We start from the raw sequence: 112047 nt of genomic DNA, 5'->3' as shown, positions 1-112047 counted from the left end.
CGAGATCGACCGACTCAAACAGCTCGCCTTGGGCAATTTCGAATTCAATTGACTCTGTCATGGTATCGCGACGCTCGGTCAATGGCTCGTCCCCGGATCCGATGGGGCTCTGATTCATGGTTCTTCGTAGACCTTACGCCATCGAAGGAATTGTAACTGTCTAGTGAAATATTTCATAGCATGAAAGGGCCAACCCGATTTCCTGGGTAGGCGGCTGGATCGAAATGACGCGTGAGAGATGACGATACAGGATACGGGTAACGAGAGTTTGTGAGAATATCGAGGGAACGATTTCCGGTTACGAGGTAAGTTCCGATGAGACGGGCGGTTCAAAATTAAGTGGATCGACTGGCTTTGCCTTCTGACGGACTCGGTCAAAGGTCGAAATGGCCCACTCACGCGCCTCTGGGGCATCGGTATCGATGACACAGATCAGAGCGCCAGTATCGACGTCGTGACAACAGATACCGACTCGGTCATCAACGATCCCAAGACCACACCGGTCACCATCCGGGAGAGCGTCATGGACGTACACGGTACAGTTGTCACAGGTGGCGGCTTCCATTACCCGCTCTGGATTCCAGGCGTAGGTGCCCTCAAGCGCCACCGGCGAGTAGACGTATTCGAGTTCCATTCCGTTGAGAACAGCTTCACAGACAGTCTCGTTGTTTATCGACTTTTGCACGATACTATCGAACCCACGCATTCCCTCAGTATTCTCAATGAGGTGCGTCAGCCGCTCGACGGGCTCGTACGGGTATCCAGGGCCGGGCCGAGAGACCACAGCGTCCGCAAAGAGATCGACCGAGAACCCCTCCATCTCTCGTGGAAGCCACTGCCAGATATCTCGTAATTTGCGTTCGATCGACATTGCCTCACGCAACTCGAAAAAGCGACTCGCGACGAATTCACCTAACGATGTCAGTTCGAAATCTGGTCCCTCACGAGTAATCCAACTGCGCTGTTCGAAATCGGATAAGACACGTCCCATAGTTGGTGACGAGGCTCCCGTCTCCGACCGAAGCGTTGAGCGATCTGCGGGACCGTGATTTAGGGCGTTGAGCACCCCTGTTCGGTGATCGGAGCTGGCGAGGAATTCTATCTCCTCGATTGAAGGGTCCATGTGGTTTATTAGCACGCTCTCACAATAAGCAGTACTATGGGGAGCATCGTCCACAGCACTGCCCCGGGGGTGGTGAACGGATTCACCCATCGCCCGTATGCAGTTTGTCAGGTAAACCAGTGCATCTCCCTTCCCGGTTGGTGCGATACTTGATCGGACAAAATCCAGGCCGAAAATGGGCATCGCCGTTCTCGCTCTCTTTGTTGTAGGTATTTGGGATGGATCGACAGTCAAAATGGTGGCTACCGGTCAGTCATCGCTTTACGTGCACTCGGTGGTGCCGCGTACGTGATTGTATGGATCGCAGGGATCGTTATTGTGAGCCAGTCTGTCAATAGTTCCCGACGAGAGTCTACCGTCAGTGTATTTGCCACAAGGACTCATTGGATTTGCTCTCATCAATCCTGTCACTATCCCCTTTGTTGAATGGCAAGAATGAATATATCCTATTATTTCGGAGCTGAATAATATAGGTGTAACAAAACTGACCGTGCTATTTCTCCCAGTAGTTTTGCACTACCTTCGAGGAACTGAGATTGCAGATTTACGGTTCAAATAAATTGACAATATTCAAAATACTCTAGACGACATGAAGATTGAGAAATAAAAGAAGATGTCGGGAAATTTGGACTGTAGGTTTATTCCAACTTGAGAATTGGATCGCGATACTGTCGGTCTTCGAACTCCTCTGCGACCGTTGCAGCTTTCTTTTCCTCGACGTCGCACACGGCTACGAGGTCGACCAAATCGCTCGTTCGATATGCAGGTATGTGAAGCCGCTGAGCGATTGCTCCGGTACCGATAACTACTGTTCGTAGATTCTCGGTCTCAAGACCCTCGGTTTCGGAGGAAATCATGATCTCTTGTCCCATATTCACGCGACTGTCGTTCGACACCCCCAATTAGTGTCTTCCTCGAATTTGATTAGAACAGTCGATATTTGGAAACCATCGAATATCTACGCGTTTCAAAGAACTACATACCCTCTCAAGATCCGAATAGCAAAGTGGATTCATACCCCACTTAGCTCGCGCTGCATTGACCACATGTGATGTCTCGATTCTCGCCTTAGAAACACGCGGTCCCACAAGGGATTTAGTAGCGGAACTAAGTTTTAGCTCCATGAGTCACTCTAGGGGTATCTCCCGACGCAAACAGCTTCTCATCGCCGGAGCAGCATGTATTGCTGGCAGTATTCAGGCTCTTCGAGTTGTTCGAGGAGAGGGCGGGTTTCTGGCCGTAGTTTCGACACTCTCCTTCTTCGTCGTGCTCGTACTCACCGGGTGGCAACTCTATACTGGGTCAGACAACCCTGACCCAAATCGACTCTGATTCCTTCGAATACCATCCTCATCCGGCGCGACTACCGTGGACGCACACCACTTAAGCGGTTGTCCTCCCCAACAGCGAAACGAGGTTGATTAGTCCTCCGTCTCGCGGCCGTTCGATTTTCGTTCCTGGTCGGGATGGTCAGAAACGTACACCGTGGTGTTCGCGGGGATATCCTCGGTAATCCAGGAGTTTGCGCCGACGCTGACGTGATTGCCGACGGAGATGGCACCGAGGACGTTCGTCCCAGCGCCGATGACGACATGATCGCCGATGTCCGGATGGCGCTTATACCCCTTCTTGAGTGCGTGGTCAGTGTCCTCTTCTTCTTCAAAGTGGAGGGCACCGAGGGTGACGTTCTGGTAGAGTCGACACCAATCACCGATAGTGACAGTCTCGCCAATGACGACGCCAGTGCCGTGATCAATGAAAAAGTAGTCTCCAATCTCGGCACCAGGATGGATGTCAATGCCTGTGTCGCTTTTCGCAGCTTCGGTGAGTTCGCGGGCGTACTCCTGCCTGCTCTCTTTGTACAGTTCATGAGCGACACGCTGTGCAACGATGGCGTGGAATCCTGGATACGCTCGGATAACCTCCAGGTAGGACTTCGCAGCAGGGTCGCCTTTATACGCGGCTTCGACGTCGCGTTTGAGGCGCTCTCTGATAGTGGGCAGATCGTCGATGACGGCACTGATGCAGTCCCGAGGGTGAGTGTGGGGAGCATACAATTGGCAGCCTCGCATGAGTTGCTCGCCGAGTTCAGTGAGGGTTTCTTGAACGTCTTCGGGGTCAGTGTGGTCTGGGTAGGCGTTCCAACAGCTTGGGAAGAGGATGCGGTGAAGGAGAGAGAGTTCAGTGCGCGCGTGTGAGGTCTTTGGGGCGGTCCGTGGCTCGTGGACCGGAAAGGGAGGCTCGTCGGCCTCGTAGGCGGCGACTAAGCTGTGGTGAGCGTTGCCGGTGTAGCGGTACTCCATCACTCTTTTGTATGGAGCTAGCTGGGAAGAAGCTGTGGGAGAGGAGGAATCACTGGCGTTGGTCGCCTTGGTCGCGAACAGAACGAGCATCTCGTCAAAGACTGCCGTAGGAAAGAGCGCCACGGCTAGCCTTTACTGTTCATCCAAAAACGGGGAAGTAAACTGAATTAGAAGTAGAGATTCGCGATTCGATCGGCAGTCCGGAGCGCCAGCGCTTGTCCACTATTCGTCGGGTTGGGACCACCGAGTCCATTGGATAATGCAGAGTGGTCGGCGACGAACAATCGATTGACGTTTTTCGCCTCGGCGTTCGAATCGAGTACTTTGCCCATCCGCATCGACGACTGCATATGCAACAGAAGCGGCGGCCAGTCACAACGGTGAACATGTTCTGCACCCGCTTCTTTGTGAATTCGGGCCGCGATACGAGAGAGTTCATCTCGCTTGGCATCGTCGTCAGGATGCGGTTCCCATTTGACCTTCGGGACGGCCCCATGTTCATCGGAGAAAACATTGTCGAGTGACACACCGTTGTTTTGGCGTGGGAGGTCATCGGTGAGAATCAACAATGCTTTTGTCTGCCGATAGTTGGACATCCGGCGTTTGAGTTCCTTCCCGACAACGTAACCACGCGAATCCCATGGCTCGTCCGGGTCGACTTCGACATCGAAACTGTAGCCAGCTTGGCTGAAGAGATAATCAGCATAGGACACGAGTCCGGGGGACATCCCGATGTCTTCCATCCCACCGACGCCGGGTTTGTCGAAGCGAACAGCGGAGTTCTGTCCAATATAGGGATCCATGTGTTGAGACTCCGGGTTGATATCGGCAACCGTCTCGTCGTCATAGACCCCGACAATCCAGTCGAACCAGTGTGTCGTCAGTCCCTTCCCAACCCAGCCATCGTCCGGAAGGCCGGAGTTGAGCCAGAGTCGGGGCGACTCGATACAACCGGCCGCGAGAACGACCGTATCTGCCTCGACTGTTTGTGTCTGCCCTGACCAACTATCGCGGAACGTGACGCCCGTTGCCTCGAGCGTACCCGCACCCTCTATGGTCTCGATGTTCGTCACGTACGCATTCGGTCGAAGAGCAACGTTCCCCTTCGATGGATCCGTGTTCGTATCCAGCGCACGCGGAACGTATCCCACGTTACTGGACTTTCGTGCCTTATCACGCACCGGTGCATCCACTGGCGTCGAGGACCCTTGGAAGTGGTCGCCAACGAGGGTATCACCGCGGAAGCCATCGTCGTAGCTGAACGACCCGTCATAGTCGGAATCGAGCGGTTCGCCGTTCGACGTTTCCCGTCCGGGGACTTCGACGGCGTTAGCTTGTGGCCGCCACCCGGTTTCGGTCACGTTTTTCGTTTCAATGAGGGAATACCCTGCGTTCGTCGCACCCTCGATGAACACTTCTTCCTTTCCAGTCATCGGAGCCTGCTGGGTACTCGTCAACTCCTCGTTGATCTGGTAGTACGGAACCAAATCCTCGTAATCGATCGGCCAGTGGGGCTCGGTGTCGATTGCGTATGGGTATGCACGTGGATGGTTTGCGAAGTAGTGAAGCGATGTCCCGCCGACAGCACCGACTTGCCAGATAAACGCGTTCTGATGGAGATTCCGGAACCACGGAGCGCGAGAGTGATCGGCAGGACCAACCCGAAGGTATCCCCACGTCGGATCGTTTGCATCCGCCTCGCGGTGGGTGAACTGCTCATCGAGCAATTTCCCATCGAGATCATCCGGATCGGTACTGATCGTTCCACCGGCGTCGGCATGCGGTTCGGGCCACTTCTGATTGCCATGCCACGGGCCGCCTTCGAGAATGAGGACGTCCAAGCCGTGATTGTTGGCGAGTCGCCATGCAGCGGCCGGGCCATCTGCCCCAGCACCGATAACGACGACATCGGGGTTTTGCATTATTGGTCACCCCCGAGTCCCTCAATGACGTCATCGCCTGCGAGGTCGTCCGGGAGATTGAGATTCTCCACGTTCGGATCCGCGAATCCGCCAGGAACGGCATGGCGCCAATCGGCCGCGTAGCCGGGTGCTGGCCCGGGGTACTCACTCTGCTTACGACTTTGGACTTCGTCTTCAGGAATCTGCATCACGCGCTCGTTTGGCGTATTGGTCTTCGTGCTGCCGTAGCCGGACCACTCGGTGTAGTAACCGAACCCGTGGAGACCGTTGACCGCCATGACGACGTACTTCAGGATTCCAATGTCGGGAACGAGGGGGGACAACAGTTCGTCGAGACGGTCTATGACACTCCCATCGACGATCGTCCACAGACACCTCAGTCGGTCCTGTGGAGAGAGTCGAGTGAAGGTCCCTCCCGCCGGGAACTTCTCGTTGGGTGACGCTGGATCCTGGTTGTTTCCTCGTGCGAGGAACTCGGCAGCGACGACGTCGAATACGATGGTGAACACAGGCGCATACGGATAATTTTGAAGTACCTGATGGTACACGTCGTCTACTGTTTCTACCGTAACTTCGAACTCCGCGACGCCATCAGTCGAGCCGTCGAAATCGTGGAACGATGTCTCGAATCGACCGACAGCCCCGAACGTGAGAAACTCTTCGAGAGCATCGCCGTCGAGGTCGAGACGGAGAAGGTCCAGAAGGCTGAGGTCCGCTAGATCTAACAACGTGTCCAGCGCCGAGCCCAATCCCGTCGTGTCGATGGAGACCTCGAACATGCTTTTGGGCATGAGATTCAACGGCGAGTCGAGTTGCTCTGTGACCATCTCCGAGCGGATCTCCTGAAAGTGATTGAAGTCCCAGATGAGGAACTTCTCCAGTTCGGCATCGAGGCCACCGGGAACGTGTTCCGAACCGAGTTCGTCCCCTAGTTCCGGTGTTCGCGGAATGATCGCATCCACGATTGCGCGATACGTATCGGCGGTGTGTGGGTCACTCACCAATGGGTCGGCTATTGCTGCCTGTGCATCTTGAATAGTCGCGTTGGACATCGAGAGGGCGGCGAGCCCACCGATTCCTTTCACGACATTCCTCCGTGTCAATGAACTGCTGTCATTCTGGTCCATAGTTGTCACTACTGGTGTTAAACCAACAATCAGCGGTCGACTGCTGGCCAATCGCATTACGATTGATAGTGGTGTACTAAGTTAAACCTTATCAAATATTGGAAATTTTACTATTCGTAGTTCATACTAGATCAGTATCCTGAACAAATAGACGTTATAGAGCCATTAACTCCGGGTTTAGAGCATTTTAGTCATAGGGATGGAATCAAGATATTAACAATAAAAACTCTGCCATTTATTATATTACACACTATATACTATTGAAAATATAACTCGGTTTCCCACATTATCGAACAGAACTAAGTGGGCACTCGCTGATTGAACACCATGAACGATTCCGAGGTTCCCATAAATTCAGTGAAACGATCGTACGAGATAGTCGATACTATTAGCAAACGTGAACGGGCGGGCGTTACTGAATTGTCGACAGCCCTGGCGCTTCCGAAAAGTACGATTCATAATCATCTCCAAACACTCGAGGCACTCGGGTATCTCGTCAAGACGGACGGAAAGTACAGGCTTAGCAACCAATATCTCCGGTTGGGACGGGAATCTCGAAATAGCAACGATCTCTTTCTACACGGGCGAAACGCGGTCAAGGAACTCGCTGACCAAGCGAACACGTACAACCAACTGGTCATCGAGGAGAATGGGCGTGGAACGATTCTTCTTGCAACCGGGTGGCAGTACGAATCCCTTCCTCCCTCGGCACAGCACATCTACCCAACACACGAATATCTCCATACAAATGCTCCCGGGAAGGCGATATTAGCTTCCTTACCGGAGAAGCGAATCGCCGAAATAATCGAAACACACGGGTTAGTTGACCGGACGGAACGAACGATAACCGACGAAGAAGAGCTCGTTGACGAATTGTCGACGATCCGCGAGCGAGGCTATGCGACCGACCGTGGAGAGATGATCGATGGGATCGTTGGTGTTGCCGCGTCCATTGCGACCGAAAACGCAGTGTACGGTGCCATCGGTGCGTACGGCCCGGTCAGCGAGATGCGATCAGTGATGGATGATGACGTACCGAAACTGGTCCGAGAAAAAGCGAAGGATGTTCGGGAAGATCTCGTTTTTGCAACTTCGGGGTGACCGACGTATACCGGTGTCTCGTTGGTAGACGCTATCCCATGGTAGTCCGGGAACGACGAATCCCGAATTGGCGGACGAACAAACCCAGCTGAATTCCCACATTATGAAACAGAGATCGGCACAATGAATGAAATCTCGCCTCACACGAAGCGCTCAGTCATGCTCACCGGACATTAGTCCAGTTGTAGACAAGTCATTTTAGATGAAAAAATCAGTTATCGATTGGGATTTATCGTGAGGTATGAACTTTGCGAACTTCATCGATCTTGCCGCCGGAGACGTTCCAGTTAAGCCTGCAGTGGGTGATGCAAATACGTTACTGACTCAGTCGGCACTCAGTGAGAAAACGAACGCAATGGCAAATTCACTGGAAACGCTCGGTGTGAAACCCGACGAACGAATAGCCGTTCGCTTACCGAATCGCGTTGAATTCCTGATTGCGCATCTCGGAGCGATGAAGCGAGGGGCAGTCCCGGTCCCAATCAACACGCAGTTTACCGACGAACAGGCCGGCTATATCTGTGATTCGAGCGATATCTCGGTGCTCATAACCAACGAGAGCGATTCTTCGGTTTCTTTTGATGTCGAGACAGTGATCTCCATCGACGGAACCGATGGACGGGACTTCTCTCGACTGCTTGCCGATGAACCCCTCGAATATACCGTTTACCCACGTCGCAGCGACGAAGTTGCGGAAGTATTCTATACGAGTGGTACGACCGGTCGGCCGAAGGGGGTCCGCCATACACATGGAAACCTTCAAGCGAACGCGTTGGGGATCATCAACTATCTCGGCTTGTCGCGAAACGATGTCGGAGTAACTGCTTGTCAGTGTTTCCACGTAATCGGTCTCAACGTCACAACGACACCACTCATTGTGGCACAGGCAGAGAATCGTCTACTTTCGACGTGGGACCCAGAAACCCTACTGCAGACCATCGAAAACCACGGGGTCACGTATGCGTTCTTCACACCAAGCATGATTATTGATTTGCTCGAATACGGTGACACCGGTCGATATAACCTCTCTTCGCTGCGAGTCGTCGGGGTCGGGGGTACACCGATGCCAAAAGGGCGGATTACTGACGCAGAAGAACTGTTCGATTGTCCACTACTTGAGGGGTACGGAATGACCGAGACGACTCCGCTTGCTGCATTTAATCGACCAGCCCCTGCAACACGAAAACCGGGAAGCGTTGGTAAACCTGCACGGGAAGTCGTTGAACTCCGTATCGAAGATCCCGGAACTGGAGAAGCTGTTTCACAAGGAGAGCGGGGGGAACTTCTCTGGCGTGGTGATACTGTGTCGCCGGGCTATGAACAGCAACAATACGACCAGAAAACGTTCGTCGACCGGAACGGCCATATGTGGCTCCGTTCCGGTGATATCGGCTGGCTTGATGCGGATGGTCATCTTTTTATCGTCGACCGAATCCAAGACATGTTCATGTCTGGCTGTGCTGATGTCTATCCTCGTGAAATCGAAGACGTTCTGTATGACCTCGAAAAGGTCTCTGAGGCGGCAATCATCGATACACGTGATGATCTTCGAGGGGCAGTAGTCACCGCGATCATTACACCAACCGATGATTCCCTCACCACCGAAGAGGTACAAATCGCATGTACTGAAAGGCTTGAAGATCACGAAGTCCCACAACGTGTCGAATTCGTTGACAGAATTCCAACGACAGCGACAGGCAAGATCGACCGGGTTGGACTTCGTGAAACGTTTGGAGTGTCCTCTTCATCTAACTGAAAGCAGTGATACGCCCCAACATAGAACGTCCCTGTCTCACCAGCAATTGCGCCTGATTCAGTAATCGAGGAAATCGGGAATCCGGTCAAAGTATCCAAAGTAGTGCCATCGTTTATAGGGTTGCAAGCGAGAATACCACGCCTTTGAGGGCGTGGATGAATCGCCGTCTTTGGTTACTTTCACTGTATGGCAACGTCTTAGGTGCTTTCCGTGCGTATTTCTTGGTGTCGATTCGATGGTACCCCATCGGGTTCTGACAGTCCGAAAACTGGCAGTTGACTGGGTGTTTGCCGGATCAAAAAGTAAGCCCACGGACGGCGGACCGACACAAAACAACCAGGTACCTCCGAGTCCCGTCCGTTCCCCGGACGAGATAGGAGTAACGGCTACGTGGCATAGCCAGCACCTTGTCGGGGTGCGAACCGTAAACATCCCAACGAACCGCTCATTGGTGGGTGTGGGAGGCCCACGTCTTCAGGCGCGGGAGGATGTCACTCGAGAGCTCATCCATCGCGTCTACTGTCCACCGGGCAAGTTCCTGACTCTACTTCTTATCGTGGCTCACCCGTTCTAATCAGGCGTGAGTTACATCCCCGAGCGTGAACAATTGGACGTCCTCTCGCTTAGCCACCGTCTCACGAACCGATTGTGTGGCGCCGTTTCGCGTAAAGAGTGCGTATTCTGTGGAAACTCCCTCGTCCGTCTCTGGTGACCATCGAATTTCTTCTGCATGGGTTTCGAGCGATGCGAGTGCACTGTAGTCCAGCGGTGCAGTCGTGAATTTACACTCCCCGACGACCATCGTTCCGTCTGTGGTGAATCCGACAACATCTACCTCGTGGTTCTTGTACCACCACCGACCGATGTCGAGAAACGTTTTGTCCGGGTACAGGTGAGGCAGTCCATCCTGGCAGAGAACTTCGAACTCCGGACTAACGAAATCAGCGAGTTCTGGTTTGATCACTGCTTCGTAGGCATCTTCACCCAACCGGTCGTACCTATCCTCATTCCCGTAGACAAACCGGAACCAGAACCGAAACAGTGGATCGAGAATCCGGTAGCGACCACGACGTGACTTCGACTTTTCCTCGGTCAGTGGCACCTCACGCTCGATGAGTCGGAGCCGTTCTAACTTCTGGGTATACGTGGAAATCTGCTTCCCATCGATGCCCACTGCCTGTGCGATTTCGTTCGACGACGTCTTCCCCGCTGCAATCGCAGTGAGGATTGCGAAGTACCGATTTGGGTTCGTGAGCTCGGTGCGTAGGACATATTCCGGCTCATTGTGAAGGTATCCTCTCTGTGAGAGGACTTCCTCCGTGAGCGTCCTACCGAGGTCGTGGTCGAGTTCGATGCCGTTCAGATAGTACGGGACGCCGCCGAAGATTCCCCACGTATAGATTTGCTCCTCGGGCGAGTAGTTTTCAGGAACGAACGCTTGTGCGGCGGTGAAGTCGAGCGGTCGAAGATCTAATTTCTCCGTGAAGCGACCATACAGCGGGCTGTTCCCCAACAGCGTCGCTTCTTCCATCATACTGATCGACGATCCGACCAAGATGAGTGTCCCTGTGGTATGCTGAAACCGTTGATCCCACAGCCGTTGAATGACCGACGGCAGACTCTCGTCGGCATCGATGAGGTATGGGAATTCATCGAGGACGACGATCCCGTCTTGATCACCAAGGTAGCCGAGGAGCGCTTCCCAGGTTTGTTTGATCTGCGTGATGCCGGGAAACGATTCGGACGCGACATCGACGAACTCGTCGAGTTGAATCCGAGGTGTTGTCTCCGTTGCCTGGTAGACGACTGTATCGTCTCTATCCGCGAGTGAGTGCTGGACGAGTTGAGTCTTCCCGAGGCGACGACGACCAAAAATGACGACCATCTCGGCTTCATCGGACGTGTAGCAGTCCCGTAACTGCGACAATTCGGCTTTCCGATCCACGAAGCGCTCCATAGTCTGCTTTGTTCTCACGACAGAATAATACTTTCGAATAGACTAAATCAGAATAGGCTATTTGAGAGTTGGCTATTTTCACTTCTAAAATACGACCATATTCGTCTTTCCATCGAATCAACCAAATTTGAGCGATATCTCTCTTCGCGACGAACACCACCCAGAAGAGTATGGTACCGAAGCGTCCATGGAAGCAAAACCGCATGCCAACGGTGATTTCCACATTACCTACCTCGATGATCCGTGTTCTCACGTGTCGTGTCCCTTAGGTCTATGATCGAATGGGAGCTATTTGGGCTGAATGTGAGTGAACGAACTGCTGATTGCCTCAGTGATAACGTCTTTATATAGTCGAGTTTGATTTGTACCTTCCACGGATTCGAAATTCAATATTCCAATTCTATGATGGCCGTCACATATTTTCTACTCTCCCCACTGCAAGCTGATTTGCAAACCACCTCATGAAATGTCCTCTCTCGTTCAGCAACTGCCCCGGGTACCCGTCAAACGCAACCCCGATCAACAACGGCTCGACCTCTGCATGTGTCGCTAGCACAAAAGTCGGGGACGAAACCTAAGTTCTAAGATCTCTATGATAGCTAAGAACCCGACTCTAAGCGAATGACGGTAGTCACACTGCTAACCAATATCCGAATCAGTTCTCTATCATCGACGAATCAATTTCTAATTATATTGATAAGATTCCCACAGTACTGTTCAACGAATGCAAGTCGTACTCCTGAAACACCGATTACAAGTGCATTTGCTCGGACGAGCATCGCTGCACGAACGACTTCCGTTGGTGCCGGATCACTGACCAAGGCGGCGTGACTCTCAATGATGTTTGCTTGCATTCGCCGCAGTCGTTCTCGTGAGACGGATACGTCCTGAAATCTCCGAGGCCAGTACTGACTCCGTATATATGCTGTCCTCGGAATCGACGATTTCTTCGACAGTATTTCGTGATTCTTGCATTCTCACGGTAGCGTCTGTCGATAATATTTTGTGAGCATGAGGCATAATTCGGTCACACCTGCCCCTCCTGCCCTATATAACTCATAATTATAACAGCCATCGTTAGAATATACAGATTATATTGCACGATTGGACCACTACTATAATCAAACAGTCTCTTCTCACGAGCCTTTGAGTACTGTTGTACCACAAACGGTTGAGTATATCCTCTATTATCACTATTTCCACCAATAGATAGTAGGAGTGGTTTAAACCTAGGTTTAAAAAAGAGGTTTCAGCTACCAACGAGAAGAGCATCCATCTAATTGGTATTTTGGAATGATAGCAATACTTACTCACTGTCTTCAGTTCATCTGTTTCACATATGACCACCACATATATCTTCCGAACTTCGCTTTAGAACCGTTTATTCTCCTCACCACCGATGTAATCAAAAGATGAAAATGACCGATACGAATATAGAGTTGGCTACGACACTACCATCATGAATGACTATCTCGTAACGAACGGGACGACACTTTCTGGAGACAATGTCGATATTGAAATCATAGACGGCTTCATCAATCGGATCGGTGATGCTGGGACGTTCGACACAGCGGCGTTCGATGCTGATCAACAGTATGGGGCCGGTGGTCGATTAGTGACACCACCGCTTACCGAACCCCATATTCACCTCGATGCAACGGGAACGGCCGGTTCCCCTCGATGGAACCGCTCAGGAACATTAGCGGAAGGAATCGAAATTTGGGCGGAGAGAAAAAATACTCTCAACACGGACGATCTGAAACGACGAGCAACCCGTACAATCGAGTGGTTAGCGGCGCATGGAATCACACGGGTTCGAACGCACGCTGATACGACAGAACAGACGCTCACTGGTGTTGAAGCACTCCTCGACCTCCGCGAGGAGGTATCGGATCTGGTTGACCTACAGGTCGTTGCGTTTCCACAGGATGGTCTCTTCACCGCCGAAGATCACCTCGATTTGTTTCATGAAGCAATCGATATGGGAGTTGACGTGGTCGGAGGGATTCCACACAACGAGCATACCCGGGAAGATGGCATCAAGGACGTACAGACCGCAGTCGATATTGCTGAACGCCACGACTTACCGTTGGACCTACACATCGACGAGACCGACGACCCTCAATCACGCTTTACGGAGGTGCTCGCAAGCGAAGCCCTCAAGCGTGACCTCGGAAGACGTGTGACTGCCAGCCATACCACAGCAATGCATTCTTACTCGAATTCCTATGCGAACAAATTGATCTCTCTCCTTGCAAAGAGTGGTGTGAGTGTCGTTACGAATCCCCCCGACAATGCGGTTCTCCAAGGCCGATATGATGACTACCCACGGCGGCGGGGACATACCCGAATAGATCAATTACAAGATGCCAACGTGACGGTCGGTATCGGCCACGACTCCGTCATGGACCCATGGTATCACTACGGTGTCGGTGATCAACTAGATGCGGCCTTCATCCTATTACACTATGCCCACATGAGCGGCCGAGAGGACGTCGAAACACTCTGGGAAATGCTCACGACGGCGAATGCAGAGGTGTTTGGGGCAACCGATTACGGCCTCACAGAAGGGGCCGAAGGATCACTCGTCGTTTTCGATAGCCCTGATCCGTTCAATGCTCTCCGGACTCGGGCATCACGACGGTTAGTTCTCAAAGACGGTCGACCCATCGTTCGAACAAACCCAGCCGAGACAACGCTCTACCGCGAAGAGACATCCAAGAACGTGAACTTTCACCGGTAAGGTTCGTATCCTCCAGTTGATTTCGATAGAGTGTCCGATTTTGCATTCACATGTGGCTCAACGTATTGTGACCGCACAATGTGAAAAACGGATTCCGTAATTCACTCGATGTAGGATCGAAGACTATCGATTACCGTCCGTTGGTATGCGTCTCCATCGACCTCGAGCGCGACTTCACAGTTCGGTGGTTTCTCATACACGATGTGTTCATCATAGATCGTCGCGCCATTCGATGGCCCTCCAGTGGTATCGATTTCGACGTAGGCCTCTTCGAACCCAAGGGCATCGTTGACGATGTCAGCTAAAACCACTGCATCACTCGCTAATCCACCATCATGCCCGAATTTCGAACGTACCTCCTCGATGCTGAACTCGAGGATGGCAGCCATCGTGGGCAGAGGGGCTGGTTCTTCAGCGAGGGCTCGAATGTCGTCAGTATCAACGTAGACGTGCTCCGTTACGTCGAGGCCAACAACTTTTGGGTGAGCGTCCTGAACGACCCGAGCAGCGGCAGGCGCATCGACGTAAAAGTTGAACGATGCCTGTGGCGTGACGTTCCCGGTGGTCTTCAACGCCCCTCCCATCTGGTAAATGTCTCCCACTATTTCTGGGAGAGCTGGTTCCTTCGCCAGTGCTAATGCAACGTTAGTCTGCGGACCGAGGGCTGCGATGGTCAACGCTTCACCGTGTTCGTCGGCTTGTTCGAGGATGAAATCGACGGCATGCTGGTCAATGGGTTCGGTGGTCGGGGGAGAAAGATCTTCCCGAACTACCTCCGGGAGTCCACCTGGACCGTGTACGTGTTCGGCCATTTCCAGTTCATCTGCAAGCGGTCGATGGGCACCAACCGCGACGGGAACATCCGTTCTATCGACTAACTCGAGCAGGGATAGCGTGTTTCGGGTCGCATTCTCTACCGTCGTATTGCCTGCCACGGTCGTTATACCAACTACATCGATGTCGTCTGCAGCGAGTGCAATGAACAGCGCGATAGCGTCGTCGTTTCCTGGGTCTACGTCCAATAGTAGTTTCGTACTCATGGTTTTCGTGTATTCGTGTTTGGTTGTCTGTGTTGTTATGGCGATACACCGCTCGTCGAGACGCCAATTGCATCGAGCAACTCCTCGACAGTGAGGAGCGCCCCGAAGCCAAGCTCGAGACTCAATCGCGTAATCGTCGGGGGATAAACATTCGAGCGAGCAAGCGTCTCAGCATCACCTAACACCGCTCGTGTATCCCCATCGGCAATGGCTTTGCCGTTAGCAAGGAGGACAGTACGATCGGCGTGCTCTCGCACGAAGTCCATATCGTGTGTGATAATGACGACGAGTTTACCTTGGTTGACGAGTTCGTCGACAGTGTCCCCCAGTTGCTCGTATCCCGGAGCGTCTTGCCCACTCGTTGGTTCGTCGAGGACGACAATCGGTGTGTCCATCGCGAGGATAGACGCTACTGCAACCCGCTTTCGCCACGGTTCGCCGAAATCATAGGGGCTCTCATCGCGCCGATCATCCAATCCGAGTAGTTCTATGGCATGCTCGGTTGTCGTTTCAACTTTTTCGTCATCGAACCCAAGGTTTTGTGGTCCGTATTTAACTTCCTCCTCGACGGTGCTATGGAAGAGTTGGTCGTCCGGGTTTTGAAAGCTGAGTCCGACTTCGTGAGCAAGTTCAGCGGTCGTGTGCTCGGTCGTCTTCGTGCCACGAACGTACGCGACTCCCTCGGTCGGGTCGAGAAGTCCGTTCAGATGTTTTACCAGCGTAGATTTCCCTGCGCCGTTCTGCCCAATGAGGCAGATACATCCATCATCAAGCGCGAAGGAAACACCACGCAATGCTTCGACGCCACTCGGGTACTGGTGATGAAGATCGTCTAAGACGAGATCACCATCATCGCTTGTGACTGAGTGATCGTCACACACCGAAGCTTCCTGTTCACTCTTTGGATCAAACTCTCGATGGTTCGCGACACGGCGAAGTTCCGCCAGGCAACCGGATTCCGTTACCGAAATAGGCTCATCAGTCGCGACGATACCGGCATCACGAAGTCGATGACTGATTTCGACCGGATCCGGAACCGGTACCGGAAGACCCTCTTCGATGGCACGGACGAGGACCTCATCCGGTTGACCGTCGAATCGGATTTTCCCGTCGTCCATGACCACAAGTCGGTCCAAATGGGGTACTAATCGTTCGACCTCCTGAGAGACCATCACGATCGTGTAACCGTCATCGTTCATGGATCCAACCACATCGAACACTTCTTCGGTTCCCTCAGGATCGAGCTGCGCCGTTGGTTGGCGGAGAACCAGCACGTCCGGTTGCATTGCGATGACTGATGCAATCGCTACACGCTGGCATTGTCCCCCGGAGAGTTGCATCGGATTGCGATCGGCGAGGTGTTCGACGCCGATAGCGGCGAGGCTTTCTCTCGCCCGATCTCGGATTTCATCACGCGTGAGCCCGTGGCTTTCGAGACCGAACGCAACCTCCTCTAGAACGGTAGAGGTCGCTCCTGTGAGCTGATCGTATGGATTTTGGAAGACAAAGCCGATTTTCCTCGACAGATCTCCGACAGTTGAATCGGCCGTCGAAACCCCTTCGACAGTAACGGTTCCTGTGAGGTCCCCGTGGTAGAAGTGGGGGATTTGCCCGGAGATAAGCCGACATACGGTCGCTTTCCCCGCTTCACTCTGGCCCGTAATTCCGATGAACTGGCCTTCTTCGATGCTGAAATCGATATCCGAGACAGCGTATTCATCATCCGGCTGAGTGCCGTACTGGAACGTCACGTCTGTTACTTCGATCAAGCTCATGCTACAATCCTCCATAGGAGTGCTACGAGCACTGCAACGCCACCGAGGTACCGGAGTAGGCGTTCACTCGTTGGATCTGCTACGTCGTACAAATAGGTTCTCTTTCCCGATGCTTGGAACCCTCGCGCATTGAGCGCTAGTGCGCGAGTATTCGCAACGATGAGCGTGCTAATTAGGAGCGGTGCCATCAGTGCGATAATGGATCTAAGACGCGTCGGAATATCCGCTTTCGTGTCCAAGCCACGTGCCTGTTGGGCCTCGGAAATCGAACTCGCCCGGTCCCGGATTTCCGGAATTATCTGTAACGACGCGATGAATACGTAGGCGAGTTTGCTTGGGACGCCTTTTTCCATGAGTGCGATGCGCATTCGTTGTGGTTGTGCCGTCGTCGCGAACAGCAAGAACGCCAAGATGAGTGCGCTAATTCGGAGGAATATCAGTCGCGCCTGTTCGAATCCTGATTGCCAAACCGTTACTGGCCCCGCCGTGAATAAGGGAGTTGGGTCTGCGGGTTTGAGGAGGATACCCTGTATGAGCAATAGGAAAAATGCAAACGGCACCGCGACTGCGATGTAGAGTTTGAGCACAAGCCGATGCACCCGAGCAACGAACAACAAGCCGAGGAGGACCAAAACTAACGCGAGCGGAACGCGATAATCTGTGACGATGAACACTACTAATGAGAGACACGTTGCAAGGACTATCTCCGTTATGGGATTCATCCTGTGCAGCAGGCTTTCTCCGGGTTGATATATCGAGGTATCCATCTCAGGCATTAGTGTATCCCTCTCGTAAACAGACACAACTGTAAGTCACACAAATCCAGTTCATACATTTATTGAAGTAACTACGAATATATATCTTGCCCCTGGGGTGGCAGGTACCGAGTCGGTACGGACTTTCCGATGAAGTATGCCGCGAAGGCAGACCCCCCTTTATCGACGAATTCAACGGCCAACTGTGCCGTTGCTGCACTTTCGACGAGACTTCGACCAGTCGCGACGAGCGTAGCGGTGACCAAACTCGTCCCTGAACTGGTGACGCCTCCGAAGACGAGAACGACAATGGGAGTTGCAATGAGGGTCGCAACCACTGTGAGAATGATTGCAGGGACGATCACTTTTTTCAAACTATTGAACCACCCGCCTCGCGCTAGGAACCCTGTGACGAGACCAATAGCGACTGGAACCGGCATAAATGCGAGTTGGACCGGATTTCCAAGCATCGCCTGGACGATATTGGCGAGACCGCCCGTGAGTGCTGCGGCCCACGGTCCAGCAAGGATCCCGATGAGTATCGTTCCGATGTTATCCAGGAACAATGGGAGCTTCAGTGTGCTTGCGATGAACCCACCGATCGCGTTGATACCGATACCGAGTGGAATGAGCACCCACGTTGTCGTCGTAAAGTCCTCTGAAATGCTATCCTGAAACCGTTCGATGCGACCCGTACTGTTCGTGTTAGTGGTGGCACCTGTGTTTGACATTATGTACCATGAATGAGGTGGAGTTAACCCCTATTAAATGTTTGGATAAACCCGTTCTGTAGCATAGATAGATCGTTGATTTAGACACTCTTCCTAGTAGAATGAGAAAAGTGAATCGCGTAGGACTCAGCTATGCATTCCGGACCGTAACGAAGCCATCGAAGTTCAAAATCACTGATTGTGCTGTATCCCCAAATAACGCCTTACCGGTTGGTGACCGTCTTTGGTTTACAACGAAAATGTGGTCACATCCGTGATTTTCGGCAACATCGATGATCTTGCTCGATGGTTGAGTAGATTCGATCCGCTCACCGATCGGGAGATATCCTACTCCGAGCGGGTCGAGAATCTGTTCCCCGAGATATTCTGCGAATTTATAGACGGTCTGGGACCTTTCTGTACTACTGACGTCGTCGAAACCCTCCCACTGTAGCATTGCATCTAGTGATTGGTCGTCTCCTTTTGAGACGAGTGTGAGGACGACGACTTCAACACCGACAGCCGCAGCGATGGTCCCGGCTTCTTCGAGCAATTCCACGTCCGTTTCCGACGGATTCACGACGGTGAGTATTCGGTTCATGACTTTCAGTCTATTAACCTCGACAAGTTGGAGGTGATGACGTCCCGGCAGTGCTCGATATCGACATCGAGGGCGACCGTACAGTTGGGAGCAGTTTCATACACACCGTGCTCATCGTAGATGGTCGCACCATTCGATGGGCCGCCTGTCGTGTCGATTTCGACGTATGCATCGTCGTAGGTGAGGGAGTCACCAAGAATACCAGCCATGACTACTGCGTCGCTCGTGATAGATCCACCCTCGGCGACCGTCCCATCCGGACCCTGTGCTTTGTATTCGAGGATATCCGCGATCAGGTTTGCGTATGGTCCTCGCCCACGGAACTGTTCACGGATTTCCGGTGGGAGATACGCTGGCTCGGTTACATCGAGGCCGACAACGGTCGGCCAGCCGTCTTGCACGACGCGGGCAGCCGCAGCGGCATCAACATAGAAGTTGAACGACGCCTGTGGCGTGACGTTCCCGGTTGTTTTGAGTGCACCACCCATCTGGTAGATGTCTCCGATTCTGCCGGGCAGCGTTGGATCTAACGACATTGCCAGCGCGATGTTCGTCTGTGGACCGACGGCGGCAATCGTAAGATCTTCACCGTGTTCGTCGGCTTGTTCGAGGATGAAATCGACGGCATGCTGGTCGATCGGTTCCGTCGATGGTTCTGGAAGTGCCTCGCGCACCGTTTCTGGCATCCCGCCAGGGCCGTGAACGTACTCAGCCATCACAAGTTCGTCTGCGAACGGACGACCCGCTCCCTGTGCAACAGGGATGTCCGTCCTATCGACAAACTCCAACAGTGCGAGTGCATTCGTCGTGGTATTTTCGATGGTTGTGTTCCCCATAACAGTCGTCAGCCCCACGACTTCGACGTCGGGATTTCCAAGGGCCATCAAAATAGCGAGCGCGTCGTCGATCCCCGGATCGACGTCGAGCAGAAGCTTTTCGGTCATCTACCTGCCCTCCGGTGGAGCGTCCCACTCTTCACCGTTGTCCTGGGGGTCATATCCGATGACATCACGGCCATATTCGATACTGAACCATCGGCGATCGTTGTCGCTAACCCCATAGAACACGTCGAACTCCACGTCATCATCTTGCAGGCAACGATCGACTTGATGAGCAAGATCGCGACGCGATTGCCACATCGCCTTCATTCGTGCGACTTTTTGTTCGTACTCCTGACTTCCACGCTCCCAATCTCCGTCGTCAACACCGTGTTCGGCATCTCCGTAGGGATGGTCGTATTCCTCGTGGCGAACCGAACAGATACGAAGTGAGTAAAATTGCTCGGGATACTCGTAGTTTTCGACGTAGTATCGTCCGAGGTCTTCGTCGAACGATTTCGAGGTCCCGTAATACGAATCCGGGCGGCGTGGTGAGTCCTGATCCACCATCAATTCGAAGTCCGGGTCGTACAGCTCAGGTGCAAACTCCACTTCGTACATACCGACGACGTGGTTTGTCGAGCCGAAAATGAACTTCGGAACACCCGCATCGTTTGCGGCTTTGAGTGTGTTCTGCATCCCGATGATGTTGTTTTCCAGTATTTGCTCCCAGGTTCCGTCTGTTTCGGGGTAGCCTGCGAGATGAATCACGACATCTTGGTTGTCGAAGGCTGGACGAATTTCGTCGTAGTTCGAGACGTCGGCGACGTACGTTTCATACTCCTCTCGACCGGATCGATTGAGGTAGGTGAACTCATATTCGTCGCGATCGGCCAAGTGGTCAATGATCGCCGTTCCGACGCGACCAAAGGCACCGGTCAGTAGGATGTTTGTAGTCATCTGCTGTGGCAACCCGTTTATCGGCACTTCATAAAAGTGTTCAGGTCAAATGCGTCGAAACAGTATTGTAATTACGCAAAAGATGTGAAGTCATGTCGTCTGTAGACCCGCCCAAACTCACGTATTATGGCCTTTCGTCGTTCGATTTGACGTACGGAAGCGTGCGAATACTCGTTGACCCGTGGGTCCTCGAACCCGAATGGAGTGACGTTACGATAGCGGAATTCGAGGACGTAGACGTGATCTTCGTTACGCACGGTGCGTATGACCATCTCGGAGATACCGTCCGAATCGCTGAGGTTTCCGATGCAACGGTGTACACCGAACCCGCGGTCGCCGATCATCTCGTTACCGAGGGTCTTTCGGAGTCTAGTATAGAGCGTGTTATCTGGGGAAACAGATTCGAGGTGCTCGGAGTGGAAATACAGGTCCTCGAGACGCGCCATCTATCCTACTTCGAATCGAATGGACAGCGCCTTTCAGGGATGCCGCTAGGGTTCCACTTCGAGTTTCCCGACGCCAGCCTCTACTACGTCGGAGATACGTCGTTGTTCAGTGATCTCGAACTATTCGCAAATCAAAACGACCCCGATGTCGTGATGCTCCCCGTTGGTAGTGCACCGGGTGATCTTGCACCACTTCCCCCCCGTGACGCCGCGACAGCAGCAAGTTGGTTAGACGTCCCTACTCTGATTCCAGTGCATTATGTCCCGGGGAGTGACGAAGTTGCCGACTTCAGGTCTCATCTCGCTAACCGATCAGAAGATGGGATGCCCAGTGTTGTCGAATTAGCCGTCGGCGAGCAGTACGAACTGTAATCACCACGGAGCAACTTCGGCAGGTGTTGCCCCGTGGCACCTGCAAATGGGTTCGCTCTTCTTGCAATCGCTTAGATTCGGAACTGTTCAAGTGCGTCTCGTTCGAGCTCGACTCCGTGGCCAGGACGCTGTGGCAGTTGAATCATGCCATCTTCGGGTTCGACTGGATACGTTAGTACATCGTCGAACGCTTTAACGTCCGAATCACGGTAGAAGTACTCTATCCAGAGTCCATTCTCGATGGCGGCGAGCAATTGAATGTGTAGGTCCCAATTGTAATGCGGGGCAACGGGGATATCGTGACACGCCGCCATATTTGCGACACGCATCCACTCGGTAACACCGCCGACAACAGTCACGTCCGGTTGGATGACTTCGACGGCGTTTTCGCGAAGCAGGTCTGCAAAGCCATATCGGTTGAATTCGAGTTCGCCGCCAGCAACGGCATAATCGAGCGACGTATTGACCTCGCGATAGAGGTCTAAGCTGTCGGGCATCACCGGTTCCTCGATGAAGTACGGATCGTACTTCTCGAATTTGCGGCAGGCACGGACTGCTTCCTGTTTATTCTTCCACTTGCCGTTGGCGTCCATGAGGAGTGTTCGATTTGGTCCGATCGCTTCGCGAGCGACGCGAACGCGTTCGACTTCCTCTTCGAGGGACTTTCGACCGACTTTCATCTTCACGACGTCGTGGCCACGGTCGACGTACGTTTCCATCTCTTCACGAAGCCCGTCGAGTCCTTTCCCTTCACGATAGTACCCGCCACTAGCGTATGCAGGAACCTCGTCAGTGTGTCCACCGAGGAGTTTGTAAAGTGGCATCCCGGCCGCTTTTGCTTTGATATCCCACAGTGCGGTGTCGATACAGGAGATAGCTCTCACCATCACTCCCTTGCGTCCGATTTGAACCGTTCCATCGAACATCTCCCGCCAGAGTCGCGACGTATCGCGGGGATCTTCTCCTTCGACCATCGGCGCAAGAACGCTTTCGACGGCTTGTGCAACGACGTCAGCCCCGCCATATCCGAGCGTATATCCTACTCCTTCGGTGCCGTCTTCGGTCCGAACGTAGACGATGGCATGGTCACGCTCCTCAACGACGCGCGTTGCGAATGCGACGGGTTCTTTCAGCGGAATCGATACAGCAAAGCTCTCTACTTCAGCTATTTTCATGGGTTGTGTGTTATATTGGCTCATGGGGTGTCTAATATCTTTCTACCATTCAGATGACGTTCATGAGTCATCCTACGACGTTCGAGCTGACAGTGCCGACTCTCTCTACTTCGGCTCTGACGCGATCGCCCGGCACGATGTGTTTCGCGCCAGGAGTCCCTGTTGAGATGATATCGCCCGGTTCGAGCGTCATGACTTCTGAGTGGAACGAGACGAGTTCGCGCGGCGACGTCATCATGTTGTGAATCCGATTTTCCGCGGCGATGTTCTCGTTGACAACGGTCTTGACCGACAGTTCATCGAGCGGACCCACTTGATCGGTCGTGACTATCGATGAGCCGAACACCAGGAAGGAGTCGAAGCTCTTCGATCGGGTCAAAAAGCGGGGATTCCGTTCCAAGATATCTTCGGCGGTCATGTCGATGACGGGAACGTACCCTGCGATGACGTCGTCTACAGCTGCTTTGTCGACGTTGGAACACGTTCGACCGATTACGATGGCGAGTTCGGCCTCCGCAGTCACACGGTTCGTAATATCGCGTGGCGGAAGCCGAATCGATCCATTTGGTCCGGTAGCTGCCGTAGCCGGTTTCATGAAACTTGCAGGTTCCGTCGGGCTATTTTCGTTCAAGTCCGACGCATGATCAGCATAGTTTAGTCCGATTCCCCACAGCTTTCCCGGGCGTTCCAGCGGGGCAGCAAACGAGAGGTGTTCTTCGGGAATACGGGAGGCGTTCGCTTCATCGAGCGTCGGAAGGTCACCAACGGCAGCGAGCGGAAGTGCATCTCGAACTGTCTCGAGTGATGGATCGGCGGATGAGAGCGGTACAAATCCGTCTTCATCGCCAATCATTGATCTACCATCGGTTGTGCGTGCAAGTCGTGTCATGGCTATAGGTTTGAGGCCCCTTGACCTCCGTCGATCGGAATGGCAACTCCGTTGATGAAACTTGACTGGTCGGAGGAAAGGAATGCAACAGCCTCACCCAGTTCCATCGGGTCACCGATACGACCGAGGGGGTTGATTTCGCCTTTCGCTTCTACTCCTTCTTGATAGCTATCGTACTCACCTCGATCAACAGCCGCTTGGATCAGCTCCTGTTGGCGAGCAGTCTCGTGTGGAGCTGGAAGCACAGCGTTCGACCGTACTTCCGGGGCGAGTTCTTTCGATAACGTCTTTTCAAGACCGATTACGCCCATACGAACGGCGTTCGAGAGAACTAACGAGGGAATCGCCTCCTTGACGCTTCGGGAGGTAATCGTGACGATGGTTCCTCCGCCGTCATCACGAAGATATGGAGCCGCTTCGCGAACGAGACGAACGACGCTCATTACAAGCAGATCAAACGCGTTGTACCAGTCTTCATCTTCTGTTTCCATAAACGAACCACTTGGCGGTCCACCGGCGTTCGTTACGAGATGATCTATGGTACCGTATTCTTCCACAGTTTGTTCGACGAGTTGCTCAATTTCATCCGGCTCCGTCAAATCGCCTTGAATAGCGAGAACATCACCAGTAGCGATAGATTGGATTTCGTCTTCGGCTTCTTTGAGACGGTCTTCATTTCGTCCGTTAATAACGACAGTCGCGCCTTCGCTGGCGAGTGCCTTTGCCGATGCTTTTCCCAAGCCGCTACTGGACGCTGTGACGAGAGCCACATTTCCATCTAATTCGTAATCCATTTTCAGCGACGGAGTATCTGAGATACCACGTGTAAAAGCTTTCGCCGAGATATCTTTCTTGGCCTGTTTAGCATCGCAAACCGGATATAAAATCACAGACAAACTATAATATCGTGATTACAACTGAATTCTAGCCCCCAAAGCTGTTTGAGCGCCATTTGGACGCTCGATAGGTGGAGATTTTCGTGGAATAAAATCGTTCTAATTCGCCAACTCGTTTAGAGTCGCTAAACAAATTTTTTATAGATGGGCGCTAGTCATGAGATATGAGACGTGCAAAAAATCCGGTAAAATCCGTCGGACACACCGCCGCGATCATCAAGAAAGTAGCTGAGCTAAATGGAGCTGGTGTGTCCGAGATATCTTCCCACCTTGATATTACGAAGGGGACGGTCCACAATCACTTGGCGACTCTCGAGGAAAACGGACTCGTCGTGAAAGAAGGTGAGGAATTTCACCTTGGACTTCGATTTTTCGAATTCGGAGAGCAGACGAAGACCCGACACAAGATTCATGAAATCGGAATCCCGGAAGTGAACAAACTCGCCGAGAAAACGGGTGAGCTCGGGAATATTCTGGTCGAAGAACACGGACGGGGTATCTATCTCTATCGTGCAGAGGGCGAAAACGCCCTTTCACTCGATACGGGCATTGGCTCTCGCGTCTACTTACACCAAACGGGACTTGGGAAAGCAATCCTCGCACATATGCCGAAAGAACGCGTCGAGGAAATCATTGACGATCACGGGCTCGAACCTAGTACCAGCCACAGTGTTTCGACACGAGAAGATCTCTACGAAAACCTCGAACAAATTCGTGAACAGGGATACGCACTCGATATGGAAGAAAGAGCCGAAGGAATTCGTTGCGTCGCTGCTCCAGTCATCACGAACGACGGTGCCGTTCGTGGTGCCGTTAGCGTTGCCGGACCTGCAAGTCGGATGCGTGGTGAGTATTTAGAATCAGAGGTCCCTGATATGGTGATGCGGGCTGCGAACGTTATCAGCATCAATCTCTCGTATACCTAATCGAACTTGCGTTGTGTATCGCTAAACAAGGAGGAGATCTATGATCTCGTCCTGACTAGTTCATGCATCACAACATCTACTTCGTAATAGTGCTGCTGTGGAGGATTATTATCTTCAGATACTGTTTGATGATATACTGTATTCCTTATCCGACCCCCATCCTGTTACAGTAGTAGTTCTGTAAAGGCTGTCATCCAGCCAACTGCAGGAATTTATCAGTAGAAATACGGGCTTCGTTGACCTCCCGTGGACCAATTTACAAGATGAAAAATGAGAGAATTTGGGTCTCTGAAGCCGGAGGTCTCACTCCTGTCTATCATCTATGTCTGCTGTCCTCCCTCGTAGTAAACAAATAACAATTCATTACGCTAGGTAATACAAATTCCACAGATAACAGGTCAGAAATGGGATGTTCTGAGATCACATTCCTAACTGTCCAATAATTCCTAGAAATACGATGACTTATGGGATATAGACCTCGAAAAAGAAATATACGCAGGATATACACTGTTCGAGAGATGTACGAGTAGATCATCTCTTGATTACTATGGTACATACTCATGTCTTTAATAACAGGGAACTTTTGTTTGTTTCTACAAAATCTCTACTCCCCTTCCTGATTTATACTTCCCTTCCTGATTTAAGGAAAGAAACAATTCCCCGACAATACAGCCTATGTATTGTTATCGTAGTCTCCCAACTGTCAATCTTGATATGGATGATGAGTAGCGACAGAGCAACGATGGACTGACCCGGTTTGAATATCCCTCTACCGCACCCACGGTAACAGATTTCACAAGTGAAGGAAATATTCGAGTATGTCCGACCAGACAATTACGACCACTGCCGTTGGTCGAACGAGTGCCCCACCCGATGAAGTCAACCTTCAGTTTGAAGCCCGTGCTACCGACCCGGACGTCACGAGTGCTCGTCGCGCGGTGGCAGACCAAGCACTAGCGCTTCGGCAGGAACTCGATGCTGTGGGGATCCCCGACGAGCGAATCCGGACAAGTCAGTTCCGAATCCGACAGCGGCCACCAGACCGTGCGAACCCATCGGCGTCCGACCCTGAAACCCAACCGTACCATGCAACTGAGGTTATCACCGTCGTTCTCTTCGACCTTGACCGCCTCGGCGATGTGCTCTCGGCTGCTGTTGATGACGCTGGCGTTGAAATCAGCGAGGTTGCGTTTACATTCCAAACTGAAACCCAACGAGACCTCCAGCAGGAAGCAATCGCGGATGCAGTCGGCACAGCGAGACAGAACGCCACTGCTGCGGCCGCCGCTGAGGATTTGACCGTTGGCAGTGTGCAGTCGATCGTGACTGACTCCGGCTCGCGTCCTCGGCATCTGCGGGCCGGTCAGACATTGGCAATGGATACAGGTGCCTCGGGAAGCGTCGAAAGTGGCCCGATCGAAGTTTCGGTTAGTATCGAAGTAGAATATCGCCTCGAAGAACCCTAAAACGCAATCTTCTCATCCAATCCACCACTCGTTCGTTGGATATATTTCTCTTCTAATAGCGTCTGTTTGGGCTATGGATCTTTTCTCATGTAAGCTAGACCGGTGGTGACGCGTAGAGCAAATCAACGATGAAATGGATAATCAATTCCAATCCGACAGATGGTTCTGCCATATCAACGATGTCTTCACTTACTACTCACATTTGTTATCAAATGCAACAACGTGTACAAACTCCAGACGACACCGACGACCCACAAACAAACCCACCGACAGACGTGCTTTCGGAACTTCCACCAAGTGCAAAATTGGTTGCGAAAGTGCTCGAATACAACGATAATGGGCTCACGCAATCTGAACTCGCCGATGAAACTCTGCTCCCAGCACGGACGGTTCGCTACGCACTCACGCGACTCGAAGACCACGATCTCGTCGACTCACGCTTCTCATTTACCGATGCACGCAAACGCTGTTACTCACTTACATATGAATAGAGGGCCCAATGCCGATTCTTCGGAAGAATTAGTGGCTTCCCGTGCTAGCCGTGCGTGAGACCGGAACGCAAGGAACTGCTGAACGAACCACCGCTTCAGCCTATTATCCATGGGGCGGGGAGGACGTCAATACGGAGAATTTTGCCCGTTATTCTGACTGAAGTACGCTCCTACCAATACGCCAAGCAGGACGGTAAGACCACCGCTATGCTATCTCTATTGACGATGTGCCAAGAAATCGATGATCGAAACACAACAAGAGAAGGAGGCGAAAGTGATGACCTACTAGATTCCACGTAGTCAGTCTGTTTCAACTACCCTTAGAGCGAAGTACTGAGCAGGTTGAGTTCACTGCTGAAGATGGACGCATTACCGCTGAACCGCCGCGTGTCGCCCTGGCTCAGGGACTGACCACCTTGTTTGAACATGAACGTGGTGATCGAACCCTGCCCACCACCGCCATCGCCACCGAGGAGGTAGCGGATGATGTAACCGTTGTAGTCGTCCGGCTGGCTGATCTCCGGCACGTTGCCGCCGCCGGGTCGTTCGAGGAGGCGGACTGTCGTCGCCGCTTCCAACGAGTTTACGACCCGGAACTGCACGTTCGGGTGGTAGTCGTAGGTGTAGACCAGTACGTTGCTGGACTGCGCCGAAGCGCTTCCGGCGCTCCCCAATCCCAATGCGAGCGCACCCGTCGCGAGCGCGCCTTTCTTCATGAACGAGCGTCGATCATTTGACTCGATGTTGGACTCGTCTTTCGTTGTCTCTTCTGACATTCTCTGATTCCTCGGTCATGACTATGCTCACCTACAGCATAAAGTATCTGTAATGTTCAGCATTTCAACATTACCCTAATGTAATCTCACTGTCAGTAGTGGTAATCTCTGGTGTGGTATCGAGGATTACTAGCCTCCATTTCTCTCCCAAACAGCGGGAATCATCGAGGGTGAATAAAGGACGCCGTAGACGAGTCCGACATTCCTAGGGACGTGAGGTTCACCGATGAAGGGGTCGCAGAGATTGCGAGTGTGCTCGAGGCAATTCTTTTCCCGATGCTCGCGGAGGCAGTGTTCATTGACTGGGATCGAGAGTCGGGGGAGATCCGTCGTGGGCCGAATTTTGAGGAGCTACGCCCGTTACTTGAGTCAATCGTGGCCCATCAGGACGAACTGCCCGGTGGGCGGTTATACGGACGAATTGGGTAGATTAGTGCTCTCCGACGCAAGCGGCACAGCGCGCCACGGCAAGCCTTCTACAAACACATGGTCGCAGTTGTGAACACAACCGACGAGGGGACGCTCGATGCAATCCTGCCGAGGACGAAGACGATATCGAACCCGAAGGCTGTGACTGTGACGGCCTCGATGGCTTCCTCTGCTGGCCGTGCGTGAGAACAGAACGCAAGGAACTGCCGAACGAACCCACGCTTCAGCCCTTTTATCCATACCTCGTCAATTGACGTTCTCGGATATCACCGCCCAGCGAACGCTCACGAAAAGTGCAGATGCAACGACTGATGATATAAGACATCAACAGCCCTGCTTGACCGAGCACGACGGCAACGAAATTCGCTACCAAGCATGTCCCACATTTGTCGATTGAAACGATTGTGTGGTAAATATCGGAGCGTGGGCTGGACTAGTGGCGGTACGAAGTACGATTCAGCAACGGACAAAATGTCTACGTAAACCAACAGAGAGGCTCCGCAAGTGAAATTCGCTGATTGACTTCAGTTGTGATATTGGCACACCAATCGACCACAATTACATAATGAACATTTATACATTTTCATCAACTGCCAGAGTATGTTTATAACTACCGTCCTTAACAAGGATGGAGTGTTCACCATGGGGTGGATGCGGATGCATCAGAGAGAGACACACAATGGGAGAAAGCAATGCCAATACACCAGGCAGCGACCAGAGTAGAGCAACGGGACCAGCAATCGCAGTCCTCATTCAGGAAGCGATTGCGGCACGAGAAGAATCTGAATGGAGTGGCTGCCCGCCGCTGTACAGTACTATCGATCCAGATGCGCTCGATAGATTGTTTGCAACTACACAGGCGGGCACCGAACGCCATGGGACGGTGAGATTTCACTACTGTGGTTACGAAGTAACAGTGAACAGCGACAGAACGGTTGATCTCGATCCGATCAACGCAGATGGGATTTGATCTTGTATCGCTATTTCTTCGTCTAAGGGTGATTCTCTGTCTACCCTGAATTGTGTGGACTTTGGCGCACCTGTACCGCCACCAGTACACATTCTTCACGATGCCACGGCTATATCACAGTCGATCCAAATTCTCTCAACGAATGAACGATTGTGTCCCTCGACTGGTCCAAAACTACGGATTAGCGGTGGTTCCTCCGTGATGAACGCACTCTTTCACCTGGCAGTTACAAGTACCCCGCCCAAGTTACTAAGATGCTATAAATACTCTTTCACTACATGGCGGTCATTATCGAGTTATCACTCCCCTCGGAGAACTTCCCCCTAGGAACGATGCTCGCCGCCGGCACAAAACTACATATCGAGTTCGAACGAGTTGTCCCAGTCGGCGCTGACGTCGTACCCATCTTTTGGGCATGGAATGGAGATTTAGATGGCTTTGAACAGCGCGTTCGCGAAGATCCAAGTGTCCAAAAGCTCATTGCCATTGACCAGGTGGAAAATCGTCGTCTATATCTCTTGAATTGGGATATTCCACCCGGTGCATTTCTCGAAAGCCTCACTGTCGCAGAAGGGATCATCCGCAACGCACATGGCTATGGCAACGACGATTGGGAGTTTGAGTTATTGTTCCCTTCCCAAGACCATCTGACGCGATTCCATAATTTGAGCCGCGACAACGGAATTGAATACACACTCGGTAAAATGCAAGCACTGAGCGACGCCGGAGCCTCCCAATTAACGAACATCGTTACTGACAAACAACGTGAAGCACTCGTGCTTGCGTTCCAACGTGGCTATTTTGTGACTCCACGGCAGGTGACCCTCTCGGAATTGGCGGCAGAACTTGACATCAGTCAACAATCGTTATCAGATCGGATTCGCCATGGCATCGAAGCGGTTGTCGAGTATGTTCTGTTCGGCGCGTACAAACACTGAATTTCTGACTGACTTTCATCTCTCCCCCTTCTTTTAAACCACCCTGTTCGAACAGAGCGAGGCCTTTTAGAACTGCATACAAAACAACTAGGAAATGGGCTCTTCTCCTGATGATGAAGATCCGCAGTGTTCGCTCGACGAGACACTCGAACTCATAGCTGATGCACAACGCCGACAGATTCTCACCTATCTCATCCAGAACGCTGATCGTCCGATTCCGCTCGAAGCACTTCTCGAAGAACTCATGACCCAGACTGATACCAGTGAACCAGATCAATCAACTGAACGAGAACAGCTTTTAACACGACTTCACCACCTCCAACTCCCCAAATTGGCTGATTATGGTGTGATTGAGTACAACGAATCGCTCCAGCTCATTTCGTATATTGAACAGCCACGAATTGAGACACTATTACAGTCAGAACATATCTCTAGTGGAGCAGAAAATAGTAATGGGGATGGTCACGGCTCGTAACTCTTTCTCACTACTGTTCTCTCCCTAGTTATAGTCTGGTTCTCCTGATGTTTCCCTCAACGGCTTCCCGTGCTGGGCATGCGTGGAACTCACGGCCCTGTTTGGTCCTCTTATCCGGGTTTTACGAATGGCAGCGACAGAACGGTGGCCCAAAACAACCGTATCGTGTGTATCGCGAAGACTCTCCAGCGTTCGCGATGGCTGGTCTCTGGGAGGTGTGGGAAGGAGACGGGCAGGCGTCGAGCGTTTCGTCGTCAGTCACGTCATCGATGGACACGGTGTACTGGTGGTCTACGGGTTTCTCGTGGCCTCATTGGAGACTGCAACCAGTCCGACCTACTCCCGGTTGTTTTACTAAACAGATGTAAACCATACATTCTAGTTTAAGCGATCAGATCGGTACGATAGCCACTTACTCCTCATCCTTCCACTATCCTGATTGGTTTATCATACCGCTCGTCGAACGATCACGCCAGCAATGGCGACCGAGAGCACTGTGAACACACCGAGCACACCAACCGCAATCCAGAAATCGATAGCACTTCCCTCACCGAGAACAACATAGTTCATCGCTTCCACAATGTACGTAATCGGCATCACGCGTGCCGGGAGTTCGAGGTACGTCGGCAGATCCTCGACCGGCATGAACGTCCCACCAAGAATGATCTGTGGGGAGATGACGACGGGAATGAACTGCATGACTTGAAACTCGTTTTGCGCGAACAACGAGAGTAATACTCCAAGACCGAGCGCGGTCAGCGCGCCGAGGAATTCGACGAGAAAAATGAGCGCAACGCTGTGTTCGAACGTGACATCCAGGAAATAGATACCCGAACCGAGCAACACAAGCGACTGGACAACTGCGAGGACGCCGAATCCGAGGACGTACCCCAGCACGAGACCAACTTGGGAGATCGGCGAGACGAGCACTCGATCGAGGGTGCCAGTGGTCCGCTCACGGAGGAACCCAATCGCGGTAAGGAGGTACGTCAAAACAAACACGAACACGCCGAGCAGGATCGGTGCAACCCCCTGTGGGTTAGGGAAGACTTCGCTGAATAGGTAGATGATGAACACGGGAGCTACGAGCACGAGCCCGAGAGTGCGCCGGTCACCCCGCAGGGTCAACAATAGTCGATGGGCAACCGGGAACATTCCCCGGATCGGAGACGCAATGCTCATCGCTTCGCCCCTACGACGTCGTCCGCATCCGCCGACCCGCCCTCGGCTGTGTCAGACCCCCGATCGAGGAGCGCGAGGAAGGCGTCTTCGAGGTCTGCGGTCCCCGTCGAGTCGAGGAACGACTGCGGCGTATCGAACGCGAGTACCCGGCCATCTCGAAGGAACAACACGCGGTCGCTCTTGGCCGCCTCGGCCAAGTAGTGCGTCGAGACCAAAATGAGGGTGCCGCCATCACAGCGTTCGCGGAACGCCGTCCACATGTTCGCCCGGAGCTCCGGGTCGACACCCACAGTCGGCTCGTCGAGAAAGAGAATCTCGGGATCGTGGACGAGCGCGCACGCGAGGCTCGTTCGTCGGATCATTCCACCGGAGAGCTCCGTGATGCGGGCATCGGCCCGCTCCGTAAGATCGACGAAGTCGAGCGCGCGGTTGACGGCGACTTCACGGTCATCTACACCATAAAGTCGGGCGAAAAACGTGACGTTTTCCCGGACTGAGAGGTCATCGTAGACGGCCTCGTTCTGGGGCATATAGCCGATACGAGCGCGCTCCGTGCCCTGGAGATTCGTCAGAGCGGTGCCGTTGATGCTCACCGATCCGTTCGATGGGTGGAGCAGTCCGAGCAGACACCGAATGAGCGTCGTCTTTCCCGACCCGTTCGGCCCAGCGATACCGATGATCTGCGGACCGTCGATGTCGAGATTGATTCCATCGAGTGCCGTGATCGAGCCAAACGACCGAGTGAGATCATCGGCAGTGATAGAAACATCAGTAGTTTCGTTCATACCGGCAAAGAAGCATGCTGGATAGATGACGATTGTGTGGACTATACTCGGGTGGTTTATATTCGCGTTTTTCCACGTCTTAATTGAGGTATTTCTATTCATTAGTGCTATTGCAGGGTATAGTCGGGTTCTTTTTATTGATCTGGGTTGTGGAATCACTATGCAGTACGTACAAGTGGCGAACACGCCGGATCCCGATAATACGCCGGAGATCTTCGACCTTCTCGCTCGTTCCACGTCGGTCACCGAGACGCGACTCTACGAGTGGAATTTCTCTGCGGATCGGAATGTGACTGGGCTCTTCGAAGTGATCGGCGATCAAGATCACTTTGAGGCGGAGCTGAGCGAACTCGCCTGTATTCGGTGGTATGACATCATACCCGCGGGCGATCGACGATTCAATCTGCTCATGGTGCTCGAGCCAGGCGATGTACCGCTACTAAGCAAAGGACTGGAGAAGCTCACTCAGCAGAGATTGATAGTGATGAAACCAGTGCTCTATCGAAACGGTAAGATCCATGCCCAAATCGTTGGTACGTCATCGGTGCTACAGTCGGCAATAAGCGAACTTCCACCCGAAGTCAACGTGTCGGTCGAGCGAATCGGTGTCTTCAATCAGAGTCGCGAGCGTCCGCTATCAGAGCTAAGCGATCGACAACAGGAGGCGCTTTTAGTGGCGTTCGAGCTTGGGTACTACGAAACTCCACGAGCGGTGACGCACGCTGACATTGCCGAGAGACTAGATTGTGCGTCGAACACCGCGTCCGAGCACTTGCAGAAAGCAGAGAGCAAGATAATAACTGAGATTCTCGAACGAGACGCCCAGTGGTGAGTCTGAACAGCACAGTTGTTCTGCCACTTGCGTGTCTAATTTCGAATCTTCTCGCTCAACTTTACGATCTCACTGCTCTACCTCAATTTCCTTGCTGAACCTACTGCCGCTTATACTGCCCACGGGAAGTCACCCAGCCAAAATCAGGCAAATTCGAGGAATCGATCTCGCTGCAGTCACACGTTCTACCCTAATTAGATATCAAATTGAGTAGGTCGAAAATGGCCAAAATCTCACAAGTGCAGCATTTTTCGGATAACCGAAACTATTCGAGGATCATATCACCACGACCTGCTCATCGCGAACAGGAGCTAATCGAGTAGCCATATCATCAGTGAAAGGATGTTGGTGGCCATGAAGGTCCACCCATCACCCTCAAAGCAGGGAAAATATCCCTACTCCATGTCCTGCTGCTCCCCGCGTGAAAGGAGCAGCAAGTTGCTATACGGCAGCAGGGGCCTTAACCTTGCAACCTCGTCGATAGCCGAATTCCAATGACGTTCGTCGGGAGAACAGGCGTAGACACAATGAACTGTGAGACAGCACAGGACGGTCAACAGCAGCGAAGTCTAGCTAGGACAGGATAAAGAAATCCGATGAACAACGAGAAGGGGGTGCCAGTGGATGCATTGGTTGGGGTGCCCACTGTCTTCACGCAGATCTGGGTGCCAACACGGGTTCTATAGTGGAGGTGCCATGGGAGTGAGACACCGAGGTTTCAATGAACACACGAGTGACCATCAGTGAGTAGTGCTACCGGACTGTCAGCCGGAGGGAAGGGTAGTCAACCGGGGACGGTCCAAAAGCAACCCTGGACTGTCGTTACTGACCAGCAGAACAGACGTTGGTAGTGTTGCAGCCCATAGGATTGTCCTCCTAGTACCAGCGGGTGAGGATCAAATCCGGTGACGTCTGAGGGACTGTCCAGCGTGCTGCAACGAGTTGTGAAGTGGACTGGTTGAGGTCAATGGGCTGTCTTCTGTGAATTAGCAGTGGGACTGTCTGTGAGAGCGAGAGTGATTGTGGGAGGAGAGGGAGTCTCCCGGTAGTGTACAGCTGAGTTACTCCGGAAATATGGTGTGGTGAATAGTTGAGTCGGGTCACTCTCTTGGACCCCAATACAGACACCACTACCTGAGGACTCGTTATTCCTCGGGGGTCTCTTTCTGAGAGTGCTCTGTCGGTTGGATCACGAGACGTTCGATTCGTGCGTTGTCGATAGCGTCGACGCGAAGGATGTATCCCTCTCGTTCGATTTGGGCACCGACTTCAGGTTCTCGCCCCAGTTGACTAAAGACGAAGCCGCCGATCGTCTCGACCTCATCGGTCTCGAACGTGGCGCCAAGCCGTTCGTTCACGTCTCGGACTGGGACGCCGCCGTCAACGATGTACGTTCCGTCGTCTCGCTGCTCGATAGCGGGTCCCTGCGGTGCCGTGTCGAATTCGTCTCGAATGTCACCGACGATCTCCTCGAGGATGTCCTCGATGGTGACGATCCCCTCGAAAACGCCCCATTCGTCGATGACAACCGCGATCTGTCCACCACCGTGCGTCTGAAACTCGGCGAGAATTGCGTCGATCCGGCGCGTTTCCGGAACGACGAGAACGTCGCGTGCGAGGTCACGTGCAGTGATCGGGCCGTCGTGATCCGTCTCGGTTTCACTCGCCTTCAGAATGTCCTTCGCGTGGACGAATCCAATCGGCTGCTCCCCGTCCTCGTCAAGCACGATATATCGCGTGTAGGTTCCGCTGGCGGCAACCGCACGAAGTTCTGAAAGCGCCATCGAGGCGGATACGGTTTCTACATCGGGACGTGGAACCATGATTTCGCGGGCGATCGTATCGCCGAGTTCGAAGACACTCTCAATCATCTCGACTTCGTCGAGATCGATCTCCCCGGTTTCTTCGGAGCGACTGAGAATCATCAGAATTTCTTCCTCGGAATGTGTCTCTTCGCCTTCTGCCGCTGGCGAGACCCCAAACAAGCTCGTAAAGTAGTTGGCAGTGCCGTTGAAGACGATGATACCCGGGATGAACACATAATAAAAGAACTTCATGAGTGGAGCAACGAGCAACGCTACTCTCTCGGCCTCCTGGATGGCGAACGTCTTTGGCGCGAGTTCACCGAATACGACGTGGAGGAACGTGATGAAGCCGAATCCCAGCGCGAACGCGACAAGATGAATCGTTCCCGCAGGCAGGAGTTCACCGAGAACCGGTTCGATGAGTGCTGCCACAGCCGGTTCGCCGATCCACCCGAGGCCGAGTGAGGAGAGCGTAATCCCGAGCTGACTGACTGCGAGATAGCTGTCCAAATTTTCGATGGCGTCCTGTACCAGGCCTGCGCCGGGCTTCCCGCGGTCGACGAGCGTGTTCACCCGGGTCGGTCGGATTTTCACGAATGCGAATTCGGCGGCTACAAACACCCCGTTCATGATGACGAGGAAGATAGCGAGAAGCAACCCACCGACGGAGATCAAATCAACCATTACACGCTCATAGGCGTGTGGGGCTCTTGTAAGGGGCGGCTGCTGTCGTCTCGATCTCCAGATGCGTCTCGGCTACGTCTCTTTCGGGATACATCCCCAACGGTCCGTGGGAACTGCTTAGTGACTGTTCGTCGTATCTGCCGATAGCAACCAATGCAGACGATTATCGGAACGTAGGGCGAGTGGGTGGTCTTTAATTTCTCCCATCTGGATTCCCGACGCTGGCCGAATCAACCAGTGCACGCGACAGTTGACCCGGCAATAAATATAACAATCTAAGAGAGAATGATAATTTGTGAAGCGGCAATAGAGCGAGGAAGACGAGTCTACCCACGTTGTAGCCATACTCGAACCATATCATCCTAAGAAGGAACTCAGAGAGGTAGATAATAACACCATCATCAGAACATGAGCTCTCTTAATCGGATTAGTTTGATGGTGGAAAGTTGTACCATCCTTGCTCATCACCCGTGAGCCTCACGTCGGTAGAGAAGCGGTATAGCACACCACTCATGAGCGTAGAGAGGTGGATGCGTTAGTTCTCGTCGAGGATATACCGTCCCGTATTACCACAGTTAACGCACGACACATCTGCAAATGGGGACATGAGAGCGACGCACAGAGCAATCATAGAGGAATGAGAGATATTATCCGCTCGTTTGTGTTCCAATACGGTTGGCCAGTGCGCTAGCAACACCCTTGAGCTGTTGGGTCCCTAGCCCGGCAACGATTATCCCGCCGACACCATCGTAGAGGATGTCGAAGACGATATCGCTGGAACCGCGTTGGGCGAGTACTGCGGTGGTCCCAGTAAGACTTGCAATTCCACCGAGTGTGAATTCAAGCATCTCCCAGAGTACGCCGACTGCAAGTGAGAAAATCACGATGAACGCGAACATATACTGTGGTGGAATCGTGAGATCGTCGTAGTATTCGTCAAGTGCCCGCGCACTCGCATAACCGATGCCAGCAACAAGCGTCCCCGAGAGGGTGTGAGTTACCGAATCGTACCATCCGAACCAATCGTAAGGCCCCAGGGCGCCAATTGCATGGAGGAATACTGCAGTCGTAATCCAGAGTGTGAGGCCCACATCCATCGGAATGTGGTAATCCCGCTGGAGTAGCGCAGGTAGGAATGTCGCTACGAGTGCGACGCCTGCGTTGATCACCACCGTCCACTCGCCGACAATCAGTGCATAGAGACAGATGAGGACGAGGATGGCCTGCATCGCACGCACTAACCAGCGTTCAGTGGTGGCATCAATGTTGAAGCGGTCACCAATCGTCATTAGTGGCCCTCCGGAAGGAACTCTCGCCCGCCGTCCGTAGCCTGTGCCCGGAAATATACTCCAAATATGGGTCCTGCAAGGACACTCACTGCGGTGGCAATTACAAGATCCCACATCGTGCTGGTTTGGCTTGTGATCAGTGTCGTGTGAAGAAAACTGTCGGAGGCGTATTGAATGATAGTCCAGAGACCCGCGGTCGCCATCGTCAACAATACTACGAACACGACCGCAAACACGGGCGGCATTTCAACAGGTGAGAAGATATGAAACTCCACGGCGACTAGTAGGGCGACTGCAACGACTGCGACGAACGTCGCTATGTCTGTGAGTATGTCAGGGAGAGTGACGAAATGGGTAATAGTAGGAGGTACGGAAAGCACTAACACCTCCCACGGTACCATTGTTGATGTATCACGGAACGCAACAGTAGGAATCAGTGCGAGGACGACGGTAGCGACGGGGAGTACCGCCCAAACTGGTTTGCCGACAAAGGCGCTCACGACGGCCGCTAAGAGGAGGACACCAATGATTATCCACACAAGTACAGCGTTAAGATGGGTGTCTTCCACGAGCGCGTTTAATTCAGTCATAGTTCTCGGTTTGTCTATTTCATTTCAACCGTATACCACTACTGGCAGTCATAGTGTTGGACTCTTTGCTCTCTTCAGGGAGTCTCTGGAATCGCCCAGAAGGCTCTCTAGTTCAGAATCTCCTCGGTGGTTGTTCGTTCATCAAGCATTTGATTCGGTCGTGTTGTGTGACCTCCTTAAGTGTAGACGGAGACATTCCCCTGAACACTTGATATTCCGATGAGGAAGCACCGATGGTGTCCAAGGAGACGCACTCGTGTCGGGGATCTATGATACCGGGGAACTCTATGAGATTGCGCTCTTCTTCCTACAGCCCGACATCTTCGGGGTCGGTGGTCTACCCGTCTACAGTACAATGATAGAGGGCAAGCTTGTCGACAGCGAGAGCCAAAGGGGGCCGCGGAGGAGATCTTTGTGGAAGGTCTGGCAATCGAAATATGCTCCTCAGTCGGGCATCGACGCAACTCGGTATCATCGAGAGGCGATTTACAGTGGCGTACTTGATGCTCTCGATGCCGGGTTCATCTTTATACTTTCCACGCCGGCGGGCGACGGAGCTCTAGTGATCCCTCTAAGTCGATGTGTGACAAATATACTCGCTTGCAGCAGACTATTTATTCATATAACTCGCGTGTTTGCTATTACATAGCGTTAAACGGTTACCCTGATATCGCGGAGTTGTGAAGCGCTCACAAGAGACAATCGACCTCGGACGCAGAACCGTCTTAAGTCTTACAGGAGGAACCGTACTTGGATTGCTCGCAAGCACAGCCGTTGCGAGAGAGGACTCGGCTGCGACGAGCAAGACGAAGATCAACCGCGACGTCGAGGAAAATATCGCGGGATCCGGGCATATCAAGCTAGAACAGATCGGTCGGTACGAGTCGGGCCTCTTCGACGAAGGTGGGGCCGAAATCATCGACTATCATCCCCTTACGCAGCGACTGTTCGTCATCAACGCCGATCTCGGCGGCGTCGATGTCTTGGACATCACGGACCCGACTGCACCCGAGAAGGTCGGCGAGATCGACGCCGCGGGCGAGATCGATGGCGTGAGCTCCGCGAACAGCGTCTCGACATCTGCAGACACTGTGGCCGTCGCTCTCGAAGCGGAGGTCGCACAGGACTCCGGACAGGTCGGCCTCTACGATCCCGAAACGCTCGAACTCCTGAACACGGCGACGGTCGGACCGTTGCCGGACAAAGTCACATTTACTCCCGATGGTGAGCGGGTGCTCGTCGCAAACGAGGGCGAGCCGACGGACAACTACGCCTTCGATCCTCGTGGCTCCGTCAGCATTGTCAACATTGCCGGTTGCGGTGACACCCCTACGGTCAGCACCGCGGACTTCACTGGCTATGACGGGATGGAGGACGAACTCCGGAGCCGAGGTGTCCGCATCTTCGGCCCAGGAGCGAGCGCGTCACAGGACTTCGAGCCAGAGTACGTGACGATAAGCGACGATTCGACGACGGCGTGGGTGTCGCTCCAAGAAAACAACGCCATCGCCGCGATAGATATCGAAAACGCAGAGGTCACGGACCTCCTGCCGCTGGGGTTCAAGGACTACAGCTTGGCGGGGAACGAACTCGACGCCAGCAACGAGGACGGTGGGGTCAACATCCGGAACTGGCCGATCAAGGGGATCCTCGAGCCCGACGCAATTGGCGCGTACAGTCCGGACGGCGAGCAGTACATCGTCACGGCGAACGAGGGCGATAGCCGTGACTACGACTCGTTCAGCGAGGAGGTTGAGGTATCCGACCTGCGGCTTGACCCCGAGGCGTTCGACTTCGACGCTATCGACGGCATCGATAGCGTCGAAGAGCTCCAGAAGCCGGAGAACCTCGGTGCAAAGAAAACGACGACGACGCTCGGCGACGTCGACGGAGATGGTTTCTACGAGGAGATCTACGTTTTCGGCGGGCGGTCGTTCAGCATCTTCACCGCCGATGGGGAGCTGGTGTTCGACAGCGGGAGCGAATTCGAACGGATCACGGCCGAGCGGTTCGGCGACCAGTTCAACAACGACAACACGGAGAGCGATCCCGACGGGCGTAGCGACAACAAAGGTCCCGAGCCCGAAGGCCTCACGCTCGGGCAGGTCGGCGACCGGTATTATGCGTTCATCGGGCTCGAACGGATGGGTGGGGTCATGGTCTACGACATTACCGAACCTGAGTCCGCCACGTTCGTCGATTACGTTAACAATCGGGACTTCTCGGTCGACATCGAGGCCGAGATCGCTGAAGGTGACGCCCCTGCCGGCGCCGCCGGTGACCTCGGTCCAGAGGGACTGGCCTTCGCGTCCGTCGAGGAAAGCCCGATCGACGACCCCCTTGTCTTCGTCGGGCACGAGATTAGTGGAACAACAGCGATATTCCGCGTGACGAGCGAGTAGACCGACACATCCGACTGATACACCGATGACAGCGCGAATTGCACCGCCGCACAGGCTACAACAATGGTCGTCAGGGTTATACACCGTCTTCGAGCGGCGATAGCGAGCAATCCGCCCACCGAAGCTTTTGCAGACGAACCACCACTTCGTTATGGTGAAGCGTTCGCAGTGTTTTGAGGTGCTGAAAGTGTCGGTCAACGGGTGAATGTTGCGCCGTGATCCGCGTAGCCGAACTTGTGGTACTGCCAGGCGTGAATGAGTTCGTGCCGGACGGTTTCGCTGAATTGCTCCCACCCGTAGTGTTCGTCGGCCGTCCAGGTCAGCGCAATTGTGATCTCCTCCGTTGTAGGGTCGTACTTTGTGACTTCTGTAAGTGCCTGGACGATCTTCGAAATCTCCCTAGCGAACTACTTTGCCTGCTAGATCTCGAAAGTATTCTGCTGGGGGAGTCATCGACGATGATTATCTGTTGGCTACTTACTCGGCTCAGTCGGCGTGTTCGAGGACCTTCGCGACGGTCACAATTGCGTCAAATTCGATTGACGTCCCCTGAATATTGATCTCACCTTCATCGCGATCATATTCAATCGAGTCGATTTCAGTTGTCTTCGGGATATGCACCTGGCGAAGAGAAAGTTCGATCTGATCGTACTGCTCGTCAGGAATTGTTTCATTAGTCGAGTCGTTTTCGTGATTTGCAACATAATCCACAACCTCATCAACCGTTACTGTTCCACCCTGTTGATCGAGATAGTAGAGTGCGTATCGTCGCCGCTTCGTACTGAATAAGTCGAAGATAGTGTCTAATGTCGCCATGTTTCCCATCAATGTCTAGCCAATCGCTAACGATAGTGATTGTGGATTCGACCACCATCTCGGGGAAAATTCTTGCTCCAACTTGTGTTAAGAATATTTTATTAAAATTCGGATGTTTGTCAACCGGGAACCCTCATATCCCAACCGTGGGAATTCTCGCGCTTTAGCGCAGGGAGAATGTCAAAGCGAACTCGGCCTAGAACGTCTGGATTAAACAGAATATTAACAGCTGCCGTGATTCCGAAACTCGTTATGATCGCACTTTGAACACTGGGTTGGCTTTGAAATGAACGTTGTACCACACTCTTCACATTCAAAAATATCACCGGTTGTTCGGACTTGCTTTTCCGTTTGCTGAGCGACCTCTTCCGGAGTGAAGGCGTCACGTAACCGATGAAGTAGTTCCATAGCCAGGTATGGGATACAAGCAACGCAGCCATATATTTTATTCTATAAATTATAAATATATTCTTTATATTTCCGCAATAAATATCGGCATATGACTCTGTGATGGTGTCTGTTTGATAAATTGGCGACGCTGTGAAGTAACGAGACATGGATTAAAACGGAAGCGCAGGTTAGTTCGGCGGTTCCTTCCGTCCCGCTTTCACGCATAGACTGCCTGGGAAGCCATCGCAATCACAGCCCTTCGGTGGCCCGCGCACGTCGGTCACGTCGTCGATGGACACGGTGTGCTGGTGGTCTGTGGGGTTCTCGTGGCACTCATTATCTAGCACGTTTCGGAAGACCGGTGCCGGGTGGTCCTAAGTACTCGTGTGGTTCACGGATCAGCACGCTACATGAGGCCCAACATGTATTAGGAGAGAGCCAGTACTGCCGAGTATGGCAACCGAAGAAACCAAGGTCAGCGACCGGGGAATGGTTACGATTCCGGCGTCGCTCCGCCGACGGCTCGACATCGAACCGGGCGACAAACTCCGCTGGAATGCGGACGATGAGGGAAACCTCTCTGTCGAGGTTGTCAAGCAACGCTACGGGGCGTTCGACGACTTTGAGCCGGTGTCAATGGGTGGTAGCGGGTCTGAAACGCATGACCTCGCCGGGCACGAAGAAGATCCTGCCTTCTTCGAGAACAACTGATGGCGGTTGCAGTCGTCGATACAGGCGTTCTCATCGGGATGGCTGATACCGATGACCAACACCACGATAGTGCCATAGAGATTGTCCATGGGATGGATCACGGTACTCTCCCGACAGGGAGAGTGACGAACTACATTGCTCTCGAAACCCTCAATTGGATACACAACCAGAAGCGCCACGAGACGGCAGTAGAGACGTATGATCGATTGAATCAGTCTGCTGGATTCGAAGTCCTCCATGCGGCACAAAAGGACTTTACCAGCGCCGTCACCCTCTTTCAGACCTACGAAGGCCTCTCCTTTGGGGACGCGACGATTGTTGCGTACATGCAGCGGGAAGGCATCGAGTATCTGTACTCGTTTGATGATGATTTCGACGTGATCGGGGACATTACTCGACTAGCGACCTCAGACAATCCGTTCAACTGACTATCTATATCCTGTCCAACGGGGAGAATGAACTCCGTGTTCTCCCAGAATTCGATTCGGGCCAGTGATTGGTGAAGACGACCATCCCGACCCGATAAGTCGCGTCCTGAAACTGATAGCGGAAAACGATCGACTAACTCAGTTGTTCGGATCAAAGGGACAGTCGTTGCACGTCGATCAGGTGGCGCGAGTCGCCCTTGCTGGCGCTACCACGCATTCGATCCATGGCAGGCTCGATACGTCCGAGATACGAACGCATCGATTTGTATGACGGTTGATTTTCGTCCGCAGTCGAGTTCTCCGCTATTGCCGGAAGCAGTCGGCGTAGCTTTCGACGAACGCTCGGAAACTCCGCGCTTTCCGACCCAGAACACGGTCCACATCGTCACTGACCCGTCTGGAGAAACCGATTCGCGTGATTGTGTAGAGGGCGATCATGACGCCGATCATTGGATATGGGACATCCCGCGATCGCATCCGTCGACCGAATGCAAGGATCGATGGATTTGGATATGTAACTTGGCGACCTAGAACGTCCGTGAACACGTCGGCAATGTGGTAACAATCGAGTGCTGCTGGTCCGGTCACATTGTATGCACAGTTTTCATGGCCCGGTTCGGTGAGCGCTGTAACTCCGACAGCGGCAACGTCGCGAGCATCCACGAATCCTGTTTTACCGCCGCCAGCGGGTACGAACACTTCATCGTGCTCTATGATATCCAGTCGATGAATCTCACTGAAGTTTTGCATGAAATTAGCGGCTCGAAGAAAGGTGTATGTCACGTCGGCGTCTTTGAGGTGGCTCTCCATTCGAGAGTGGGGGAGTAGCGGGTTTTTCTCGGCACCGAGGACCGATAAGTAGACAATGTGCTCCGTTCCCATTCGTATCGCGGCATCCACGAATTTTTTGAGCCAATCGACACTCACCTTCGGCGGACGAACGAGAAACAACTGGTCTACATCAACGAGTGCCGCATTCCACGTTTCCGGGCGTTCGAAATCAAACTCGACGCTCACCGAATTAGTACCATCGACGTTTAACCGCGATGGGGTACGGCTAGCAATTCGAGACTGTACCGTCGTACTCTCGAATTGGTCGGAGACTTCCGAGCCGACAGTGCCTGTCGAACCAGTGATGAGCACACTCCCTCTTCTCTCCTCATTTAATGTTGTCATTTGTAATGCTCGTAGTACGATTTCAGTAGTAGTAGACGTACCGTTTGAACGCCACGATGTCATAAATCAGGCCTGAAAGAATTCTGAACGAGAGACAGGCGAACAAGGCAGCACTCACCACCGGCTCTCAGTTATCACCCAGATTCGTACGGAACAAATATTCCAGTGTTAGTGGGAAAGCGCGAAGAGGCCGCCCTCCTATGGGCTCCCTTCATGTCGACGTGACTCAAGAGAGCGATCAGAAAATAGAGTGGCTCTGGGTAGTATGTGATACTAATTTAGTACCAATTCCGAACCAGACTACTATTTCGAGCAATTATTCATATATCGCCAATAAGAATAGGTATGGGATACCATCTCATCGACCCTACCGACCTTGACCAGTGGGACGACCGTCCGACCGATGTCCGATCGCTCAGTGTTGCAGCAGGATACGACTATCAGAACTCGAAGCTCGGTCTTCGAGTCTACGAACTTTCTCCCGGTGAGCAGTCCGGGCTGAGCTACCACACCCACGACGAGCAAGTCGAGGCATTCTACGTTCTCGACGGGACGCTTCACGTCGAAACCCCCGACGAGACGTATGTTGTTGAATCTGACCACGTCCTCTTCGTCGATCCTGGGAGCCCGCAGCGAGCGTTCAATCCCGAAACCGCCGAAACGGACACACGGATCCTCGCCATCGGAGCACCGTCAGTCGACGACGCACACGCGTACGACCCAACTGACGACACGTGATCCATCTCTCCATTGGACAGGCGAGAAACGCCGTCACACGATGACTAAGGTAGGGAAACAGCTCGACGGATATCGGACCCCCGGTCAGCAGGACAGCATCTATAGAGAAATGAGTACGTCTTCAACACCTCATATCTCAGGTCGCGGAGCAAACAAGTGATGGCGATATTTGTCGAGTGATTCGTGAATCCGAGTTTCCGGCAGTGATCGTTCTGCGAGTGGCAGATACGTCCGGTTTCGAGCAACCACCTGCTCATCGATGGCTTGATGATATTCTAATTTTAGATGAAATATTATTTCGGTACACTCTTGTGACGCCACTGTCTTCCAATGTGACGCATGGCACGCATCGTAGAACAACCACACCCTCAGACCTGGATACATCGCCCTGATAGCACCTCCCAACACCAATCCACTAGAAGGAAATATCGATGATTCTCACATCGCTTCTCCAGTGGATAGTCAATCAATTTCCGGGTTCCGAGGGGCAGTTTTTTCCTGTCACTCATTGTGGGTATCGGACTCATCCTCTGTGAGTGGATACTTTGGAGACTCTCGCGGGAGTGAAGACCGAAGCGATAACCGCTACGATAACGCCGGTAATCACGCCGTTTGCGCCCCCCGCGAGGACTTCGTTGAAAACGGCGCGTCCGCCGGTTCGAAGTGAGACCTGTTCGAGTGCGATACCGCGGACGGTCACGGCCATCGACTGCGTGCCCGCACTTCCACTCATTCGGCGACGATCGGCATGTAGACCGCGAGCAGCGTCAACGCTGCGATAGTGCTCTCGAATAGGCTGACTGTAGCCACGGCGAGAAAGGCTGTTCCGAGATGTTTGAACAGCGCCCCGCTCTTCCTCGTTTGTATCCTAGCGGTACGTTTCCGCCGTCGAATACCGATCATGACTCGAATAGAGTATCGCCGATGGAGGACCGCTCGTCTACCCGTCGGCCGCTGAATATTCTCTCTCTGAGCTCAATCGGTCGCGATGTGTTCGAACCCCTCGTAGAAGTCGTGTATCGAGACACGCCCGGTTCCTAAGGTCGACGCCTTCTCACGTAACCGTTGGGCAAGGTCCTCACCAGGGTCTCCATAGATGTCGATCGCCTCGAGCTCGATGAATTCACCGATCGGGGGAAATTTGGGGCCGGCAACATCCATGTGATGTTCCAGCGTCGCTGGATCAGCGTGCGTGTGGACGACTGTCATTTCGTCCCCGTCGCTGCTGAAATAGACGTCGTACGACAGGAGATCTGGCTCGTTGGATTCGACGAACTCGACCAGCTCCGCCATGGCCGATTTGAGGTCGTCCAGTTTCCCGTCGTGCACTACCGATCGGTCGACGTAGAGAATGAAATCAGTCATACTGCTACCTCCGGCGGGATTCGATCCGTGGATCGACGCATGTTATGTGTGACCCCCGATCAGGCTTCGTCGGCCTAACTAATAATCTCATCTGCTCCCAGTAGTCCATATGAACGCAGTAGATCGGCCTCAAGGTGTGCTCAGCCAGAGATCGAGGAACATACGATGATCCAGTGTCATTGAAATTGACGGTTATGAATCAGAACATTCACGCATCCGCGCCTCCAAGAGGTTGACACATTTCTCGAATTTGCCAGCCTTGGCACATCGGACACCGGTTTCCTTCCACAGTTTTGGGCGTATGGTATCGACCGTGACCAACTCGCCGATCAGCTCACCACTACTCCGGCACTCCGTTCGATTTCCGAACACGCCGTGTGCTCCGATCGCGTGCGCTATGACGTGGAGTGGGAAACCACTGCCAACGCAATCATTAACCTGGAGTGTCTCAGAACTCTGCTTTGTGACCTCGAAGTCACCATTTTGTTTGGTCGGATTACGCCCGCCGAGTGGGTTCTCGTCTGCCAGTTCCCAACCCAGATGCTCTGATCCGCCTCTCTACGGAGTTCGACTATTCTGCCCGTCAATTTTCCCAACACACCAATCTCAACCTCGGCGAGCATTATCCCAAGAACCAGTGACGAGAAGCGTTGTTTCTCTTGTACAGTAGTGGTTGTCTCTTTCAATTTCGGTTGAGTCACTCGGTCCATTTGAGACCACCAGTGCTTGTATTGAGAGTTGGGGATGAATATGCAGACAGAATTTCTTTACATCCACTTACCTCTTGTTCGATTCGAGATTCATGAGAGAGTTCGCATAATGACGCCTCGACGCATTCCTGATGGCGGATCACGAAGCGACGACTCAGAAACGCCACTCAGTGTTGTGGTCGCTGAAGCCATTGCCGAGCATGACGGCCGAGCGATCCAAGAAAGCGAACCGCTGTTCGAGTACATCAATCCCGATGCGCTCAACGCCTTGTTTGCCTCCACGTGCACAGGAACACCACGTCGTGGATCCGTGAGCTTTCGCTATGATTCCTACTGGGTGACAGTCTCGAGTGACCGAAGCGTTTCTATCGAACCGCTCGATGAGTTCGAGGAGTAAGCAGTACTCCGATTCTGTTTGCATTGACCGGGTGGCTCGCTGGCGTTGGGGGAAGCACGAAACCTGACTCTCCAAGAGGAAGATTGTGTTTCAGCAGGCGTCTTTTTCACTGTAGATGACATATGTGCCGTCATGGGCGACGCAGACGAGGACGAATCAATGGTCGGGCGGATGGATGAGTCCCGAATTCGATTTTGGTTTCTCCTCGATGGGGATCGGTGGGTAATTACTGGCATGCTCACGCTCGGTTTGTTCGTTATCCTCGTCGTCGCTGGGACAGTCGGCCCCTCATCGTTTCGCTCGGTCATGAGCAACACAAATCAAGTCGGTATTGCATTCCAGGCATTCATTGCGTCGCTTATCACTGGTGTGACGCTCGTTGTCACGATCGGTCAACTAGTCCTCTCACAGGAACTCGGGTCGCTAAAAAGTCAACGTGAACGGATGGAAGCTACCGTAGAGTTTCGTCAAGATATCACTAGTTTGATCGGAAGCATCGGGCTTCCCGATCCCGCGACGTTTCTCCGCCAACTCATTCTGACAAGCAGAGATCGTGCCGAGGCGCTCGAAGATGTTCTTGCAGAGAACAGTGATAACGAATTACGCGACCAAGTCGATCAATTCGTTGCGGCTCTCATCGAAAACGCCAATGAGGTCGAAGAGCAGCTAGACGACGCCGAGTTCGGTGAATTCAACTTATTACGCACAGCCATGAACTATAACCATTCGTGGAAGCTGTACGGTGCCCTATGGCTCCGATCGGAGTATGAAGACAGCCTCGACGATGAGGAACGAAGTGCGTTCGATGAATTAATCGACGTGCTCATGTTTTTCGGCCCGACTCGCGAGCATTTCAAAGCACTCTACTTTCAGTGGGAACTCGTCCGCCTCATCCGATCGATTCTGATTACCGCATTTCCTGCATTGGCCGTCGCGATTGCGACACTACTCTATCTGGCACCGACCTCGTTTCCTGGCGTGACTTTTGGCGTCGCAAATATTATCTGGATCGTTAGTGCGTCCTCAGCTATCTCTATCGTCCCCTTTTTTGTACTGACTTCCATCGTCCTGCGAATCGCGACGATTGCGAAGCGGACGAGTGCGATCGGGCCGTTTATTCTGCATGAATCGGACCGTGGCGATGATATCGACCTCGAGAATTAAACACTCATTTTAACGAATCCACTGAAATGGATCTTTATACGATACATTCCGATCTTATGGTGGTACACTCCGTGAGTGTGATCCCCATCGCGGACTTCGGCTGTTTACTTGAGGCAGACACGGCCCATATGTTCCTAATTTATCCGTTGATAGCAACCCCCGGTGGGGCAACTGCTCCACGAATTGGGATTCACCGAAAGAAAACGGTTTGTCTATGATTGCACTACGGTGAGCTATGGTGACTTCGTGGGCGAACTGGGAACACGTGACCAAAATCGACCCAGACAAACCACTCCACGACGGGGATACCTATCCTGCTATTGCCGACACGGGAACAGACGCACTCATTATCGGTGGTACCACGAACGTCAGAGAAGCACGTATTCAACCAATTAATGAGCGATCGCAGTCTAAGAATCCAGCCAGTAAACCCGAGTCGATCCCAACAACAGCGGAAGGGCCATCCATTCCGAAGAAAGGCTACTTGGTCGATGAAATTGCAGAGGACCTCTATTACATAACGGATGGGACGTTTCAAAGTATCTTACTGCAATCGTATCGCTCGGCGCGTAAAATGCCGTGGTCGCTTGATCCGTATTTCTCACTGGTAACGTCGTAGTTATCACAGTGACTTGAATCGAAAGTGGACAAGCCCCATTTCGACTTGTCGAATTGTTTTCCAACCAGTGTTCCGCCTCAGCATCGTTAAGCGAGCACATCACATATGAAGAATATGAGTGGGGTGAGGAGCCAGAACCCAAGCGAGCGTGAAACCGATGTGGGATCAGGTCGCCACACCCTACTGCTATTTATCATCACCTCCTTGACCTTCGGCACTGCATTCGTCGGTATCAAGGCAGGTCTGGTCGCTCTCCCACCGATACTGTTTGCCGGATTGCGCTACGACATCGGGGCGGCAATCCTTCTCGCATACGTGTATCGGCGTGGTGGCTATTGGCGACCACGTACCCGCGGTGATCTGATGGCAGTCGTCATCGCTGGATTGTTTCTCTCAGGATTTAACGCCGCGCTCCTCTTCACGGGACAGCAATATCTCACCACTGGAACTGCTGCAGTCATATTTAGCCTTGTTCCTGTTTTAGCGCCACTGTTTGCAATAGTACTGTTACCCGAGGAAAAATTCGACTTCCTCGGAATGATTGGTATTCTGCTTGGATTAGGCGGAGTGACGATCATTGTTGGGCTGAATTCGATATCCACAGCGGGAAACGCGACTCTTCTTGGGGTCACTTTGGTTGGCGGTGCTGCAGTCGCAGTAGCATTCGGAAGTGTGCTTCTGAGCAGGACAGACCGCTCGATTTCGGGAATAGGTATGACAGCGTGGGCACTGGTGCTGGCTGCTGGAGTAGTTCATGGTCTCAGTCTATTGATTGGCGAATCACCGGGAGACGTCACGCTAACGTTCGGGACCCTCGTCGCAATCTTTTGGGTTGGGGTGCCTGCAACGGCGGTTGCTTTTCCTGCCTATTACGGCCTCATCGATCGCGCTGGACCAGTTCGAGCGAACCTCATTAGTTATACAGTTCCACTTGTCGCAACGGGAGTAGGCGCTATCGTTCTTAATGAGGTAGTTCCCGTTCGGACTGTCTTCGGCTTTGCAGTCATCGTTATTGGCTTTGCTCTGATCGAACGGAAAAATCTTCGAGATGAAATCCGAAGAGTACGTGGGGTACCTGATTCACCCGACCAAGATGAAGAACACATTTGTGAATCCGCTCCCCGGGGGTGAAGTACAATCGATTTCGTTGCTGATCAAACCTCGGGAATGATGCCTAATTGGCGCATCAGACTGACATTGTCCGCATACAAATAGAGGTCGACGATTTTCCCGTTTTCAATACGAAAGACGCCAGCATTCTCCAGGGTAATCTCGTTGCCTGTCGGTTCGACTCCCATAATTTCTCCCTCATGCGTCCCGGTCAAGGTATGCCGGTACACGACGGTATGCCCTTCAGCAATGCATCCATCTTCCGTGACGGTGAGGTCGGGAAATGCAGCGAAGAAGTCTGCGTTCCCCGCTTTAAACTCTTCGCGGCTTTGGAATGATTCTCCATTTCCGGTTGCATATTCAGTGTAGTCCTCAGCCAGATATTTGTCAGCGTCCTCCATGTTTTTCTCGTTGAAAACGTCCTCCATGAGGCTACGCACAACCTCCTTGTTTTCTGCTTCCATTTGATTCTGATCGGTCAATGTTTTTGCCCGAGGAGGGGTACGGTAGCGCTATAGATAAGATGTCTCTCGCCTGCATAGGAATTCTCTACTGGATAAAAAGGGCTGACGCGGTGGTTCGTTCGGCAGTTCTGTCCGTCCTGTTCTCACGCATGGCCAGCACGGGAAATCTCTGAGCCTATTGCAGTCACAGTCGTCTGGTTCAGCATTGCCGTCGTCCGCCGCGGTTCCGACCGTAGTCATGTGCTTGCAGAATGCGCTTCGCGAAACGTAGTGCGGGCAGGTGCAGGCCATCAGTTCGTTCGTGACGTCATCGATGAAGACAGTCTACTGGTGGTCTGCGGGGTTCTCGTGGCACTCGTTGGTGACTTCGACGAATCCGGGGGAACCGTTCTTTCTTCCCAGTTCTTTTTCGCCCCGTGATCAGTAGTCGTCCTTGGGTGAGTTCGTTCCCGACTCTTCAAAGAGATGTTGTGCATATCGATAGATTGGAGCGCCAAGCCAGTCCCGATCACGGGGAATAGTATCGAGTGCAGATCGAGCGTCCGAATCAGTAAAGACACCACGTTTGACGAGTGCGCGGAGAAGAATTGGTGAAAGAGCAACATCGGCCGAGACAAGAGTAGTGAGTTCAGGAAGTGCTCGAAAATCGTCTGTGATGAGAAACGCTGCATCGATCCCTTCAACAGCCGCGACACAGCTCGCCTCACCAGCATCGATTCGACTCGAAGAAAGTTCTGGGGAAGAGGCATCCAGAACCTCGAAGCGGTCGGAACGTTCGAGGACGGCTGTTGCCCCGTGACCGTGGACATCATCATATTCTGCAGTCGATTCAAGTTCCTCGGTGACGAGTGTCGTAGTTACGACGTCGTATCCGGCAAGCACGTCATCGAGGACGTTACCGATCGCGAGAGAAATGAACGCACTTGTATCGATAACCAGCATTTACAAATCTGCAAGTTTGTCGGCGAGGTCGTCTCCCTCATCGAGAAGTTGCTTTGAGGTACGGACTGCTTCTGCATCCTGTCGACCGATCATATCGATGAGGGTTTCGAATTCAAGTTCGTCTGCGAGGTAGAGTTCAACGACTGCTTCCTGAAAGCTCTCTTCCGATTCGATTTCATTGAGATACTCTCTGAGTGCTTCGATTAGGAGTTCGGTCCGGTTTTTGTGCGTGACTTCAGCAGCGATATCGGCATGAGTCACGAGCTCTTCTGGAAGACGAAAGTTGACTTTCCGAGTGCTCATAGTGTGGGTACGTTGTACCTACAAAGGCAAAAAGGTTATCCGGGCTTCGTTGAAATCCTCTATAATTGAAAAGAAAAGCGTGCAGATACAGAGCGTATATTCGGCGCCATCGCCGTCTGCTTCGGAGTGACGTGGTAGTCGCCCCTTCGACTAATGTCTGTGTGTGAAGATCAATGCGCGATCGTCTTCGACGCCGACGCAGAGGTCGAGTTGCAATGAGAGGTTGAGGCTCGTCGGGTTCTGCTTGCAGACGACGAGGTCTTCGAATGGTTCGTCGCATGCCGGACACGTCACTGAAACCGTGTTCTGGTACGACTTGATCGACTGGTTCTCCTCCTGGGGCGTTAGCGACGACACCAGGGACTTGAGGTCTACCTCGTCCATGCCCGTCGAAACGAAGTTCTCCCTCATAAACGCTTTGCAGGTTCAGATCGTCCAGCCAGGGACCGAATCCCCACTCGGTCGGTTCGCCGTGCGTCACTCCACTACGAGAGAATGGGGAGGGAAGTAGACGCGAAGGGGCATGGAACATACGCGCCCTGTATCTCGCACGCCCGCTGAAGCCTATCAACGATTGAGAGTTTCAATAAAACCGTTCTCCGGTAGTTAGTGGGCTTACCGTCCAGTTAATGAAGAAGAAATCAGCGTCTACATATACTGATAGTTCTTTTCGCCCCGTTTGCACGCATGGCCAGCACGGGAAGTCACTGAGACCATCACAATCGCAGTTGTCTGGTTCGGAATCGTTGTCGTCCTCCGACGGGAACGTCTCGAGCGTTCCGTCGTCAGTTGCGTTTTCGACTGCGGCCATGTGTTTGCAGACGGCGTTGCGGTGGAGGTGATGCGGACACGTACAGGCCATCAGTTCGTGAGTCACGTCGTCGATGGAGACAGTGTACTGGTGGCTGCGGACTTGTCGTGGCTCTCGTGGGTGACTTCTACCAGCCCCCGAGCATCGATATCGGAGTTGACGACGGCGAAAGGGATGCAGACGCCTTCCGAAGGGACCTGCGGCTTGGCACCCGTCTATTGACCATCGTCCTCGCTGGTCGTAACCGTAATGTTCCGCTGGAAGTACCCGAGGCTGTCGAGAATCGAGGCGAAGATGGCGCTGAAAACGGTGATTAAGACCACCCCTACCGTAAGCAGATTCGAAATCGGGGCCGGGAGGGTGAACTGGAACAGCGCGATGAACACGCAAGTCACCATCCCGACGACAAGGAGGAACGAACCAAGATTGGCGTCCTTTCCTGTGATGAACTGGATACTGTCAATGAACGTCGGTTCTGTCTCTGTATTGGCGGCGGGTCCGGGTTGGCTCATGGGTTCTCTCCAATGATCATTGGTCAGTTACCCCGCTAACATCGGCGTTTTTCATCTCTGTTGCGTGCTGGAGGACTTGGACGAGGTGCGAGACCCAGATGCCAGCGGTAAACCCAAAGAGGGTACCTACAGTCGTGATGCGGATCGATTCTTCGAGCGGTGCGAATGCGGTGATGATACACAGCGTCCCGAAGATGAGCATGAGGCCATATTGAACGCGCGTCGCTCGATTCACTCGTCGTATCTCATTAATCATAAACGATGGATATAGATCTCTCGGGGGTATAACGATGCTGCCTAACAGAGACTAACGAAGTTTACACCGCGAACAGGGACGCTACAACGAACCAGTGATTGAGAGGAAGCGTACAGGTTATGCGCTCTCACGACAGCTTTTCAGAAGACGAAGAGTTGCATCAAAAACAACACGGTCAATAGTTCGGTCGAGTAGGATCATCAGTCGCTGTATCTTATGGAAATAACGTTCGATATTCAAAACAGCAGGAGAGTATGTCAACGCCAGATTCGACATCCGAAGAAACGACAATATTTCCAAACCAACAGTGGAACTTGGTGCTTGCAGCCACATTTACTCTTCTAGGCGCCTATTACATTCTCTCTCCAGAGATGGGTGCTGAATCATCTACGGTTGGTGGCCCATTCCTGTTACTGGGTGTATTCGGGTTTATCGTCTCCTTTGTACGATACGTCCGTCACTAGCTGGATCTTTTGACCGGGCTGCTCACCTAGAAGTGCGTTCGACCAGTCTCTAATTACGCTGCTATTCAAATTCTATCTAAATCATTGCGCTTTTGAAATCAGGGAGAATAGTAGTTGTATGTCTCAGGAATTGACGAGGCGCGAACTCGGATTTGAACTGGGATTTCTACTGCTCGCTCTGGGTTTGTATGGGTCTATTTTGCTGACTTCGAAAATGGTGTTCTCGGCGAGTATTGCGACACTCATCGCTGGTGTGGGTATTGGTGGTCTCTTAGCTTGCGTAACACTGGTACTATTTAACAGCGAATTTGTAACGTATCGATTTCAGCGTCCGCTTCTCCGATTCCTAATGATATTGGCAATTATTCTCGGCGTACAAGCGTTGCTCAACCTATTCCCGGTGTTCGTTCGGATTGCAGGAGTGGCGTACTTCAGTCTCATTTTCCTTGGTCGGTTGCCACTTTATGTCACAATATTCAAACGTTGATTAACGGGGTGTAGAATCACAAACTGCGCTGAAACGCCACGATCGCCAGGAATCCGAATAAGCGAACTCTCGCATGAAAAGAGCAAATAAAGCTCAAATACACAGTATTCGACGAACGGGGGTGGAATCGAACCACCGGGGCCACAGAGTGGCCGCCATCGACACGGTGTCGATGGTGCTTCTACCAACAAGCAACCCGCTCTTGTGAAATGGTGCGTGGTCGTGCCAGCAGAACCACGCAACGGACGGTTGGCATCAGAGCGACGTTTTTCCGTTGACGATGCTCGAGCGTCGTAATCCATGGCAACCGGACTATTGTAGTGCGACGCTCGCAGTTTTTCTAATGGGTGCGTTGAGTATTGTTATGTGGTACTTGACAATGGAGAAAGGACTAATGGAACTCAGCGATATTGACAGTTGTCTCAACTATTGAAACTGAAATTGAGCCATCGTGTAGGCAAGTACTGCATGCTGGAAACCTTCATTAGTTTTGAAGTCACTTCTTAATCCATGGGAAAGTTAGTAGCCATAACGACAGATAACAAGGAGATCGAGTGTCATGATATAAGAGAAGGAGACAATGGTTTACAACTTCGTAACGAGGAGAAAGATCTTGTTGGATATATTCCCTACAACCGTCTCTGTTACGTAGAAACGACATAAGCGAATCACCGAGGACCTTCCGAAGGATATCGCTGTACTCGCCGAGTATCGGCCCGACAAACTCAAAAAACTCCGGGAAATCGTCTGTGAAGAAATCGGCGAAGAATAAGTGATTGTATCGTTTTGTGGGTAGAGGCGTCTGCAATTTCGTCTCCTAATAGTGATTCCCGTTGTAACAGGCTGGATGAACCCAGGACTAATTATTTCCCGATATTAGTAGGCACTATTATTCTTATAGAGCGTCTCTTTGTCGTCAACGACGAACTTCGAATACCGATCACCTCGAACCCCGCCTGGCTTACTTATTGGAGCGTGGGCCATTTGGTCGCTTTTTGAGATTTGGACGAGCGGGATCGATTGGCAGAGTGGTGGTGCTATTGCGACTGTTGGAGCGTTCACAGCAGTCTGTCTCGGGTGTCACGGGTGTCTCGTGTGGGATATTGGGGAAACGACTGGAGATTCTATGGAGCGACCGACTTTGTATCGGCGGCTAATGCAGCTCTTTGGAGCGCTTGGGATCGTATTTCTTGGTGTACTTGCTCTTTCAGTGTTATTCTAAATTGGTTGGTGGAATTGAGTAGTTACTCATCACTCAAGGAATGGATTTACCTCCGGAGAGCGATATAGCAGCTCTGGTTGCGACAGATATCGACATCGTTGAAAAACATAACACCGACCTGCTTGAGGGGCTCCGCGAAATCGTGTGTCCAAATACGACTGAGGACGAAGAATGAGCATCCCGTGACCGTGCATTGAGACTATCAAAGATACGCGGTGGTTCTCAGAAACGAACGGTATCTCCCTCTACGCCAGGTCCGATGCGTTCTCAGCCTCGCGTTTCAGGTTTTCTAGCCAGTTGCGTAGGGACTCGTCGAGAGCTTCCTGCAACGTTTCGGTCTGGGTCTGGACCGGCTCGCCCTCCCAGGACTCTTCGGTACGGACGAGCCGTTGCGGTGGAGGTGATGCGGACACGTGCAGGTCATCAGTTCGTTGGTGATGTCGACGAGACCGGGGGCATCGACGTTGAAGGCAAATTGTTCGGTCTGTGCCGTCTCGTCAGCGTCACGGGCTGCGGATGGTTTTCATCCATGGTCTTCTAACAGGTTTCGGAAGATAACCACCGATAACGGCGATTACTATGCTAGTAGTTACCATACTACTAACCGTTGACGAGTCGGAGTATAGCCTAATGAAAAAATCCTCGGCGATATGGTTGGCGTGCCACGAGACGATGAACGTGAAAAAATTCGACCCAGCAATTACATTACCGGGTCAACTGCGAAAGCAAGAACACGGCAGCAGCATGGTTTTCGTAAACAGAAAGCTCGCTGCAACGGCTGCTGACGAACTCGACTACCTCATTCGAGAGACCGAAGGCATTGAGGCCGACCCACTAAGCAACGACGTGTTCCAAGCACGCGACCACCTAAGGAAACCTCTCAGTTTTGAGCTGGAGGACGAATGAGCGTTCAATCGGACGGCGCCGAGAGCGTCTGTATTGAGCTGAGTGACGAGTGTTTTGGATCGTTTGTTCCGAGTGGTAAATACCACGGGAACTATTGTCCGGCGTGCCGCAACGCATTGGAGATGGAGAGCGATAATGACTGAGATTCATTCCAGAAAACGTGGTAAGAAGGCGGCAGTAGGCGTTGCAATGGACGTGATGCGGACAGGTGCAGGCCATCAGTTCGTCGGTCATGTCATCGATGGAGACAACGTACTGGTGGTCTGAGGGCGTCTCGTGGCCCTCGTTGGCGACTTTTACTAGTCCGGGAGCATCGACATCGAAGGTGAATTGTTCTGTCTGTGCGCGGTTCAGTGCATTCTCGGCAGCGTCACAGACTGTGGATGGTTCATCTTCATGGATTTTAGGGGTTGTCCCTAGGAAAGAATGGAAAACAGCAAGAACTGAGGAATAGCACTACTACGTATCGAGAAACGAGCCCGAGAGTTAATGTGTCTCTAGAACAGAGTGTGTCTATGGTCACGCTTGAGGTATCCTTGCCTGACCGTATCGAGAGTGATATTGATCGCCTTGTCGAACAAGGTGATTTTCTGAATCGAGAACAAGCGATCGAAGAGCTTCTCTCGCTGGGGTTATTGGCCCAGGAAACCGGCGATGAATCCGAAGAGGAGTTGGATGAAGATCTGTTTACGCAAGCTGTCGATGAGCAACAGGATCCGGCCGACCAATACAACGATCCGCTCTAATCCTCCTCTCGGAAAGAAGAGCTAAGACTGCCTTCCATTTCGAGTTTAATGAGACGATCGAGTTTTTCTCTTCAATTGTTTCAACTGCCTGGTCTGCGAAATACTCAGCCGCGACGTCCCCCGTATGCTGGTACGTACGGTTGAGCAAATTCCGCTCGGTTCAACCACAAGACAGCGGTTGATGTACTTCAGACGATTCGGCGTTCGGAGGGTTTCAATATTCTTCCCGTTGGGGAAGGTGTGTTTGCTGCAGCGTGTGATTAGTTCGAGCGCTATGACGACCAGCAGATTTCGTTCGTTGATCACACGAGCGCGGTGCTTGCTCGTGGATATGAGATTGAACATATTTTTGCCTTTGATCGGGATTTTTCGACGCACGGGCTGACCCGTGTGCCTGCGGATATCCACTTTCCAGAGTGAGTGTGGTCTGGAGTCCGAGAAGGGTTCTCGCTGGATGATTTGTTGGTGAGTATTGTGTCTTGGACAGACCGTAATTAGGTTTCACTCTCAGTTTGTTGTTCCTGTACTCCGAGTTGTCGTTCGTGATCTTCGATTCCCGCTTCATGTGCCTGGGTGTTGCTGGCATCACGCTCCGCCAGTTCTTGCAAGCGGTGTTCTTGCCCGTATAGAACAACCGTATCGCCGGGGTGAATTTCGGTATCCGGTCCTGGTGCCCCGATGTATGAGCCATCAACGCGATCGATCGCGAGCACACGGACCCCCTCGGCGGGGAGATCCAACTCGGCTAAGGCGCCGCTAGTCAACCATTCATCTGTTTCTGTATCGATTTCAGCAACCCGATAGTCCTCTTGCAGTCCGAGTACTTGTGTATAATCTCGAAGTTCGAGATCAGTCGTCCGACTGAGTGTTCGTTCGATGAGAGGTGTAGCAAGGTGGTTGAGCCAGTGACTCCGGGCGAGTAGGATTAGAAGGACTGCCCCACCGACGATGTAGACAAGTCCAGTGAGGTTCCCACTGTCTGCATTCGTGAACGAGAGAACGAGTGAGGCGATGGCACTCACGAGACCGAGGCTTCCGAGCCGAATCAGTTGCTTGGCGATATGACGTCGACCAGGTGCCTCGGTGATCACTTCTGATTCTTCGGTCGTGAATCCCGCACCCGAAAATGCAGAGGCGGCTTGGAAGGATGCAATGTCGGGTGACACGCCAGTCATTCTGAGGGCAATTGCACCGATGCGGATGATGAGTAAGGCGAGTGCGAACGTGAGCAAGAGCGAGAGGATGGGATAAATGGCTGCCATATTCGAGTCGTGATACACTCGCACATGGCTTTGTACTCATGGCCCACCGAATGGGTCTTCGTTGGAAAGCGAGTCCAGTGCGACGAACAGGGACGATTTGCGCAGCAAACGAGTGATGACGATATCCTTCGAGTAATTCGTGAGTCCGAGTTTCCAGCAGTGACCGCTCGGTGGGTCGCAGATACAGTTGGAATGAAACGGCGGCCAGTGCATCAGCGACTCGAGGAGCTGCATGAACGCGGTGAGGTGGAACGTGGGAACTTGAGTCGGCGGGTGGTTATCTGGTGGCTTCCAGAGAAAGTGTGAATTGATTCCCCGATCTACGAATTACGTCGAAAGACGTAGTGGCAGACAGGACACTGTCGTTCGAGGTCATCGATCACGCAATTACTTGTATTACCGGTCCATCCGCAGTCAGGACATTGAGTGAGGCCAGTACTCATTTCATTTCTCAACGGCTTCCTGTACCAACTACTTTGGGACGCAAGAGAGGTCATACTTCGACGACCGGATCGACGGGGATGTTTTCAAAGGAACAAGTATACCCGGGAATATTAGTAGAATTTCAATAGTTCTGTCCTAAGGCTGAATAGAGGTGGCTCTATTCCGCTATAACACCGTATGAGCCAATATCGACCCATAAATATAAGGTTGGAATGGTAATATGAATAAGCGGTTTTAAGGTTGGATGAGTAACAGGAATGGAAATGACTCGGTTAAGTCCAGTTCTCAGTCGTGTGAAGCCGTGGAAGGCTGCATTTATGATTTCCATTCAGCCGTAGGATTCTAAGGCTGGATTCTATGGCCGGAAACCAGCCCTAATCGATTCTATGCAATTTTAAAGCCGTTAAATTCCTATTTTCACCTCCAAATTCTTCCAAAGTAATAGGGGGTACGGACGAATGGAACGAGGATCGACACTGATAGGACTGTCATGAGAGCAAGACGGTATTGAACAGGTGTATTTTCGCTCTTTGAGAGCAACGTCTGGGCAGTAACTCACTGATGAGGATCGCTAGTCGAGGTATCTGTATCTTCCCCCAGCATAGCCGACATACGGGGATGGGGCGACCACACCGTATTATCGGACCTCGTTCATATAACCCCTGTTCCAACAGCCCGAAATGTTTTATCAATAGTATATCAACTCGAGTTTGGATGAAGGTCTCAATTGAGTTGCAAGATGGTCACGAGTTGGAACTAACAGACGTGGGAATTGAAACACACGAAGAATCCAATACAATAGCGCTGAGTGTCGATGCCCTCATTAAAGGACTTGACGATGAGACACTTGCTGCATTCGAAGACCGCAAACTCCATCCACTCTCCCTGGTCTTCGTGAGCGAGGACGAACTCCCGATTGAGGACGATAGTCGCTCCGGTGGGAAGTAAAGTACATTCGTATTTTTCGTTGGAACGCGCATAGAGCAATTCGCTCTCACTATCATCACAATCCTTCTCGGGTCCACCGATGATAAGATCGAATTCTCAGGGGATACCACCGACCGCAATCGTCTCCGAAGAGCGTCCATCATATCCGAATTCATGGCTCTGTTGAAATTCTCAACAGATGATACGAAGCGCGTGCTAAATACAGAGGATATATTCAGCAGACTAACCTCGTTTGCTGCAACCCGTCTATGAAACAGTCGTCCCTGTTTTTGATTGAGCAATAGCCGAACTGCCGTCGGATCGGGAAGATAGGTGTTCGACTACGTGTTTCGCGTCCCGGCCGACCCCACAGAGGATTTCGGACGAGGCAGCGTATAGGAACAACATCCCGACAAAGTACAATCCTGGTTCGTCTGCCACGACGCCCCGATAGTGGTTTGGCTCCATCGGATCGTCACCCTCGAAGATCGGGAGGTCAATCCAGGAGAAATCAGGACGATATCCCGTGGACCAGATGATGTTCTTCACCTTCAATACTTGGTCAGCCTCAGTCAGAGGCAGGCCATCTTGTACTCCAACCGTGCGAGGAACCCGTTCGATACCTGCTTCAACCAAATCCTTGGGCTTGGTTCGCACTAGGATGGTACCTTGTGAGAGAAACTTCGGTCGTACCTTGCGGCCGATGGGCGTGTCTACAGTCAGTATCCGGTGGAAGAGGACCCGAAGCACAAATGGAACCCCGAAGTGCCGCCCCACGAACGAGTCAATGTGGAACGGGACATGCCCGACGTCTCGTCCGGACAACCAAGTGAAGTGGTCATGCACGGTCTCTAAGGCTATTTCGGCACCTGAGTTACCCGCTCCCACGACGAGGACTCCCCCCTCTTGCAACTGACCAGGGTTGCGATATTCACTGGAATGCAACTGGACGATGTTCGGATCCAACTCTTCGGCGAAGTCTGGTACCACGGGCACCTGGTGTGTCGCCATGGCCACTACTACATTATCGGCGAGGAAGCGCCGCTTGCCCGCCGCAACCACGAATCGACCCTCCTCTTTCGTGAGATGATCAACCCTGACACCTAGTTCGACCGGCAACTCAAACCGGTTCGCATACGCTTCCAGATAGTCGGCCATCTCGTCCTTTGTGGGGAAAGTCTGCGGCGAACCCGAGAAGGACAGACCGGGAAGTCCGCTGTAGCGGGCGGGAGTAAACAGGCACAGTGAGTCCCACCGGTTGCGCCAAGCGTCTCCAATCCGCGTGCCCGCATCAAGGATGACGAAGTCTCTCGCCTTCTTTTTCAGGTAGTAGCCGGTTACCAGTCCGGCTTGACCCCCACCAACAACGACGGTGTCATAACTCTCGGTCATGTTTCCTCAGATCCCTATACGCCTACCAGCGACATATAAATGTCTTGTGAAATGTTTCACCCTGTGAAGAAAGTGATGTAGTATAGATAGAAAGGATATTCAGTCAGTCATAGTTGAATGCTTCGAGCGTCCATTTCAGTCGATGGCGCCTGCATGCACCACTTTTCGTCGAAATTACACTTCATCCGCTGACGCAGTCGACAAGAGCAGGTCCGACAAGACGGGAGTCTCCAACGCTTACAGTTCGACCGGTCTCGCTTCTTGGCGGATATTCTCGAAGGTGGCAATGGCCCACTCTCGGGCTTCCGGCGAGTCAGTATCGATCATGGCCGTCAGTGCCCCGGTCTCGGCGTCGTGGCAACAGATACCAGCACGGTCGTCTACGATACCGAGACCACACCGGTTCCCGTCGGGGAGATCGTCGTGGACGAAAACGTAACAGTGTTCACATGAGGCGGCCTCCATGACACGTTCGGGATTCCAAGCAAGGGTTCCCTCGAGGGCGGTCGGCGAGTACACATACTCCAGTTCCATACCGTCAAGGACGGCTTGACAGACCGCCTCGTTGTTAATCGACTTGTACACGATACTGTCGAACCCACGCAATCGATCGGTTCCCTTGATGAGGTGGGTCAGCCGCTCGACCGGTTCGTACGGGTAGCCTGGTCCGGGGTAGGAGACGGTCGCATCGGCGAAGAGGTCGATAGAGAACCCCTCCATCTCGCGGGGAAGCCACTGCCAGACGTCGCGAAGCTTGCGTTCGACCTCCATCGCATCGCGAAGATCAAGGAACTGTTCGGCGACGAACTCGCCAAGCGGTGTCAGTTCATAGATCGGCCCGTTCTGGACAATCCATTGACGATCTTTGAAGTCAGTGAGAATCCGACTCATGGTCGGTGAGGAGGCGCCCGTCGTAGTGCGAAGTTCCCGTCGTTCGCTAGGTCCATCGATCAGTCCCTCCATCACACCAACTCGGTGGCTCGACCGGGCGAGGAAGTCAATTCCTTCGAGAGCAGATTCCATAGTGTGTGTTTGTTTAACACAGTATAATATATTGGCACTCGCGGCCTGCTCGTGAGGAATAAGAACCCTGCGTCACGGCAAGATGCGACTTCCGTCATGGCTCGTCAAACAGATTCTCGACGAATACGGTCTCGACACCAACCCAAACACGGTGCGCCGTGTCATGGAGTTCGTCGCACGGGGAACGAGCGAGAGCGAGACGTCTGCTGGGTAGAATACATCCATACGCATTCACCGAACGACTGGGGAGAACAACGGAACCGTCTAATCAATTCTCGGCTTGAATCTGCTCGCCAGTCGGACAGTGACACCGAACAGCGCCTCCGTATTGAGAAAGCTGGTCGCGACTACTTAAAGTGAGATTCTCACAATTCAGTGGAGGGAAAACTCTCGTTCGAATACATCCGACGAGAATAGCCCACGTTCGAATTGAAGCAAATACAACCACGAGAACGACAGGTGAGTGACCCGTCGCGTCGCTTTTGAAACGTCCCACCTGTTCGACTAAGTATGTGAGATTCGAAATTATGAGTGTTGTTTCATTAGACACCGAGTTGAAGCAGTATCTATGGACGAAACGGGGGGAGTATCTTACAAACACGTTTTGGTGCCGACGGATGGAAGCAAAGCGGCAAAGCGCGCAACCAAACAGGCAGTAGAACTCGTAAAGGAGAGCAATGGAACAGTACACGCACTGTACGTGATGGACATGGGGGACGCAGGTTTCGTCGCAATCCCGAGCGACATCAAGGAAACACGGCAGCGACTAGAGAAAAAGGGACGCAAATTCGTAAACGAAGTAGAAAAACAAGCCGAAGAAAGCGGAGTCGACTGTGTTACCGTCGTAAAATCAGGAATCCCAGAAAACGAGATAGTTGAGTATGTCCATGAAAACGACGTCGATCTAGTAGTTATGGGAAGACGAGGACGGTCAGACCCTGACAAGCCGCTTATTGGTTCAACGACGAAGCGTGTCCTTGGCCTCTCTGACGTTCCAGTTCATGTGGTCTGACATTCAGGATGATTCCAACTTATAATTAACCTTGACTGAGCGAACTCACTCCATCGACCATTCATGATTGACCGTTGCGAGCACCAGTATCGTCAAGCCGAGCAAAATCACGGTCAATACATGACCGTCGAATCGGTTCACTGAGAGAAATATCTACAAAAGATTCGGTGTTGAGATTCAGTAGTGAACACAACTACTGAACATCAGTGTATCAGTTGTCGGTGACAGCGAGGTTGATGTACGGAAGGACGAATGTAATCAGAGTGTGTTCGGCTTTTCGAAGGTGATTCGATGCTGTAGTCTTCGTAATTCCCATCTCTTCGGCGAGTTCTTCGAGGGTCACTTCCCGAGGGATTTCGAAATATCCCTTCTCGACTGCGGTGTTCAGAAACTCACGCTGTCGCGGTGGAATCGATGCGAACAGTTCCTGCCACTCTGTACGGCTCGGCATGATTTCCCGGCGGAAGTCGATGCGGCGCTCACGTACATCCTCTCGCACTCCGATACGTTTCTCACGTTGTTACGGGAGCATCTCGCGCTCGTCCTCGTGTCGGTGGCCCTCGCCATCGTCGTCGCCATCCCGTTGGGCATCCTTGCGACCCGAAACAAACACGCAAAACGGGTAGTGATGGGTGTCGGAAACGTTGCACAGACGGTGCCGACGCTCGCGATTATCGCTCTGGTATTCCCGCTGCTCGGCCTTGGGTTTCTACCGTCGCTCGTCGGTCTGTTCACCTACGCGCTGTTGCCGATTCTCACGAACACCGTTACTGGCCTCAAAGACGTTGATGAAAGTACGGTCGCGGCGGCCCGTGGCATGGGAATGACCGAGAACCAGATTTTGCGAAAGATCAAGTTGCCGCTCGCTTTGCCCGTTATCTTCGCCGGAATTCGGACGAGTGCGGTTCTCAACGTCGGGACCGCCTATCTCGCATTCTTCATCGGCGGTGGCGGACTCGGAGTTTGGGTGATCACCGGCATCTCCCTTTTCGATACACCACAACTCCTTGCCGGGGCGATTCCGGGCGCACTGCTCGCGATCGGGCTGGATCTACTCTTCGCCCTTATCGAACGACGACTCGGGACCGATTCGGTCCAAACACAGACGATTCCGACCGGATAGCTCGTTTTCCTCACACCGATTCTGGATTGCAGTGCGAAATCCATCGACGAGCAGTCGGTCGGGTTTTGCGATTTGTGATATCACTCATATTGGGAGTGTACAGCCGACAACTCGAAATCACCACACTATTCTAGTGTGAACGCTAATACAAACATAGATACGAACGTCATGAATTGACATAGCGAACTATTAGAAGTATCAGAAAACGTCATTAATCTGTGAGGTATTAACCGATATCTATATCATTTCACATAACGTATTAGATAGGTGATTATGCCAATTAACATCACCAGCATGCTCAAACAAGGCTACAGTCGTAGTATCAAACGAAATGGGCTCATGCTCATGGGAATAATCTTCGTCCTCTCCGTCCTCAACGGCGTACTAGGACTCAGTGTTGACCGGTGGGTCACCAGACCGCAGTTTACACCCAGTGGTGTCCAAGCGGATCCGTCGTTGCTCGTCCCACCGCTTGGTGCGACTATCGTCTCATTCGTGCTGGGCATCGTGTTACTAGTGGTAAGTATCGCGGCCATTCGCGTGTTCGTGAGCGATGAAACCGAACACCTTTCCCAAGAATACTTCACTCGAAATATAATCTGGGCCGGGGTCAATCTCTTCGTCGGGATGATCGTCTACGGAATCATTGTTGGACTAGGCTTAGTCGCGTTGGTCGTTCCGGGTATCTTCCTGCTCGTGACCTTGGCGTTCTGGACCGTCTACGTGGCTGTCGAAGACCAGAACTTCATCATAGCGTTCCGCAGCAGCTGGGGTTTGACGCGGGGTTATCGCCTCAACCTCTTGTTCCTGGGTGTGGCCGTTGTGCTCCTCACAGCACTCGTCAACCTTGCCTTCGGTCTCGGTGACCTGGCGAGTGGCAGCTTCGCTGGCGATATCGTTGCCTTAGTGTTCGCACAGGCTGCGAGCGCGATCACGACGGTCTTCTCGGCTGCTGTGCTCGCAACAGCCTACACCGAGCTTACTTCGCATGATGATGAGGAATTCGGTGAGACGATCAGTGAGGACACCACCGCCGGACGTCCTGCTGCCTAACACAGTTGATTTTTGAACAAAAGTGACGGCCTCCCACGCCTCGAGACGCCGGGCTCCCACACCCACAAATGGGCGGTTTTTGGATGTCTACGGTTCGCATCCCGACGAGGTGCTGGCCAAATCACGTAGCCGGTACTCCTATCTCGTCCGGGAAACGGACGGGACTCGGGGTTACTTGGGTTGTACTCTCAATGATGTGCGACAGATACCCCGCAGAGAAGCAGGTGCAGAACAAACAGAACGCGAAAATCGTCCGATCTCCTCCGAAGACTAGAGTATTCCGAATGCAGCTAGGAGATGAGTGATTCCAGCGATGAGAGGGACGAGGATGATCGTTCGCATAATGAACAAGGCAACGAGATCACGGAATTGAATCGGAATATCACTGAACATATCCATGATCATTGGCCCAACGCTCGAGAAGAAAATCAGCTGTGAAACGGCGAGCACAGCGACAAAGAACTTTGCTTTCGTAGCAGTTTCGGTCACTAAGAGTACCGGGACGTACATTTCAGTGATGCCGACGATGGTAGCGGGAGCGACAGCCTCTGCATTGGGGATTCCCAACGCTGCGATGATCGGGATGAGTGGTTTGCCGAGGATATCGAACACGGGCGTGTAGGCAGATAACATCGTCGCGGCCAATCCAACCGCAAGAATGGTCCCGAGTATGAGTGTCGTGAGTTTCAAGCCATCAACGAATCCACGTTTCGCAGCTTGTGCGAACGTATCACCGTCTCTCGCTTTTTTAGTAGCTTCACTGACCGCGAGTCGAAGATAGTCGCCGAGTGATCCAGTGAACGGGAGTTCGGGATCGGGTTCTGCGATATACTCTTTCGACGTAGTTGCAATAGGCGGTAGCCGAACCAGAATGATAGCAGCGACGACGACACAGAAAAAGTAGGCACCGAAGATGAGCGGAAACAACGGAAGTATCTTGAGCGTCGCGGCAACGATGCCGACGAATCCGATAGAGACGGTTGAGAAACAGGTGGCAATCGTAAAGACATCGCGCTTGTGATAACCACCGTTTTCGAAGACGTTCCGGGTGACGTAGAGACCGACACTGTAGGAACCGACCCACGAAGCGAGACTGTCGAGTGCTGCTCTACCGGGCACCTTAAACAGTGGCTTCATCACTGGGCGTGAGAGCGAACCAACGAACTCTAGACCACCGAGTTCGACGAAGATGGTGATGAAGATGGCACCAATTGGGATGATAACTCCGACGCTATACACTAATGAACCCCACATCAAACCGCCGGTCCCAGCCGTATGAAGCATCTCAGGACCAAGTTTGAAGAACATTATCGGTGCCAGAATGAGTCCAGCGATCCGAAGTCCCCAAAAGACGTTCGATGTCTCGAAGTACGTGAGGTCATACCCCGAAAACGTACCGTCACCGAGCATCGCGAGCGTCGTTAGGACACCGCCAACGATGATGATCGTCAGCGAATAAACCCCGACCGCGGTCGGAAACGTCTCGGTTATGAAACTGACAGCGATATCGAAAGGGACGGTGATTTCCCCGTGGTACGGAACGGGGAGGAGAAAAAAGACACCACCGATAAGAAATGCGATGACGAACTTCAGGACTGGTTGCATAGCGAAGTCATCGAGATCGATATCGTCGATGCGTCGCTGGGAGCGTTCCGTATTGGTCGTATAAAGCGTGCTTTCTTCTGAAGCCATACGTTACCAATCCACACGATAGCAATTATTAAATTACCCTCCACAAGGAGGTATATTTTTACATGATTGATTGTCTCTCAAAGAGAATCATCTTAACTTGGAGGTCGATAACCAAACTCTCCCAACGAGTTATGAGTAGAAATACAGACGCTGTCTAGGGACAGAATTCAACACATAACTCGCATTTCGTCTACTACTCGATTTAGAAAACGACGTTGATACTGTGAGAGCTATATCCACGCGTGTCACTCAATACATATGTATCTCGGATATTTTTTGTATGAATGATTTGACCATACGACGCTAGAACTCAACCGGTAAAGCGAAGACACGAGCGACACCACCGAACGAACCGTTTGTAGAGGTATGTTCGACAGCTATTATAGAAATCAGTTATTTGTGAAAATACGATTCGGAGATATGTTGTAATCGTTCCCATAGAAAATCTGAAGAATATAGAATCAGATCGATCAGGATAAAACCGTCCACTCTACCAGTAGAAATCTAATGGACAATAGCATACCAAAGATGCGGTTATACCGGGTTCCCTGATCTCTTATCACATCATTAGCCCGGGTGGGGGAACGATGAAGAAGTCTCTAGTCAATCATATTAAGCGGCGGCTGGATCGAGCGGCAGAACAAGACCCAGAAGAACGAGCACGTGCTTTGCTCGATATTAAATCGGAGTTGGAACGTTTCCGAAAGAACCCACATATTGATCGAGAAGCTTTGGCACATTTTGAAGAAGATATCGAACAACGACTGTCGAAGATAGATGATCACGTTACAGCGATAGAACGAAAGACGGAATCACCGTCCTGGGCGTCGAAAATCGTTCATCTGGTGATTTTCATCTGTCCTTGGTGGGAGAGCTCTGCTGAAACCGACGAAGGAAAGACGAGAGGCGAGTCCTCCTTTCTCGGTGACTAACCATGCGTTACCAGTGACTAGGAGGGTGGCCATCACATCGAGATCACGTTCGCCCATCCCGACCTCGCCGGGTGGATGCGAGCACACGAAGCCAACGCGGCGAAGGGAGGGCGCTGATTATAGCGTTGTACTCACGGGGGTTCGTCGAACCCCCCTTTCGAACTACACCACCACACAAGATTCACACCGCACTGCCGGTGAAACATGGTGGTAGTAGGGTGTTGGTTACGGTGGAGTGCGTCTATTTCTGCGAAACAGAGGGGGTCGCTCTCGCGATCCCTCTCTATTATAACGTTGTAATCGGCAAGTAGTGCTTCGTGACTTCGCCACCGGTTCTATAGGACGAGTCTGCAAATGTGAATGCGAATGACAGCATCAAAATCAGGAGATCTAGTCGGCTGATAGTCACAGCATCACCAATTCGGATTCCTGATTGGAAGTAGACGCTTCATTATTTCGAACAGGGAGTTCCTTCAAGGCGGAACCGAGTACCTTCAGTCAGGGAATGCCCTCACCAATGTAGTGAGTACGAGTACTGAAGGTGAACAGCAGTGCTAAAACCACAGTTCAAATACTCTCTCGACAAAGAGTAATAATCCTATACCTATGATATCGGCTGTATAGGTCTGCTAACCATAAATAGCACCGAGATAACAAAGTCGACCAATAGAGTCTAGCCTGGTAGAATGGAGCGCTCCGCATCGTTGGACTCGACCGTTGTTCACAGAGGATAGTGACATGAAGGCATTCATTGAGCAGATGAACGATTCAATGAACCGAACTAAACTATCTCAGGATCAGGTGTTCGAGTTGTTGAAGAGTATGCGACGACGATATGCGGTTCACTATCTACGACGAGAAAATTGCACTGTCGACTTTACCGATGTGACTGACCATGTCGCTGCATGGGAATACAATACGACGCCAGCAGACCTCCTGAGCAAACAGCGAAAACGAGTCTATATTTCGCTGTACCAGACCCATATTCCGGCACTCGCCGATGCTGGAATCATAGATTATGACCCAGAGACCGGGAAAATACGGCCGACGAGCCGCATACGACTGTTTGACAACTATCTGAACGTGTTCACCAGACCAATGCTTCCATGGGATCGCTACTATCGTAGCCTCGCACTGGGGAGTGTACTCCTTTTCACGGGGATCTGGATACATTTCCATCCAGTAGCCGGTTTATCCTGGTTTGTAGCGATCCTCGGAGTCTTAACTGCATTTGGGATGCTGTCGGCTACCCACTATTGGTATACACAGAACACAGTTCCGGACACACCACCAGAACTCCACTCTGTCGATGACTCGAGTGATCGACATGACAGAGGTGAGTAGTATAGTACTAGCCAAGTCCAACCCGACCGGTTCTCTGGAGAATCTTCCGGTCGGGTCGTACATCTTATCCGTACGACGCCAAACTGGACTCAATATACTGCTCAACTCACGTTCAATATCCGACTTACGCCACCCAAGCGGCGATAAGACACTTGCTGCTGCACGAACCAACAACTCCCGATAGAACCCGACATCGTACTCGTCTAATTCCTCACTCGCCAACAGCACTCGCTCTCGCGACTGCGTTGCATCGTCCACCACCACATACGACACACTCTGACCAGGCGCATGTCCTAATCCCAAATCACCCTTTTTCTTGACTCATGTATTAAATCGAGATCCAAAACACAATCCTTCTCACTCTCATCAGATGTTGCCATTATGATTCACACACTGTAACAGTCCAGTGTGTTTTCTCACACCTTGATCACCATGCTGTCTAAAGTATCTTCGATATCGTCAATTCTGTCTTCGAGATTGTCAACGAAATCGGAAGCCTGCTCGGTAGTGATGGCTCCCTGTTTAGTTGGCTCGATTAAATTGGCTTCTTCAAGCATTCGGAATGAGTAGCGTACTTTGTGATGCGGATACCCAGTCTCGTTTGAGACTTTTACGATGCCAATCGACTCGCCTTCAATGATCTCCCGCATGATTTGGAGATGTCGCGTTACCATCTCGACTTCGTTCTCCACTTGATCGATCATGGTGATTGCTAACCTACGGCGTGGGTGAATTTAATTCTTGTTGCCACAGATAGTATTAAACAAACATCACTTCCCATTAGTTACTGTTCAAAAGATAGGCGGAAAATCATTGGCGATCTCGTACGTGTGATAGCCGATCACGCTGGGCTGTATCTTACGACGGATTCGTTGACGATGACGCGATGCGAGGAGATGACGAGTGCCGTCAAACCCATCCTTGCCGAAACCGACTAGATCATGCCATGCCAAGATCGACACCAGAGACGGATAATTGCCCCCTCTGTGGAGAATCATACGACCAACGAATCGTGATTGAGCAGGGAGTTCGATGGGACGATCTCTTTCCGGGGACTCCGTTCGACTTTTTCACGCGGTATCCGCGCCGCTGTACCGCTCGGTATGACGTGGAGGATGATACGCAACTTCCCGAGCAGAAACGAGCGCTCTACTTCCATACAGGACGATCGGATCCACCGTTTACGTAGGCACTGAGAAGCAGACGGAGAGATGAGAAGTCAATCTCCATTCAGATTGTGGAGCAACAATTCCCTTCGAGATGAGCCAGTCATGTACTTCGGGGATAACGACGGGACTACCAACCAGATGAGTTGTGTCTTGCTTGTTGACCACAGTAATCATGAATTGGCATTCAAGCTCCTCACGGTACTCATCCAGCACGCCAATCGGCAATACAATTTCTGTTGCATCGCGAAACCAGCTGGCATCAGTCACACTTCGAGTGACTACCATTCCACAGAAAACGCTGCCGTTTCAGACTGTACCACAAGGAACATTTCCTCTCCAAGCAGACGAATCGCTCCGTCGGAGGACGTATTTAGGAGGTTACTGTGAATCTGACTATCGTACGCAGTTTGAACCAAACGATACCAAAGTTCGACTACGAGACGTCAAAGACGACGAAACCAGCGACCATTACAGGTCGTCAAATCTATCGACCCATAGCGTCGATTTCAACACCATCTTCACTCGACGGCACTGTCTAGATAAGGAAAATCAAGCGACAACGGTACGATTGACGGCGTTTTATACACTACCCGTAAGTGACTGATTCTTGAAAGTGAGATCGGCTGCATCATGAGAAGACTGAATTCGATTGCTTCACCGAAAACCTAGTCATGATGAGACAACGAGATTCGTTAGCCACTCTCGGTAGAGACGTTGAAACGCCACTCTACAACAAAATCGCTTAACTAGACAGTGCCGTTACAAAGAGTATCTATGGAGAATGAAAGTAGCCAACAAACGAGATCAACAGGAGGTGAAGAAACATCTGCCGCGACTGTTGAATCCCCTGCGTCTGTGCCCTCACAGAGGATATCGCCGAAACTGTCGTCTCTGGGATCACGCTGTCCGAGACCGAAGAATTCGATAAATTCCAATCGGTTATGGAGAACCTAGCCGATGGGTGACGATCCAAAGGTAGTCACAGATGCACTCGATACGGCACATCGGTCCTTTGAGCGAGGTAGAACGCCGGAAGAAGGGCTTGCCGAGCTATCTGAAGATGAAGCACAGCTCAAGAAGGCTACTCATCAACTGACGACAGGAAGTCGCTGATGCGAGAATCTTGCTCGAGAACGGATTTGACTATGTCGGGTTCTTCGAGGAGACGGTGCTTTGCGTGAACCCCTTGACCACGCCCACGTCCTCGACGTTCTGATTGAATCACATTCAGAAAATCATGCTCTTTCAAAATCTCTTGCGTACGGCGTTCAGAGAGCATATCGAGACCGGTACCACGCGCAATCTGTTGATATCGGCGGTAAATTTCCTTCGTAGAGAATTCGTCTGCTTGTTCGGATTCGGTAAGGGTAGTAAGTGCCAACAGAATCGTCTTTGCTTGCGTTGGAGCGCCAGCGATTAACTCGGCAAATCGGTCGGCTTCGGTCTTTTTCTTCGCTTGGCGAACGTGCTCGTCAGTTACGGGCAGGGTATCCGCTTGAGTAGCTATCCGGCCAGCATTTCGAAGAATATCGATTGCTTTTCGGGCATCCCCGTGTTCCTGAGCTGCGAGTGCTGCGGTCAGGGGAATGACGTCGCCTTCGAGGACATCCTCACGGAAAGCATCACGACGATTCTCGAGGATATCGACGAGCTGGGTTGCATCGTACGCGGGAAAAACCAGTTCGTCGCGTGCAAAACTGGATTTGACGCGCTCACCGAGCTCATCTGCAAAGTTGATCTTGTTAGAGATGCCGACAATACCGATATTGGAATCAGATATTTGTTGATTTTCACCTGCTCGCGATAGCTTTCGAAGAACCTCATCATCCTCGAGGAGGTCGATTTCATCAAGAATGAGAATCGCAACGTCACAACATCTGTCGAGAACGTCCCATAGACGACGGTAGTAATCACCAGTTGCGAGTCCTCGCTCAGGAATCGTGATATTGCTTTGTGTTGGCTCGTTAAGTTCGCGCCCAATGGTCTTGACGACACCAGCTTCGGTGTTTTGCTCACCACAATCCACGTAGGCAGCTTTCACCGTGATATCGTCTCGCTGAGCTTCGTTGATAACGCGTTCGGTCACACTTCGCGAGATCAAACTTTTTCCCGTGCCGGTTTCACCGAAGATGAGGAGATGAGTCGGTTCGCGGCCAAAAATTGCAGGGTTGAGCGCCTCTGCAACCTGCTTCATATGCTTATCTCGGCCGACGATTCGGTCCGATCCGGGTATGTGCTTGATTTTCAAAAGTTCTTCCCGAGCGAAAATGGGATCATCGTATCGGAAGAGCGGGTCGCGATCATCTGACTCATCGGATACCATACGATTGACTACTACATATTCTTCATCCGTAATAAAGGGCGGGGGAGTCGCGGATGTAAGTCAACAAAAATCGCAACTCCTAGCCACCAAAGCAGGTATTTGAGAATCTGTGGGGTAGCAGGTAGTGTCGCGAATGTAGTACCGAGAAATGGTCGCTGATTTTGGCGTCGGACACCTATATCGCGGATGTAAACTTGCGAGAAATCAGCGATAGAAGACTCAAACCGATTGGTACTGAATTATCCAGGTGGTCAAAGCAAGTTGGATCACACACACCTCCGTCGCGGATGTAACCGATTCAATGAAAGGCGAGAGACTGCCGATACTTGCTGAGATCGAGAGTATAAAAGAGTGAAGGGTAGTCGAAAAGTCGACTACCCTTTTTAAAGCCGAAATTAACTTAGTGGACTTTACGCTGCTACCATACAAATAACTTTGGGATATGGAATGGGAAACTTATGACTATTTGTCAAACAGATCGAGACCATTTGGAGTTACATCCGCGACGGAGGTGTGTCTCCTCCTATCGGTTGAGTGACCTTCACACTCGGCTTTCTCTTACATCCGCGACCAAGGTGTGTCTGTCCGTAGTTGACCCGTCCAACTCGTCGTCTCAAAACGCTCTCGAGTGACTCCATGCAGTCGTAGTATGCTACAGTGCTGATCGAATTCGTGGGCCACTCGATAGCACCAGAACTTCCTTGGTTATCTGGGTTCATTCACGACACAAAGAATTTGTCTGACATACTTTTATCCCATCTTAGAAGGGATAACTAGAGTAGAGATGTATGACGACTAAGATCGCTGTGAGTAATCAAAAAGGCGGCGCTGGAAAAACGACGACGTCGATTAACGTCGCAGGAGCGCTTAATCAGCTAGGATACGACGTTCTTCTGATTGATTTGGATCCCCAGGGACATGCAACCGAAGGTGTCGGCTTAGAAGACGAATACGATGCAGACGTCATAAGCTTCTATGATGTCTTACCTGATTTAGACGTCATAGACGAAACAGCGCAACTTGTTTACGCGCATTCCGAGGTGGATGTCATTCCAAGTCATCAGGATATGATCAACATCGAAGATGCGTTGGCTGGCGTGCCAAACCGTGAAAATCGCCTCAATATGGCACTCGATAATCTCGACGAGTACGATTATATCGTCGTCGACTGTCCACCAAACTTGGGCGTCCTGACCGACAATGCGCTTCTCGCATGCGAAAACGTGCTCATCCCAGCGCAGACGAAGACGACGAGCATCCGTGCGCTTGAATTGTTGTTCAAACAAATCAATGCCCTCGAAGCCGCTTTTGGAACGGAGATTCAAGAAGTGGGGCTCGTCGCCAACGAAGTTGGGACGGACAACGAAGCGACCGAGATGATGGAGTGGTTCGAAGAAGTGTTCGAGGAAAGGGCACCAGTGTGGGAGATACGAAAGCGAGTTGCATTACAGCGAGCGTGGAACGCAGGAGTCTCGATTTTTGAACACGAAGAAGACTGCGACATGGAAGAGGTATATCTGCAAATTGCCGAATCGTTGGAGGGTATCGATGGCGAGAGATAAGACACAGAACCGCGACCCCTTTGGTAGTCGGTACGCTCAGAAAGAAGAGCCACCCGAGACAGAAAATCGAGACGATCTTTCGAAGACAGAAGAATCGGATAGTCTGTCTAAGACGGGAAAGACAGATAATCTGTCTAAGACTGCTAAGGCCGACAAACCAGAAAAGAACAAAAAGACAAAACAGAACGAGAAGACGTCTGTGAAGGATCGGCCGTCAGTGCTGATGTATCTCCCCGAAGAACAACACACCGAACTGGATATCCGATTCGACGAGATCAACGCGAAATACAAGCGCGAATACGGTGAATCACTCCAGAAAAATCGCGACTACTACCCTATTCTTATCGAACTCGCGATGAAAAGGACTCAGGAGATAGACGACGATGAATTGCTTACTCGTTTGAATCACCGCTGATCATCTTAGAGAGAATCTCTGTATATGAGGTCATAGAATATCTTCTGAATCGCTTATTATCATTCAACTCACCGTACTGAACAGGGTTTCAGACAGCTTCTAAGATGGTTATGATAGCTGAGACAGCTTCTCCTAGTATTGGTTTAGCTTCGAAATCCGGGAACAATGTCATCTGATATAGCGCAAGTCTAATTCTTCTTAGATGGCTTGGAAAGATATGATTGGAATGCTCTCTTAACTCACTAGAAGCTATTGTTCTCATTTTTCTTCGTTAACTTGGTGCCTCACAACTCGGGTGAGGAAGAGAATCTCAGATGGACAAGCAGCTGTCATTGACATCATACCTCTCTAACCCATCTAAGATACCGGCCCTCCTACTGTGGTAACGGACTAGCGAACTTTTTCGTGGTGTTGTTAGCATATTACACACGCTCAAAATGTACTTTGAGTGGATCAACGAACACGGCTACGAGGCCGACATCGCGGGGCTTCGGCGCGACGTTGGTTTCGATTTCACTGACTTCGAGACATATCTCGCTGAAAACGGGTGGACGAGAGAGACTGCCCGATAGAACGACTATACACTGGTGATCACCGCATATGGACAGTACCGAGCAGTAACAGCTCCACTTTTTTGCTGTCCGAATCAGGCCACTGCCGATTGTTCGTAGAGCTGCCAACCATTGAACACGAATAGGCGATCGCGTTGGATCTCGTGAGAATTTTATTGTTACTAACTGTCATCTGTGACGGTCGGAAATAAGGGGATAGACGTACAAAGATAGTATAATGTCGCTATATGAACAACGGCAGTATAATGGCTACTTCCCAAGTAGACAATATAGATGTTTTACTCTCGCTTTATTGACTGTCGTTGGATTTTGGAGCTACTGGGCGTTCTCACGTGGTATTGTCTTTGCAACAATGTATATCGTTCTGTTCGGTTTCCTGGGAATCATGTTCGTACTACTGTGGGAGTGGTGACTATCACGTCGGTCAAGTTACAATCTGATTCGTGACTTTGATCGAGTTAGATGTCAAGTTGTCCTCTCGAGAAGCTCCCGAGATGTGACCAGAGAGTCAATACATCTCCCAAATCACCCCAGTTGAGAGTTATGCAGATGCTTCCGATGGGAGTGATCTGGTGGCATCCACTCGTGGTACAATTCATGTGTCACACGAACGCGGCTGAATTAACAAATTATGACCGGAATGACGAGTCACACCCGTTGTGACCGAACACGAAAGCGAAACCACGAGGCAACTGTAACATACAGACACACTACTACTGAATGAATTAAACTTCTTTCTTAGTTGTGACTAGGATACGAGTCGTCGGAGACGTGAGGAACCGCCCCAAGCCGCAACCAGAGATGGTCTATACGTCACGTCCAGTCACAACGGTGTGACGCCACCCGTGACTGCGCCATCCTCGAGGAGATCGAACTCGTGATATCGCATCTCGTTCAGCTTTTCTGCTGTGCCCATGTCCATCGCCACGATCTCGGCTTTCTTCTGTTGCTGACTCACGCGGCGCTCCTTGACCGTCACGTCCGACCCATCGAGTTCGGCGAGCGCGTCCACAGAAGGGAAGGATATCCTTTGTCGACGGGCGTAGTCAGCCGAAGTCGACCAATATCAGTACAATTTCTACGGAGAGAGACTTGACAAGCTTTGCAGATCAATTTCATTAAGCACAGTCAGTGATCTGGAACAGTTCCAGAACTTGGTCGCAGTCCTCGTGAGTGACGCGACTCAAACGCCTACCTGTATCTCATTACCATCGACGCGGACTTCGTACTCTGGTTCGGGTTTGTCTGCGGGTGGTCCGAGCACCTCCCCAGAAGAGATGTCAAACTGTGCGCCATGCCATGGACAAGTAACGGTCGTGCCATCAAGTTCTCCTTCTCCGAGTGGCCCACCTTGGTGTGTGCAATTGTTACCAATGGCATAGAAGTCGCCATCAACTCTGAAGAGGGCAATTGTATGGCCGTTTGCTTCAACGACAGTCCCTTCGCCGTCGTCAAGTTCGTCGGTCGTGGCTACCGGCACAAACTCTGTCATGTATCAGTATTTCACGGAAGAAGGGAAAATAGTTTGCCCGTGGACCGTACTGTACTCGGATTCGGTATGATTACTCTTCTTGTCATAATGAGCCAAAGAGTGTTACGAGGTGACTCTGTCCGAGGGTTTACCTATCGCGTCCTCGAACTTGGTCGTACGAATGGGTCCAAATGGTAAATCGCCACTCACACCACTCGCGCAAGAAGCCCTCGAGGCACTCGCGAGCACGATCCCACCTGGTAGTGAACTTACTTACGAGCAAGCCTATGCCGTTCTAGCCGAGAAAGAAGATCTCGAGCGGCCTGCTGCCGAAGATATCATCGAACGACTTTACAACAAGGGCCATGTTTACGAAGTCGAGGGGAAACTCCGACTCACGGATTACGGATCTGAATAGCGAAGGGGACCTCGTCAGTGAGGCCACTCTGGATTCTCTGGTTCTGGAATCTCGTCAACAAGATCTTTTTCGAACGCTGATGCCTGCCATGCAATCACTCCACTTTTTTCTCATAACCGGTAGAGTGAATACAAGTCTCTGCCAGCCTCGTTAGAAATGTGACGCAATAGCTGTGCTTTGTTTTCGAAGTGCTGAAGCTGACCTTTCGTTCTCGTGGGTATACAAGTGTCACAACCAGTCCGGTGCCGGACGATAATCGAATATGCGATGATTGTGAAACTCTTCGAACTCCTCGACCGGAACGATCGTCATTTCACGTGGACTAAGCGCGATTCCATTGAATACGCTGTCAGAGCAATTGCCGAACAAACACGAGAGTAGAATCAGACCGCAGAGATGCGAACTTAGTCAGCCGAGTTCGTCGGGGGAGTGGGAGCAACCGATGTCGATTCAGGAGAAATATCGACGGGGCCATTAACGAATAGTGCATGCCCGATGAGGAGAACAGAGACGGTTGCACCGACAGGAACTGCAGTTGCCAGTGAAAGCCCAGCAGCACTGACTGCGCCGGTTACACCGATCAATGCGAGCGGGATCAAGCCGAGAATGAGATCATAATATCCTGTCATAATCTATTCTATAAAATGGGGTGTAGGTACATAAGAGTTCTGCATAGCTACTACTGAGGTTTTGGATTGTCACTATATATTATATCCAAACGCAACTCATAACTTATGAATGCAGATAGTCATGCTACGCTTCAAAATTGAGTAGCTGTCGGAACGTACTACCTGATGCTATTGGTGGGTATGTGGGTTACTACAATCAGCATTTGTGTTACCGGAACGCGTTTTAATCTACCATCCAATGTTCTAACTGCGCTCTCACAACTGGCCAAGGCAACTTCCCGACGCCATCATGCGACGCTGACGGCCTGGCTAATTGTGAGAGCCCTGCCAGCGGCTTTCCTTGCCTTTCTCCCATGAGCGTTGGTGGGAACTGAGCTTTCGGAAAATACAATCGGAACCGATTCGGCCGGGCTATTGACAATCGATACTACCGATCTTTTTGAGATTCGTCCCGCAGAGGGAGTTCCGGATAGAAATGTACCGATTCGCTCCAAACTGACGGTCGCAGAACATCGACTCTTGCTTCAAAGTGGGTAGCCAGCACGCCCAGCACTCACACCGATTTCCATCGACATTTCCTCTATTGGAATATTCGGAAGTGGACCTGGCTTACCCAAGGGGATTTCGGTGGTCGTAGTTACCTGTAATGAGCCAAACCAGCGACAGTGAGGCCGGATGGGATGCATATCGCCTCGACATCAGTATTGAGTAGTTTCCCTTGACAGAATATTTTTGCATATTCAGCGCCACGTAGTGGTATGAGTTCGTCCGCACCATCGCCTGCGACCGTTCTCGATGTTTTCAACGCTCTTAGTCCACCTGGAACCCCGTTAACTACCACAGAGGTCGCAGAGAATTTCGACTGTACTGACCGAACTATCTACAACAAATTGGATACACTCGTCGACGACGGCGTTCTCGAAACAAAAAGGTCGGCGCTCGTGGGCGGGTGTGGTGGCGCCCACTTACTGAACGAAACCTAAAAACTGCCCCCGATCAAAATTCACGCCGGAGTACTGAAACCTCAGCAGATACGGATACTTGCGCCATTGATTTACAGTCTGATGGTGAGATGGCCGAGCGAATTCGTGAAAAAGATTGGTCCACGACACCACTCGGCCCGATGGACGATTGGCCTCAAGAGTTGCAAATAGCAGTTTCCATCATGCTACGTGCGAAAGAGGCGATTGGAATCTACTGGGGGAGCGACCTCACACTCCTGTACAACGATGCCTGGCAAGAACTGATTGGCGACAAGCATCCGGACGCATTGGGACGGCCGGCACAAGAAGTATTCCCAGAGATCTGGGAGGCGATCGAGCCGATTTTCGCGGATGTGATGGACGGTGGAGGTGCCACGAAAAATCAGGAACAGATACTGGCACTCGATCGAGGTGGCCAAATCGAGAACGCTTGGTTCGATTATACTATGAACCCGATTCCAATGGCGGATGGCTCGGTGGGTGGGATATTTAATATTGCAGTCGAAGTCACCTATCGCAAGGAGACAGAGAAGGCACTGCGGGAGGCCAAAGAACAATTGGAGGTCGCGACCACCGCGGGATCTATCGGGATTTGGACGTGGGACTTGGATACTGATCTGGTTACTGCCGACACAATCGTTGCGGAAACATTTGGCATTGACCCCGAGACGGCCGTTGCGGGCACACCCCTTGATGACTACATCGCGTCGATTCACCAAGATGATAAGGACCAGATGCAACAGGCACTTGAGGCGGCTGTCAACGAGACCGACGAGTTCGAGACCGAATACCGAGTACAGGACGTGAATGGCAACGAACGATGGGTCTTGGCAAGTGGCGGAGTTGAGTACGACGCGAATGGCAATCAAATTCGGATGAACGGTGCCCTCCTCGACATTACCGAGCGCAAGCACCGAGAAGAGGAACGGCGAAAGCAGGCGGAACTAGATGCATTCCGCGTCACACTCGTTGATGCACTTCGCCCGATAGCTGATCCCGTCGAGATGCAGCACGAGGCCGCACGCATCATCGGGGAGCACCTGGACGTTGATCGCGCCTTATACGGCGAAGTGCTGGCGGACGGAAACACGAATCTGATCCACGCAGACTATTACCGCGGTGACGTTCCGTCGTTGGTCGGTGAACACTACCTCGATGAGTATGGCCGGTACATCACTGATGGGTTCCAGGCCGGTGAAACTCTGGTGATAAACGATTTTTCGACTGTTTCGGAGCTGAGCGACGAAGAAGAGCCCAGATACCTGCAAATGGACATCTGTGCGTGGATGGGTGTCCCCCTCGTTAAGGACGGTCGCCTCACCGCATACTTCATTGTTAACCAGTCGACTCCCCGAGAGTGGACGGACACCGAAATCGCGATGATTGAGGAAACAGCCGAGCGCACCTGGGAGGCAGTCCAGCGCACCCAAGCAGAACAAGCACTCCAAGAGAGCGAAAAGCGGTTGCAACAGACCAACACCTCCCTTGAACGGCTCAATGCCGCGAGCCAGGAACTCATTAACGCTGATACAGAGGCGATCAACGACCGCGTCACCGAACTCATACTGGATATCCTCAACGTCGAATGCGCCGCACTCTGGCACTACGACGAGACAACTGGTGAACTTCAAGAGAATGCCTGTCACACGAACTCGGAGATAGACCCCGCTGCAATTCGACTGCCCGACGAGTTCTCTGAGCACGTCTGGCAAACGTTCATCGACGACGATCTTGACATCGATAACGATCTCAATACGCCTGCAAATGCGTCGTCGGGGTCGCTACTACGAAGCCGGATACTCGCGCCACTGGGACGATACGGGGTCATCTGTGCTGGCTCGACACGGACCGGGACGTTCGACGAGCAAACGGTCGAACTCGTGGAAACGGTCGCCACGACTGTCAAAACGGCATGGGATCGCGCCGAAGGCGAACTGGAGCTAAAAAGACAAAATCAAGAATTAGCACGTCTCGATCAGCTCAACACCCTCATTCGGCAAATAGATCAAGCACTTGTGCGGGCCGGTACGGTCGCCGAGATCGATCAGTCAGTCTGTGAGCAAATAGCAGACTCTGATCTCTTCGAGTTCGCATGGATTGGCGAATTCGATGCGATCAGAGAAACGGTTGAACCACGTGAGTGGGTCGGTATCGATAGTGCCATTGTGGAGGATCGCACGATTACCATCGACCACAATACGACAAACCAAAATCCCATCGCTGCCACAGTCGCCACTCGGGATACGCAGGTCGTTGCGGATATCGCCATCGATAGACGAATTGGTTCGTGTCGAGAGGCCATTCTTGGGGAAGGTGCCCGCTCCTGCATCAGCATTCCACTGCTCTATGAAGAAACGCTGTATGGCGTCCTGACAGTTTATGCTGCGCAGCCACAGCCGAATGAACGCAATCAACATGTATTGGATGAACTTGGCCGAACGATTGCCCACGCGATTCATGCCGCCCAGAAACAAGAGACTGCACAGACGGACAGTGTCGTCGAGCTCACGCTCCAGTTTCAGGCGCCAGGGACGGTCCTCGCACGACTCGCTCGGGATGCTGATGTCCAACTTCAATTCAAGGGCATTGTTCCCACTGGGGACGGCTCTTCACACGTATTTTTCACTGGAGATCGGACGTCGGTCGATGAGATTCAGAATTCAGGTACCCATCTCGCTGGGATTTCAGCGCTAACGTGTGTCGCCGAGCACGATGAGACAAGTATGTATAAAGCAACCGTGTCTACTTCGACGCTTGTATCACAACTTGCTACACAGAAGGGGGCAGTACGCACGCTCATCTTTGATAGCAATACTACGGTTGCGGTCGTGGATCTCCCGTCCACCACCGACGTACGAAGCTACATTGATGATCTCCAACAAAAATATTCGTCGGTACAACTCACATCTCGTCGCTCGTGTGACCGGTCACCTGAATCGGTCCAAGATGTGCAGATGGCGATCAAAGAACCACTTACGGATCGCCAAGCGGGTGTACTCAAGCTTGCGTACTTGAGTGGATTTTTCGAATCGCCTCGGGAAAGTACAGGCCAAGAGATCGCGGACATGTTGGATGTCTCCCCCCCGACGTTCACACAGCATCTCCGGACAGCCCAGCAGAAGGTCTTCGCGCTTGCATTCGATGACGAGTGACGCACGTTCTCTATTTCAGTATTTAGGTGCTCTATTGGCATCTATCTCATTATCACGGTAGAAAGTCCTTGTAACATCACTCTCTAAATAGTGCTAATGACTGGGAACGTTTCCGGTGAGAATCGGTCAGTCGATTTTGAACAGACGCTCCGAGAAGACCGGGTTGGATATGATCCAGAGACGGAGACCTATTACGCTCAATACGACACAAGGAATGTCGAGAATCTAACGACCACGATCATTCGATCAGTGTCGGCAGTCACAGGAGATCCACCTCGGGAGTTCGATCCATTATACGATGTGATTGATCCAGATGCACTCGAAGATCTGTTTGGCAAACCCAGACGCAACGCACCCAACCACGACGGAGTGTATGTCACCTTCAAATACGCATCGTGCGAAATAGCAATTAACTGGGACGGTGAAATTCAAGTCACCCCACCACAGGACGTCTCATCGGCATCAAACGAAGGATAAAATCTTGCCCGGGCCAGTAATCCTAGCTCTGAAAATGCGCCAGTAGCGATTCGACTCGTGGATCGTCACGATAGCGGATTGTTTCACTCCGTTTGTCGAACTCGATGAGTCCGATATCAGCAAGTTTCGGAAGATGATGGTGGAAGAGCGTGATTTCAATCTCGTCGAGAGAATCCACCTTGTTGCCATGCTCTCGCGCTGCGATATCATCAACCAGTTCTTGTATCGCCGCACTGTCGGACGATGCGTTGGATAGATAGGCGAGCACGCAACGTCTCCGTCGGTTAGTGAGGGCCGCGAAGAAATGATCAGGGATGTCGTGAAATAAGATGTTCTGGTGGTCGGTCTGTTCCTCCTGGGATGATGGGCCTGCATCGTCGTTTTCAGTGGGAAAGTCAGTCATTATCCGCTAGCTTAACCTGATTATACAAAACTACTGGGGCAACTCAGAGAAAGCGATTGGCGTGTTCTCACGGGCATCACGAAAGCCATGTACACAGATTGGCTTGGTATTCCCGACAAGTTCGGTGTTGATATCGATGTTTGTTCCATCGTACGATTCCGAGGTCATCGAATTGATCGACGGAATAAGGACGGTCGCTGTTGTACTTGTAGAAACTCGAAGATTTTCTCGAGGTTGTGATTGCGAATCCTCGATCGACGTCACAAAATGGCTGACGACACACGGTTCTAATTGAGACATCTAGTTCCGTTGGGTTCATCTTTTATGCTCTATCCGAACTGTAAGCGACATTCGAGATTGTGACTCAAATGGTCGGCATCTATGTTATAACGGGGACAATGAAAGAGACGGATACTTATTAGTGGGGCTCGCAAGAACAGAACGGTTATGTCACTCTCTGCTGCGGTACGGCAGTGGTTAGTCGACGAAGATCGTATTTACGAATGTCGCAACTGTGGGGCGACGCTGACGGCCACCGAGCAAGCGTGTTCTGCCTGTGGGTCGACCGAAATCGTCGAATTCGATGTTTCCTGATTTCCCAGCTACGTACTTGGATTAGTTATCACGAGCTTTCAACCACTGATCGAGGAGGTCACGTATTGCTGCATCACGATTCTCCCGATGGTGAGCAAATGCAATGTCATCAATTTGCTCGAGTTCCTCGGCTGTGAATTCGAGAGTGACCGAGTCCATATCGAGGAAATCCTGATCCATTAAGGAACGCCTCGAATGCCAGCCACAAGTATATTCGTCAGACGTTCGTTTAGATTACGAACACATATCAGATGCGACCATGGACGGTTGCGGCTCTCGAACTGCTACAAACACCACTGACACACTGTCCCGAAAATGTGTGGCTAGAGGGCGTAGGACGGAAATTATACCGATGAAAATCGGTTATTGCTTCTCTATTTAGCAATCATTCATGATTCGGACCAGAGCGGATGAAATTATCCGAAGTGTTATAGTGATCCTCGCTCTTCATTCTCTTCACCAAATAGTGTTACGCCAACGCATACCACCATGACTCACCAACCCGATTACGAGAAAACTGCCGAAGAGTTTGCAGCGCATCTTAGCGCTGAAACCACTTTCTTTCGTGACCTCGTCGAACACGCACTCGATGGGTTTCTCACCCTCGACTCGAACGGAACTATCGTATTCTCAAATAACGCGGCTGAACGCCTCTTCGGGTGGTCTGACGACGATCTCGTTGGCCATTCGATACTGAAATTATTTCCGGACCGACACCGGGAAGCCTATCATGAATCGTTCTCTCGACGCGTTCATGAGGATACGCGGGAGGTAGATCATGAGTACGTTGAACGAGTCGGGTTGCACAAGGACGGGTCCGAGCTGCCCTTAGCGTTCTCATTTTATGAGCACGAGCACGATGGGCAGCGACTTTTCACGACAATTATCCGTGACATCTCGGAGCGAAAACAGCGAGAAAAAGAAATCGAGAATACCAAAGAAAAGTACGCAAAACTCGTTGAAACCGCTCCTGATGCGATTTTTATCGTGGACACTGACACTGGGACGATCGAGGACGTGAATCAGGCTGCCGTCTCGCTCATGGGCAAACCACCGCATGAGCTCTGTGGGATGCATCAGTCGGAGCTCCATCCTCCTGAACAGGCCGACCAATATACCGCAAACTTCCAAGAGCATGTCGAGCGCGGTGGCGTCCGCGGTGATTCAACGGGTGTAATTCGACACGATATGGACCAGCACGTCGTCCACGACGATGGCTCTCGCGTTCCCGTCGAAGTTAGCTCCGGCGTCACTGAATTGGACGGGAAAACAGTCATACAGGGGATTTTCCGGGATATCTCTCAACGACAAGAATGGGAAGAAGAGCTGCGACAGGAACAAGACCTTACCGAACGAATTCTCGAAACGAGTCCGATTGCAATCGGCGTCTTCACACCAGACAGGCGACTCGTCCGGGCGAACGAACAAGTCGAAGAGATTCTTGGGGTTTCAGTCGATCAGTTGACGAGTCTTTCTACCTTAGATGAAGTGTTTACTCTGTGTGATGCCGAGAATCGATCCATCGATCCGAACAACGGTTTAATGGCAGAAGTCATCGAGACTGGGTCCGCAGTGTATGATTATGAAGCTATTCTTGAGCGAGCAGACGGAGAGCGGTGTTGGATTTCGTTAAATGCTGCTCCGCTCTGGTCGCCAGATGGTGAACTCGAATATCTTGTATTGGTTGGCGAGGATATCTCCGAACGAAAAGAACGCAAAAACGCTATCGAACAGCAGCACGATCGCCTCGAAACACTGAATCGAATCAACCGACTCATCCGTGAGGTCAATCAAACGCTCGTTCGAACGACAACGCGGGACGAGATCGAGACCAGTGTTTGTGAACGGCTTGCTGCGTCCGATCTCTACCAGGACGCGTTCATCGGTGAACGGTCGTTACCGAGTGGCGGAATCGAGGCCCGCACCGGTGCAAACCTCGATTCGAACTACTTCGACCTCCTTGCCGAAACGGATTCGACCGAGACGAGCACCGGCGGTGCTGCCGAAGCAATGCGGACCCAAGAACCGCAACTAATCACATCGATCGAATCTGATTCCCGATTTCCGGATTCATTGCGAGACGAAGCACTTGCACGTGGTTATTGCTCGGTGCTGTGTATCCCGCTCGTCTATGGTGAGACCACGTATGGTGTGTTGGTCGTCCATGCATCCCGATCTGACGCATTCAGTGAGCGAGAACAAGTCGTCTTCGAAGAGCTAGGCGAGACGATTGGCTACGCGATCCATGCCGCGGAGAGCAAAAAACTACTCCATACGGATAGCCACTATGAACTCACATTCGACCTCACCGAAACGACAGCGTTCTTTGTCACTGCATCTGCTGACTTACAGTGCTCGATCACCCTCGAAGATCTCGTGCCCTCAACGAACAAAGAACTGCTCTACTATATCTCGCTAGAGAGTGCCCCAGTCGATTCGTTTCTCGAACTGGCACGCCACCAATCGATTGTTAAAAAGGCTCGCTGTATCAGTACAGAGTCGGAGTCCAGTTTGCTTGAAATCGTGTTTGTAGGCGCATCGACATCTCCACAAGTTCTCATCGAACGGGGTGCCCGCATCAAACACGCGAAGGTGACTGAGGGGAGGGGATCGATCATTGCTGAAGCCCCTGCCGATGCTGATATCCGTGCGCTTACGGATGCTGTGCAGTCGGTTTATCCGGATGCTCGCCTCACGGCGAAACAGGAGGTAAAGCGTTCTCTCCCACCGCTCAGAAGGCAGCATGCACGTTTCAGAGACCAGTTGACTGACCGCCAGCAGGCGTCCTTGACCGCGGCATATAATGCAGGCTTCTTCGAGTGGCCGCGTGAAAGTACTGGCGAAGAGGTTGCAGATTCACTCGGGGTTTCGGCACCCACGTTCCATCAGCATCTCAGAGCAAGCGAACGCAAGCTGTTGGCAGTGTTCTTCGGAGAAGCAGAACCACTGGACTAGCATCGTTCCTAACTGTTTAGGATAGCTGCTTTTTGAGAGTGATACACAATCAGGATCCATGAGTACGCCGCAATCGACAAGTACGAGAAATCTTTCCAAAGAGCAGGTGGTAGACCTGTTGTGGCATGAACAGCGTCGTGCGATCGTTACGTATTTCGATCAGAAGACGACTGATCGCGCCAGCTTTGACGACCTCGTTGAATATATCGTTTCTTCGGACTCGAAGAGAGGAGCAACGTCAACTGAGTACCGTGAGCGGGTTAGAATCGGGTTGCTCCACAACCACTTGCCGAGATTAGCGGATGCTGGTGTGCTTGAATACGATCAGCGGAGTGAAACGGTACGCTATTGGGGTGATTCTCGACTCGAAACCCTCCTCAAGGCTGCTCCCAGCGATGAATACCCACTGTGACTCTTTTTCCACTCGACTGAAAGCTAGTTCAGGTGAGAGAACATCCGTTCTACAGTAGGTCGTAAGTTGCACTCATGAGGTCTGTTTGTGAGTCACACAGGCGCTGTACCTCTTCGAGTTCCGAGGCGTTGTACGTCCGGTGGAGTTGTGGGATGTAGTTCTTGAACGCGATCCGGGGAAAACGTTCGATTCCGCTCGGGGATTTCATCGCTTTTTTGTTGGAATCCCTTCACCACGTTCGAGTCCGGCAGCGACCACGTCACGAGCGGTCGGGTCACTGGCTGATTCGCATCGAAAATGGGGGGTTAGTATTTATCGGCCGAACTCGTCGGAAAACAGCCAATATGACTTAGTAAAACCCTCCGAATCAAGAATTACGTGGTTAAGATGAAAGAAATAGCGAATAAAATAGACGAAGTCCGTACTGAACGAGAACAGAACGACAACGAATCGTCCAGTGGACGACGATTGATACCCGATGGTGGCCAAGAGATGGAAGAGGGGGAGGAGGAGACGGGCGACGAAGCGGAGGAGGAATCGTCAGAAAACGAGACCAATGAGCAGTCCGATGATTCGCAGGAAGAGACAGAAGGAGAAGAGTCGGAGGAATCGCAGGAAGAAGGAGAAGGAGAAGAATCGGAGGAATCACAGGAAGAGACAGAAGGAGATCAAGAAGAATCGGAGGAGTACGGATATCGGGACGAGGGGGAGACGACGGTGTTGTATCTCGACCTCGAAGGGTTGTTTCTCGACGTGCTCGGTCTCGAAGTCGACCTCAACGAAGTTGAATTGGACGTCTCGGCAGTAACCGGTCCCGGTCGGCTGTTGGGAAACCTGCTTTCCGGGGTCGGAAACCTGCTCGGCGGTGGCGCAGGTGGCTTGCTGGAGAACCTGTTCTCCGGAAGCCTCTTCGAGGGTCTGCTCGGGGACTCGGATGAGGAGTCCACCGACGCCGATTCCGATTCGGACTCCAGCGCCATCTCCTCGGCAATGGATTCCGCCCGCGATTCGATAAGCGATGCGTTGGCGGACATCCCGCTCGACGAGCTGTTGACGTCGGTCCTCAAGGAACTCATCGACCAGATGTTCGGTGACGAGTCCTCGGAGGAATCCGAGAACGAGTCCGAAGCATGAGCGACGGCGCTCCGTCACTCGACCTCGGAGAGGCCATCCGGGGCATCGATCTCGATGCAGTGTTCGCGGACACGCCGCTCGAAGGGGAATTTGACGACGAGACGTCGGCGGAGTCGTTCGGTGGGACCATCGGACGCCTCGTCGGTCGAACCCTCGGCGGGTGGCTTGGCGGCATGCTCGGCGGATTGCTACTGGATTCCCTGCTCGATACGCCGTCCGATGCCGAATCAAACGGGAACGACGACGGGGAGAATGAAGAAGGAGAAGACGCCGATAGCGAAACAAGCGAGGAAGGAACCACCGATGGCGATACCGAAGACGACGGAGGTGAGGATTCATGAGTGACACATCCGATCCGAAGGAGGCGATTAAGGAGGAACTGACCGAGCAGGTCGACGTCGGTTCACTAGTGACCGGCGAAAGCGTCGGCGATCAAGTGGACGGTGAATCGCTCGGACGGTCGTTCGGCGAATCGCTCGGCGCACTCGCGGGACGAAAACTCGGCCGTCTCGCGGTCGGTCAGTTGCTCTCCAAACTGCCGTTTCGGGACGATGGCGATGGCAACCCATCGCTCCTTCGTCGTATCACTAGCACGTTCGTCGTGGTGCTCGGGAGAACGCTGAGCCAACCGCAGTTCCGCGATCCCATCGAAGAAACGCTCCGTGAGTATGTCGAGAAACGGGAAGCGGCGGAGACGCTCGACGATGCAAAAGAAACTGCGGAGGAGGCCGCCGAAAAAGCCTCAGAAACGGTCGGCGAAGGCGCGGACGAAGCGAGCGATAGCGCCGATAATGGGGACGGGACGGCGGAGGAGAAGACTGGTGCCCCGTCAACCGACGACCTCAATCCCGACGACGTACAAGCAATCCGGGAAGAGACGTACCGGGATCTGCTCGAAACGATGGAGTATTCGGAGCTTCAATCTATCGCGAAGGAAGTCGACGTGAAAGCCAATCTAGGGCGAGACGAGATGGTCGATGCCATCGTCGAGCAGTTCAACGACGAATCGGAGTCGGTCGACGACGAGGGAGGAGAGGAGTCTGATGCGGAATAGAACGTACAGTGACCGGCGACACCGGACCACGAACGCCTACTGAAACGATGAAGAACGACGAATCAAACCTCGAAGAACTCCTCGACGACGGGATGAGGCGAATCAGAACAGCGCTCGACGCGAGCGAGAACGGCGAGTTGCCGGACGAGGAGGCTGAATCCGTTCGCGAAAGCGCCGACGCCGTCGCAGAGAGAGTGACCGATGCATCGCTTGGCGAACTGCTCACGGCCTCCGGATTCGAAGACGATTCCGACGACGTTGCTCCAGCGGACCTACCGATGCTGATGCAGGATGCCGACCCGGACGCCATGCTCGACCTCCGGCATATATTGGAGTTGACGGACCTTTCGGAGACGTGGTCGGACCTCGATGCTGAAGAGCGTCTCGACCGACTCGAACGCATCGGTGGGGATACGACGGACGATAGCCGTAGAAGCGTGCGCGACCTACTGTCGGGGGTGTTATCGGGGGGAGAATCCGACGAATCGACGGCGGACAACGAAAAAGGCGAAGGGCCAGAAGACGAGGAAGAGGGAGACGACGAGAAAAGAGACTCCTCGACTCTCGAGGAGTTTCGGTCACAGGTTGCCGATCTCAAGAAAAGCAACGACGAATCGGGTGAACAGGCGGAAGGAGCGGACGAGAAGGAAACCGAAGACCACTCCGACGAGGGAAGCGAAAGCGGAGGTCGGAGTCGAAGACGTGCGACGAGCAGACACTCAACGATGCCGTCCTCCCGATCGGACATGGGAAGTCGGAAGCGACACTCGACGGTGCGCGGCAAGGACTGAATCCAACCGTAAGCTTTCGGAAGCGTAAATCGGAAACATACAAATCGACGCGGATTTGCTTGCTGTTGGCGTCGAGAGCCGCATCAGGTGGGCGATGGTGGTGACGAACCAATACAACGAGATGTCGTGTCACTGGGGGTGTGGAGGTACTCGAGAACAGGCATAGGCGCGTCGGGCTGATTGGCGCAGTGGTAGGTGGCTTGCTGCAGTTTGTCCTGTGCGGTTGTGGTGATGTTGGGGCCGTCAAAACGAGCTGTGGTGCAGCGTGTTAATGGGTTCGTTGCGATTGTGACACCTTTGATGGCTCCCCGTGTTGGAACTGTGTACGAACGGACCGCAAAATTCTACCGAACTAACTCTTTCCCCTCCCCTTTTTATCTCTTAATATGACATCGAACCTCAGAACTACAATTGTTGTATTATATTACAATCTAATTATGCTGATGGATGCTCTGCCGATGAATCACTAACTGGATGCGAATGTATCTCGTAGATCCGCCGCAATCGCTTCAAGTGCGTCTGATGCAGCGTCAATGTCATCGACTAAATTAATGAAGCCATGAATTTGACGCTCGTATTCATGATGCATAACTGGAACTCCAGAAGTTTCTAGTCGTTCAGCGTATGCTACGCCTTCATCGTGGAGCGGATCAAACCCACATGTAAGGACCGTTGCAGATGGTAACTCAGTAAAGTCGTCGGCAAGCAGTGGTGCTGCATACTCGTTACGAGCGTCGGTGAAGTGGGAAAGATATTGATTGTAGTACCACTGTATACTCTCGCGTTCGAGAAAGTAGCCTTGGGCATTTTCCTCGTAGCTGTCAAACGAGTGAACAAGTGGGGACGCGACAGCCGGATAAATGAGCACCTGGTGGTCGAGTTCTAGTCCAGTATTTGAATTTCCAGAAATACCACTGAACTCGGCACTGGCGTCCCGTGCGAGTAATGTCACAGCTGCAGCGAGTTGCCCCCCAGCGCTATCACCTCCGACTGCGATATGATCGGTATCGACGCCGATTTCTGCACCGTGGTTCATAACCCACTCTGCGGCTGCGTAGGCATCCTCAACCGCAGCTGGGAATGGTGATTCGGGAGCTCGCCGGTAATCGACCGAAATGACGACGCACTCGGCACTATTGCAAAGTATCCGACAGACATTATCATGCGTGTCGAGTGACCCACGCACCCATCCCCCACCGTGATAATACAGGAGTACTGGATGCGGACTGTCGCTATCGGGGACGTAGACTCGTAGTGGTATATCTGACACAGGGCCAGGTATACTGAACTCGCTAATCGCTCCGACCGGTTCTATTTCTTCCGCAATAAAGAACTCTTCGAGGGATGTGCGCCCGCTTTCAACAGAGAGTCCAGGTGTAGACGGGAGGACGCTTTCATCGACGCGTTCGAGGACAGCTTTTGCTTGTGGGTCAAGTTCTACCATATTGTAGGTATCTGTGCTCATGCTACAAATCATCTCTTACGCTCGTATTCGTCAGCATTTCATTCGTCATGTAGTGTTTAAGCGGGATTGCGTTCGTTCCATTGCGTGATTCGGATGCTGGTACCTTGACGAAGTACTTCGGGAAGGTAGCTGGAGAGGATGAGTACAAGTATCGGGGCAGCGAGTGCCCTCAACGGAGTTCGCCGTCGTATATCGATGCGGCGCAGAAAGCGTTGATTCGAGCAGCGGTTGCGTATCGCGATCCAGAAGCGGTTTGTGAGGAATTGCGGTCGTGGGTTGATCGGCTCGAGCGTGGGACAGTTGGCGAGTGAGGAGTCAAACGGGTATGATGTCGGGTTCTATCGGGAGTTGTCGGTTCTTCTAACGAACCACAAATCACGGCTTCGCTGAAAACTCCCAATCGATAACCGATTTCGGCGGTCGTGCTATGCAGTTTTTCAGGATGGCGAGTTACGGGATTTCTACCCTCATCGTGATAGTGAGACAATCCATACGGTTCATACGGCCTCTATCGTCTCGAAACAAAGGATACTCGAAAAGGAACGCAATAGTTATTCTTGCTGTGATTGCCCGCTGGCGGCCTCACCTATTTTTCATTTGTCTGGTGTCTCACTTGCAAGACTGAGTAGAACGGCAGCTATATCGGTTGCTTACAATCTAGAAAGAAAATCGTCAACCTCCGAATTGAACGCTCTAGAATTGTCCATATTCACTAAATGGCCCGCGTCAGGGATCTCGATATGAGAACTCTTTCGTATATTCTTCATGATTTGGACGTTTTGCTTGCGGACTGTATGATGCTCGTGATCGCTAGTAATCACTAGTGTTGGATTAGTTATTTGAATATCGTTTCGCAAATCACAATTGTACATTGCATCAAATATCTTTACAAATTCGTCGGTGCGTATTCGATCAACATCTTGTAGCACGTAATTTCGAGTGTCTCGTTCGAGTGATATCCACCGGTGTCCCTGTGAAAGTTGGAAGAATGGGAATGAAAGTCTAAAGTACAATTGTGGTCCCAACCCATAGAGCATAAGGTGCCGCTGTATCTTTGGAAGCAGCAATTCTTTTTGGGCGTGTGTTAGAGAGAGCGGTGGGAACGATTGAACTGTATTCGCGAGAATAATCCCCGAGACATCGTTCGCATATCGGCTTGCATATTTTTGTGCGATCATGCCGCCAAGCGAGAGTCCACAAAGAACAGGCCTTTCGACGGAAAGGTTGGTGAGCAGGCGTCGTAGATCCTCGGCAAAAAGATCGATCGAATAGGTTGATTTGGGTGAGCCACCAGTTTGACCATGACCACGAATATCGTACGTAATAACGCGATAGTCGCCCTCAAATCGTTCAATCTGGTTTCTCCACATCTTTTCGCTTAACCAACCACCGTGGATGAATACGAGTGGAGGACCCGTGCCGCGTTCCGTATAGTTAGTCGTTAAGTTCTCTGTTTCCATTAGCTGAATTTTCCGATTTTTGACCGGTTGTAATTGTCTTCCTCATCGATAGTAGAACCAAGGGTATGAGATACCAGTGGAGGTACCCCATTTAATGATGGTCTCGACCACCTGAAGCGGTAGGTATGCGCCAATGGCTTAGTATCACCTTGATTCCTGTTCCGTCTCTGGGAGGTCATCGATGAGGACCGTCGATTTTCCTTTGATAATCTCCTGGTCATCTTCGTTGTATACGAATGTGGAAAGTGAATATCGGTTGTCGTCGAGAATATCGATCACCTCGACGACTGCTGTTAGTGTTTCACCGGGTTCAACTGGTCTGAGGAATTCGAGGTCTTGAGAGAGATAAATCGTTAGACCGGGTAGCCGTGCCAATGCCGCGCTGATCAATCCCGAGACAAGCGTTCCATGGACAATTCGTCCACCAAACCGGGTCTGCATCGCAAATTCATCGTCCAAGTGGAGCGGATTCGTATCCCCACTAGCTCTTGCAAATGCACCGATATCTGTGTCGGTGAGAGTCTTCGTAAACTCGACGGTGTCTCCAAGAGTGATGTTGTCCGGTTCTTCGACTGAGCGCTCGAAAGACCAATCGGGTTGTTTGCTTCGGTTAGGTTCGTCACCAACACTGTTTTCGCCGGTTGAGAAACCAAAGGCAGCGAGTGAAGCCCGATTTACCTCGACGAAACTATTTAACACGTGCCCGGAAGCTTCCAGCCATGATTTAGTGATACTTCGAGTGGGGTCGAGCGCGGATTCGTTTTTGCTCATGATAAGCTAGTATCCGAACTAAAGAGTACGTAGTGGAGCATATTATTAGTAATTTCGGCATTTACAACGTGACTGCTTGATGAAGGTAGGGAAATCGGGGTATGAACACCGATGCAGAAGAACCACTGGAAACCATTCGATGGTATTCTTCACCACTGAGTGTCTTTCAGGGGTAGACTTTTACAGTAGGACCTCGAACTTCTGATCGAAGATGACGAATCAGGACGATCGGACCATGTGGCCACCCGCACTGTTTGCAAACCAATTGCAACAGGCGAGTGAGGATGTAGCAGAGCAGCAAGTAGACATGTGGAAGCAGGTGGTATCCGGAAACGCTGGTGCGAAAGATGATGAGCTCTCGAAGATCAAATCTCTCGGGAGTGAAACCGCGATTTTCAAAACTCGCGTCCAGAGTGGCGGACGAATTAGTATTCCGGATGCCGAGAGAGAAGCGCTCGATATCGCTGAAGGAGACATCGTCCAGACAATCGTCATCCCCATGAAAAATCAATCAGAGGAAACCCATGAATAACAACCCATTTGCCCCGATGTTCGAACTGCAGCGTCAGTCGATAGAACAAGGTCAGAGGATGATCGAACAATCTATCGAAGTCCAGAATGAGATGAGCAAATCCTTTGTCAAGGCGGTTGAGAGTCAAAAATCGGCTCAGGAGAAAGGTGTTGATGCCTGGAAATCGGCCACCGAGACGTCCCTCAACGTAGCGGATGCGACGACACCAACGGACTCGTCGGCATTCATCAACATGCAAGAAACGGTAGGCAATCAGTTCGACGCGTTGAGCGACATCCACTCCGAAGTCTGGGAGTCAACCGAACGCAATATCGAGACCGGTACGGAAGTCTCGGAAGACATGAACGAAATATTCCTTTCGTTCGTTAATGATTCCGTTGAGATGGCTATGCAGACAAACGAACAGTTCGAAGAACAGTCCGAGACTGTCGTCGATGCGACTGAATTCGAGACGCAGTAGTACCGTAACAACATTTTAGCCAACTCACCACATAATAACCATCCATGACAAACGCATCTGAGAATTGGAACGAGTATATGGGAGAGATGAACGAAGCGTTCCTCGAATCGCTTGAGCGAAACGTCGAGGCACAAACCGCCTTCGTCGACTCTTGGATGAATGCATTCGAGAGCCCAGAATCAGACGAAATAACAGAAGACGGAATGAAAGGGTACGTCGGTGCGTATGAAGCGTGGATGAATGCTGCTCAAAAACAGTTCGAGCGAATCAATGACGCACTCGAGGGCGAAGAGGTCCCCATCGATGAGTTCCGTGATATATGGCTGAAGGCGGCCAACGACGCATTCAAGGAAGTAACGACTACATCGGCATTTTCCACGATGTCTGGTGAATCCGTCGAGAACTCGATGGCATACAAGCAGACTGTCGACGAAGCCACCGAACAGACACTCAGCACCTTTGGCCTTCCGACAGAAAGTGATATCGAGGAAGTCGGAGAGCGCTTGCTCGAATTGGAACGCCGCCAACACGGAATCGAACAGAAATTGGATCGAATCCTCGAAGAGATTAAGAGTGAATGAACCCATTTACACTCATCTCCGACATGCAGCGTCAGCAGTGGGAACAAGCAGCCGACATCATGGAACGTGGCACTGCTCTCCCGGAACAAACCGAACGGATGATGGATGTCGAAGTCGGTCAGACCCCGTGCGAGGAGGTGTACTCGGAGAACAAACTCACCCTTAATCACTACGAACCAACGACGGACGAGCAACACGACGTTCCAATCCTCATCGTTTATGCGTTGATCAATAGACCGTACATCCTAGACTTACAACCGGATCGTAGCGTAGTCAAAACGCTGCTCGACGAAGGATTCGATGTGTATATGATCGATTGGGGCGAGCCATCGAAACTCGATGCCCACCTCACACTTCAGGACTATGTGGACCGATACATCGACAATTGCGTTGATGTCGTCCGCGAACGCTCAGGTGAGGATGCAATCAATATTCTTGGCTACTGCATGGGTGGGACCATGAGCGCGATGTATGCGTCTTTACACCCTGAAAAAGTTAGAAATCTTGGATTGATGGCTGCCGGACTATGCTTCGATGGAGAAGGGGGTGTTCTCGAACAGTGGGGGAATGAAGAGTATTATTCTCCACAGGCAATCACGGAGACGGTTGGGAACGTCCCTTCGGAATTCCTCGATGTCGGATTTGCGCTCATGGATCCCGTCGATAACTTCGTCACGAAGTACGTCCGCTTGTTCGATAACATCGAAAACGACGAGATGGTCGAAAATTTCGCTCGGATGGAAAAGTGGATCGGTGATGGGATCGACGTCGCCGGGGAAACGTATTGTCAATTTATAGAAGACATCTATCAAGATAACAAATTGGCGGAGAATGAACTCCATTTGGGAGACGAGCATATCGACTTGAACAACATCGATATGCCAGTTCTGCAGATCGTCGGGGAGTACGATCATCTAATTCCTCCAGAGGCCAGCAAGCCGTTCAATGATGTGATCGCGAGTGACGATACCTCAATCATTGAATCCCCGACAGGACATATCGGCTTGTCCGTTTCATCTAACTCTCATACAAAACTGTGGCCCGAAGTGAGTGAGTGGTACGCGGAGCGGTCGGTAAATCGGGCGAATCTCGAGGACGTTCCCGGAATCGGTTCGGCATTTGCTGAACGGTTACGGGATGCCGATATCGATAGCCCGACGACGCTCGCTAACGCCGATGTAAATCGTCTTGCAGAAGAAACTGACATTTCCGAAACAACCGTGCGCAAGTGGGTCGATGAGGCGGCTCAAGTAGAGGCGTCCAAGTAATCCTGCCTCGGAAAGTCGATTGAAACTCTATCGGATTTCAGACTCAAACGGTGAAAACAGGAATCTCCGAGGATCTGATTACTCGTTCTGTGGTGCTTCCAACGTGGGTCGATCCCTGTGCTGAGATACCGTGTTTTCCCATCACGATCAAGTCGATACCATTCCCATTCGCGTACTTTACGATTTCCTCGTGCGGAACTCCTCTGAGACATTCAGCTGTCGTTTCCAAGTCCCCCTTATTGGCTTTCGAAACGACCTGTTCGAGTAACTCTTTTCCGTTCGTTTCGATTTGTTCGAGAAATAGTTCTTCACTACTCCTGGCTGGTGTCTCTCCATAGATACCTTCATCGACGACAAATAGTGTGTGAAGCTTCGAATCATATTTTTCGGACAGGTCGATCGCGTGTTCCACTCCCCGTTTTGCTCCTTTGCTTCCATCTGTCGGCACGAGTATGCTTTCGTACATCGCTATTCTCTTTATCACCTCGATTGCACTTCAATTGGTGGGTGATTTTGAAGACACAGGTTCTATTGTCCCGCGTGCTTTCACCCAAGTGAGATATATAAAACGGAAGAGGACACTGTCATATCGAGATTTCTCCGTGAAACTGTGTTAATTTGTTGTCTGTTTACCACTCCATACCACCGTTGATTCCGAGGATTTGTCCGGTCATGTATGATGACTCCTTGCTCGCCAGGAACCGAACAACACCAGAGACGTCTTCGACATCTGCAAATCGATTGAGTGGAATTCGATTACGGATCTTGTTCTGTATCTCCTCGTCGACATCTGCGAGCATATCCGTCTTCGTGAATCCCGGTGCCACACAGTTAACAGTCGAGTCCGAGTTTGCTAATTCGAGAGCAAGTGTTCGGGTAAAGCCAAAGATTCCGCTTTTCGTAGTCGCGTAGTTTGCCTGCCCATAGTTGCCTTGCTGTCCAACGACGCTAGAAATGTTGATGAGTCGTCCCTGTGGCGATTCCTTGATATCGTCGTAGAAGGCTTTCGTGGAATTAAAAACGCCGCCGAGGTTGACATCGATGACGCGATCCCATTCCTCACGCGTCATATTCTTGAATGTTCGATCCACGGTGACACCCGCATTGTTCACTAGCACATCAGTAGGACCAAACGTGTCACGGACGCGTTCCGCCATCTCGTCGACTTCTTCCCTATTGGTCACGTCTGCCTGTATGGGAATTGCACTACTTCCTTCGGCTTCGATCTCCTCTGCAACTTCAATTGCCTCGCTTTCGGAAGATCGGTAGTTCACAACGACATTTGCACCGTGGTAACCGAGATCTTTTGCGATTTCCGCCCCGATTCCTCGTGAAGCACCGGTGATGACGCACGTTTTTCCGCTCAGGTATTCCGTTTCGCTCAAGTATTCTGTCATTATGTGACAATCTCGTTGATATCGCTATTTGAAAATTCAGACGGTACTTCTGCCTCTTTTGGAATCTTTGAAATGTTAGTGATTGGGTTGACTACGACCTCATGCATAAAAATTATCCACCAATTGGTTACCATTCCGTTTTTATATATTTTCTATACCGTTGGTAAAAGGCGACAACTGACTCTAAAAACCGGTGCTACAAGCCCTCGAAAAGGACGAGCACACGTATCGAGGCATCGAGTGTCGACAGCGAAGTACGCCGTCGTATATCGATGCGGCACAGAAAGCGTTGATTCGAGCGGTGGATGCGTACTGTGATCCAGAGGCGGTTTGCGAGGAATCCCAATCGTGGATTGATCGGCTTGAGCGTGGAGCGGTCGATCCGAGTAAGTTGGTGATCACGAATCGGGTTTCGAAGAAGCGTGAGGACTACACGCAATCGACACGGAGTGTGGCGGCATTAGAGCGGTGCAGTTGGCGAGTGAGTAGCCGTGTGAGTACGATACTGAATTTTATCGGGAGTTGTTGGTTCGTGCTGCGGCGAGTGTCTTGTCATCGCTTGGGTGGCGTGAGTCGAATATTGAGGGGGAATTGTGGCAGTATACCGAGTTTAGTTTGGCATCGTTCGATTCAATCTGATGTAAAGGATATATGCAAACGTACCTGCAGCCTGCTCATGCCGTGAATAAATGTATGTGGAAAAGGAATCACGCTGTGTCTATGTCAACTGTCTCTGGTAAAGGCTCAACGCGAAACACATAGCCTGCATAGACGCCATCAAGATTCGTGGGACTTTCTTCAGCAGTATGTCTTTGACAAAGGTTGGCCGCTGCCTCAACGGCCCCGTGACCCGTTTCTTCTTGATAGCGTTCAAGAACGACAAATTTCGCTGGCTCGTCGCACTCACGACGGTGACAGGTCGGGGGTGAGTCCGAATTTTCTTCTCTCTCGTATTGAGTCTCACTTGCTTCGCCCAGTTCGCCACGTGGTTCCGTTTCGTCGATTCGTTCACGTGCCTGTTCAATTTCCCACGCTCGCTGGCGGTTCTCTTCGTCACGGGCTTGCTTGTTTCGGCTCTTTTTGTCGTCCGCCATATCGTATATAGGTGAATGAGGGGGATAACGCTGTGGTCGCCACTCGGAACTTTGTTAACGGCCAATATGGTCTCCTTTTCTCACTCAGTCTGTTCGCGACCGAATGGTCTCCATCAAATGCGGCAGCCGGGTGGCGAACAGTAGCGTCCCTTACGACGACAGAGAGAGATTTGCAATCAGCTGAAGCCGTTCGAATCACCGACTGGTGGAGCCGAAATCGAAGGCAGCAAAATAATCGTTCAGTCCTCGAATGCTTCGTTGTGTTGATCGTAGTGGATAGTCAGCGTTCCTGGGGTGTCACGGATGGCCTCGAACTTTTCGAGCATCTCGCTCGAACTGGCTTCGTTTCCATCTATCTCTCGTGTTTCTTCCCGTAACGCGTCATAAACCCGTTCCACAAGGAGCCTGATTACTTCTGCGTCGGATTTAGAACCGATTTCGAAGACGGCCTCGTAATGGGTCATGTAACTAGTTGGTGCTCCACTGGGAAAACCCAGACCCTACAATCGCTGACAAGGAAGGCTCTCCCGAGTATCGCCTTCTCGTAGGATCGAGACATCGGAAATGCTGGACAAACGTTAATTGGTGTCCCACTCCTCTAGATCGCATGGCCGAATTCCCGGACGAGAGACAGCTCGTACTGAGAGCACGCTCCCGATTGGAACGATGGACGAACAATGCCCGGACACAAGCATACAGTGAATTGTTCGAAGGCGATGCTCCACTCCTTACTCCCGAGGAGTTGCAACGGCTCGATGCGCTCGACTCCGTGATGGAACGGCACGGTGGCGATGGCGTGTGGGGCACAGATCAGTACGGAATCCACACAGCGGGGACCCCAAGTTCGGACAGTTCGATCGGAATTGTCTGTGTATATCATCCCCAAATTACCAATGATTCCGTGCTTCAGGGGGACGATGGTATCGATGACGAGACCGAGGAGAAATTCAATGCAGCGCTCTGGCAATATAGCGAACGTGTTGCGACACTCATCGAAGGACGACTCGATGAGTTCATCCGCCAAACGCAGAGTTAGATCTGTGTTCGATTCCGTTTCCCGGACTTCGTCGGTTCATCGACGACTGGAATGGCCTTCCCAGCCAACGTCGCCATAAACGAGACGAGAAACAACGACAATCAGCACGACAACGCTTGTCCTCCCGAGGAACAGGTCACCAGATTCACTCCCGTTCGTTAGCAAGCGAATTGTCCCCTTCGGAACGGTTGGTCTCCGTGTACAGGAAGTGAAGGACGTTACGTGCCGAGCCACCAGCCGTACAGTTGCTCTTGCTCCTCGGTGTCTGGATGCTTCTTCGATCGGCCGTAGGTCTTGCCTTTGAGAAGTTGACGTTCGACCGCGTTCGCGGCGAGACGAAGTGCGTGCGTGGCGCCGTAGCCCTTCCCTTTGGCAGTGAAGTAGCCACGGTCGGTGACCAGGCGAATCCGTGCTAGCACCAGTGGCACCCCTCGGCTCTTCTCTTTGTGCTCGTGCAGTTCGATACTGGCCTTGATCACGTTCATCTCACCATACTTCGAGGTCACGCTGTCGATCAACGCGGAAACGTCGTCATAGTCCATCTCATCGAGCAAATCGAGCCCGAACACCTGCACGGGGCGCCGTTCTTCTTGTTCCCAAGTGAGCGCCTCAATGACATCCGTCTTCGTGATGATTCCGACCGGCTCGTCCGTCTCATTAGCCGTGACGACTAGTGAGGAAACTTCCCGATCGAACATCGCTTCGACCACCGCATCGAGCGGTGTGCCTCGCTGAACCGTTGCAACTGCATCGGACATTAAGTTCCGAACCGGCAGATCGAGCATCCGATCGGAAGTACCGTCACGCTCACCGAAGCCGCCGCGACCACTAAACTCGTCCGACGAGCCACCCTGGCTCTTGTTCCCCCCGCGTGTCGTAAATTCGATGACATCGTACAGACTCAATATGCCGACGAGTTCGTCATTGTCAATGACTGGGAGGTGTGCGATACGTCCCTCTCGGAGCGTGTTGAGGGCTTTCCCGAGCGTGGTCGTTGGGGATACACTGATGAGCTTTGTCGTGTACGCGTCATCGACGCTCACTGCGTCGAGAAACGGACTCACAGCCTCCAGAACGGCATCTGCAGTCACCACACCAACGACGCGATCGTTGTCCAATACCGGGAGCGTTTTGGCGTTACTCCCGATCATGAGTCGTGCGACCTCTCGAACGTCCTCGGTTCGGTCGACGGTTGGGACGTGTTGCACCCGTGAGCTAACCTTCGCCGAGGGTTGATTGGACGACGAAGCCAGTTGTCGGCGACTGACGACGCCGCGATACTCGTCACCGTCCGTAACGATGACGGCGTTGAGTTCCTGATTCTCGAACGCACCGGCGACCTTCGAAAGGGGTGCCCCGATGTCGAATTCAGTGAACTTTGTTGAAACTATATCAGAGATATTCATTTTGTACTCGTTACCAAAAGGGCCGTGGACGGTTATGCTTGCCTCACTTTCTGGTGACACGATGCCGCTGATTTGTAGCGCCACTCGTTCGGGATTCCTTGTAGGTCACGCCGGGGACACGTTCGGCCATCTCCTCCATCACACGATACCCGTCGTTCGTGTACACACAGCCATAGTGCGTTGCGACTCCCGATAGTCCAGTCGTGCAACCATCACATCGTCTGTCTGTACAACGTTTTTTGCGTGCTCGTGAACATCGAGGCACTTGTCCTCGACCTGCTGACTCTTGGCACGCTTCCCGCGGAAGTTGACGAGTTCGGTGTTCTGTTCCGAGCGTTGCTGGTTCGAAGCTCTGTAAAATCACTCGCTCGTGTCATTGACGCTGTCGTGTCCGGCAGAAGATACGGGCACATGTTGTGCCCGCCGTTCACTCTGACTAGCGGAGTGGTCTGAATGCGGCTTGGATCTCGGACGCGAACAGCTCTGGTACTTCCCATGCCGCAAAGTGCCCGCCCTCGTCGAGCTCGTTGTAATAGATGAGGTCGTGATAGGCTTGCTCCGTCCAGCTCCGCGGGGCTGGATGAATCTCGTCAGGAAAGATGCTCACGGCAGCCGGGATGGAGACGTCGACAGCATCATAGAAGCGGCCTTCTCCTTCGTATAACACTTCCCAATAGAGACGGGCCGAAGAAACCGCCGTGTTCGTCAGCCAGTAGAGCGTGATGTTGTCGAGGATGTCGTCTCGTGTGATGTCGCCAAACGGTTGCCCGTCGAAGAGACCTGCGATTCGTTCGTAACTGCGGATGTCGTGGTCGAGAATCCACGCTGCCAGGCCGATAGGAGAATCCGCCAATCCAGACAACGTTTGCGGATGCGTCCCCATCTCGATTGCATATCCTATGTCCTCCGTAAAGAATTCGCTCAGCCGCTCGTACGCACGGGTTTCGTCGTCTGAGAGATCGGATGGCACCGGCTCGCCGCGCTGAAGCGCATCGCCGACGTCGGATGGAACAGTGGACGGCATGTTGGAGTGAATGCCGAGCAATTCCGGCGGCTCCTGGATAGCCATCACGTCGCAGATAATCGCGCCCCAATCGCCGCCTTGTGCCACGAACTCCGTGTATCCCAGGCGCTTCATCAGCTCGACCCAGGCACGTGCGATGCGGGCGGGGTCCCAGCCGGTCGTGGTCGGCTTGCCTGAATACCCGTAGCCCGGCATCGACGGAATCACCAGATGAAACGCGTCCGATGCGCTCCCCCCATGTGCCGTGGGATCGGTCAGTGGGTCGATAATCTTCAGCTGCTCGATTATCGAGCCGGGCCATCCGTGCGTCACGATGAGCGGCAATGCCTCTTCGTGTTCTGAACGAACATGGATGAAGTGAATGTCCAGTCCGTCGATCTCGGTCGTGAATTGCGGGAGGTCGTTCAGTTTTTCCTCGCACGTGCGCCAATCGTATTCTATCTCCCAATAGCGTGCGAGTTCTTGAAGCGTAGCGAGCTGGACGCCTTGCGATCGATCTGTGACCGTTTCCTCGTCGGGCCACCGTGTAGCAGCGACGCGCCGGCGGAGGTCGTCAAGTGCCTCTCGTGGAATGTCGATGCTGAAGGGTTTTGCTTCGATTTTAGTGGACATGGGTCTTACTCCTTGAATTGGTGGATTTAGCGGCAGAAAGAACGAACCATCTCGGCCCCGGCCGAACGTTGGTGTTTCCTAACTACCACCGCATCTCTGTTATCTTCCTCGCATGAGGGGAGGCGACGTGTGGACGAGTCGATGCCACCGCGGACTGGAAGAGTAGCCCTCGGGGATTCGTGATGAAATTGATTGGTTTAGTGTGATAGTAACAGTCTTTTAGTTATCCGACTTCCCCCTCCCCCACAAAAGTAAAGACGCTATGCAGAGCTATAGATGTTGGTGAAATATAAATTTCAAATATATTATGATGTGACGGGGGAGTTGGAGTGGAAAGTGACCCACAGATCATATCCGCCGTCAGTACTGGGTCGTTCCAGCCTATTTTGAACTCTTTTCTATCGATACTTACTGCTAAATTTGTTCTCTACCGTGAGGCGGTTGTGTTACGCCTATCCATGAGAGGGCGTGTGGATCGGAAGTGATGGCGCTAGATCCACGTGGGAGCCCATTCAGGGTGTCAGAGGCAAACGTGCCACAACTGGTCCTTTGAGGGGTCGGTAAATGCTTTGTTCTACTGTTCGAAAATAAGACAGTCGGATTGGCGACCACATATGTGGTATTCACTAGCAACGGGAGAATTCTCCAATGAGACGTCTACAATAAATATCGAAGGCACGCTCGCTACCGCCTACACGGTGAGCGTCTCGAGTTGGTCGTCGCCGATGGTCTGGTCGAGAAGAATCTGTCCCGTTCCACGCATCGCCGTGCTCACAAGGTCCGTCACGTCGGCGTCCTCGTCGTCGAACCCCTCCCGGAACTCGATGTACTGTGCGACCGTGTAGAGGGTGACACCGGTCTTGTACACCCGTTTCACGTACTCCTTTCCCGCGTCCGTCAACATGTGGTTCGTCAAGAACTGCTGAAGTGGAGCGGCGTCCATGTTGATGTGGACATCTATCTCCTCGGTGGAGTCCATCACCTGCACGACGGTGTCCTCGTCGAACGCACGGTCGTAGGCGTCCCAGTCCTCTTCGTGGACGGGATGCGTGGTCGGTAAGATCATCTCGCCCTCTGTTGCCCCGTTCGTATGTGGGTTCGTCGTGCGCGTTCGGTCGTCGAGCAGCGGCTCGGTGTACTCGAGCGTGAAGGACTGTTCGAGCGTTGTTCCGCCGTCCCTACCGGCGGGACCGACCTCGACGTAGACCGGGAGGCGTTGTCCGGACGACGCGTTCTCGGTGGGTTTCAGTGTAATCGCGAGGACACTGTTCAACACCCGCACGGATTTGACCACATCATTCGGAGTGACGTCGACCGATCCCGGATCGCTGCTTCGTGTCAGGTAATCGTTCGGGGCGTCGAGGACGAATCGTTGCCGAGCATACGCGTTTGAAGACATTTCCTTTACGTATTCGAGAGTCGTGTCCGTTTCGGCGTCGCTCCCGTCCCCCATGTCAGTGGCGGACGTACTCCGATCTGGATTCCAAACGTCGTAGTCATCCGGACCGTGATAGGTCTGGATGAGTTCGAGCTTGCTCGGATATCGGTCGCGCGAATCGATGGCCGAGTTCGCATCGTGCATAGACGGTCGTTCCAATCGGTCGCCAGTGGCGAAGTAGCGTTGTAACGCCGGATTCCGTTCGAGAATCGTCATTAGGACATCTTCGACGAGTTCGTCGGTGTCGTCCGTCGGTAGTTGTTGGCGACGACGCCGTTCTTCGTCGACGAGGACGTCGTTCGTCTCGAGAAGCGATTCGAGTTCGCGCTTCAGCGTGCGTGCGCTCTGACTGTTCCGCAGGCGGTCGCGCGACGCGGGGAAGAGATCGACGACGCTCGAATCGTCGAGGTCGGAGAAATCGACGAACACGAGCACGTCGCGGGCGACGTGCGGGAGACTGCATCGATTCCGAATGAACGTCCGGCCCTGGTCGCCATGCGTTTGCCCGTTGATGACGAAAAAGAGGGCTTGGTCGCGGTGTTTCTCGCCGCCGACGAAGTGTCTGCTCTTTGCCGTAACAGAGTCATACCCGCGTTCGTGCGCAAAGCTACTGTCGGCTTCGAGTCCTTCGAGCGTCGCGTCGTCCTCGAAGAGAACGATGCGGACGTCGCGGGTGTCGAGCGTCGTGTCCTCGAAGTTGTAGGTGATGGTCTGATCAGATGCGACTAACTCGTCGTACCGGTCGAGCGTGGCGAACAACCCATTCGTCGTCGTCACGTCCGATTGGCCGTCACCTCGTGTGTCCACAAGTGTGAGCGGGACGGGCGTGTCGAGGAGATACCGTTCGAGTCGGTAGCGAAACGATGTCGTGAACCGTGTTTTCGCCTCAACGGTGAACTCGAACAGTTTGACGATCGAACCGGTAACCTGACCGTTTACCGTCCCCAAGAACGTCGGTACGTCGCCATCGAGCGTGAAATACTCGTAGCGATCCTTCGTCCTGTTTTTTCGAACGAGCGTCCAACTCCACTCCTTGGGGCGATCGATGCATGCAGAGAGGACTAGTTTGTAGCCCCGCTCGCCGCAGAACGGTAACACGCCGGAGCTTCCCATCCCGTACTTGCCCTGAAGAAATCCGTACTGCTGTTTGGTCTTTCCCGGCTGGAGGAATCCGAGGAATGTCTCTTCGAATCGTTCCGGCAGCTGGCCACAGCCGGTATCGGAGAGCGTCAACGACAGCGACTTTTCTCCCGTGCCGTCGGCCGCGAGACGTATCTCCTCGACATCGGGGTCGATGAGCGTGTCGGCGGCCGCGTCGAGTGTCCCAAATTCGTCGCCGGTGTACTCGTCACCAACGTGCTCGTGGTAGTTTTTCAGCAGGATGGCGTCGGTACTGTTGACGATGAGTTCCGTCAATGCGGCCATCGGATCGGCCTGCTGGTTCTCGACGATGCCGTAGTTGTTCTCGATACCGCCGAGTGGTTTCCACACGGCAGCTTCGAAACGACCATCGGAGAGCGCAGCCGTAACGTCGGCCTCCGTTTCTGCCGTTAGGAACTGTGCAGCGTCCTCTTGTGTGGTGTTAAACTGAATTGACATGGTCTGGTGCAGCAGGTGTCTTTCGTGATGCTGCAGGTGTGTTGCTCGTATCGTATCTGGTGAATGTGCGGAATGGCTCGTGTCCACCGACTATCGCTTCGTCCCCTATCACGTCCGTAGATTCCTTGTTCTCTATACACGAATGCCATCATACCCGATTGGCCAAATCTCACGATATTGTTTCTCCTCCGGTGACGTCTTGTCGGCAGTGTGCGAACTTCGTTGCTCTGCTTCGTCGCCCGTGAGCGGTAGTACGATGGGGTTACTGCGCTATTATCTCGCCGCTGCTTCTGAGGGATGCTCGACGAGGATGATCCCGTTCCCATAGAGATCAGTTGCGATAGCTTCGATTCCGTAGGGTTGTTCTGTCGGCTCAGATGTGAATTTAACACCGCGTTCACGCAGCGTTTCATACGTGGCTTGGCAATCATCCACAGTAAAGGCGAGTGCCGGTTGCTCCCCAATCATTGTGGAGCGACGGTCAGCTTCCTCGCCTTCGAACCAGTCAAGCGGTTCGAGGACGATTTCCACGGTATCATCCTGTTCAGCTGCGACAGTAACCCAACGCTGGTCATCGGGTCCAAACATCTCGTCTGCTGTCTTCTTCAGGCCGAGCTTCTCGGTGTAAAAGTTCAGTGCTTCGTCTTGATCATCAACAATGCGGGTTGTGAGCCGGAGCTTTTCAATCATGGTTTCCTCCGTCTCTATAGATGCCGTTCGGGAGGAAATACGCTCGCCTAGTGGACCGAAAGTGACCATCTGTACCTCGTCATCGACGCCAAGCCCACAGACTCGTTGACGTCACCGACCAGAGCCACAGACGCCCTCAGACCATCAGTACACCGTCTCCATCGACGACGTGACCAACGAACTGATGGCCTGCACGTGTCCGCACCACGTCCACCGCGATGCCTTCTGCAAACACATGACCGCCCTCGAAAACACAACCGACGACGGAACGCTTGAGGCGTTCCCATCGGGAGTCAACGACGACGAGACCGAATCCGAAGACTGTGACTTCGACGGCCTCGGTGGCTTCCCGTGCTGGCCGTGCGTGAAAACGGGCCGGACGGAACTGTCGAACTAACCACCGCCTCCGTTCTTTCCCTATCACATCGACTGACAACCTCGAATTTCACCAACCAACGAACACCCGTGGTGACCGTTACGGTGGATTCCAAGCAGTATTGAGCTCTGCAACACTCTCAGTCTCATAAGCCCGACGCCACAGTTTCAACACAGCTCGAGTAACAAGGCGTGGTTCCTCGACCTCTATGCATGACTGAATTGCCGTTTGCGAGTCTGCCTCGGGTGGTTCGTGGAAATGCTTTTCGGGGGAGTGGTTGTTGGGATGGCGATCGAATCGCCAGTTCACATCGGCATCATCCACGTAGTGGAATCGGTATGCACCGGATGTGTACCATGTAATATCGAATCGACACCACGTAGCGTCTCCAATTCCATCAGCGAACGTAACATGGTGTTCCTTTGGTGAAAGAACATTATCGAACACGGCATCCTGGACAACGGGTTCTTCGTTGAGAAAAATATCCCGTATCGCCTGCATTTCAGCAGCATCAGGCGGCCCGACAGCACCAGTGAGCTCGTCAGATGAAACCCCGGCAGATGAATCGCCTACCATCTCTCAGACGAGTGTTCCAGAATCGGTTCCATGGGCGAATGCCCCACGAGACCCGTTACCCTTGGTTTCCTCAGTACGATCACTACTATCGGGGGTGAAATCATAGAGTGCAAGTGCTGCCTGTGCAACCTGAAGGTTCTTCTCGAGTGCTCGCCACTCCGAAACGGCAGTCCACTCGTCAGTTTCTGCGGACTCTATTTGGAGTGCAAGATCATCGGGAGTCGTTGCACCATATTCGTCTTGATACGCCTGTACTTGCGCTCGGAGGTCCTGAATACCATTTGCAAGCTCTTCCCGTGAGAGTTGGGTATGCAACTCGCTAATGCGTTGCATCGCGACGGTTTGTCGCGAACGTTTGTATTGTTCTCCGCGCCCTGTACTCACAGTCTGGGCAATACCTGCTTCGACGAGGATTTGAAGATGTTTTCGAGCAGTTGGTTCGCTAACACGGGCACGCTCGGCGAGTTCTTTGGCGTACTGTGGGTTAGTCGTCGAGAGAAGTACCTCTCGGACCCGTTCGAATGGTGTTGTCTCCGCTTGCCATTCCTCAATGACCGCTTCATTGACGTCCCCTTCCCATAGTGGATCTGAATCGGGCATTACACTCTCTCTACGAACCATAGACAAATATAGATTTTCCCAAGGAGTCATATTTTCTTCACTGGTGGCGTTCGGAACACCAGTCTCTCACAAGTAGACCAAGTTTACTATCGCCTAAAATCATAAACGGTAGTAAAAATGGTCAAGTCAATGCCTTCGAAGGCACAAATCTACTGCTTCAGCGATTACTGATTCTGCCGCCAATCTCTTCGCTCGATGTCTATTAGAGAGTTTGGTGGATATAACAGGCAGAGACGTTAACCATGTCGGCTCGCTCTGCGCTAGAGTATGTCACACTCTACTCGTCGAATCGAACGCGACGACGAGGTGGAAGAGAATACCGAGAAACACAACCGTGTCCAAATCTGTTCCGAGTGTCACTCAAATACGTTAATTACGAGCGCCGATGGGAGGGAACTCGTTTGTGAGACTTGCGGATTAGTTGTCGAGGAACACACTATCGACCATGGTCCAGAATGGCGAGCGTTCACCCATCAGGCTCGCCAACGGAAGGCTCGTGTTGGTGCACCAACTACGCAGACAAAGCACGATAGGGGCCTAACGACAACGATAGGCTGGAAAGACAAGGACGCATCTGGCCACGCTTTATCGGCCGAGAAACGCAAACAGATGAATCGGCTACGGACGTGGCAAGAGCGCATCCGAACGAACAATGCCAACGAGCGCAACCTCCAGTTCGCGCTCGGAGAAATCGACCGAATGGCAAGCGCATTGGGCATCCCGCGTTCGGTTCGGGAAATCGCCTGCGTACTCTATCGCCGTGCACTCGATGAAGATCTGATTAAAGGCCGATCAATCGAGGGTGTTGCAACCAGTTGTTTGTATGCAGCGTGCCGGAGTGAACAGATTCCTCGTAGTCTGGAAGAAGTATCGGCCGTGTCGCGTGTAGAACGAACGGAAATCGGCCGCGCATATCGGTATATCGCATGGGAGCTTGGACTCGAAATTGAACCAACCAATCCACATCAGTACGTTCCGCGTTTGTGTTCAGAACTCAGTTGTTGTAACGAGATCGAAGAGAAAGCCAATGAAATCATAGACGCCGCAATCGATCAGGGACTACTATCAGGTAGATCACCCGTTGGCGTTGCCGCAGCAGCAATTTATGGTGCCACGGTTCTTTGTCAGGGAGAACACACCCAAGCTGAAATTGCCGACGTCGCCAACGTTTCTCAAATGACCATCCGGAAGCGGTATCAAGAGCAGATGAACGCACTCAATAGATGAAATTAATTTTCGGTATACTCGTGAGATACGCATCTACTTCTAGTGGGGGCTTTGAATTCAACCACATCTACGACAATCAAGGGAATCGACCTTTTCGTGTATTTCTACCGCATAGTACTGGTTCACATTCATCACCTACGAAGAATCAAAGCTATCTCTGTCGGTGGAAACAGTGGATATGATTTCTCTGGTCACAGGAACGCCACATATCCACAGTTTCGACAGTAAAGCCTGTCACGTTCATGGATGAGCACTCCATCGTCACACCCTGCACATTTCCCTTCGATGGTCCCGTCGATAGCTGATTCTGTCCGTGATTTGTATATCACCCGTTCCAACGCGGCGATGCGGCGGTGTTGAGCATCAAGTTGATTCTGCAAGCGTTTTAGGTCGCGTGGCTGATGTGCTAGCGGACCACGTCGCCGTCTCCGCTGACAATACGGCATGATTAATCATACTGCATCCGCCCGCATGGTTGTTGTGTGTGCTCTCGCAAGGACCACTCATCCTCCGAAAAGAGGTGATGACCCTTTAGTCGAAAATTAGGCGCTAAGAGGTGGTAGCTTCGGACCACCACTCACACCGACTCGTTCTGATAGGGACTTTGAATCCTGCTGTTCAATTATCACCTGGTTACGACGACACGGAAATAGTGTACTCGCCGGTTTTCTCGGTAGGTAGTCCTTCTTGTATGGTCGACTCCGTTTACAGAACTAAGGCAAGTGCTCGATACAGTATAAATCCCGTGACCCCTGCACCAATGAGCGTGAGCAGCCAAATTGCGACTGTATAACTCGTTTTTCGGACGGAGATACTTTCCGTCCCTTCAGTTAGGCCACTTCCAATGATACTCCAGAGGATAATATTGTTGAACGAGATCGGATAGCCGAGAATTATCGCGGTTTGAGCGATGAGAAACGCCGGAATCAGCGCTGCAATCGATCGTAGAACCCCAAGCGACGAGTAATCACGTGCGACTGCTTGGAGAATTCGTGGCGATCCCATCCATGCTCCTAATAGAATCCCAATTGCTCCGACCGATAGCAAAATCGTCCCTGGAAGATGCAACTGCGATTCAAACAGGGGTTCCAATGGACCGGTCGCTAGGCCGACTTGACTGCCACCGCTCGAAAAGGCGACTAAACTCCCGAGACCAATCAAAAAGAGCCGAACTCCACGGTCGACCGAACGATTGAGTGTTCGTCGAAGTAACCCGGCAGCGAATAGACCCAGAATCAAACTCGTAGACGCCATCACGAGATCATACGCCCCAATTATCGTCGGGCCAGTCGTCCTCAACGAGTTAGAGACGTAACTCGCGATGGTTCCCTGTGCGGTACCGGGGGTAGGAATCAGTGCCGAGGGCATATTCGCAACGATGATACCGACGATCCCACCGAGGATCGGGAGCGTGATTTGTTCGGAAAGACTGGTGCGACGGAGCAAGTAGCCCGTCGTATAGGCGATCGTGATCGACATCACCGGTACTGCTGCCCAGAACGTTACAATCTCACGATAGGTCCCATATGCAGGCTCCCCACCAAGTGCCAGTCCCGCGCCAACGATCGACGCTGTCGTTGCAAACGCAGCGGGAATCGGATATCCTGTCCGAACTCCAAGCGCGATAAAGCCTGCTGCTGTCAGTAGACCTGCAATCGCTGCGAGTGGGGTCAATTGAACGCCCGCTATCAGCCCTTCTCCCACCGTTTTCGAAATATTGCCACCTTGTGTGATCGCTCCTAAAGCAGCAAGTAGTCCTAGAAGAAATGCAGCGCGCATCGTCGATAGGGCATTTGCACCAACCGCTGGTGCAAAGGGGGGGTGAATTACTACTCGCGCCTAGTGCCCACGCCATCGCTAAACTCGTAGTGATCGCACCAGCCACGACGATGAATGATGTCAGGATGGCCATCTGCTCTTTGTAATGTTACCTCGTGCCATATTCGGCGTCAATAACAATAGCCCCGCTGCTTGAATGGGCGCCCTGAACCATCATCCATAAATATTTTTTGAGAGATTGTCCTGTGGTATTCGATCGGAAGTTCATGTACCATCGTGCACCGCAACGCCTACTGCTAACACATGGCACTCATCGAGAACGCGACTGACGATGGAACGCTCGATGCCTTCCCGCCCGATAACGGCAACGATGGCGACTCAAAAGATTGTAACTGCGACTGTGAGGGCCTCGGTGGGTTCCCGTGCTGGCCATGCGTGCGAACGGGACGGACAGAACTGCCGAACTAACCACCGCTTCAGCCCTTTTTATCCATGGTGCGCCGATTGACGTTTTCAGATAGTACCGCCCAGCGAACGCTTACGAAGTGTCTGGAGACAGCAATCGACAAATGCGACGTAACTCCGGTGATGAAGATATAGTAGCCGTTAGAAATTTCTGCCCGGATAACGTTGAGTGTTCTAATGGACCATCTTGACGATATTTCCGTCGA

119 protein-coding genes and 3 pseudogenes (1 of these 122 only partly in view) are annotated in these 112047 nt (G+C 52.2%); 55 read left to right on the top strand and 67 right to left on the bottom strand.

Translation table 11 applies throughout. The annotated features are described in order from the left end of the window. The 3 genes from AC1XDK_RS23835 to AC1XDK_RS23825 all read right to left on the bottom strand — a co-directional run. Positions 1–61, bottom strand: the beginning of a protein-coding gene (locus tag AC1XDK_RS23835) for an alpha/beta fold hydrolase (RefSeq protein WP_483352512.1). It extends 875 nt beyond the left edge of the window; only the first 61 of its 936 coding nucleotides appear in the window; the start codon lies at positions 59–61; its stop codon lies beyond the left edge, outside the window. A 237-nt stretch (positions 62–298) separates the two neighbouring features. Continuing rightward, entirely contained in the window at positions 299–1123 is an 825-nt protein-coding gene (locus tag AC1XDK_RS23830) for a helix-turn-helix transcriptional regulator (protein WP_483352511.1), read from the bottom strand. 638 nt (positions 1124–1761) lie between these two features. After that, positions 1762–1980, bottom strand: a complete 219-nt coding sequence (locus AC1XDK_RS23825; RefSeq protein ID WP_483352510.1) for a Gfo/Idh/MocA family oxidoreductase — start codon at positions 1978–1980, stop codon at positions 1762–1764. Between the two features lie 265 nt (positions 1981–2245). Between AC1XDK_RS23825 and AC1XDK_RS23820 the strand changes: the two genes are divergently transcribed. Beyond that, on the top strand, positions 2246–2455 hold the full coding sequence (locus tag AC1XDK_RS23820) for a hypothetical protein (RefSeq protein WP_483352509.1): 210 nt from the start codon (positions 2246–2248) through the stop codon (positions 2453–2455). An 89-nt stretch (positions 2456–2544) separates the two neighbouring features. Here AC1XDK_RS23820 and epsC read toward each other — a convergent pair whose 3' ends face one another. From epsC to AC1XDK_RS23805, 3 genes are all read right to left on the bottom strand, one after another. Continuing rightward, complete coding sequence (gene epsC / locus AC1XDK_RS23815; protein ID WP_483352508.1) at positions 2545–3426, bottom strand: serine O-acetyltransferase EpsC; 882 nt, start codon at positions 3424–3426, stop codon at positions 2545–2547. A gap of 167 nt (positions 3427–3593) precedes the next feature. Next, complete coding sequence (locus tag AC1XDK_RS23810; protein WP_483352507.1) at positions 3594–5348, bottom strand: GMC family oxidoreductase N-terminal domain-containing protein; 1755 nt, start codon at positions 5346–5348, stop codon at positions 3594–3596. Continuing rightward, positions 5348–6433: a hypothetical protein gene (locus tag AC1XDK_RS23805; protein WP_483352506.1), complete on the bottom strand. Its 1086-nt coding sequence runs from the start codon at positions 6431–6433 to the stop codon at positions 5348–5350. The genes AC1XDK_RS23810 and AC1XDK_RS23805 overlap by 1 nt, the downstream gene beginning before the upstream one ends. A gap of 369 nt (positions 6434–6802) precedes the next feature. On the opposite strand from AC1XDK_RS23805, the gene AC1XDK_RS23800 reads away from it, so the two are divergent. Together AC1XDK_RS23800 and AC1XDK_RS23795 are read left to right on the top strand one after the other, a co-directional pair. Continuing rightward, positions 6803–7576 carry an IclR family transcriptional regulator gene (locus tag AC1XDK_RS23800; protein ID WP_483352505.1) on the top strand — a complete coding sequence of 258 codons (774 nt, stop codon included), beginning with the start codon at positions 6803–6805 and terminating at the stop codon, positions 7574–7576. A 241-nt stretch (positions 7577–7817) separates the two neighbouring features. Continuing rightward, the gene (locus tag AC1XDK_RS23795; protein WP_483352504.1) at positions 7818–9332 is read left to right on the top strand and encodes a class I adenylate-forming enzyme family protein; all 1515 of its coding nucleotides are present in this window, start codon (positions 7818–7820) and stop codon (positions 9330–9332) included. A gap of 574 nt (positions 9333–9906) precedes the next feature. Here AC1XDK_RS23795 and AC1XDK_RS23790 read toward each other — a convergent pair. After that, a complete protein-coding gene (locus tag AC1XDK_RS23790) occupies positions 9907–11289 on the bottom strand; it encodes an ATP-binding protein (RefSeq protein WP_483352503.1) in 1383 nt (460 codons plus the stop codon). Positions 11290–11966: 677 nt separating this feature from the next. Continuing rightward, positions 11967–12209, bottom strand: a complete 243-nt coding sequence (locus tag AC1XDK_RS23785) for an aromatic amino acid lyase (RefSeq protein WP_483352555.1) — start codon at positions 12207–12209, stop codon at positions 11967–11969. 539 nt (positions 12210–12748) lie between these two features. Between AC1XDK_RS23785 and AC1XDK_RS23780 the strand changes: the two genes are divergently transcribed. Beyond that, complete coding sequence (locus AC1XDK_RS23780) at positions 12749–14032, top strand: cytosine deaminase (RefSeq protein WP_483352502.1); 1284 nt, start codon at positions 12749–12751, stop codon at positions 14030–14032. Between the two features lie 101 nt (positions 14033–14133). Here the strand turns inward: AC1XDK_RS23780 and AC1XDK_RS23775 are convergent, their stop codons facing one another. The 7 genes from AC1XDK_RS23775 to AC1XDK_RS23745 form a co-directional block, all read right to left on the bottom strand. Then, the gene (locus AC1XDK_RS23775; RefSeq protein ID WP_483352501.1) at positions 14134–15072 is read right to left on the bottom strand and encodes a nucleoside hydrolase; all 939 of its coding nucleotides are present in this window, start codon (positions 15070–15072) and stop codon (positions 14134–14136) included. Between the two features lie 35 nt (positions 15073–15107). Beyond that, on the bottom strand, positions 15108–16847 hold the full coding sequence (locus AC1XDK_RS23770; RefSeq protein WP_483352500.1) for an ABC transporter ATP-binding protein: 1740 nt from the start codon (positions 16845–16847) through the stop codon (positions 15108–15110). Then, the gene (locus AC1XDK_RS23765) at positions 16844–17614 is read right to left on the bottom strand and encodes an energy-coupling factor transporter transmembrane component T family protein (protein ID WP_483352554.1); all 771 of its coding nucleotides are present in this window, start codon (positions 17612–17614) and stop codon (positions 16844–16846) included. Before AC1XDK_RS23765 ends, AC1XDK_RS23770 begins: the two co-directional genes overlap by 4 nt. An 80-nt stretch (positions 17615–17694) precedes the next feature. Further along, entirely contained in the window at positions 17695–18333 is a 639-nt protein-coding gene (locus AC1XDK_RS23760) for an ECF transporter S component (protein ID WP_483352499.1), read from the bottom strand. 130 nt (positions 18334–18463) lie between these two features. Beyond that, a complete protein-coding gene (locus AC1XDK_RS23755) occupies positions 18464–18913 on the bottom strand; it encodes a universal stress protein (protein WP_483352498.1) in 450 nt (149 codons plus the stop codon). 5 nt (positions 18914–18918) lie between these two features. Further along, on the bottom strand, positions 18919–19857 hold the full coding sequence (locus AC1XDK_RS23750; RefSeq protein ID WP_483352497.1) for a nucleoside hydrolase: 939 nt from the start codon (positions 19855–19857) through the stop codon (positions 18919–18921). After that, positions 19858–20691 carry an NAD-dependent epimerase/dehydratase family protein gene (locus AC1XDK_RS23745; RefSeq protein ID WP_483352496.1) on the bottom strand — a complete coding sequence of 278 codons (834 nt, stop codon included), beginning with the start codon at positions 20689–20691 and terminating at the stop codon, positions 19858–19860. It lies immediately after the preceding gene. Positions 20692–20783: 92 nt separating this feature from the next. On the opposite strand from AC1XDK_RS23745, the gene AC1XDK_RS23740 reads away from it, so the two are divergent. Next, positions 20784–21509: an MBL fold metallo-hydrolase gene (locus AC1XDK_RS23740; RefSeq protein WP_483352495.1), complete on the top strand. Its 726-nt coding sequence runs from the start codon at positions 20784–20786 to the stop codon at positions 21507–21509. A gap of 71 nt (positions 21510–21580) precedes the next feature. Here the strand turns inward: AC1XDK_RS23740 and AC1XDK_RS23735 are convergent, their stop codons facing one another. The 3 genes from AC1XDK_RS23735 to AC1XDK_RS23725 form a co-directional block, all read right to left on the bottom strand. Continuing rightward, positions 21581–22684, bottom strand: coding sequence for a mandelate racemase/muconate lactonizing enzyme family protein (locus AC1XDK_RS23735; RefSeq protein ID WP_483352494.1), 1104 nt, complete (start codon positions 22682–22684; stop codon positions 21581–21583). 67 nt (positions 22685–22751) lie between these two features. Next, complete coding sequence (locus AC1XDK_RS23730; RefSeq protein ID WP_483352493.1) at positions 22752–23573, bottom strand: fumarylacetoacetate hydrolase family protein; 822 nt, start codon at positions 23571–23573, stop codon at positions 22752–22754. 2 nt (positions 23574–23575) lie between these two features. Continuing rightward, positions 23576–24367 carry an SDR family oxidoreductase gene (locus AC1XDK_RS23725; protein WP_483352553.1) on the bottom strand — a complete coding sequence of 264 codons (792 nt, stop codon included), beginning with the start codon at positions 24365–24367 and terminating at the stop codon, positions 23576–23578. 266 nt (positions 24368–24633) lie between these two features. On the opposite strand from AC1XDK_RS23725, the gene AC1XDK_RS23720 reads away from it, so the two are divergent. From AC1XDK_RS23720 to AC1XDK_RS23710, 3 genes are all read left to right on the top strand, one after another. Next, entirely contained in the window at positions 24634–25395 is a 762-nt protein-coding gene (locus AC1XDK_RS23720; protein ID WP_483352492.1) for an IclR family transcriptional regulator, read from the top strand. 818 nt (positions 25396–26213) lie between these two features. Further along, positions 26214–26861 (top strand): SIMPL domain-containing protein, encoded by a 648-nt coding sequence (locus tag AC1XDK_RS23715; RefSeq protein ID WP_483352491.1) that lies wholly within the window; start codon positions 26214–26216, stop codon positions 26859–26861. 212 nt (positions 26862–27073) lie between these two features. Further along, positions 27074–27352, top strand: coding sequence for a winged helix-turn-helix domain-containing protein (locus tag AC1XDK_RS23710; RefSeq protein WP_483352490.1), 279 nt, complete (start codon positions 27074–27076; stop codon positions 27350–27352). A gap of 320 nt (positions 27353–27672) precedes the next feature. Here AC1XDK_RS23710 and AC1XDK_RS23705 read toward each other — a convergent pair whose 3' ends face one another. Then, a complete protein-coding gene (locus tag AC1XDK_RS23705; protein ID WP_483352489.1) occupies positions 27673–28128 on the bottom strand; it encodes a twin-arginine translocation signal domain-containing protein in 456 nt (151 codons plus the stop codon). A 486-nt stretch (positions 28129–28614) separates the two neighbouring features. Here AC1XDK_RS23705 and AC1XDK_RS23700 point away from each other — a divergent pair, with 486 nt between their 5' ends. The 5 genes and pseudogenes from AC1XDK_RS23700 to AC1XDK_RS23680 form a co-directional block, all read left to right on the top strand. Then, positions 28615–28743, top strand: coding sequence for a hypothetical protein (locus AC1XDK_RS23700; protein WP_483352488.1), 129 nt, complete (start codon positions 28615–28617; stop codon positions 28741–28743). Positions 28744–29236: 493 nt separating this feature from the next. Next, on the top strand, positions 29237–29527 hold the full coding sequence (gene ddfA, locus AC1XDK_RS23695) for a DdfA family disk-determining factor (RefSeq protein WP_483352487.1): 291 nt from the start codon (positions 29237–29239) through the stop codon (positions 29525–29527). A gap of 278 nt (positions 29528–29805) precedes the next feature. Then, positions 29806–30465 carry a helix-turn-helix domain-containing protein gene (locus AC1XDK_RS23690; protein WP_483352486.1) on the top strand — a complete coding sequence of 220 codons (660 nt, stop codon included), beginning with the start codon at positions 29806–29808 and terminating at the stop codon, positions 30463–30465. A 94-nt stretch (positions 30466–30559) separates the two neighbouring features. Next, positions 30560–30940, top strand: a complete 381-nt coding sequence (locus AC1XDK_RS23685; RefSeq protein ID WP_483352485.1) for a DUF7344 domain-containing protein — start codon at positions 30560–30562, stop codon at positions 30938–30940. Between the two features lie 80 nt (positions 30941–31020). Then, positions 31021–31206 (top strand): annotated as a pseudogene (locus AC1XDK_RS23680) (SOS response-associated peptidase family protein); the annotation flags it as partial. Positions 31207–31387: 181 nt separating this feature from the next. Here the strand turns inward: AC1XDK_RS23680 and AC1XDK_RS23675 are convergent. Beyond that, positions 31388–32095: an ABC transporter permease gene (locus AC1XDK_RS23675; protein WP_483352552.1), complete on the bottom strand. Its 708-nt coding sequence runs from the start codon at positions 32093–32095 to the stop codon at positions 31388–31390. A gap of 23 nt (positions 32096–32118) precedes the next feature. Continuing rightward, complete coding sequence (locus AC1XDK_RS23670) at positions 32119–32907, bottom strand: ABC transporter ATP-binding protein (protein WP_483352484.1); 789 nt, start codon at positions 32905–32907, stop codon at positions 32119–32121. 160 nt (positions 32908–33067) lie between these two features. On the opposite strand from AC1XDK_RS23670, the gene AC1XDK_RS23665 reads away from it, so the two are divergent. Beyond that, a complete protein-coding gene (locus tag AC1XDK_RS23665) occupies positions 33068–33739 on the top strand; it encodes a helix-turn-helix domain-containing protein (protein WP_483352483.1) in 672 nt (223 codons plus the stop codon). A gap of 1145 nt (positions 33740–34884) precedes the next feature. Here the strand turns inward: AC1XDK_RS23665 and AC1XDK_RS23660 are convergent. The 3 genes from AC1XDK_RS23660 to AC1XDK_RS23650 all read right to left on the bottom strand — a co-directional run bounded on the left by AC1XDK_RS23660 (position 34885) and on the right by AC1XDK_RS23650 (position 38107). Further along, a complete protein-coding gene (locus AC1XDK_RS23660; protein ID WP_483352482.1) occupies positions 34885–36228 on the bottom strand; it encodes a hemolysin family protein in 1344 nt (447 codons plus the stop codon). 647 nt (positions 36229–36875) lie between these two features. After that, the gene (locus AC1XDK_RS23655) at positions 36876–37517 is read right to left on the bottom strand and encodes a DUF2238 domain-containing protein (protein ID WP_483352481.1); all 642 of its coding nucleotides are present in this window, start codon (positions 37515–37517) and stop codon (positions 36876–36878) included. After that, the gene (locus AC1XDK_RS23650) at positions 37517–38107 is read right to left on the bottom strand and encodes a hypothetical protein (RefSeq protein ID WP_483352480.1); all 591 of its coding nucleotides are present in this window, start codon (positions 38105–38107) and stop codon (positions 37517–37519) included. Before AC1XDK_RS23650 ends, AC1XDK_RS23655 begins: the two co-directional genes overlap by 1 nt. 755 nt (positions 38108–38862) lie before the next feature. Between AC1XDK_RS23650 and AC1XDK_RS23645 the strand changes: the two genes are divergently transcribed. Further along, complete coding sequence (locus tag AC1XDK_RS23645) at positions 38863–40509, top strand: choice-of-anchor I family protein (RefSeq protein ID WP_483352479.1); 1647 nt, start codon at positions 38863–38865, stop codon at positions 40507–40509. A gap of 194 nt (positions 40510–40703) precedes the next feature. On the opposite strand, the gene AC1XDK_RS23640 is transcribed toward AC1XDK_RS23645, so the two are convergent. The 3 genes from AC1XDK_RS23640 to AC1XDK_RS23630 form a co-directional block, all read right to left on the bottom strand. Further along, positions 40704–40832 (bottom strand): SprT-like domain-containing protein, encoded by a 129-nt coding sequence (locus AC1XDK_RS23640; protein WP_483352551.1) that lies wholly within the window; start codon positions 40830–40832, stop codon positions 40704–40706. A gap of 163 nt (positions 40833–40995) precedes the next feature. Further along, positions 40996–41325: a DUF7344 domain-containing protein gene (locus AC1XDK_RS23635; protein WP_483352478.1), complete on the bottom strand. Its 330-nt coding sequence runs from the start codon at positions 41323–41325 to the stop codon at positions 40996–40998. A 578-nt stretch (positions 41326–41903) separates the two neighbouring features. After that, on the bottom strand, positions 41904–42062 hold the full coding sequence (locus AC1XDK_RS23630; protein WP_483352477.1) for a hypothetical protein: 159 nt from the start codon (positions 42060–42062) through the stop codon (positions 41904–41906). 106 nt (positions 42063–42168) lie between these two features. Here AC1XDK_RS23630 and AC1XDK_RS23625 point away from each other — a divergent pair, with 106 nt between their 5' ends. Beyond that, positions 42169–42426 carry an AbrB/MazE/SpoVT family DNA-binding domain-containing protein gene (locus AC1XDK_RS23625; RefSeq protein ID WP_076432868.1) on the top strand — a complete coding sequence of 86 codons (258 nt, stop codon included), beginning with the start codon at positions 42169–42171 and terminating at the stop codon, positions 42424–42426. Further along, entirely contained in the window at positions 42426–42854 is a 429-nt protein-coding gene (locus tag AC1XDK_RS23620) for a type II toxin-antitoxin system VapC family toxin (protein WP_483352476.1), read from the top strand. Before AC1XDK_RS23625 ends, AC1XDK_RS23620 begins: the two co-directional genes overlap by 1 nt. Positions 42855–43157: 303 nt before the next feature. Here the strand turns inward: AC1XDK_RS23620 and AC1XDK_RS23615 are convergent, their stop codons facing one another. After that, a complete protein-coding gene (locus tag AC1XDK_RS23615) occupies positions 43158–44093 on the bottom strand; it encodes an NAD(P)H-binding protein (protein ID WP_483352475.1) in 936 nt (311 codons plus the stop codon). A 282-nt stretch (positions 44094–44375) separates the two neighbouring features. On the opposite strand from AC1XDK_RS23615, the gene AC1XDK_RS23610 reads away from it, so the two are divergent. Further along, the gene (locus AC1XDK_RS23610) at positions 44376–44768 is read left to right on the top strand and encodes a cupin domain-containing protein (protein WP_483352474.1); all 393 of its coding nucleotides are present in this window, start codon (positions 44376–44378) and stop codon (positions 44766–44768) included. 565 nt (positions 44769–45333) lie between these two features. Here AC1XDK_RS23610 and AC1XDK_RS23605 read toward each other — a convergent pair. Together AC1XDK_RS23605 and AC1XDK_RS23600 are read right to left on the bottom strand one after the other, a co-directional pair. Further along, positions 45334–45611 (bottom strand): annotated as a pseudogene (locus tag AC1XDK_RS23605) (magnesium transporter); the annotation flags it as partial. 132 nt (positions 45612–45743) lie between these two features. After that, on the bottom strand, positions 45744–46133 hold the full coding sequence (locus AC1XDK_RS23600; protein WP_483352473.1) for a hypothetical protein: 390 nt from the start codon (positions 46131–46133) through the stop codon (positions 45744–45746). An 819-nt stretch (positions 46134–46952) separates the two neighbouring features. On the opposite strand from AC1XDK_RS23600, the gene AC1XDK_RS23595 reads away from it, so the two are divergent. From AC1XDK_RS23595 to AC1XDK_RS23580, 4 genes are all read left to right on the top strand, one after another. Further along, positions 46953–47240 carry a HalOD1 output domain-containing protein gene (locus tag AC1XDK_RS23595; protein ID WP_483352472.1) on the top strand — a complete coding sequence of 96 codons (288 nt, stop codon included), beginning with the start codon at positions 46953–46955 and terminating at the stop codon, positions 47238–47240. A gap of 132 nt (positions 47241–47372) precedes the next feature. Then, the gene (locus AC1XDK_RS23590; protein WP_483352471.1) at positions 47373–48404 is read left to right on the top strand and encodes a DUF7972 family membrane protein; all 1032 of its coding nucleotides are present in this window, start codon (positions 47373–47375) and stop codon (positions 48402–48404) included. Between the two features lie 235 nt (positions 48405–48639). Next, positions 48640–49023, top strand: a complete 384-nt coding sequence (locus AC1XDK_RS23585) for a geranylgeranylglyceryl/heptaprenylglyceryl phosphate synthase (protein ID WP_483352470.1) — start codon at positions 48640–48642, stop codon at positions 49021–49023. Between the two features lie 114 nt (positions 49024–49137). Next, a complete protein-coding gene (locus AC1XDK_RS23580) occupies positions 49138–50154 on the top strand; it encodes a DMT family transporter (RefSeq protein ID WP_483352469.1) in 1017 nt (338 codons plus the stop codon). A gap of 23 nt (positions 50155–50177) precedes the next feature. On the opposite strand, the gene AC1XDK_RS23575 is transcribed toward AC1XDK_RS23580, so the two are convergent. The 4 genes from AC1XDK_RS23575 to AC1XDK_RS23560 form a co-directional block, all read right to left on the bottom strand. Then, positions 50178–50597, bottom strand: a complete 420-nt coding sequence (locus tag AC1XDK_RS23575) for an ester cyclase (protein WP_483352468.1) — start codon at positions 50595–50597, stop codon at positions 50178–50180. A gap of 420 nt (positions 50598–51017) precedes the next feature. Then, positions 51018–51539, bottom strand: coding sequence for a PIN domain-containing protein (locus tag AC1XDK_RS23570; protein ID WP_483352467.1), 522 nt, complete (start codon positions 51537–51539; stop codon positions 51018–51020). Further along, complete coding sequence (locus tag AC1XDK_RS23565; RefSeq protein WP_483352466.1) at positions 51540–51842, bottom strand: CopG family transcriptional regulator; 303 nt, start codon at positions 51840–51842, stop codon at positions 51540–51542. A 150-nt stretch (positions 51843–51992) separates the two neighbouring features. Then, positions 51993–52226, bottom strand: coding sequence for a DUF7385 family protein (locus AC1XDK_RS23560; RefSeq protein ID WP_483352465.1), 234 nt, complete (start codon positions 52224–52226; stop codon positions 51993–51995). A gap of 295 nt (positions 52227–52521) precedes the next feature. On the opposite strand from AC1XDK_RS23560, the gene AC1XDK_RS23555 reads away from it, so the two are divergent. Then, positions 52522–52875: a hypothetical protein gene (locus AC1XDK_RS23555; RefSeq protein ID WP_483352464.1), complete on the top strand. Its 354-nt coding sequence runs from the start codon at positions 52522–52524 to the stop codon at positions 52873–52875. On the opposite strand, the gene AC1XDK_RS23550 is transcribed toward AC1XDK_RS23555, so the two are convergent. Together AC1XDK_RS23550 and AC1XDK_RS23545 are read right to left on the bottom strand one after the other, a co-directional pair. Beyond that, positions 52869–53165 carry a hypothetical protein gene (locus AC1XDK_RS23550; RefSeq protein ID WP_483352463.1) on the bottom strand — a complete coding sequence of 99 codons (297 nt, stop codon included), beginning with the start codon at positions 53163–53165 and terminating at the stop codon, positions 52869–52871. The genes AC1XDK_RS23555 and AC1XDK_RS23550 overlap by 7 nt on opposite strands. Positions 53166–53181: 16 nt before the next feature. Beyond that, entirely contained in the window at positions 53182–53421 is a 240-nt protein-coding gene (locus AC1XDK_RS23545; protein WP_483352462.1) for a hypothetical protein, read from the bottom strand. Positions 53422–54003: 582 nt separating this feature from the next. Here AC1XDK_RS23545 and AC1XDK_RS23540 point away from each other — a divergent pair. The 4 genes from AC1XDK_RS23540 to AC1XDK_RS23525 all read left to right on the top strand — a co-directional run bounded on the left by AC1XDK_RS23540 (position 54004) and on the right by AC1XDK_RS23525 (position 57246). Beyond that, positions 54004–54372 (top strand): hypothetical protein, encoded by a 369-nt coding sequence (locus tag AC1XDK_RS23540; protein ID WP_483352461.1) that lies wholly within the window; start codon positions 54004–54006, stop codon positions 54370–54372. A 1801-nt stretch (positions 54373–56173) separates the two neighbouring features. Then, the gene (locus tag AC1XDK_RS23535) at positions 56174–56500 is read left to right on the top strand and encodes a hypothetical protein (RefSeq protein ID WP_483352460.1); all 327 of its coding nucleotides are present in this window, start codon (positions 56174–56176) and stop codon (positions 56498–56500) included. 135 nt (positions 56501–56635) lie between these two features. Next, entirely contained in the window at positions 56636–56767 is a 132-nt protein-coding gene (locus AC1XDK_RS23530; RefSeq protein WP_483352459.1) for a hypothetical protein, read from the top strand. Positions 56768–57015: 248 nt separating this feature from the next. Then, complete coding sequence (locus tag AC1XDK_RS23525; RefSeq protein ID WP_483352458.1) at positions 57016–57246, top strand: ribbon-helix-helix domain-containing protein; 231 nt, start codon at positions 57016–57018, stop codon at positions 57244–57246. A gap of 494 nt (positions 57247–57740) precedes the next feature. On the opposite strand, the gene AC1XDK_RS23520 is transcribed toward AC1XDK_RS23525, so the two are convergent. Then, positions 57741–58508, bottom strand: a complete 768-nt coding sequence (locus AC1XDK_RS23520; RefSeq protein ID WP_483352457.1) for a TrkA C-terminal domain-containing protein — start codon at positions 58506–58508, stop codon at positions 57741–57743. 36 nt (positions 58509–58544) lie between these two features. Then, positions 58545–58742 carry a hypothetical protein gene (locus AC1XDK_RS23515; protein ID WP_483352456.1) on the bottom strand — a complete coding sequence of 66 codons (198 nt, stop codon included), beginning with the start codon at positions 58740–58742 and terminating at the stop codon, positions 58545–58547. A gap of 924 nt (positions 58743–59666) precedes the next feature. Here AC1XDK_RS23515 and AC1XDK_RS23510 point away from each other — a divergent pair. Then, entirely contained in the window at positions 59667–59900 is a 234-nt protein-coding gene (locus AC1XDK_RS23510) for a hypothetical protein (protein ID WP_483352455.1), read from the top strand. Between the two features lie 246 nt (positions 59901–60146). On the opposite strand, the gene AC1XDK_RS23505 is transcribed toward AC1XDK_RS23510, so the two are convergent. Both AC1XDK_RS23505 and AC1XDK_RS23500 read right to left on the bottom strand, forming a co-directional pair. Further along, a complete protein-coding gene (locus AC1XDK_RS23505; protein ID WP_483352454.1) occupies positions 60147–61271 on the bottom strand; it encodes a flavin-containing monooxygenase in 1125 nt (374 codons plus the stop codon). 237 nt (positions 61272–61508) lie between these two features. Next, positions 61509–62294: a helix-turn-helix transcriptional regulator gene (locus AC1XDK_RS23500; protein WP_483352453.1), complete on the bottom strand. Its 786-nt coding sequence runs from the start codon at positions 62292–62294 to the stop codon at positions 61509–61511. Between the two features lie 82 nt (positions 62295–62376). Here AC1XDK_RS23500 and AC1XDK_RS23495 point away from each other — a divergent pair, with 82 nt between their 5' ends. The 3 genes from AC1XDK_RS23495 (at position 62377) to AC1XDK_RS23485 (ending at position 63306) form a co-directional block, all read left to right on the top strand. Beyond that, positions 62377–62508: a hypothetical protein gene (locus tag AC1XDK_RS23495; RefSeq protein WP_483352557.1), complete on the top strand. Its 132-nt coding sequence runs from the start codon at positions 62377–62379 to the stop codon at positions 62506–62508. A 5-nt stretch (positions 62509–62513) separates the two neighbouring features. Continuing rightward, on the top strand, positions 62514–62654 hold the full coding sequence (locus AC1XDK_RS23490) for a DUF8150 family protein (RefSeq protein WP_483352550.1): 141 nt from the start codon (positions 62514–62516) through the stop codon (positions 62652–62654). 208 nt (positions 62655–62862) lie between these two features. Then, positions 62863–63306: a universal stress protein gene (locus tag AC1XDK_RS23485; protein ID WP_483352452.1), complete on the top strand. Its 444-nt coding sequence runs from the start codon at positions 62863–62865 to the stop codon at positions 63304–63306. 211 nt (positions 63307–63517) lie between these two features. Here AC1XDK_RS23485 and AC1XDK_RS23480 read toward each other — a convergent pair whose 3' ends face one another. Continuing rightward, positions 63518–63805 (bottom strand): helix-turn-helix domain-containing protein, encoded by a 288-nt coding sequence (locus AC1XDK_RS23480; RefSeq protein WP_483352451.1) that lies wholly within the window; start codon positions 63803–63805, stop codon positions 63518–63520. Between the two features lie 18 nt (positions 63806–63823). On the opposite strand from AC1XDK_RS23480, the gene AC1XDK_RS23475 reads away from it, so the two are divergent. Beyond that, positions 63824–64429: an ABC transporter permease gene (locus tag AC1XDK_RS23475; protein WP_483352450.1), complete on the top strand. Its 606-nt coding sequence runs from the start codon at positions 63824–63826 to the stop codon at positions 64427–64429. 273 nt (positions 64430–64702) lie between these two features. Further along, entirely contained in the window at positions 64703–65482 is a 780-nt protein-coding gene (locus AC1XDK_RS23470; RefSeq protein WP_483352449.1) for a DUF7847 domain-containing protein, read from the top strand. 270 nt (positions 65483–65752) lie between these two features. On the opposite strand, the gene AC1XDK_RS23465 is transcribed toward AC1XDK_RS23470, so the two are convergent. Continuing rightward, a complete protein-coding gene (locus AC1XDK_RS23465) occupies positions 65753–67087 on the bottom strand; it encodes a YjiH family protein (protein WP_483352549.1) in 1335 nt (444 codons plus the stop codon). On the opposite strand from AC1XDK_RS23465, the gene AC1XDK_RS23460 reads away from it, so the two are divergent. The 3 genes from AC1XDK_RS23460 to AC1XDK_RS23450 all read left to right on the top strand — a co-directional run bounded on the left by AC1XDK_RS23460 (position 67013) and on the right by AC1XDK_RS23450 (position 69450). Then, positions 67013–67168, top strand: coding sequence for a hypothetical protein (locus AC1XDK_RS23460; protein ID WP_483352556.1), 156 nt, complete (start codon positions 67013–67015; stop codon positions 67166–67168). The two genes, AC1XDK_RS23465 and AC1XDK_RS23460, sit on opposite strands and share 75 nt — an antisense overlap. Positions 67169–67761: 593 nt before the next feature. Beyond that, positions 67762–68106, top strand: coding sequence for a hypothetical protein (locus AC1XDK_RS23455; RefSeq protein ID WP_483352448.1), 345 nt, complete (start codon positions 67762–67764; stop codon positions 68104–68106). Positions 68107–68844: 738 nt separating this feature from the next. Beyond that, entirely contained in the window at positions 68845–69450 is a 606-nt protein-coding gene (locus AC1XDK_RS23450) for a DUF7344 domain-containing protein (protein WP_483352447.1), read from the top strand. A gap of 416 nt (positions 69451–69866) precedes the next feature. On the opposite strand, the gene AC1XDK_RS23445 is transcribed toward AC1XDK_RS23450, so the two are convergent. The 4 genes from AC1XDK_RS23445 to AC1XDK_RS23430 form a co-directional block, all read right to left on the bottom strand. Next, complete coding sequence (locus AC1XDK_RS23445; protein ID WP_483352446.1) at positions 69867–70154, bottom strand: hypothetical protein; 288 nt, start codon at positions 70152–70154, stop codon at positions 69867–69869. 290 nt (positions 70155–70444) lie between these two features. Continuing rightward, on the bottom strand, positions 70445–70609 hold the full coding sequence (locus AC1XDK_RS23440; RefSeq protein ID WP_483352445.1) for a hypothetical protein: 165 nt from the start codon (positions 70607–70609) through the stop codon (positions 70445–70447). Between the two features lie 22 nt (positions 70610–70631). Beyond that, a complete protein-coding gene (locus AC1XDK_RS23435; protein ID WP_483352444.1) occupies positions 70632–70886 on the bottom strand; it encodes a VNG_1110C family protein in 255 nt (84 codons plus the stop codon). An 814-nt stretch (positions 70887–71700) separates the two neighbouring features. Next, positions 71701–72942, bottom strand: a complete 1242-nt coding sequence (locus AC1XDK_RS23430; RefSeq protein WP_483352443.1) for a Cdc6/Cdc18 family protein — start codon at positions 72940–72942, stop codon at positions 71701–71703. Between the two features lie 788 nt (positions 72943–73730). Here AC1XDK_RS23430 and AC1XDK_RS23425 point away from each other — a divergent pair. From AC1XDK_RS23425 to AC1XDK_RS23415, 3 genes are all read left to right on the top strand, one after another. Next, positions 73731–74504, top strand: coding sequence for a ParA family protein (locus AC1XDK_RS23425; protein ID WP_483352442.1), 774 nt, complete (start codon positions 73731–73733; stop codon positions 74502–74504). Further along, positions 74491–74919, top strand: coding sequence for a DUF8160 family protein (locus AC1XDK_RS23420; RefSeq protein WP_483352441.1), 429 nt, complete (start codon positions 74491–74493; stop codon positions 74917–74919). The genes AC1XDK_RS23425 and AC1XDK_RS23420 overlap by 14 nt, the downstream gene beginning before the upstream one ends. Positions 74920–75356: 437 nt before the next feature. Beyond that, positions 75357–75491, top strand: coding sequence for a hypothetical protein (locus tag AC1XDK_RS23415; protein WP_483352440.1), 135 nt, complete (start codon positions 75357–75359; stop codon positions 75489–75491). A gap of 823 nt (positions 75492–76314) precedes the next feature. On the opposite strand, the gene AC1XDK_RS23410 is transcribed toward AC1XDK_RS23415, so the two are convergent. The 3 genes from AC1XDK_RS23410 to AC1XDK_RS23400 all read right to left on the bottom strand — a co-directional run bounded on the left by AC1XDK_RS23410 (position 76315) and on the right by AC1XDK_RS23400 (position 78009). Continuing rightward, the gene (locus tag AC1XDK_RS23410; protein WP_483352439.1) at positions 76315–76503 is read right to left on the bottom strand and encodes a hypothetical protein; all 189 of its coding nucleotides are present in this window, start codon (positions 76501–76503) and stop codon (positions 76315–76317) included. Positions 76504–76674: 171 nt separating this feature from the next. Further along, a complete protein-coding gene (locus AC1XDK_RS23405; RefSeq protein ID WP_483352438.1) occupies positions 76675–76983 on the bottom strand; it encodes a Rieske (2Fe-2S) protein in 309 nt (102 codons plus the stop codon). An 801-nt stretch (positions 76984–77784) separates the two neighbouring features. Then, positions 77785–78009: a DUF8015 family protein gene (locus AC1XDK_RS23400; RefSeq protein WP_483352437.1), complete on the bottom strand. Its 225-nt coding sequence runs from the start codon at positions 78007–78009 to the stop codon at positions 77785–77787. Positions 78010–79081: 1072 nt separating this feature from the next. On the opposite strand from AC1XDK_RS23400, the gene AC1XDK_RS23395 reads away from it, so the two are divergent. After that, a complete protein-coding gene (locus tag AC1XDK_RS23395; protein ID WP_483352436.1) occupies positions 79082–82144 on the top strand; it encodes a bacterio-opsin activator domain-containing protein in 3063 nt (1020 codons plus the stop codon). Between the two features lie 96 nt (positions 82145–82240). Beyond that, positions 82241–82621 carry a HalOD1 output domain-containing protein gene (locus AC1XDK_RS23390; protein ID WP_483352435.1) on the top strand — a complete coding sequence of 127 codons (381 nt, stop codon included), beginning with the start codon at positions 82241–82243 and terminating at the stop codon, positions 82619–82621. 22 nt (positions 82622–82643) lie between these two features. On the opposite strand, the gene AC1XDK_RS23385 is transcribed toward AC1XDK_RS23390, so the two are convergent. Beyond that, positions 82644–83024 carry a DUF7344 domain-containing protein gene (locus AC1XDK_RS23385; RefSeq protein WP_483352434.1) on the bottom strand — a complete coding sequence of 127 codons (381 nt, stop codon included), beginning with the start codon at positions 83022–83024 and terminating at the stop codon, positions 82644–82646. Between the two features lie 615 nt (positions 83025–83639). Further along, positions 83640–83798, bottom strand: a complete 159-nt coding sequence (locus tag AC1XDK_RS23380) for a ribbon-helix-helix protein, CopG family (protein WP_483352433.1) — start codon at positions 83796–83798, stop codon at positions 83640–83642. 309 nt (positions 83799–84107) lie between these two features. Between AC1XDK_RS23380 and AC1XDK_RS23375 the strand changes: the two genes are divergently transcribed. Both AC1XDK_RS23375 and AC1XDK_RS23370 read left to right on the top strand, forming a co-directional pair. Next, positions 84108–86573, top strand: coding sequence for a PAS domain S-box protein (locus tag AC1XDK_RS23375; RefSeq protein ID WP_483352432.1), 2466 nt, complete (start codon positions 84108–84110; stop codon positions 86571–86573). Between the two features lie 58 nt (positions 86574–86631). Next, on the top strand, positions 86632–86985 hold the full coding sequence (locus AC1XDK_RS23370; protein ID WP_483352431.1) for a DUF7344 domain-containing protein: 354 nt from the start codon (positions 86632–86634) through the stop codon (positions 86983–86985). 49 nt (positions 86986–87034) lie between these two features. Here the strand turns inward: AC1XDK_RS23370 and AC1XDK_RS23365 are convergent, their stop codons facing one another. Continuing rightward, positions 87035–87193: a hypothetical protein gene (locus AC1XDK_RS23365; RefSeq protein ID WP_483352430.1), complete on the bottom strand. Its 159-nt coding sequence runs from the start codon at positions 87191–87193 to the stop codon at positions 87035–87037. Between the two features lie 284 nt (positions 87194–87477). Between AC1XDK_RS23365 and AC1XDK_RS23360 the strand changes: the two genes are divergently transcribed. The 4 genes from AC1XDK_RS23360 to AC1XDK_RS23345 are packed head-to-tail and all read left to right on the top strand — an operon-like array spanning position 87478 to position 89964. Next, positions 87478–88119 (top strand): hypothetical protein, encoded by a 642-nt coding sequence (locus AC1XDK_RS23360; protein WP_483352429.1) that lies wholly within the window; start codon positions 87478–87480, stop codon positions 88117–88119. Then, positions 88116–88460, top strand: coding sequence for a hypothetical protein (locus tag AC1XDK_RS23355; protein WP_483352428.1), 345 nt, complete (start codon positions 88116–88118; stop codon positions 88458–88460). Before AC1XDK_RS23360 ends, AC1XDK_RS23355 begins: the two co-directional genes overlap by 4 nt. Continuing rightward, complete coding sequence (locus AC1XDK_RS23350) at positions 88457–89173, top strand: hypothetical protein (RefSeq protein WP_483352427.1); 717 nt, start codon at positions 88457–88459, stop codon at positions 89171–89173. The genes AC1XDK_RS23355 and AC1XDK_RS23350 overlap by 4 nt, the downstream gene beginning before the upstream one ends. Before the next feature lie 47 nt (positions 89174–89220). Then, entirely contained in the window at positions 89221–89964 is a 744-nt protein-coding gene (locus AC1XDK_RS23345; protein ID WP_483352426.1) for a hypothetical protein, read from the top strand. 466 nt (positions 89965–90430) lie between these two features. Here AC1XDK_RS23345 and AC1XDK_RS23340 read toward each other — a convergent pair whose 3' ends face one another. The 3 genes from AC1XDK_RS23340 to AC1XDK_RS23330 all read right to left on the bottom strand — a co-directional run bounded on the left by AC1XDK_RS23340 (position 90431) and on the right by AC1XDK_RS23330 (position 93660). Then, positions 90431–91429, bottom strand: coding sequence for an alpha/beta hydrolase (locus tag AC1XDK_RS23340; RefSeq protein WP_483352425.1), 999 nt, complete (start codon positions 91427–91429; stop codon positions 90431–90433). A 650-nt stretch (positions 91430–92079) separates the two neighbouring features. Beyond that, a complete protein-coding gene (locus tag AC1XDK_RS23335) occupies positions 92080–92889 on the bottom strand; it encodes an alpha/beta fold hydrolase (protein WP_483352424.1) in 810 nt (269 codons plus the stop codon). 144 nt (positions 92890–93033) lie between these two features. Beyond that, positions 93034–93660, bottom strand: a complete 627-nt coding sequence (locus tag AC1XDK_RS23330; RefSeq protein WP_483352422.1) for a MaoC family dehydratase — start codon at positions 93658–93660, stop codon at positions 93034–93036. Positions 93661–93871: 211 nt separating this feature from the next. On the opposite strand from AC1XDK_RS23330, the gene AC1XDK_RS23325 reads away from it, so the two are divergent. From AC1XDK_RS23325 to phaC, 4 genes are read left to right on the top strand one after another with little or no spacing between them, the layout of a single operon-like run. Next, on the top strand, positions 93872–94192 hold the full coding sequence (locus AC1XDK_RS23325) for an AbrB/MazE/SpoVT family DNA-binding domain-containing protein (protein ID WP_483352421.1): 321 nt from the start codon (positions 93872–93874) through the stop codon (positions 94190–94192). Next, entirely contained in the window at positions 94185–94652 is a 468-nt protein-coding gene (locus AC1XDK_RS23320; protein WP_483352420.1) for a hypothetical protein, read from the top strand. The genes AC1XDK_RS23325 and AC1XDK_RS23320 overlap by 8 nt, the downstream gene beginning before the upstream one ends. A gap of 44 nt (positions 94653–94696) precedes the next feature. After that, positions 94697–95233, top strand: coding sequence for a poly(R)-hydroxyalkanoic acid synthase subunit PhaE (locus tag AC1XDK_RS23315; RefSeq protein WP_483352418.1), 537 nt, complete (start codon positions 94697–94699; stop codon positions 95231–95233). After that, on the top strand, positions 95230–96501 hold the full coding sequence (gene phaC, locus AC1XDK_RS23310; RefSeq protein WP_483352417.1) for a class III poly(R)-hydroxyalkanoic acid synthase subunit PhaC: 1272 nt from the start codon (positions 95230–95232) through the stop codon (positions 96499–96501). Before AC1XDK_RS23315 ends, phaC begins: the two co-directional genes overlap by 4 nt. Before the next feature lie 43 nt (positions 96502–96544). Here the strand turns inward: phaC and AC1XDK_RS23305 are convergent, their stop codons facing one another. The 4 genes from AC1XDK_RS23305 to AC1XDK_RS23290 form a co-directional block, all read right to left on the bottom strand. Next, positions 96545–96967 carry a universal stress protein gene (locus AC1XDK_RS23305; protein ID WP_483352415.1) on the bottom strand — a complete coding sequence of 141 codons (423 nt, stop codon included), beginning with the start codon at positions 96965–96967 and terminating at the stop codon, positions 96545–96547. 163 nt (positions 96968–97130) lie between these two features. After that, a complete protein-coding gene (locus tag AC1XDK_RS23300) occupies positions 97131–97898 on the bottom strand; it encodes a beta-ketoacyl-ACP reductase (RefSeq protein ID WP_483352414.1) in 768 nt (255 codons plus the stop codon). Between the two features lie 707 nt (positions 97899–98605). Continuing rightward, the gene (locus AC1XDK_RS23295) at positions 98606–98992 is read right to left on the bottom strand and encodes a hypothetical protein (protein WP_483352412.1); all 387 of its coding nucleotides are present in this window, start codon (positions 98990–98992) and stop codon (positions 98606–98608) included. Between the two features lie 239 nt (positions 98993–99231). Further along, positions 99232–99456, bottom strand: a complete 225-nt coding sequence (locus AC1XDK_RS23290) for a hypothetical protein (RefSeq protein WP_483352411.1) — start codon at positions 99454–99456, stop codon at positions 99232–99234. Between the two features lie 143 nt (positions 99457–99599). Between AC1XDK_RS23290 and AC1XDK_RS23285 the strand changes: the two genes are divergently transcribed. Continuing rightward, positions 99600–100028: a DUF7539 family protein gene (locus AC1XDK_RS23285; protein WP_483352410.1), complete on the top strand. Its 429-nt coding sequence runs from the start codon at positions 99600–99602 to the stop codon at positions 100026–100028. Between the two features lie 218 nt (positions 100029–100246). Here AC1XDK_RS23285 and AC1XDK_RS23280 read toward each other — a convergent pair whose 3' ends face one another. The 4 genes from AC1XDK_RS23280 to AC1XDK_RS23265 form a co-directional block, all read right to left on the bottom strand. Next, complete coding sequence (locus tag AC1XDK_RS23280) at positions 100247–101434, bottom strand: CBS domain-containing protein (protein ID WP_483352408.1); 1188 nt, start codon at positions 101432–101434, stop codon at positions 100247–100249. Between the two features lie 436 nt (positions 101435–101870). Beyond that, positions 101871–103070: an epoxide hydrolase family protein gene (locus AC1XDK_RS23275; protein WP_483352407.1), complete on the bottom strand. Its 1200-nt coding sequence runs from the start codon at positions 103068–103070 to the stop codon at positions 101871–101873. A 691-nt stretch (positions 103071–103761) separates the two neighbouring features. After that, entirely contained in the window at positions 103762–106107 is a 2346-nt protein-coding gene (locus AC1XDK_RS23270) for a hypothetical protein (RefSeq protein WP_483352406.1), read from the bottom strand. Between the two features lie 273 nt (positions 106108–106380). Then, positions 106381–106797, bottom strand: a complete 417-nt coding sequence (locus AC1XDK_RS23265) for a VOC family protein (protein WP_483352405.1) — start codon at positions 106795–106797, stop codon at positions 106381–106383. 169 nt (positions 106798–106966) lie between these two features. Here AC1XDK_RS23265 and AC1XDK_RS23260 point away from each other — a divergent pair, with 169 nt between their 5' ends. Further along, the gene (locus AC1XDK_RS23260) at positions 106967–107194 is read left to right on the top strand and encodes an SWIM zinc finger family protein (protein WP_483352403.1); all 228 of its coding nucleotides are present in this window, start codon (positions 106967–106969) and stop codon (positions 107192–107194) included. Positions 107195–107272: 78 nt separating this feature from the next. Here AC1XDK_RS23260 and AC1XDK_RS23255 read toward each other — a convergent pair whose 3' ends face one another. Both AC1XDK_RS23255 and AC1XDK_RS23250 read right to left on the bottom strand, forming a co-directional pair. Next, positions 107273–107749 carry a toxin-antitoxin system TumE family protein gene (locus AC1XDK_RS23255; protein WP_483352401.1) on the bottom strand — a complete coding sequence of 159 codons (477 nt, stop codon included), beginning with the start codon at positions 107747–107749 and terminating at the stop codon, positions 107273–107275. Between the two features lie 3 nt (positions 107750–107752). Further along, the gene (locus AC1XDK_RS23250; protein WP_483352400.1) at positions 107753–108349 is read right to left on the bottom strand and encodes a winged helix-turn-helix domain-containing protein; all 597 of its coding nucleotides are present in this window, start codon (positions 108347–108349) and stop codon (positions 107753–107755) included. A gap of 288 nt (positions 108350–108637) precedes the next feature. On the opposite strand from AC1XDK_RS23250, the gene AC1XDK_RS23245 reads away from it, so the two are divergent. Continuing rightward, a complete protein-coding gene (locus AC1XDK_RS23245; protein ID WP_483352399.1) occupies positions 108638–109597 on the top strand; it encodes a transcription initiation factor IIB in 960 nt (319 codons plus the stop codon). A gap of 705 nt (positions 109598–110302) precedes the next feature. Here the strand turns inward: AC1XDK_RS23245 and AC1XDK_RS23240 are convergent. Further along, positions 110303–111509, bottom strand: a pseudogene (locus AC1XDK_RS23240) (inorganic phosphate transporter). A 170-nt stretch (positions 111510–111679) separates the two neighbouring features. Here AC1XDK_RS23240 and AC1XDK_RS23235 point away from each other — a divergent pair. Beyond that, complete coding sequence (locus AC1XDK_RS23235; protein ID WP_483352397.1) at positions 111680–111844, top strand: hypothetical protein; 165 nt, start codon at positions 111680–111682, stop codon at positions 111842–111844. 8 nt (positions 111845–111852) lie between these two features. Here AC1XDK_RS23235 and AC1XDK_RS23230 read toward each other — a convergent pair. Further along, on the bottom strand, positions 111853–112047 hold a 195-nt coding region (locus AC1XDK_RS23230), incomplete at its 5' end, for a hypothetical protein (RefSeq protein ID WP_483352395.1).

The sequence above is a fragment of the Haladaptatus sp. HS23 genome, from assembly GCF_056892285.1.
This window is presented reverse-complemented; position numbering and strand designations above follow the sequence as displayed.

What these genes read in the sequence shown, in the direction of transcription:
- AC1XDK_RS23830 (WP_483352511.1), bottom strand. Translation starts at nt 1,123, where the DNA reads ATGGACCCTTCAATCGAGGAGATAGAATTCCTCGCCAGCTCCGATCAC.
- AC1XDK_RS23825 (WP_483352510.1), bottom strand. Translation starts at nt 1,980, where the DNA reads ATGATTTCCTCCGAAACCGAGGGTCTTGAGACCGAGAATCTACGAACA.
- AC1XDK_RS23820 (WP_483352509.1), top strand. Translation starts at nt 2,246, where the DNA reads ATGAGTCACTCTAGGGGTATCTCCCGACGCAAACAGCTTCTCATCGCC.
- epsC (WP_483352508.1), bottom strand. Translation starts at nt 3,426, where the DNA reads ATGGAGTACCGCTACACCGGCAACGCTCACCACAGCTTAGTCGCCGCC.
- AC1XDK_RS23810 (WP_483352507.1), bottom strand. Translation starts at nt 5,348, where the DNA reads ATGCAAAACCCCGATGTCGTCGTTATCGGTGCTGGGGCAGATGGCCCG.
- AC1XDK_RS23800 (WP_483352505.1), top strand. Translation starts at nt 6,803, where the DNA reads ATGAACGATTCCGAGGTTCCCATAAATTCAGTGAAACGATCGTACGAG.
- AC1XDK_RS23795 (WP_483352504.1), top strand. Translation starts at nt 7,818, where the DNA reads ATGAACTTTGCGAACTTCATCGATCTTGCCGCCGGAGACGTTCCAGTT.
- AC1XDK_RS23790 (WP_483352503.1), bottom strand. Translation starts at nt 11,289, where the DNA reads ATGGAGCGCTTCGTGGATCGGAAAGCCGAATTGTCGCAGTTACGGGAC.
- AC1XDK_RS23780 (WP_483352502.1), top strand. Translation starts at nt 12,749, where the DNA reads ATGAATGACTATCTCGTAACGAACGGGACGACACTTTCTGGAGACAAT.
- AC1XDK_RS23775 (WP_483352501.1), bottom strand. Translation starts at nt 15,072, where the DNA reads ATGAGTACGAAACTACTATTGGACGTAGACCCAGGAAACGACGACGCT.
- AC1XDK_RS23770 (WP_483352500.1), bottom strand. Translation starts at nt 16,847, where the DNA reads ATGAGCTTGATCGAAGTAACAGACGTGACGTTCCAGTACGGCACTCAG.
- AC1XDK_RS23765 (WP_483352554.1), bottom strand. Translation starts at nt 17,614, where the DNA reads ATGGATACCTCGATATATCAACCCGGAGAAAGCCTGCTGCACAGGATG.
- AC1XDK_RS23760 (WP_483352499.1), bottom strand. Translation starts at nt 18,333, where the DNA reads ATGTCAAACACAGGTGCCACCACTAACACGAACAGTACGGGTCGCATC.
- AC1XDK_RS23755 (WP_483352498.1), bottom strand. Translation starts at nt 18,913, where the DNA reads ATGAACCGAATACTCACCGTCGTGAATCCGTCGGAAACGGACGTGGAA.
- AC1XDK_RS23750 (WP_483352497.1), bottom strand. Translation starts at nt 19,857, where the DNA reads ATGACCGAAAAGCTTCTGCTCGACGTCGATCCGGGGATCGACGACGCG.
- AC1XDK_RS23745 (WP_483352496.1), bottom strand. Translation starts at nt 20,691, where the DNA reads ATGACTACAAACATCCTACTGACCGGTGCCTTTGGTCGCGTCGGAACG.
- AC1XDK_RS23740 (WP_483352495.1), top strand. Translation starts at nt 20,784, where the DNA reads ATGTCGTCTGTAGACCCGCCCAAACTCACGTATTATGGCCTTTCGTCG.
- AC1XDK_RS23735 (WP_483352494.1), bottom strand. Translation starts at nt 22,684, where the DNA reads ATGAAAATAGCTGAAGTAGAGAGCTTTGCTGTATCGATTCCGCTGAAA.
- AC1XDK_RS23730 (WP_483352493.1), bottom strand. Translation starts at nt 23,573, where the DNA reads ATGACACGACTTGCACGCACAACCGATGGTAGATCAATGATTGGCGAT.
- AC1XDK_RS23725 (WP_483352553.1), bottom strand. Translation starts at nt 24,367, where the DNA reads ATGGATTACGAATTAGATGGAAATGTGGCTCTCGTCACAGCGTCCAGT.
- AC1XDK_RS23720 (WP_483352492.1), top strand. Translation starts at nt 24,634, where the DNA reads ATGAGACGTGCAAAAAATCCGGTAAAATCCGTCGGACACACCGCCGCG.
- AC1XDK_RS23715 (WP_483352491.1), top strand. Translation starts at nt 26,214, where the DNA reads ATGTCCGACCAGACAATTACGACCACTGCCGTTGGTCGAACGAGTGCC.
- AC1XDK_RS23710 (WP_483352490.1), top strand. Translation starts at nt 27,074, where the DNA reads ATGCAACAACGTGTACAAACTCCAGACGACACCGACGACCCACAAACA.
- AC1XDK_RS23705 (WP_483352489.1), bottom strand. Translation starts at nt 28,128, where the DNA reads ATGTCAGAAGAGACAACGAAAGACGAGTCCAACATCGAGTCAAATGAT.
- AC1XDK_RS23700 (WP_483352488.1), top strand. Translation starts at nt 28,615, where the DNA reads ATGGTCGCAGTTGTGAACACAACCGACGAGGGGACGCTCGATGCAATC.
- ddfA (WP_483352487.1), top strand. Translation starts at nt 29,237, where the DNA reads ATGGGAGAAAGCAATGCCAATACACCAGGCAGCGACCAGAGTAGAGCA.
- AC1XDK_RS23690 (WP_483352486.1), top strand. Translation starts at nt 29,806, where the DNA reads ATGGCGGTCATTATCGAGTTATCACTCCCCTCGGAGAACTTCCCCCTA.
- AC1XDK_RS23685 (WP_483352485.1), top strand. Translation starts at nt 30,560, where the DNA reads ATGGGCTCTTCTCCTGATGATGAAGATCCGCAGTGTTCGCTCGACGAG.
- AC1XDK_RS23675 (WP_483352552.1), bottom strand. Translation starts at nt 32,095, where the DNA reads ATGTTCCCGGTTGCCCATCGACTATTGTTGACCCTGCGGGGTGACCGG.
- AC1XDK_RS23670 (WP_483352484.1), bottom strand. Translation starts at nt 32,907, where the DNA reads ATGAACGAAACTACTGATGTTTCTATCACTGCCGATGATCTCACTCGG.
- AC1XDK_RS23665 (WP_483352483.1), top strand. Translation starts at nt 33,068, where the DNA reads ATGCAGTACGTACAAGTGGCGAACACGCCGGATCCCGATAATACGCCG.
- AC1XDK_RS23660 (WP_483352482.1), bottom strand. Translation starts at nt 36,228, where the DNA reads ATGGTTGATTTGATCTCCGTCGGTGGGTTGCTTCTCGCTATCTTCCTC.
- AC1XDK_RS23655 (WP_483352481.1), bottom strand. Translation starts at nt 37,517, where the DNA reads ATGACGATTGGTGACCGCTTCAACATTGATGCCACCACTGAACGCTGG.
- AC1XDK_RS23650 (WP_483352480.1), bottom strand. Translation starts at nt 38,107, where the DNA reads ATGACTGAATTAAACGCGCTCGTGGAAGACACCCATCTTAACGCTGTA.
- AC1XDK_RS23635 (WP_483352478.1), bottom strand. Translation starts at nt 41,325, where the DNA reads ATGGCGACATTAGACACTATCTTCGACTTATTCAGTACGAAGCGGCGA.
- AC1XDK_RS23625 (WP_076432868.1), top strand. Translation starts at nt 42,169, where the DNA reads ATGGCAACCGAAGAAACCAAGGTCAGCGACCGGGGAATGGTTACGATT.
- AC1XDK_RS23620 (WP_483352476.1), top strand. Translation starts at nt 42,426, where the DNA reads ATGGCGGTTGCAGTCGTCGATACAGGCGTTCTCATCGGGATGGCTGAT.
- AC1XDK_RS23615 (WP_483352475.1), bottom strand. Translation starts at nt 44,093, where the DNA reads ATGACATCGTGGCGTTCAAACGGTACGTCTACTACTACTGAAATCGTA.
- AC1XDK_RS23610 (WP_483352474.1), top strand. Translation starts at nt 44,376, where the DNA reads ATGGGATACCATCTCATCGACCCTACCGACCTTGACCAGTGGGACGAC.
- AC1XDK_RS23600 (WP_483352473.1), bottom strand. Translation starts at nt 46,133, where the DNA reads ATGACTGATTTCATTCTCTACGTCGACCGATCGGTAGTGCACGACGGG.
- AC1XDK_RS23595 (WP_483352472.1), top strand. Translation starts at nt 46,953, where the DNA reads ATGACGCCTCGACGCATTCCTGATGGCGGATCACGAAGCGACGACTCA.
- AC1XDK_RS23590 (WP_483352471.1), top strand. Translation starts at nt 47,373, where the DNA reads ATGGGCGACGCAGACGAGGACGAATCAATGGTCGGGCGGATGGATGAG.
- AC1XDK_RS23585 (WP_483352470.1), top strand. Translation starts at nt 48,640, where the DNA reads ATGGTGACTTCGTGGGCGAACTGGGAACACGTGACCAAAATCGACCCA.
- AC1XDK_RS23580 (WP_483352469.1), top strand. Translation starts at nt 49,138, where the DNA reads ATGAGTGGGGTGAGGAGCCAGAACCCAAGCGAGCGTGAAACCGATGTG.
- AC1XDK_RS23575 (WP_483352468.1), bottom strand. Translation starts at nt 50,597, where the DNA reads ATGGAAGCAGAAAACAAGGAGGTTGTGCGTAGCCTCATGGAGGACGTT.
- AC1XDK_RS23570 (WP_483352467.1), bottom strand. Translation starts at nt 51,539, where the DNA reads ATGCTGGTTATCGATACAAGTGCGTTCATTTCTCTCGCGATCGGTAAC.
- AC1XDK_RS23565 (WP_483352466.1), bottom strand. Translation starts at nt 51,842, where the DNA reads ATGAGCACTCGGAAAGTCAACTTTCGTCTTCCAGAAGAGCTCGTGACT.
- AC1XDK_RS23560 (WP_483352465.1), bottom strand. Translation starts at nt 52,226, where the DNA reads ATGGACGAGGTAGACCTCAAGTCCCTGGTGTCGTCGCTAACGCCCCAG.
- AC1XDK_RS23550 (WP_483352463.1), bottom strand. Translation starts at nt 53,165, where the DNA reads ATGAGCCAACCCGGACCCGCCGCCAATACAGAGACAGAACCGACGTTC.
- AC1XDK_RS23545 (WP_483352462.1), bottom strand. Translation starts at nt 53,421, where the DNA reads ATGATTAATGAGATACGACGAGTGAATCGAGCGACGCGCGTTCAATAT.
- AC1XDK_RS23540 (WP_483352461.1), top strand. Translation starts at nt 54,004, where the DNA reads ATGTCTCAGGAATTGACGAGGCGCGAACTCGGATTTGAACTGGGATTT.
- AC1XDK_RS23535 (WP_483352460.1), top strand. Translation starts at nt 56,174, where the DNA reads ATGCTAGTAGTTACCATACTACTAACCGTTGACGAGTCGGAGTATAGC.
- AC1XDK_RS23530 (WP_483352459.1), top strand. Translation starts at nt 56,636, where the DNA reads ATGACTGAGATTCATTCCAGAAAACGTGGTAAGAAGGCGGCAGTAGGC.
- AC1XDK_RS23525 (WP_483352458.1), top strand. Translation starts at nt 57,016, where the DNA reads ATGGTCACGCTTGAGGTATCCTTGCCTGACCGTATCGAGAGTGATATT.
- AC1XDK_RS23520 (WP_483352457.1), bottom strand. Translation starts at nt 58,508, where the DNA reads ATGGCAGCCATTTATCCCATCCTCTCGCTCTTGCTCACGTTCGCACTC.
- AC1XDK_RS23515 (WP_483352456.1), bottom strand. Translation starts at nt 58,742, where the DNA reads ATGCAGCTCCTCGAGTCGCTGATGCACTGGCCGCCGTTTCATTCCAAC.
- AC1XDK_RS23510 (WP_483352455.1), top strand. Translation starts at nt 59,667, where the DNA reads ATGAAGGTCTCAATTGAGTTGCAAGATGGTCACGAGTTGGAACTAACA.
- AC1XDK_RS23505 (WP_483352454.1), bottom strand. Translation starts at nt 61,271, where the DNA reads ATGACCGAGAGTTATGACACCGTCGTTGTTGGTGGGGGTCAAGCCGGA.
- AC1XDK_RS23500 (WP_483352453.1), bottom strand. Translation starts at nt 62,294, where the DNA reads ATGGAATCTGCTCTCGAAGGAATTGACTTCCTCGCCCGGTCGAGCCAC.
- AC1XDK_RS23495 (WP_483352557.1), top strand. Translation starts at nt 62,377, where the DNA reads ATGCGACTTCCGTCATGGCTCGTCAAACAGATTCTCGACGAATACGGT.
- AC1XDK_RS23485 (WP_483352452.1), top strand. Translation starts at nt 62,863, where the DNA reads ATGGACGAAACGGGGGGAGTATCTTACAAACACGTTTTGGTGCCGACG.
- AC1XDK_RS23470 (WP_483352449.1), top strand. Translation starts at nt 64,703, where the DNA reads ATGCCAATTAACATCACCAGCATGCTCAAACAAGGCTACAGTCGTAGT.
- AC1XDK_RS23465 (WP_483352549.1), bottom strand. Translation starts at nt 67,087, where the DNA reads ATGCAACCAGTCCTGAAGTTCGTCATCGCATTTCTTATCGGTGGTGTC.
- AC1XDK_RS23455 (WP_483352448.1), top strand. Translation starts at nt 67,762, where the DNA reads ATGAAGAAGTCTCTAGTCAATCATATTAAGCGGCGGCTGGATCGAGCG.
- AC1XDK_RS23450 (WP_483352447.1), top strand. Translation starts at nt 68,845, where the DNA reads ATGAAGGCATTCATTGAGCAGATGAACGATTCAATGAACCGAACTAAA.
- AC1XDK_RS23445 (WP_483352446.1), bottom strand. Translation starts at nt 70,154, where the DNA reads ATGATCGATCAAGTGGAGAACGAAGTCGAGATGGTAACGCGACATCTC.
- AC1XDK_RS23440 (WP_483352445.1), bottom strand. Translation starts at nt 70,609, where the DNA reads ATGGAAGTAGAGCGCTCGTTTCTGCTCGGGAAGTTGCGTATCATCCTC.
- AC1XDK_RS23430 (WP_483352443.1), bottom strand. Translation starts at nt 72,942, where the DNA reads ATGGTATCCGATGAGTCAGATGATCGCGACCCGCTCTTCCGATACGAT.
- AC1XDK_RS23425 (WP_483352442.1), top strand. Translation starts at nt 73,731, where the DNA reads ATGACGACTAAGATCGCTGTGAGTAATCAAAAAGGCGGCGCTGGAAAA.
- AC1XDK_RS23420 (WP_483352441.1), top strand. Translation starts at nt 74,491, where the DNA reads ATGGCGAGAGATAAGACACAGAACCGCGACCCCTTTGGTAGTCGGTAC.
- AC1XDK_RS23415 (WP_483352440.1), top strand. Translation starts at nt 75,357, where the DNA reads ATGTACTTTGAGTGGATCAACGAACACGGCTACGAGGCCGACATCGCG.
- AC1XDK_RS23405 (WP_483352438.1), bottom strand. Translation starts at nt 76,983, where the DNA reads ATGACAGAGTTTGTGCCGGTAGCCACGACCGACGAACTTGACGACGGC.
- AC1XDK_RS23400 (WP_483352437.1), bottom strand. Translation starts at nt 78,009, where the DNA reads ATGACAGGATATTATGATCTCATTCTCGGCTTGATCCCGCTCGCATTG.
- AC1XDK_RS23395 (WP_483352436.1), top strand. Translation starts at nt 79,082, where the DNA reads ATGGCCGAGCGAATTCGTGAAAAAGATTGGTCCACGACACCACTCGGC.
- AC1XDK_RS23390 (WP_483352435.1), top strand. Translation starts at nt 82,241, where the DNA reads ATGACTGGGAACGTTTCCGGTGAGAATCGGTCAGTCGATTTTGAACAG.
- AC1XDK_RS23385 (WP_483352434.1), bottom strand. Translation starts at nt 83,024, where the DNA reads ATGACTGACTTTCCCACTGAAAACGACGATGCAGGCCCATCATCCCAG.
- AC1XDK_RS23380 (WP_483352433.1), bottom strand. Translation starts at nt 83,798, where the DNA reads ATGGATCAGGATTTCCTCGATATGGACTCGGTCACTCTCGAATTCACA.
- AC1XDK_RS23375 (WP_483352432.1), top strand. Translation starts at nt 84,108, where the DNA reads ATGACTCACCAACCCGATTACGAGAAAACTGCCGAAGAGTTTGCAGCG.
- AC1XDK_RS23370 (WP_483352431.1), top strand. Translation starts at nt 86,632, where the DNA reads ATGAGTACGCCGCAATCGACAAGTACGAGAAATCTTTCCAAAGAGCAG.
- AC1XDK_RS23365 (WP_483352430.1), bottom strand. Translation starts at nt 87,193, where the DNA reads ATGAAATCCCCGAGCGGAATCGAACGTTTTCCCCGGATCGCGTTCAAG.
- AC1XDK_RS23360 (WP_483352429.1), top strand. Translation starts at nt 87,478, where the DNA reads ATGGAAGAGGGGGAGGAGGAGACGGGCGACGAAGCGGAGGAGGAATCG.
- AC1XDK_RS23355 (WP_483352428.1), top strand. Translation starts at nt 88,116, where the DNA reads ATGAGCGACGGCGCTCCGTCACTCGACCTCGGAGAGGCCATCCGGGGC.
- AC1XDK_RS23350 (WP_483352427.1), top strand. Translation starts at nt 88,457, where the DNA reads ATGAGTGACACATCCGATCCGAAGGAGGCGATTAAGGAGGAACTGACC.
- AC1XDK_RS23345 (WP_483352426.1), top strand. Translation starts at nt 89,221, where the DNA reads ATGAAGAACGACGAATCAAACCTCGAAGAACTCCTCGACGACGGGATG.
- AC1XDK_RS23340 (WP_483352425.1), bottom strand. Translation starts at nt 91,429, where the DNA reads ATGAGCACAGATACCTACAATATGGTAGAACTTGACCCACAAGCAAAA.
- AC1XDK_RS23335 (WP_483352424.1), bottom strand. Translation starts at nt 92,889, where the DNA reads ATGGAAACAGAGAACTTAACGACTAACTATACGGAACGCGGCACGGGT.
- AC1XDK_RS23330 (WP_483352422.1), bottom strand. Translation starts at nt 93,660, where the DNA reads ATGAGCAAAAACGAATCCGCGCTCGACCCCACTCGAAGTATCACTAAA.
- AC1XDK_RS23325 (WP_483352421.1), top strand. Translation starts at nt 93,872, where the DNA reads ATGACGAATCAGGACGATCGGACCATGTGGCCACCCGCACTGTTTGCA.
- AC1XDK_RS23320 (WP_483352420.1), top strand. Translation starts at nt 94,185, where the DNA reads ATGAATAACAACCCATTTGCCCCGATGTTCGAACTGCAGCGTCAGTCG.
- AC1XDK_RS23315 (WP_483352418.1), top strand. Translation starts at nt 94,697, where the DNA reads ATGACAAACGCATCTGAGAATTGGAACGAGTATATGGGAGAGATGAAC.
- phaC (WP_483352417.1), top strand. Translation starts at nt 95,230, where the DNA reads ATGAACCCATTTACACTCATCTCCGACATGCAGCGTCAGCAGTGGGAA.
- AC1XDK_RS23305 (WP_483352415.1), bottom strand. Translation starts at nt 96,967, where the DNA reads ATGTACGAAAGCATACTCGTGCCGACAGATGGAAGCAAAGGAGCAAAA.
- AC1XDK_RS23300 (WP_483352414.1), bottom strand. Translation starts at nt 97,898, where the DNA reads ATGACAGAATACTTGAGCGAAACGGAATACCTGAGCGGAAAAACGTGC.
- AC1XDK_RS23295 (WP_483352412.1), bottom strand. Translation starts at nt 98,992, where the DNA reads ATGGCGGACGACAAAAAGAGCCGAAACAAGCAAGCCCGTGACGAAGAG.
- AC1XDK_RS23290 (WP_483352411.1), bottom strand. Translation starts at nt 99,456, where the DNA reads ATGACCCATTACGAGGCCGTCTTCGAAATCGGTTCTAAATCCGACGCA.
- AC1XDK_RS23285 (WP_483352410.1), top strand. Translation starts at nt 99,600, where the DNA reads ATGGCCGAATTCCCGGACGAGAGACAGCTCGTACTGAGAGCACGCTCC.
- AC1XDK_RS23280 (WP_483352408.1), bottom strand. Translation starts at nt 101,434, where the DNA reads ATGAATATCTCTGATATAGTTTCAACAAAGTTCACTGAATTCGACATC.
- AC1XDK_RS23275 (WP_483352407.1), bottom strand. Translation starts at nt 103,070, where the DNA reads ATGTCCACTAAAATCGAAGCAAAACCCTTCAGCATCGACATTCCACGA.
- AC1XDK_RS23270 (WP_483352406.1), bottom strand. Translation starts at nt 106,107, where the DNA reads ATGTCAATTCAGTTTAACACCACACAAGAGGACGCTGCACAGTTCCTA.
- AC1XDK_RS23265 (WP_483352405.1), bottom strand. Translation starts at nt 106,797, where the DNA reads ATGATTGAAAAGCTCCGGCTCACAACCCGCATTGTTGATGATCAAGAC.
- AC1XDK_RS23255 (WP_483352401.1), bottom strand. Translation starts at nt 107,749, where the DNA reads ATGGTAGGCGATTCATCTGCCGGGGTTTCATCTGACGAGCTCACTGGT.
- AC1XDK_RS23250 (WP_483352400.1), bottom strand. Translation starts at nt 108,349, where the DNA reads ATGCCCGATTCAGATCCACTATGGGAAGGGGACGTCAATGAAGCGGTC.
- AC1XDK_RS23245 (WP_483352399.1), top strand. Translation starts at nt 108,638, where the DNA reads ATGTCACACTCTACTCGTCGAATCGAACGCGACGACGAGGTGGAAGAG.
- AC1XDK_RS23235 (WP_483352397.1), top strand. Translation starts at nt 111,680, where the DNA reads ATGGCACTCATCGAGAACGCGACTGACGATGGAACGCTCGATGCCTTC.